This window comes from Shewanella sp. MEBiC00475, from assembly GCF_005234075.1.
In the GTDB taxonomy this organism is placed as follows: Bacteria; Pseudomonadota; Gammaproteobacteria; order Enterobacterales; family Shewanellaceae; genus Shewanella; species Shewanella polaris.
The window spans coordinates 4,498,372-4,613,714 of record NZ_CP039928.1 but is presented as its reverse complement, the minus strand read 5'-3'; the positions used below and the strand labels follow the sequence as shown (position 1 = coordinate 4,613,714).

The 115,343-nt window shown below is 39.4% G+C and carries 96 protein-coding genes, 2 tRNA genes and 2 pseudogenes (2 of these 100 only partly in view); 50 read left to right on the top strand and 50 right to left on the bottom strand.

Annotation, left to right across the window (positions count from 1 at the left end):
- On the top strand, positions 1-2,475 hold the 3' portion of the coding sequence (locus FCN25_RS20415) for a PAS domain S-box protein (RefSeq protein ID WP_137227188.1). Its footprint begins 813 nt before the window's first position; only the last 2,475 of its 3,288 coding nucleotides appear in the window; its start codon lies beyond the left edge, outside the window; the stop codon is at positions 2,473-2,475.
- 497 nt (positions 2,476-2,972) lie between these two features.
- Here FCN25_RS20415 and FCN25_RS20410 read toward each other — a convergent pair whose 3' ends face one another.
- The 4 genes from FCN25_RS20410 to FCN25_RS20395 all read right to left on the bottom strand — a co-directional run bounded on the left by FCN25_RS20410 (position 2,973) and on the right by FCN25_RS20395 (position 12,234).
- Positions 2,973-5,213, bottom strand: a complete 2,241-nt coding sequence (locus FCN25_RS20410) for a peptidase U32 family protein (protein WP_137227186.1) — start codon at positions 5,211-5,213, stop codon at positions 2,973-2,975.
- Between the two features lie 691 nt (positions 5,214-5,904).
- Positions 5,905-6,783: an NAD(P)-dependent oxidoreductase gene (locus FCN25_RS20405; RefSeq protein ID WP_137227184.1), complete on the bottom strand. Its 879-nt coding sequence runs from the start codon at positions 6,781-6,783 to the stop codon at positions 5,905-5,907.
- A gap of 360 nt (positions 6,784-7,143) precedes the next feature.
- Complete coding sequence (locus FCN25_RS20400; RefSeq protein ID WP_137227182.1) at positions 7,144-10,134, bottom strand: TonB-dependent receptor; 2,991 nt, start codon at positions 10,132-10,134, stop codon at positions 7,144-7,146.
- A gap of 504 nt (positions 10,135-10,638) precedes the next feature.
- Positions 10,639-12,234, bottom strand: a complete 1,596-nt coding sequence (locus tag FCN25_RS20395; protein ID WP_137227181.1) for an ABC-F family ATPase — start codon at positions 12,232-12,234, stop codon at positions 10,639-10,641.
- 999 nt (positions 12,235-13,233) lie between these two features.
- Between FCN25_RS20395 and FCN25_RS20390 the strand changes: the two genes are divergently transcribed.
- Complete coding sequence (locus FCN25_RS20390) at positions 13,234-14,007, top strand: fumarylacetoacetate hydrolase family protein (protein WP_137227180.1); 774 nt, start codon at positions 13,234-13,236, stop codon at positions 14,005-14,007.
- Between the two features lie 325 nt (positions 14,008-14,332).
- Entirely contained in the window at positions 14,333-15,235 is a 903-nt protein-coding gene (locus FCN25_RS20385) for a homocysteine S-methyltransferase family protein (protein ID WP_137227178.1), read from the top strand.
- A 320-nt stretch (positions 15,236-15,555) separates the two neighbouring features.
- On the opposite strand, the gene eat is transcribed toward FCN25_RS20385, so the two are convergent.
- From eat to FCN25_RS20370, 3 genes are read right to left on the bottom strand one after another with little or no spacing between them, the layout of a single operon-like run.
- Positions 15,556-16,959 carry an ethanolamine permease gene (gene eat, locus FCN25_RS20380; RefSeq protein WP_137227176.1) on the bottom strand — a complete coding sequence of 468 codons (1,404 nt, stop codon included), beginning with the start codon at positions 16,957-16,959 and terminating at the stop codon, positions 15,556-15,558.
- A 49-nt stretch (positions 16,960-17,008) separates the two neighbouring features.
- The gene (eutC, locus tag FCN25_RS20375; RefSeq protein WP_137227174.1) at positions 17,009-17,881 is read right to left on the bottom strand and encodes an ethanolamine ammonia-lyase subunit EutC; all 873 of its coding nucleotides are present in this window, start codon (positions 17,879-17,881) and stop codon (positions 17,009-17,011) included.
- Entirely contained in the window at positions 17,881-19,284 is a 1,404-nt protein-coding gene (locus tag FCN25_RS20370; protein ID WP_137227173.1) for an ethanolamine ammonia-lyase subunit EutB, read from the bottom strand. The genes eutC and FCN25_RS20370 overlap by 1 nt, the downstream gene beginning before the upstream one ends.
- A 216-nt stretch (positions 19,285-19,500) precedes the next feature.
- Between FCN25_RS20370 and FCN25_RS20365 the strand changes: the two genes are divergently transcribed.
- Together FCN25_RS20365 and FCN25_RS20360 are read left to right on the top strand one after the other, a co-directional pair.
- Entirely contained in the window at positions 19,501-20,448 is a 948-nt protein-coding gene (locus FCN25_RS20365; protein ID WP_137227171.1) for a helix-turn-helix domain-containing protein, read from the top strand.
- Positions 20,449-20,740: 292 nt separating this feature from the next.
- Positions 20,741-21,631 carry a dienelactone hydrolase family protein gene (locus FCN25_RS20360; RefSeq protein WP_137227170.1) on the top strand — a complete coding sequence of 297 codons (891 nt, stop codon included), beginning with the start codon at positions 20,741-20,743 and terminating at the stop codon, positions 21,629-21,631.
- Positions 21,632-21,734: 103 nt separating this feature from the next.
- Here FCN25_RS20360 and FCN25_RS20355 read toward each other — a convergent pair whose 3' ends face one another.
- Positions 21,735-22,646 (bottom strand): LysR family transcriptional regulator, encoded by a 912-nt coding sequence (locus FCN25_RS20355; protein ID WP_137227168.1) that lies wholly within the window; start codon positions 22,644-22,646, stop codon positions 21,735-21,737.
- A 321-nt stretch (positions 22,647-22,967) separates the two neighbouring features.
- Between FCN25_RS20355 and FCN25_RS20350 the strand changes: the two genes are divergently transcribed.
- The 16 genes from FCN25_RS20350 (at position 22,968) to FCN25_RS20275 (ending at position 41,455) form a co-directional block, all read left to right on the top strand.
- Entirely contained in the window at positions 22,968-23,702 is a 735-nt protein-coding gene (locus FCN25_RS20350) for a histidine phosphatase family protein (protein ID WP_137227166.1), read from the top strand.
- 53 nt (positions 23,703-23,755) lie between these two features.
- Positions 23,756-24,526, top strand: a complete 771-nt coding sequence (locus FCN25_RS20345; protein WP_137227165.1) for an SDR family oxidoreductase — start codon at positions 23,756-23,758, stop codon at positions 24,524-24,526.
- Between the two features lie 68 nt (positions 24,527-24,594).
- Complete coding sequence (locus tag FCN25_RS20340) at positions 24,595-25,719, top strand: NADH:flavin oxidoreductase (protein ID WP_137227164.1); 1,125 nt, start codon at positions 24,595-24,597, stop codon at positions 25,717-25,719.
- Between the two features lie 79 nt (positions 25,720-25,798).
- The gene (locus FCN25_RS20335) at positions 25,799-27,016 is read left to right on the top strand and encodes an acyl-CoA dehydrogenase family protein (protein WP_137227163.1); all 1,218 of its coding nucleotides are present in this window, start codon (positions 25,799-25,801) and stop codon (positions 27,014-27,016) included.
- 115 nt (positions 27,017-27,131) lie between these two features.
- On the top strand, positions 27,132-28,169 hold the full coding sequence (locus tag FCN25_RS20330; protein WP_137227162.1) for a phosphotransferase family protein: 1,038 nt from the start codon (positions 27,132-27,134) through the stop codon (positions 28,167-28,169).
- 79 nt (positions 28,170-28,248) lie between these two features.
- Positions 28,249-29,010 (top strand): SDR family NAD(P)-dependent oxidoreductase, encoded by a 762-nt coding sequence (locus tag FCN25_RS20325; protein WP_137227161.1) that lies wholly within the window; start codon positions 28,249-28,251, stop codon positions 29,008-29,010.
- 60 nt (positions 29,011-29,070) lie between these two features.
- Complete coding sequence (locus FCN25_RS20320) at positions 29,071-30,876, top strand: acyl-CoA dehydrogenase (RefSeq protein ID WP_137227160.1); 1,806 nt, start codon at positions 29,071-29,073, stop codon at positions 30,874-30,876.
- A 322-nt stretch (positions 30,877-31,198) separates the two neighbouring features.
- Positions 31,199-31,660 carry a MaoC family dehydratase gene (locus FCN25_RS20315; RefSeq protein WP_137227159.1) on the top strand — a complete coding sequence of 154 codons (462 nt, stop codon included), beginning with the start codon at positions 31,199-31,201 and terminating at the stop codon, positions 31,658-31,660.
- Between the two features lie 94 nt (positions 31,661-31,754).
- Entirely contained in the window at positions 31,755-32,675 is a 921-nt protein-coding gene (locus FCN25_RS20310; RefSeq protein WP_137227158.1) for an SDR family NAD(P)-dependent oxidoreductase, read from the top strand.
- A 131-nt stretch (positions 32,676-32,806) separates the two neighbouring features.
- On the top strand, positions 32,807-33,988 hold the full coding sequence (locus FCN25_RS20305; protein WP_137227157.1) for an acetyl-CoA C-acyltransferase: 1,182 nt from the start codon (positions 32,807-32,809) through the stop codon (positions 33,986-33,988).
- Between the two features lie 103 nt (positions 33,989-34,091).
- The gene (locus FCN25_RS20300; RefSeq protein WP_137227156.1) at positions 34,092-35,756 is read left to right on the top strand and encodes an AMP-binding protein; all 1,665 of its coding nucleotides are present in this window, start codon (positions 34,092-34,094) and stop codon (positions 35,754-35,756) included.
- Between the two features lie 44 nt (positions 35,757-35,800).
- Positions 35,801-36,865, top strand: coding sequence for a patatin-like phospholipase family protein (locus FCN25_RS20295; RefSeq protein WP_137227155.1), 1,065 nt, complete (start codon positions 35,801-35,803; stop codon positions 36,863-36,865).
- A gap of 85 nt (positions 36,866-36,950) precedes the next feature.
- Positions 36,951-37,949: an NADP-dependent oxidoreductase gene (locus tag FCN25_RS20290; protein WP_137227154.1), complete on the top strand. Its 999-nt coding sequence runs from the start codon at positions 36,951-36,953 to the stop codon at positions 37,947-37,949.
- 442 nt (positions 37,950-38,391) lie between these two features.
- The gene (locus tag FCN25_RS20285; protein WP_137227153.1) at positions 38,392-39,225 is read left to right on the top strand and encodes a MoxR family ATPase; all 834 of its coding nucleotides are present in this window, start codon (positions 38,392-38,394) and stop codon (positions 39,223-39,225) included.
- Positions 39,226-39,231: 6 nt separating this feature from the next.
- The gene (locus tag FCN25_RS20280) at positions 39,232-40,404 is read left to right on the top strand and encodes a VWA domain-containing protein (protein WP_137227152.1); all 1,173 of its coding nucleotides are present in this window, start codon (positions 39,232-39,234) and stop codon (positions 40,402-40,404) included.
- A 142-nt stretch (positions 40,405-40,546) separates the two neighbouring features.
- Positions 40,547-41,455: a haloalkane dehalogenase gene (locus tag FCN25_RS20275; protein WP_137227151.1), complete on the top strand. Its 909-nt coding sequence runs from the start codon at positions 40,547-40,549 to the stop codon at positions 41,453-41,455.
- Positions 41,456-41,537: 82 nt separating this feature from the next.
- On the opposite strand, the gene FCN25_RS20270 is transcribed toward FCN25_RS20275, so the two are convergent.
- Complete coding sequence (locus FCN25_RS20270; RefSeq protein WP_137227150.1) at positions 41,538-43,157, bottom strand: NAD(P)/FAD-dependent oxidoreductase; 1,620 nt, start codon at positions 43,155-43,157, stop codon at positions 41,538-41,540.
- Positions 43,158-43,561: 404 nt separating this feature from the next.
- Here FCN25_RS20270 and FCN25_RS20265 point away from each other — a divergent pair, with 404 nt between their 5' ends.
- Positions 43,562-44,320, top strand: a complete 759-nt coding sequence (locus tag FCN25_RS20265) for an SGNH/GDSL hydrolase family protein (protein WP_254693694.1) — start codon at positions 43,562-43,564, stop codon at positions 44,318-44,320.
- A gap of 5 nt (positions 44,321-44,325) precedes the next feature.
- Here the strand turns inward: FCN25_RS20265 and FCN25_RS20260 are convergent, their stop codons facing one another.
- The 4 genes from FCN25_RS20260 to FCN25_RS20245 form a co-directional block, all read right to left on the bottom strand.
- Positions 44,326-45,429, bottom strand: coding sequence for a sorbosone dehydrogenase family protein (locus tag FCN25_RS20260; protein ID WP_137227148.1), 1,104 nt, complete (start codon positions 45,427-45,429; stop codon positions 44,326-44,328).
- A gap of 58 nt (positions 45,430-45,487) precedes the next feature.
- Positions 45,488-46,273 (bottom strand): alpha/beta fold hydrolase, encoded by a 786-nt coding sequence (locus tag FCN25_RS20255; protein ID WP_137227147.1) that lies wholly within the window; start codon positions 46,271-46,273, stop codon positions 45,488-45,490.
- A 102-nt stretch (positions 46,274-46,375) separates the two neighbouring features.
- The gene (locus tag FCN25_RS20250) at positions 46,376-47,230 is read right to left on the bottom strand and encodes a crotonase/enoyl-CoA hydratase family protein (RefSeq protein ID WP_137227146.1); all 855 of its coding nucleotides are present in this window, start codon (positions 47,228-47,230) and stop codon (positions 46,376-46,378) included.
- A 10-nt stretch (positions 47,231-47,240) separates the two neighbouring features.
- Positions 47,241-47,933 carry a crotonase/enoyl-CoA hydratase family protein gene (locus tag FCN25_RS20245; RefSeq protein WP_137227145.1) on the bottom strand — a complete coding sequence of 231 codons (693 nt, stop codon included), beginning with the start codon at positions 47,931-47,933 and terminating at the stop codon, positions 47,241-47,243.
- A gap of 713 nt (positions 47,934-48,646) precedes the next feature.
- Between FCN25_RS20245 and FCN25_RS20240 the strand changes: the two genes are divergently transcribed.
- Positions 48,647-50,443, top strand: a complete 1,797-nt coding sequence (locus tag FCN25_RS20240) for an acyl-CoA dehydrogenase C-terminal domain-containing protein (protein WP_137227144.1) — start codon at positions 48,647-48,649, stop codon at positions 50,441-50,443.
- Between the two features lie 309 nt (positions 50,444-50,752).
- On the opposite strand, the gene FCN25_RS20235 is transcribed toward FCN25_RS20240, so the two are convergent.
- On the bottom strand, positions 50,753-50,965 hold the full coding sequence (locus FCN25_RS20235) for a molybdopterin-binding protein (protein WP_137227143.1): 213 nt from the start codon (positions 50,963-50,965) through the stop codon (positions 50,753-50,755).
- A gap of 330 nt (positions 50,966-51,295) precedes the next feature.
- On the opposite strand from FCN25_RS20235, the gene FCN25_RS20230 reads away from it, so the two are divergent.
- On the top strand, positions 51,296-53,035 hold the full coding sequence (locus tag FCN25_RS20230) for a DUF885 domain-containing protein (protein WP_137227142.1): 1,740 nt from the start codon (positions 51,296-51,298) through the stop codon (positions 53,033-53,035).
- 125 nt (positions 53,036-53,160) lie between these two features.
- On the opposite strand, the gene FCN25_RS20225 is transcribed toward FCN25_RS20230, so the two are convergent.
- Positions 53,161-53,907: a phosphatase gene (locus FCN25_RS20225; RefSeq protein WP_137227141.1), complete on the bottom strand. Its 747-nt coding sequence runs from the start codon at positions 53,905-53,907 to the stop codon at positions 53,161-53,163.
- A 517-nt stretch (positions 53,908-54,424) separates the two neighbouring features.
- On the opposite strand from FCN25_RS20225, the gene FCN25_RS20220 reads away from it, so the two are divergent.
- The 3 genes from FCN25_RS20220 to FCN25_RS20210 all read left to right on the top strand — a co-directional run bounded on the left by FCN25_RS20220 (position 54,425) and on the right by FCN25_RS20210 (position 57,292).
- Positions 54,425-54,712, top strand: coding sequence for a coiled coil domain-containing protein (locus FCN25_RS20220; RefSeq protein ID WP_137227140.1), 288 nt, complete (start codon positions 54,425-54,427; stop codon positions 54,710-54,712).
- A gap of 237 nt (positions 54,713-54,949) precedes the next feature.
- The gene (locus FCN25_RS20215; RefSeq protein ID WP_137227024.1) at positions 54,950-56,158 is read left to right on the top strand and encodes an IS256 family transposase; all 1,209 of its coding nucleotides are present in this window, start codon (positions 54,950-54,952) and stop codon (positions 56,156-56,158) included.
- A 666-nt stretch (positions 56,159-56,824) separates the two neighbouring features.
- Positions 56,825-57,292 carry a hypothetical protein gene (locus FCN25_RS20210; protein ID WP_137227139.1) on the top strand — a complete coding sequence of 156 codons (468 nt, stop codon included), beginning with the start codon at positions 56,825-56,827 and terminating at the stop codon, positions 57,290-57,292.
- Positions 57,293-57,424: 132 nt separating this feature from the next.
- Here the strand turns inward: FCN25_RS20210 and FCN25_RS20205 are convergent, their stop codons facing one another.
- On the bottom strand, positions 57,425-57,637 hold the full coding sequence (locus FCN25_RS20205) for a hypothetical protein (protein WP_137227138.1): 213 nt from the start codon (positions 57,635-57,637) through the stop codon (positions 57,425-57,427).
- Between the two features lie 358 nt (positions 57,638-57,995).
- Here FCN25_RS20205 and nhaA point away from each other — a divergent pair, with 358 nt between their 5' ends.
- Entirely contained in the window at positions 57,996-59,357 is a 1,362-nt protein-coding gene (gene nhaA / locus FCN25_RS20200) for a Na+/H+ antiporter NhaA (RefSeq protein ID WP_137227137.1), read from the top strand.
- Between the two features lie 391 nt (positions 59,358-59,748).
- Here the strand turns inward: nhaA and FCN25_RS20195 are convergent.
- The 3 genes from FCN25_RS20195 to FCN25_RS20185 form a co-directional block, all read right to left on the bottom strand.
- A tRNA-Val gene (locus FCN25_RS20195) sits at positions 59,749-59,825 on the bottom strand.
- A 48-nt stretch (positions 59,826-59,873) separates the two neighbouring features.
- Positions 59,874-59,950: transfer RNA gene (locus tag FCN25_RS20190), tRNA-Val, on the bottom strand.
- 328 nt (positions 59,951-60,278) lie between these two features.
- Positions 60,279-61,640, bottom strand: a complete 1,362-nt coding sequence (locus FCN25_RS20185; RefSeq protein WP_137227136.1) for an MATE family efflux transporter — start codon at positions 61,638-61,640, stop codon at positions 60,279-60,281.
- Between the two features lie 28 nt (positions 61,641-61,668).
- On the opposite strand from FCN25_RS20185, the gene FCN25_RS20180 reads away from it, so the two are divergent.
- Positions 61,669-62,283: a riboflavin synthase subunit alpha gene (locus tag FCN25_RS20180; protein WP_137227135.1), complete on the top strand. Its 615-nt coding sequence runs from the start codon at positions 61,669-61,671 to the stop codon at positions 62,281-62,283.
- Positions 62,284-62,345: 62 nt separating this feature from the next.
- On the opposite strand, the gene FCN25_RS20175 is transcribed toward FCN25_RS20180, so the two are convergent.
- Positions 62,346-62,546, bottom strand: coding sequence for a CPXCG motif-containing cysteine-rich protein (locus tag FCN25_RS20175; RefSeq protein ID WP_137227134.1), 201 nt, complete (start codon positions 62,544-62,546; stop codon positions 62,346-62,348).
- Positions 62,547-63,026: 480 nt separating this feature from the next.
- Here FCN25_RS20175 and thrS point away from each other — a divergent pair, with 480 nt between their 5' ends.
- From thrS to FCN25_RS20150, 5 genes are all read left to right on the top strand, one after another.
- A complete protein-coding gene (gene thrS / locus FCN25_RS20170) occupies positions 63,027-64,955 on the top strand; it encodes a threonine--tRNA ligase (RefSeq protein WP_137227133.1) in 1,929 nt (642 codons plus the stop codon).
- Positions 64,956-64,958: 3 nt separating this feature from the next.
- Entirely contained in the window at positions 64,959-65,501 is a 543-nt protein-coding gene (gene infC / locus FCN25_RS20165; RefSeq protein WP_137227132.1) for a translation initiation factor IF-3, read from the top strand.
- Positions 65,502-65,582: 81 nt separating this feature from the next.
- Positions 65,583-65,777: a 50S ribosomal protein L35 gene (gene rpmI / locus FCN25_RS20160; protein ID WP_011496149.1), complete on the top strand. Its 195-nt coding sequence runs from the start codon at positions 65,583-65,585 to the stop codon at positions 65,775-65,777.
- Between the two features lie 16 nt (positions 65,778-65,793).
- Positions 65,794-66,153 (top strand): 50S ribosomal protein L20, encoded by a 360-nt coding sequence (gene rplT, locus FCN25_RS20155; RefSeq protein WP_011637486.1) that lies wholly within the window; start codon positions 65,794-65,796, stop codon positions 66,151-66,153.
- A 518-nt stretch (positions 66,154-66,671) separates the two neighbouring features.
- Entirely contained in the window at positions 66,672-67,865 is a 1,194-nt protein-coding gene (locus FCN25_RS20150) for an amino acid aminotransferase (RefSeq protein WP_137227131.1), read from the top strand.
- 234 nt (positions 67,866-68,099) lie between these two features.
- On the opposite strand, the gene yvcK is transcribed toward FCN25_RS20150, so the two are convergent.
- Positions 68,100-69,041 (bottom strand): uridine diphosphate-N-acetylglucosamine-binding protein YvcK, encoded by a 942-nt coding sequence (gene yvcK / locus FCN25_RS20145; protein ID WP_137227130.1) that lies wholly within the window; start codon positions 69,039-69,041, stop codon positions 68,100-68,102.
- Between the two features lie 269 nt (positions 69,042-69,310).
- Between yvcK and FCN25_RS20140 the strand changes: the two genes are divergently transcribed.
- Both FCN25_RS20140 and FCN25_RS20135 read left to right on the top strand, forming a co-directional pair.
- Positions 69,311-70,129 (top strand): glucosaminidase domain-containing protein, encoded by an 819-nt coding sequence (locus tag FCN25_RS20140; protein WP_137227129.1) that lies wholly within the window; start codon positions 69,311-69,313, stop codon positions 70,127-70,129.
- Complete coding sequence (locus FCN25_RS20135; protein ID WP_137227128.1) at positions 70,122-70,775, top strand: DUF2987 domain-containing protein; 654 nt, start codon at positions 70,122-70,124, stop codon at positions 70,773-70,775. Before FCN25_RS20140 ends, FCN25_RS20135 begins: the two co-directional genes overlap by 8 nt.
- An 83-nt stretch (positions 70,776-70,858) precedes the next feature.
- On the opposite strand, the gene ttcA is transcribed toward FCN25_RS20135, so the two are convergent.
- The 11 genes and pseudogenes from ttcA to ccoN all read right to left on the bottom strand — a co-directional run bounded on the left by ttcA (position 70,859) and on the right by ccoN (position 81,329).
- Positions 70,859-71,803 carry a tRNA 2-thiocytidine(32) synthetase TtcA gene (gene ttcA, locus FCN25_RS20130; protein ID WP_137227127.1) on the bottom strand — a complete coding sequence of 315 codons (945 nt, stop codon included), beginning with the start codon at positions 71,801-71,803 and terminating at the stop codon, positions 70,859-70,861.
- A gap of 89 nt (positions 71,804-71,892) precedes the next feature.
- On the bottom strand, positions 71,893-72,819 hold the full coding sequence (gene uspE, locus FCN25_RS20125) for a universal stress protein UspE (RefSeq protein ID WP_137227126.1): 927 nt from the start codon (positions 72,817-72,819) through the stop codon (positions 71,893-71,895).
- Between the two features lie 100 nt (positions 72,820-72,919).
- Positions 72,920-73,672, bottom strand: coding sequence for an electron transport transcriptional regulator EtrA (gene etrA, locus FCN25_RS20120; RefSeq protein ID WP_137227125.1), 753 nt, complete (start codon positions 73,670-73,672; stop codon positions 72,920-72,922).
- Between the two features lie 323 nt (positions 73,673-73,995).
- Entirely contained in the window at positions 73,996-74,685 is a 690-nt protein-coding gene (locus FCN25_RS20115) for a sulfite exporter TauE/SafE family protein (protein ID WP_137227124.1), read from the bottom strand.
- Positions 74,686-74,903: 218 nt separating this feature from the next.
- Positions 74,904-75,041, bottom strand: a pseudogene (ccoS, locus tag FCN25_RS21210) (cbb3-type cytochrome oxidase assembly protein CcoS); the annotation flags it as partial.
- Positions 75,038-77,449 carry a heavy metal translocating P-type ATPase gene (locus tag FCN25_RS20105; protein WP_137227122.1) on the bottom strand — a complete coding sequence of 804 codons (2,412 nt, stop codon included), beginning with the start codon at positions 77,447-77,449 and terminating at the stop codon, positions 75,038-75,040. The gene FCN25_RS20105 and the pseudogene ccoS, both read right to left, overlap by 4 nt.
- A 57-nt stretch (positions 77,450-77,506) precedes the next feature.
- Positions 77,507-77,986 (bottom strand): FixH family protein, encoded by a 480-nt coding sequence (locus FCN25_RS20100; protein ID WP_137227121.1) that lies wholly within the window; start codon positions 77,984-77,986, stop codon positions 77,507-77,509.
- 116 nt (positions 77,987-78,102) lie between these two features.
- Positions 78,103-79,071 (bottom strand): cytochrome-c oxidase, cbb3-type subunit III, encoded by a 969-nt coding sequence (ccoP, locus tag FCN25_RS20095; RefSeq protein WP_137227120.1) that lies wholly within the window; start codon positions 79,069-79,071, stop codon positions 78,103-78,105.
- Positions 79,072-79,076: 5 nt separating this feature from the next.
- Positions 79,077-79,253: a cbb3-type cytochrome c oxidase subunit 3 gene (locus FCN25_RS20090; RefSeq protein WP_137227500.1), complete on the bottom strand. Its 177-nt coding sequence runs from the start codon at positions 79,251-79,253 to the stop codon at positions 79,077-79,079.
- Between the two features lie 9 nt (positions 79,254-79,262).
- Positions 79,263-79,889 (bottom strand): cytochrome-c oxidase, cbb3-type subunit II, encoded by a 627-nt coding sequence (ccoO, locus tag FCN25_RS20085; protein ID WP_137227119.1) that lies wholly within the window; start codon positions 79,887-79,889, stop codon positions 79,263-79,265.
- 12 nt (positions 79,890-79,901) lie between these two features.
- On the bottom strand, positions 79,902-81,329 hold the full coding sequence (gene ccoN / locus FCN25_RS20080) for a cytochrome-c oxidase, cbb3-type subunit I (RefSeq protein WP_137227118.1): 1,428 nt from the start codon (positions 81,327-81,329) through the stop codon (positions 79,902-79,904).
- A 320-nt stretch (positions 81,330-81,649) separates the two neighbouring features.
- Between ccoN and FCN25_RS20075 the strand changes: the two genes are divergently transcribed.
- From FCN25_RS20075 to FCN25_RS20055, 5 genes are all read left to right on the top strand, one after another.
- Entirely contained in the window at positions 81,650-82,045 is a 396-nt protein-coding gene (locus tag FCN25_RS20075; protein ID WP_240778469.1) for a hypothetical protein, read from the top strand.
- Positions 82,046-82,615: 570 nt separating this feature from the next.
- Positions 82,616-82,900, top strand: coding sequence for a hypothetical protein (locus FCN25_RS20070; RefSeq protein ID WP_137227116.1), 285 nt, complete (start codon positions 82,616-82,618; stop codon positions 82,898-82,900).
- Between the two features lie 89 nt (positions 82,901-82,989).
- On the top strand, positions 82,990-84,297 hold the full coding sequence (locus FCN25_RS20065; protein ID WP_175405911.1) for a site-specific integrase: 1,308 nt from the start codon (positions 82,990-82,992) through the stop codon (positions 84,295-84,297).
- A 589-nt stretch (positions 84,298-84,886) separates the two neighbouring features.
- Positions 84,887-87,211, top strand: coding sequence for a DUF1566 domain-containing protein (locus FCN25_RS21025; RefSeq protein ID WP_217495323.1), 2,325 nt, complete (start codon positions 84,887-84,889; stop codon positions 87,209-87,211).
- A 385-nt stretch (positions 87,212-87,596) separates the two neighbouring features.
- Positions 87,597-88,355, top strand: coding sequence for a spermidine synthase (locus tag FCN25_RS20055; protein ID WP_137227115.1), 759 nt, complete (start codon positions 87,597-87,599; stop codon positions 88,353-88,355).
- 172 nt (positions 88,356-88,527) lie between these two features.
- On the opposite strand, the gene FCN25_RS20050 is transcribed toward FCN25_RS20055, so the two are convergent.
- The 8 genes from FCN25_RS20050 to FCN25_RS20015 form a co-directional block, all read right to left on the bottom strand.
- On the bottom strand, positions 88,528-89,526 hold the full coding sequence (locus FCN25_RS20050; RefSeq protein WP_137227114.1) for a permease: 999 nt from the start codon (positions 89,524-89,526) through the stop codon (positions 88,528-88,530).
- 96 nt (positions 89,527-89,622) lie between these two features.
- The gene (locus FCN25_RS20045) at positions 89,623-90,324 is read right to left on the bottom strand and encodes an aromatic aminobenezylarsenical efflux permease ArsG family transporter (RefSeq protein ID WP_137227113.1); all 702 of its coding nucleotides are present in this window, start codon (positions 90,322-90,324) and stop codon (positions 89,623-89,625) included.
- Positions 90,317-90,805: a nitrophenyl compound nitroreductase subunit ArsF family protein gene (locus tag FCN25_RS20040; protein ID WP_137227112.1), complete on the bottom strand. Its 489-nt coding sequence runs from the start codon at positions 90,803-90,805 to the stop codon at positions 90,317-90,319. Before FCN25_RS20040 ends, FCN25_RS20045 begins: the two co-directional genes overlap by 8 nt.
- A gap of 21 nt (positions 90,806-90,826) precedes the next feature.
- Positions 90,827-91,066: a thioredoxin family protein gene (locus FCN25_RS20035; protein WP_137227111.1), complete on the bottom strand. Its 240-nt coding sequence runs from the start codon at positions 91,064-91,066 to the stop codon at positions 90,827-90,829.
- Positions 91,067-91,133: 67 nt separating this feature from the next.
- Entirely contained in the window at positions 91,134-91,442 is a 309-nt protein-coding gene (locus FCN25_RS20030; protein WP_137227110.1) for a helix-turn-helix transcriptional regulator, read from the bottom strand.
- A 218-nt stretch (positions 91,443-91,660) separates the two neighbouring features.
- A complete protein-coding gene (locus tag FCN25_RS20025; RefSeq protein ID WP_137227109.1) occupies positions 91,661-92,317 on the bottom strand; it encodes a glutathione S-transferase in 657 nt (218 codons plus the stop codon).
- 298 nt (positions 92,318-92,615) lie between these two features.
- Positions 92,616-93,953 (bottom strand): sigma-54 dependent transcriptional regulator, encoded by a 1,338-nt coding sequence (locus FCN25_RS20020; protein WP_137227108.1) that lies wholly within the window; start codon positions 93,951-93,953, stop codon positions 92,616-92,618.
- Positions 93,950-95,914, bottom strand: a complete 1,965-nt coding sequence (locus FCN25_RS20015; RefSeq protein ID WP_137227107.1) for a transporter substrate-binding domain-containing protein — start codon at positions 95,912-95,914, stop codon at positions 93,950-93,952. Before FCN25_RS20015 ends, FCN25_RS20020 begins: the two co-directional genes overlap by 4 nt.
- 265 nt (positions 95,915-96,179) lie before the next feature.
- Here FCN25_RS20015 and FCN25_RS20010 point away from each other — a divergent pair, with 265 nt between their 5' ends.
- Positions 96,180-97,415 (top strand): alpha-hydroxy-acid oxidizing protein, encoded by a 1,236-nt coding sequence (locus FCN25_RS20010; protein WP_137227106.1) that lies wholly within the window; start codon positions 96,180-96,182, stop codon positions 97,413-97,415.
- Positions 97,415-97,738, top strand: coding sequence for a cytochrome c3 family protein (locus FCN25_RS20005; protein ID WP_137227105.1), 324 nt, complete (start codon positions 97,415-97,417; stop codon positions 97,736-97,738). The genes FCN25_RS20010 and FCN25_RS20005 overlap by 1 nt, the downstream gene beginning before the upstream one ends.
- Before the next feature lie 65 nt (positions 97,739-97,803).
- On the opposite strand, the gene FCN25_RS20000 is transcribed toward FCN25_RS20005, so the two are convergent.
- From FCN25_RS20000 to FCN25_RS19980, 5 genes are all read right to left on the bottom strand, one after another.
- Positions 97,804-98,937, bottom strand: a complete 1,134-nt coding sequence (locus tag FCN25_RS20000) for a serine/threonine-protein kinase (protein ID WP_137227104.1) — start codon at positions 98,935-98,937, stop codon at positions 97,804-97,806.
- Positions 98,930-99,520 (bottom strand): ECF-type sigma factor, encoded by a 591-nt coding sequence (locus FCN25_RS19995; RefSeq protein WP_175405910.1) that lies wholly within the window; start codon positions 99,518-99,520, stop codon positions 98,930-98,932. Before FCN25_RS19995 ends, FCN25_RS20000 begins: the two co-directional genes overlap by 8 nt.
- An 83-nt stretch (positions 99,521-99,603) precedes the next feature.
- Positions 99,604-100,296 (bottom strand): metallophosphoesterase, encoded by a 693-nt coding sequence (locus tag FCN25_RS19990; protein ID WP_137227102.1) that lies wholly within the window; start codon positions 100,294-100,296, stop codon positions 99,604-99,606.
- A gap of 58 nt (positions 100,297-100,354) precedes the next feature.
- Positions 100,355-100,948 (bottom strand): hypothetical protein, encoded by a 594-nt coding sequence (locus FCN25_RS19985; protein WP_137227101.1) that lies wholly within the window; start codon positions 100,946-100,948, stop codon positions 100,355-100,357.
- A 56-nt stretch (positions 100,949-101,004) separates the two neighbouring features.
- Entirely contained in the window at positions 101,005-101,331 is a 327-nt protein-coding gene (locus tag FCN25_RS19980; protein WP_137227100.1) for a hypothetical protein, read from the bottom strand.
- Between the two features lie 378 nt (positions 101,332-101,709).
- Between FCN25_RS19980 and FCN25_RS19975 the strand changes: the two genes are divergently transcribed.
- A complete protein-coding gene (locus FCN25_RS19975; RefSeq protein ID WP_137227099.1) occupies positions 101,710-102,516 on the top strand; it encodes an alpha/beta fold hydrolase in 807 nt (268 codons plus the stop codon).
- 5 nt (positions 102,517-102,521) lie between these two features.
- Positions 102,522-103,442, top strand: a complete 921-nt coding sequence (locus FCN25_RS19970) for a diguanylate cyclase (RefSeq protein ID WP_137227098.1) — start codon at positions 102,522-102,524, stop codon at positions 103,440-103,442.
- A 314-nt stretch (positions 103,443-103,756) separates the two neighbouring features.
- On the opposite strand, the gene FCN25_RS19965 is transcribed toward FCN25_RS19970, so the two are convergent.
- Positions 103,757-104,857, bottom strand: coding sequence for an alkene reductase (locus FCN25_RS19965; RefSeq protein WP_137227097.1), 1,101 nt, complete (start codon positions 104,855-104,857; stop codon positions 103,757-103,759).
- A 608-nt stretch (positions 104,858-105,465) separates the two neighbouring features.
- Here FCN25_RS19965 and FCN25_RS19960 point away from each other — a divergent pair.
- Positions 105,466-106,158 (top strand): annotated as a pseudogene (locus tag FCN25_RS19960) (glycyl radical enzyme domain-containing protein); the annotation flags it as partial.
- 91 nt (positions 106,159-106,249) lie between these two features.
- Here FCN25_RS19960 and nrfD read toward each other — a convergent pair.
- The 4 genes from nrfD to FCN25_RS19940 form a co-directional block, all read right to left on the bottom strand.
- Positions 106,250-107,191 carry an NrfD/PsrC family molybdoenzyme membrane anchor subunit gene (gene nrfD, locus FCN25_RS19955; RefSeq protein ID WP_137227095.1) on the bottom strand — a complete coding sequence of 314 codons (942 nt, stop codon included), beginning with the start codon at positions 107,189-107,191 and terminating at the stop codon, positions 106,250-106,252.
- Entirely contained in the window at positions 107,188-107,760 is a 573-nt protein-coding gene (locus FCN25_RS19950) for a 4Fe-4S dicluster domain-containing protein (protein ID WP_137227094.1), read from the bottom strand. Before FCN25_RS19950 ends, nrfD begins: the two co-directional genes overlap by 4 nt.
- Before the next feature lie 28 nt (positions 107,761-107,788).
- The gene (gene phsA / locus FCN25_RS19945; RefSeq protein ID WP_137227093.1) at positions 107,789-110,071 is read right to left on the bottom strand and encodes a thiosulfate reductase PhsA; all 2,283 of its coding nucleotides are present in this window, start codon (positions 110,069-110,071) and stop codon (positions 107,789-107,791) included.
- A gap of 314 nt (positions 110,072-110,385) precedes the next feature.
- Complete coding sequence (locus FCN25_RS19940; RefSeq protein ID WP_137227092.1) at positions 110,386-112,221, bottom strand: PhnD/SsuA/transferrin family substrate-binding protein; 1,836 nt, start codon at positions 112,219-112,221, stop codon at positions 110,386-110,388.
- 187 nt (positions 112,222-112,408) lie between these two features.
- Here FCN25_RS19940 and FCN25_RS19935 point away from each other — a divergent pair, with 187 nt between their 5' ends.
- The 4 genes from FCN25_RS19935 to FCN25_RS19920 form a co-directional block, all read left to right on the top strand.
- Positions 112,409-113,005: a response regulator transcription factor gene (locus FCN25_RS19935; RefSeq protein WP_137227091.1), complete on the top strand. Its 597-nt coding sequence runs from the start codon at positions 112,409-112,411 to the stop codon at positions 113,003-113,005.
- Positions 113,006-113,637: 632 nt separating this feature from the next.
- On the top strand, positions 113,638-114,279 hold the full coding sequence (locus FCN25_RS19930) for a peroxiredoxin (RefSeq protein WP_137227090.1): 642 nt from the start codon (positions 113,638-113,640) through the stop codon (positions 114,277-114,279).
- 66 nt (positions 114,280-114,345) lie between these two features.
- Complete coding sequence (locus FCN25_RS19925) at positions 114,346-115,215, top strand: MBL fold metallo-hydrolase (protein ID WP_137227089.1); 870 nt, start codon at positions 114,346-114,348, stop codon at positions 115,213-115,215.
- Between the two features lie 17 nt (positions 115,216-115,232).
- Positions 115,233-115,343, top strand: partial view of a sulfite exporter TauE/SafE family protein gene (locus FCN25_RS19920; RefSeq protein ID WP_175405909.1) — the 5' portion only. 642 nt of this gene lie beyond the right edge of the window; 111 of the gene's 753 nt are visible here — the first part of the coding sequence; the start codon lies at positions 115,233-115,235; its stop codon lies beyond the right edge, outside the window.

Sequence of the window (115,343 nt, the reverse complement as noted above, 5' to 3'; positions counted from 1 at the left end):
GTTCAGAATACTCCTCTTGGTTACATTTCATGGGATCAAAACTTAAATTGTATTGAGTTGAACAAATCGGCTGAGGAAATATTCGGATATTCAGCCGATGAAGCCAAGAGGTATTCTTTATTCGATTTATTGGTGCCAGAAGAAAACAGAAAAGATATCAAGAAAATCTGTGACTTATTGTTAAAAAATAATAAGGATTTAATCAATATAAATGAAAACATCACTAAAGATGGCAGAACCATTATCTGTGAATGGCACAATACACCAATCGTAAATGACAGTGGTGATATTATCGGCGTGATATCGTTGATACAAGATATTACCGAAAGCAGGCAAACCCAAATAGCTTTGGAAGAGACAGAGAAAAGATTTCGTGAACAAAGTCAGCGCTATGCAGAAGTGATTTGGGCTGCCAATATCGGCACCTGGGAATGGAATGTACAGACGGGTAAAATTGTATTCAATGATCGTTGGGCCGAGATGTTGGGTTACACCCTTAAAGAGCTTGAACCCATTAGCATTGAAACATGGGAAGCTCTTCTACATCCCGACGATGTAAATATTATCAATGAATTAATAGAGCGTTGTTCTCAGAATGAGACTAATACGCTTAAATGTGAATTTAGAATGCAACACAAAAACGGTAGTTGGGTCTGGATACACAATCGTGGGCGAGTGGTAGCGTGGACGAACGATGGTATGCACCTGCGAATGTCTGGCATTCATCAAGACATCACCAAGAGCAAGCAATCTGAAGATTCACTAAAACTTGCCGCTAGTGTTTTTACTTACGCAAGAGAAGGTATCATCATCACAGATACCGCAGGTGCCATTATAAATGTTAATGGTGCTTTTAGTGATATTACCGGCTACCAGTGCGATGAAGTGATAGGACATAACTCACGGTTGTTGAAATCAGGAAGTCATTTACCAGAGTTTTATGATGAGATGTGGGCCACTTTGTTGGAAAAAGGCCATTGGACGGGTGAGGTTTGGAATAAACGTAAGAACGGTGAAATTTTCCCGGAGATACTCACCATAAGTTCAGTACTCGATGATGCTGGTGTGGTGCAAAATTATGTTTCCCTATTTAACGATATCACTGAGATTAAAAATCATCAGAAACAATTAGAACGAATAGCTCATTATGATATGTTAACTAATTTACCTAATCGTACATTATTAGCAGACCGTTTAACCCAATCCATGAAACACAGTCAACGTCAGAACTCTTTATTAGTGGTTGCATTTGTTGATTTGGATAAATTCAAAAACATTAATGATACCTATGGTCATATTGTAGGTGACGAATTGTTAATCATGATTTCATCTCGTATGAAGGATGCGCTACGTGATGTTGATACCCTAGCTCGTATAGGCGGGGATGAGTTTGTTGCTGTGATGGAAAATATAGAAACGCTGGTTGATTGTGAACCTATCATAGAGCGGCTATTGCTAGCTGCATCGGAGCCTGTCGTTGTGGGGGGAGTCACGCTCGAAATCTCAGCCAGTATTGGTATCTCTATTTACCCACAAGATGGCGTAGATGCTGACCAACTAATGCGACATGCCGATCAAGCCATGTATGTTGCAAAGCAACAGGGAAAGAATCGCTATCATTTGTTTGATTCGGCACATAATGTGGCAATGATTAATCAACATGGGAAGTTAGATCTCATTCGTAACGCGTTGGACAAAAATGAATTTTTGCTTTATTACCAACCTAAGGTCAATATGAAAACGGGCGCCTTGATTGGTGTCGAAGCGTTAATCCGGTGGCAATCTCCTGATCGAGGCTTAATCGGCCCTAACGATTTTTTACCAGTGATTGAGAATCATGCGTTGAGCATAGACCTAGGTGAGTGGGTAATTCGTACTGCTCTGAGTCAAATTCAGACATGGAAAACGATGGGAGTGGATATCCCAGTTAGTGTTAACATTGGCGCGCTTCAATTACAGAGTGAGGATTTTGCAATACGCCTAGCAGAATTGCTGGCTTCTTTTTCTGAGGTTACTCCTAGCTCTTTAGAATTAGAAGTGCTTGAAACAAGTGCAATAGGAGATTTAGTGCAGGTGACAGACACTATGCTCAACTGTATTGAGCAGGGAGTTCATTTTGCATTAGATGATTTTGGTACCGGTTACTCTTCATTGAGTCACCTTAGACGTTTTCCTGCGGGTTTGATTAAGATAGACCAGACCTTTGTGCGAGATATGTTGATTGACTCTGATGATTTAGCGATTGTAGAGGGGGTTGTAGTATTGGCCAAGTCATTTAGCCGAGAAGTGATTGCTGAAGGGGTCGAAACCATAGCGCAAGGTGTCGCGCTATTACAATTGGGCTGCGAATTAGCGCAGGGATATGTCATTGCTAGGCCAATGATGGCTCATGATATTCTAGATTGGGCGGCAAACTGGCAACCTGATGATGCGTGGCGAGATGATTATCAATCTGAATTGGCATCAGCAAATTAGTATTATTATATGCGTCAATAACTAACAGAATCAATAGCTTAACACCGTTCAAAATCGTTTTTATCAATAACTTATGTTTTTTAGCTGCACCCCGACTATTGATGCTTATTCAGTTGCAGCTCGGTGTATATCGATAGATTTTGATTGTGGCGCTGACAATCATAATTTTTGATGACGAATAATAGATTTAACTGGCAGTAGAAGAATATTATTAAAACATCACTCATTTTGGCTTTTATGAGTTTGGGCATAGACTATTATTCGGGGCATATTCATTTAGATAAACAAGGTGGGGGGAGTACTATAAAGCCTGATTAATTTAGCTTTTAGGCATTGTCCTATGCACCTATAAAGAGAATATCTACATAATTAGTATCCAATTTATTGGTATGAGTATGGATTTAATTAATATAAAAGGGTCACAATAATGTGACCCTTTTATATTGGAAAACATTTATGTCGTTAAAGCTTAAACACTTTAATGGCTTACTGAAAAATTACAAACCCTGCTGATACTGGGCATTAGTTGAGATTGTTACCAGTTGGTTTAACTCTACTTTAGATTCGTTAACGCCTTTAAGTACGTTTTCGAAGTGGGTAACTAGCTGAGTTTTATCTATTTCAGCTTTTGATCCAGACCCAATGTTGGTGAGGTCGATAAAGAACTCATCAAATAAGTGCGATAAATCTTCAACGGCTTCGATGTTTAAGAACTGCTCGTGGTTATAAATACTTGGGTAACCACCTTTTTGCTTGTCTACCGCAAATGAAATGCCTTTCACATTCGTAATAGTCGTGGCTTTCTCACATTTAAGCATGCAACCATCTTCAATACTGGGTTTACTACAACCGACTGTTTGCTGGAAAAAGCATTGTCGGCTAGTCATCATCAAAATGGGATGATAGATGCTATAAAGCAGTTTGAAGTTTTCTGGTCTGGCGATATTTTTAATTTGATTACGGTTAATCTCGTTCGAAATAAATGCGCCAGCACAATTTAATTGTTCTTGTAATGTAAGCAAAGCATACGAGTTAGTGGTGTTCAAAAACGGTCCAGCAATCCATTCAATGCCCATTTCATAGGCTTTAAACGCAACGCCAGTATTATTGGTCACGATACGTTTAGGCTTAACCACTTCTAAAACTCTTACCGCTTCGATGTAATCTTTACCAATGAGCACGGCCGGAAACCACGGAATAAGCTTTGGATTACGCAAGAAAATATCAATGTATTTGTCATCATTTTTCTTAAAACTTTCTGGCAACTTGAAGTAAATATCAGCGTCGGTAACATCGCATAAGTTGACATCTTTTTCGTCACTAATAAGCAAAGACAATGTTGGTGTGTCGGTAACTTTAGGATGCTTAGGTAATTTAGGTAAGGTGACTGCGCCTATGTATTCTCTTTGTGTTAGTTGTAACAACAGTTTATTTTTAAGCTGAGTTAATTGACTAAACGGTAAGCTTAAATCTGTGCCTAAGTTGTCAAAGTTGAATGCTTGTAACAAGTAGCCAGTGCTTTTTAAGCTTTTAAAGCGTTTCTCAATAGCCGCTTCGTCAACACGAGACTCGGTTGCTTGCGTTAATGTGATTGTTGATTCAATCACAAAATGTTGATCTGGTGTGGTTACCGTTATTGTCAAAGGTTGATTTACTTGGCCTGCAAATGCGAGGGTTAATTCTGGCTTTGCAATACTAAGATGATTAATCTTTTCTGCGACCAACTGAACAATGGCATCTTTTTCTGATGACAATGTTTGTTGTGCTTCTTGTATTTGCACCACAGATATTGCGTTACTTTTATCGTTAGCATGTTTAAAGCTGTTATCGCGTGGGTTATCGATAAACATGTCTTTGGTGAGATTACCCTTTAAAAAAGAGTTGGTAAAATCACGATTAAACACTTTGTGCAAGCTCGAGTCATCGGCCAGTAATCTACCTGTGTCGATAAATTGGTCAATCTGTTTGCGCCAAGTGTCTACCACTGTGTGAACGTATTGAGCGCCTTTAATACGCCCTTCAATTTTAAGTGAATCAACACCTGCATCAATAAGTTCAGGTAAGTCAAAGTAGGCTGAGTTGTCTTTTAAATTAAGGGGAAACTTGTTACCAGCTGCGGTGATTTCATATTCATCACGACATGCTTGGCTGCAGCGGCCACGGTTACCTGAATTGCCAACACTAACAGAACTTGAATAACATTGGCCAGAGAAGGCAATGCATAATGCGCCATGAACAAACACTTCGGTAAGCACATCATGATCGTGGGCTAGGGTGGTCAGGCTTTTAATTTCGCCAAGGTTTAGTTCGCGCGACAAGTTGACTCGAGTTGCACCAATTTTAGCTAAAAAGGCAATTTGACCTTCGTTATGGGTCGTCAGCTGAGTAGAAGCATGTATCGCTAAACTTGGGAAATGCTTGCTCACTAAGTTAAATAAACCTAGGTCTTGTACGATTATGCCGTCAATGCCGGTATTCACCAGTTGATTGAGTAACTTGACCAATGTAGGCACTTCGTTTTCTAGAATAACGATATTCATGGTAAGAAACACTTCACACTGGTATTGATGAGCGAGCGCAATAACACCAATTAAGTCATCGAAGGACAGATTAGCAGCTCGATTGCGGGCGTTGAAGGTATCTAAGCCACAATAAACAGCATTTGCACCGGCAATTATCGCAGCTTTGATCGCATCGACATCTCCACCAGGTGCCAATAATTCGATTTTTCTATTCATGATATTTTCGCTATTTTTATTCGTTAAATATAAATTTTAGGACGCGAGTTTACGTGTATCTGTTGCTGATTACTATTTTATATCAGCTTAAGTTAATAAACGGTTTGTAAACAATCCCTTGTATTACTCACTGGCTCGCATTGACTTGCAATAAGACGGTTATTTTATCTCATTTAATACCCAATCGGCTATCCCTAGCTGAGGTTAAGTAAAATACAAATGCGTTTCATTTACTCATCATGGTTAATAAGCACTATATCAGATAACTATTAAAACCGTTCTGGCATAAGTGGGCTATGGAAATAGTGAAATTTCAAAGGTACTGAATATGATGATTTTGATTGGAAGGTGTAGCCATCAGAGCAGAGTCTGTATTTTAAAATGGTACTAGTGAACTGTGTTGCTAAAAATGAGTTGTGAGAACGCAATTTATGCGTGAGGGTTTATCGCTTGTTTCTGACATTTTAGTGGATGTAGATATTGTCAGTAGCGGGAAAAATCTAAACATTAAGGTTAATAGTGTTAGTTGTAAAAGTAGCAATGCTGAACGAAAACCTATTAACGATGTGTGGGTATTAATAGGTTTGCGTCAGCTATAGTCTATGCAAAAGGAACAGATAACTACCCCTTTTACATCAACTATAATCTCAACTTTTCATTTGTAATCACTACAGATGAAAGGTTGAATTGATTATTTCTCTAGTTTAACAAAATAATCAAAGATTTCAGGAACATTACCGTTACCTAAGCCTGCGTCAAATGCAGCTTGAAGGTTAGCGGAAGAGCCTTCTGCAATCTTAGATTCTGTACCTAAGTCATCAACCATCTTAAGGAAATAGCCAAGATCTTTGTTGGCATTGGCAATAGAGAAGCCTAAGTCGCTAACACCGTCAACGGCGTAGTTTTTACAGAACTTCATGAAAGGCGAGTTTGATGGACCAGCTGACATGATGTCGAAAAGTTGCTGACGGTCAACACCTGCAAGATCTGCTACAGCAAAAGCTTGAGACATAGCACAAACCGTGGTCATACCCATGAAGTTATTGATAAGTTTAGTTGTGTGACCAGCACCAAGAGCACCTAAATGGAATACATTCTCGCCTTGCTCATCCAATACTGGTTTAACTTTGTTGAAAGTCTCAATATCGCCAGCAGCCATAATGTTAAGTAAACCGTCTTTTGCATGAGCAGGTGTACGGCCAAGCGGGGCATCTATCATGCCTGCGCCTTTCTTAGCGAGGTCTGCACCAATCTTACGAGTAGAAGCTGGGATTGATGTACCGAAATCAATGAGTACCGAACCCTCTTTGATGCCGGCTAAGATACCGTCTTCAGCATAAACAAGCTTTTCTACAACAGCGGAAGTCGTGAGACAAAGCATAACTATGTCACTGTTTGCTGCAAGTTCTTTTGCTGAGCTAACGGCTTTAGCGCCGCGAGCAACACAAGTGGCAACAGCGTCTTTGTTAAGATCCATTACATTTAGCTGGTAACCTCTTTTTTGTAAGTTATCAACCATATTGCCGCCCATAAGACCAAGGCCGATGAAACCGATGACTGGTTTTGTCATATCTAACTCCTAAATATATTGGTTGTGCTTATCTGAGTAATAAACATCTCTTACTTAATAAATCGGTGAGAGATGCTTTTAATAAATAATCGATTATAAAAATGCAATTAATCCGCTTAATAACCTGTCTTACAAAATGGTAGTTAATGCATACCAAATTGTCAACCAATTTGATTATTTTTGCCTTACCAAATTGTAATTAGCTTTGCGGGTAGATGTATTTACTGAAAAACCAATTTTTGTTTATATTCAATTAAAGGGTATTGCCCTTATTGAAAAAGATTAACAATTGTTGAAATTGGCTGCTTGTTAGAAAAAAAGCCTATCAAGTTGATAGGCTTTCCTAAACGAGTTAATGCATTAGAACTTAGATCGAACACCAAGAGTGTATCGACGATCTGCTTCACTGTAAGCCCAGATAGAATCAAGCTCGGTAGTGTAGACTATAGGCTCACCGGTTAAGTTAACCGCATTGGCTACCACAGTGAAATTTTCGTTAATATCCCAACTTACGGAGAAATCAAATTGGCCTCTGGCTTCACGGTAACTATTACCCACAGTAGGGTCGTAATTATCAGCTAAAGGGTCGTTCTGGTTGAACACGTTGTAACCTAACGCGCCCACTGTTTGAACACGTTTAGTGCCTTGCTCATATAAATAACGGTCACGCCAGTTATAAGCTAAACGTACCTGAACATCTTCACTTTCCCAATACAATTGAGTGTTAGCGGTATGCTTCGAAATATTCAATAATGTATTGCCATCAGGTTGTTCACTATCAGCAAAAGTATAGTTTGCGTTAACACCTAAACCTGACCACATGCCTGGTAAAAAGCTAAACTGTTGCTGGTAACCTAATTCTAAACCTCTGACTTCACCGCTACCGCCATTAACATCAGTATCAATTAGAATACCGGTGCGACCTGCAGCTTTTTCAGCATCAACATAATCTAAACCTTGATCTTGGGTAGCATTAATAATGTCACCCTGGCTTTGACCTGCGGTGCTAAGTAAACAAATATTGTCCCATTGAGTCGTGTTTTGACCATTAATGGTGCCTGAATCTGCTAAACAGCTACTGTCAGTTTGTGTGAATGACTTTACGTCTTTGTAGAAAATAGCCGCAGAAACTATGCCACCATCCCCGAAGTAGTGTTCAACAGAAAGATCATATTGAGTAACACGGTATGGATCTAATTGGTAAGAACCTTGTGTACCCGTAACCAAAGAGTTATCGATAGAGAGTGCAGGACTTAACTCATCAAAATCAGCTCGGCGCATCACTTTAGCTGCCGCAAAACGCATTAAGGTTTCTTCTGATAAAGTATAAGTAACATTCAAGCTAGGTAAAAAGTCTGAATAATCATTGCTACCAGTATTCAGTATTTTATTACCATTAACATCTACGGAATCGACAATGCTAGATTCTAATTCTGTTTCAATATAACGCCCACCAACAACAGCAGTAATGTCATCAAAATCTAGATGAAATTGCGCATATATGGCACTGGTTTTTTCGTTAATGGTTTTATATGCACTGGTATCTTCAACCATGTTATCGGCTAAACTACCGTTCATTGCATAAGAAGTATCTTTTAGCATCTCTTGAACTAATAAATAAGTTGCATCAGCATCTTGTAATTTATCAGCGTCGTAAACATTATAGGTAAGCATATCATTTTGACCTGCAATACCTGTTTGGTCGAATGAATTACTCATGTTTACTGTGGTAAAGCTGTCACTGATAATCGCGTTATCAATCCAAGTAGGACTGTATAAACCGTCAGCGTTTGTAGCTTTTTTATAAGAATCTTTGAGAGTATTGCCATTAGGTTTAAGATCAAAACGATTTGCACTGTAATCTCTATCGGTAAAACGTACCCCTGCTTTTACTGCAGAAATAAAGTCGACACCTACATCGTGGATTTTAAAATCAAATCGCAAGGCTTGCTCTTCATTATCTGTATCTAATGTTTTGTGGAAAAACTCACGAAATACTAAGTTATTAGGGTTAGTCAACATGCCGGTGTCAGCATAAACATAAGAAGGTATACCGCTGCCCGATGTAAAGCTACCAGTGCTGGTATGTGTAACGAGATCCAATGTTGGGTCAGTACGTTCAATTGGTCGTAAGTTAAATTCAGATGCAGTTTGACGCTCTTCTGATTTAGAGATTGAATATTCAGCTGATATTTCTATGTTATCAGTAATATTCCATTCACCACCAATAGCATGGGAAGACGTCTCAGACGTAGTAAAGTCACTCCAGGTTTTTGGAATAGCCAATACACCACTTAAATCATAATTATGTAATTCACCATTGCTGTCGTAATAAGAGTCACCACGTGCAACTGTTGAACCACCAACATCAAGAATTGAGTAAGCAGATTGCCCACCATCTAATTTAGTGGCATTCATGTCTATATAAATATTGGCATCAGCATTTGTTGGCGCCCACTGCAATGATAATCCATATGCAGTACGTTCACGTTCTTCTGTTTTTTGTTCTAAAGTTGTTTGAGTCTTACGCAAGTATTTACCGTTAGGACCACCAGATACATCTACAACGCCATCGCCGTCGATATCAATATCATCTTGTAAATCAACTTTGTTAAAGAATTCATCACGACGCAATTCACGGTCTAAGTACGATAAATTGACTGATGCACCAAAAGTACCCGCATCGCCTAAATCCCAATTGTTACCCATTGCTGCGCTAAAATTAGGTGCAACATTTTCCGTTTTATCGGCATATTCACCGTCAAGTGTAATGGCAACTAGGGGCTCTGAAAGTTCAAGAGGGCGTACAGTTTGCATATTGACTGTACCACCTAAGGCACCTTCAATCATTTCTGGTGTTGGAGATTTAATCACTTCAACTGTTTTTAAAAAGCTAGAAGGGAAGTCATCTAAACTTACACCGCCACGCCCTGGACCTGCAGTAGAGCGGCCATTGAGCAAAATAAGATTTTCTGATACACCACGAATAGTAACTGATTCACCTACGCCAAAATCGGATTCAATTGAAACACCCGTGATACGCTGTAATGCTTCTGCGATGTTGTTATCAGGTAGCTTACCAATATCTTCTGCAACAATAACATCGACGATACGTTCGTCAGTACGCTTGAGTAAATTAGCTGCTTTTAAGCTGCCAAATATACCCCTAACTGCAATCACTTCAATTTCACTTGCTTCTACATCTGCTTGTGTAGCTTTAGTCTGTGCTTCTGTGTCCGCGGCAAAAGTTGGCATACTTAACAAGGCTGTTAATGTTGCTCCAAAAATTGCTATATTGTTGGCTTTGCTTTTAGGACCATTAAACATAGCGCTTATTTTATTCAGCTTCATAATTCTCCCCAAAGAATTCGTTGTTTTGGTATGACCTTTTGGTATTACCAATTGTTGTTGTTTTAATCAACAGTAACATTTATATAACACGTTACCAGTAATTGCAATTAATCATTACCAAAAATAACAAATTGTCATACCAAATCTGCGTATTTAAGTTTTTGTTATTATGAACAGTGTTTATAGCTAGTACTTAAGGGGTATAAAAATAAACGAATTAGCTTTTATAGATGTGTTATGACCAATTTATAGATTAACGGTTTTTTTAACCGTGTCATGATGAAAATCTAGAGTATTGGTTATTTTTTATGAATGATTTTCTTTTACCAAGATGACAAAAGAAGAGCAGCAGGTTGCGTTAGTGAACAAGTAATACAGCAATGTTTATGAAAGGTAGTTTGATTAACTATTATTGATGACGCGTTAACGAATACAAAAAAGCCTTTATTTGAATAACAAATAAAGGCTTTTTGTTTTACTGGTACTAATTACCAGAGAATGGATTTATGCAGTCAACTTTGGCTGGCTTGCTAGATACTCATCGAAAGTACCGTGGAAGTTAATTAATTTTTTATCTTTAACATCAATAATCCGTGTCGCCAACGATGATACAAATTCACGGTCGTGGCTAACAAATATCAAAGTACCTTCATATAATTTTAGCGCTTGGTTTAATGCTTCAATCGCTTCCATATCCATGTGGTTAGTTGGCTCATCCATTACCAGCACGTTAATATCCATCATCATTAACTTACCAAATAATAAACGGTTCTTCTCACCACCTGAACAGTTACGCACTTTTTTATTGGCATCGTCATCAGAAAACAACAAACGACCTAACATACCACGTACCATTAAATCGTTATGCTTAGGCGTACGCCATAATGACATCCAATCAAATAACGTCATGTCATTATCAAAGTCTGCAGAACTGTCTTGCGGGCAGTAACCAATTGCAGCATTTTCTGACCATTTAATCCGGCCGTGATTGTGTTGTAGTTGATTCACTAAGCAACGTAATAGAGTGGTTTTACCGACGCCGTTTTCACCAATAATGGCCAATTTTGAACCTGCATCTAGGATGAGATCGCCGTGTTCAAATAACACTTCATCAAATCCGTGTGACAGTTCTTCAAGTACTAACGCTTGACGATGCAATTTTTTACTTTCTGTAAAGCGGATTGATGGGGTAATACGGCTAGATGATTTCACATCATCTAACTTAATCTTATCCATTTTTTTAGCGCGTGAGCTAGCTTGTTTCGCTTTAGATGCGTTGGCACCAAAGCGGTTAACGAAGTCTTGTAGTTCATCAATTTCAGCGCTTTTCTTAGCATTACCCGCTAAAAGTTGTTCACGTATTAAGCCTGACTGTTCTAAGAAATATTCGTAGTTACCAGGATATACACGTAACTCACCATAATCGATATCCGCCATGTGGGTACAGACTGAGTTTAAAAAGTGCCTGTCGTGCGAAATGATGATCATGGTGCATTTACGTTTGTTTAGCTCGGTGGCTAACCAACTAATGGTATGAATATCCAAGTTGTTGGTAGGTTCGTCGAGTAACAAGATATCTGGGTTAGCAAATAAAGCTTGTGCCAATAACACTCGCAATTTCCAACCTGGAGCAACTTGTTGCATTAAGCCAAAATGGAATGACTCCTCAATACCGGCTTCTAATAAAATTTCACCAGCACGACTTTCTGCGCTGTAGCCATCCATTTCGGCGAACTGGCTTTCTAAATCGCCTACTCGCATGCCGTCTTCATCGGTCATTTCTGCTTTTGCATAAATGCTGTCGCGTTCTTGTTTGACTTTCCACAGTCCTACATCACCCATGATCACAGCGTCGACAACGCTATATTGTTCAAACGCGAACTGATCTTGACTAAGTGTACCGACTTTAAAGCCTGGCGTAATCGACACGTTTCCTGATGTTGGCGCAAGAGCACCACTCAAAATTTTCATAAACGTGGACTTACCACAACCATTTGCGCCGATTAAACCGTAACGGTTACCGTGACCAAATTGAGCCGAGATATTTTCAAATAATGGCTCTGGGCCAAACTGCATGGTGATATTAGCGGTAGAAATCAAAGCAATGTTCCAACTGTGTACTAACTGAATATTTATCAACAAAGGGCAAACAAACAGCCGTGTGTAATAAGACAGACGTGAGTATATTAAGTAAATAGGCCGCGGATTATACAGGTTAGCGCTAAGTTGTCGATTTATAATCTACTTATTGCTTATATAGCATGCAATGAACTTAATCCAGAGCCCCACAAATGTTGATGTGAGTGAATTGACTCATATTGTGTTGATCGCATCGATTAAGATAAAAACGGCTGCCAAATAACTCTAAGTATCAACGATGTTATCAATTTGGCTGTTTAGGCGTAAGACATAACCACTAGGTTAACCTAGCCCATGCACCAATGGGAGTTGACTATGATATTGAGATGTTAACTATGAAGTTGATAATTCTACCGTAGCCATTAAGCATAATGTTAAGGGGGCCAGCCGCGGCAATGCGTTAGTCAGTTGTTGTCGATTGATGATTTACGCACCTTGATTGATCCCTGAGTCGTCGCACTGAATGACATCATTATAGTTGAAGCATGTCCTAAACATGCAGACATAGCAGATCTGCCCATTATCAAGGACAATACACCGATTAGCGCTGTGTCTGAATCAATGGCGTGTGATTAAGGTCGCACAACGGTTTATGGTTAATTTTAGCAAACCAAAACACAATTATGGCCACAAAAAATGGGTTAACATGTTTATCGACTTCACGCTGGCGCTCTGTCGGACAGTAGTGCTGAGTATTTATTAACCGCTTTGCATTGCATCATGACGGCGAAGACTTTTCATTTATGGATTTATTGTGATAGTTGATATCAGTCAATAGGATAAAAGAGAGCGCAAAAAACGCGCTTAATGAATGACTAGCGATACACTAACCAAGGCAAAGCAGGGGTGTTAATCTTGATTTTTTTACGTTATCTGCCAATGTTTTCCGATAACAAGGCTTGATTTATGATGCAAGGTTAACTGGTCAATCTAGCTCACTATAGCAATAAGGAACGCGTGATGGTTCAACCCATTAATATAAACAACATTGCAAAACATTTATTTTTACAACGCCAGACAGTTGATCCCATATCTGACTTGGCTACCGTAAATCAGATAGATACCATCGACTTGGCGCTTGGGATTCAATTAGCCATGATTGATCTCAATCAGCAGCATGTCACTGGCTGGAAGTGTTTAACCCCTCGCGATAACGGCGATTTGATTGTGGCACCTATTTTAGCCAAGGCCATTATTAATCAACCACAATGCCCGATTTTTTCATCGGCGCATCGCGCATTGATTGAGCCAGAAATAGCCTTTGTTGTTGGGCAATCCTTTGCCGCGGATCGCCACTATAGTGATGCCGAAATAGATCAGCACATAGGTGCCACGCATATGGCGTTAGAATTAATCCAACAGCGATTTAGTAGAGATTATAACGCTTCATTTTTAGAAAAACTGGCAGATGGACTCAGTAATCAAGGTGTGTATTTAGGCCCTGAAATTGACAAATTCAAGGCATTTAAGGCCAGCCATATTCACCTTACGGTCACTCAAGATGACGCCTCGCGAACCTATGATGGCGCGCATCCCTGCACATTACCGGCATCGCCCTTATATTGGATAGTCAATTTTTTAACCGCGCGAGGGATTGAAATTAGCGCTGGTCAAGTCATTATTACCGGTTCTTATTGCGGCGTGCTCAAGGTTGATATGAATAAACCTGTGCAGATTAAATATCAGGGTTTAGGCTCCATGGCGTTATCGTTTACTGAACTCAGCGCGAACTAAATATCACTTTTACTAACATCGATGAGATAGTGCTTTATGTGAAGCCCATCTCTTCTTGCTTGTGTCAGTAACTGACTATTGATGACGGCGCACAGGCTAAGTGTCTCCATTATCACGCCAAAGATTGTTGCTAAGAGCGATTGCAGAATGCTATATTTAACGTTGCGGCTGGGCCGTCTAGACGTCTAAATTGAAAGTGTCTATTTAGGGTAATAACAATCATCAATTAATCGAACTATGAAACCTGAACAACAACCCGTTTGAGATACTTTTATTCTCCTAGGTTCAGGATAGCTAGTGTTTCAAATATGCAGAGGCAAAAGAAATGGATAAGCAGGAATTGTGGATACTTGATGGTGGCATGGGACGAGAATTAGCAAGAAGAGGCGCGCCATTTTGCCAGCCGGATTGGTCATCACTGGCTTTAATTGAAGCACCACAAACAGTAACCGCTGTGCATCAGGCTTATGTGGACAGTGGCGCTCGGGTTATTATAACCAATAGCTATGCCTTAGTGCCGTTTCATATTGGTGCAGAGCGCTTTGCGGCTGAAGGTGAAACACTGGCCGCGCTTGCGGGAAAGCTAGCGCGCGATGTTGCCGACGAGCAGGAACATTCGGTGTTGGTTGCGGGATCATTGCCGCCATTGTTTGGCTCATATCGTGCCGATCTGTTCAATGCTGAGAAGGTCAGTGAGCTTGCGACTCCGCTGATCCGGGCAATGGCGCCCAATGTGGATCTGTGGTTAGCCGAAACCATGAGCCTGATCGCTGAACCGCTCGCCATCAAAGCGCTACTGCCACAAGATGACAAACCATTTTGGGTTGCCTTTACCCTTGAAGATGAAACCACTGCAGGCGAACCCAAACTGCGCTCTGGTGAATTAGTTGCCGATGCCATCGAAGCCATGCTGACAGTGAATGTCGATGCCATTTTGTTTAATTGTTGTCAGCCTGAAGTGATTGAGGCTGCGCTAAAGGTAGCCTCTGACCGTCTGGATGAGCTTGGGCGAAATGATATCCGATTGGGTGCTTATGCGAATGCTTTTCCGCCTCAAACAAAAGAGGCGACTGCCAATGAGGGTCTGGACGAGATCCGCAGCGATCTTGGGCCTCTTGATTATCTAACATTGGCAGAGCGCTGGCGTGCCGCGGGTGCATCACTCATAGGCGGCTGTTGCGGCATTGGTCCAGAGCATATTGAAGCCCTCACTCAGCGCCTTCGTTAGGGGGATTGATGAAAGAGAATAAAATCGGTATTTGATCTTTAACTGCATTGGTATTTGGCAGCATTACCCAAAACAACTATGGCTGGATTAATGGAACATATGAGAGGAACTTGGCATAAGGACTTTATAAGCATAGGTATTGTGGTGCCGGTGCTGGCATCCTATGTGAGCTGGACATTAATTTTGGCAGAGATGCCATTCAGTGAAAATTTAACTCTGGATCGTTAGTGTTAATTGAATTAATTAGTTGGGATAGATAAAAATTAAGTCTTTTAAAATATGCGATCTGTTATTACAACCAGATCGCATTTAAAGATTTATTAGTTTTCCATGACCAGCTCAGATTCAGCCGCAGCTAACATAGCAAACTCTTCATCAGCACTTTTTGCTACTAATCTAGATGAACTGTAGCCAAAGTAATAAGCAGCGCCAATGACAAATAAGCCCATTGTGAATAAGAATGCCCGAGGGTCAAACGCATACACTCCCGTTAATGCTATTAAAGACAGGATTAATGCAATACCTGATGTTACAACACCACCTGGTGTTTTGTATGGACGAACTAATTGAGGTTGTTTTATGCGTAATAATATATGGCTTAGTGCCATTAATGCATAAGAAACTGTCGCGCCCACGACGGCCATAGCAAGCAATAAATCTCCTTCTCCACTTAACGATGCAATAAAACCGAATATTGCTGGAACGATTAACGCACGAGCAGGGACTTTACGTGAAGTAGTAATTGACAGTGAACGCGGAATATAACCTGCACGAGATAATGCAAATACTAAACGGCTATAACCATAAATAATGGAGAAAAATGAAGCCACTAATCCTGCTAAGCCTAAAATGTTTACCATAGTGGCTAAGGTATGATTACCAGTAACATTTAAAGCATCAACTAATGGTACCGCACTTGCCCCCATCGCAGCAGCACCGCCTGCACCTGGGACTAAAACTACAACCAAAAGCGCAGTAAACAATAAAAATATCATTGCACCAATAATGCCTTTGGGCACATCTTTGGCCGGATCTTTTGCTTCTTCTGCCGCTAACGGAACACCTTCAACGGCTAGAAACAACCACATTGCGAAGGGCAGTGCAGCCCAAACTCCGTACCATCCTAATGGTAGAAATTCACTCGCACCTGCGGCATCAGTAACCGCCACATCATAAAGTCGGGTAGCATCAAAGTTCCCAACAAGCACCACCGCGGTGGCAATAATAGCTAGAACAGCTAACCCGCTGATCACCATCATGACTTTTAATGCCTCTCCAACGCCCGCGAGATGAATACCCACAAAGACTAAATAAAATAGTGCATACACCCAAGGGCCATTAAATCCCAGCAGCTCCTGTACCGCAGAGCCAATAAAAATAACAATAGCAGCAGGTGCCAGTGCATATTCGATTAACACAGCTAATCCGGTTAAATACCCTCCCGCTGGCCCCATGGCTTGGCGAGCAAAACTATAACCACCGCCAGCTGCAGGTATTGCTGCTGACATTTCGGCTAACGACAAGACTAAGGCTAAATACATGATTGCCATCAATACTGCTGCAATGGCAAATCCTCCCCAGCCCGCTTCGGCTATACCGAAATTCCAACCCGCAAAATCACCAGAAATAACGTACGACACGCCTAAACCCGCCAATAAAATCCATCCAGCGGTACCGCTTTTAAGTTGCCTTTTGGCAAGATACTCTTTGTTGTTCTCAGACATAATTGTTTCTCCGGTGGTATTTAAATTTTTATGTTGAATTTATTTGGTGTTATTCAGCAATTAAAAAGTTTTGAGTTTGTTGTTGGTGTTCAATCACATCGTCTTGAGTGCGATCTTTTAAGTTGACTCCTGTGAGTTTGAGATTTTTAGCTTCTGTTAGTAAGTAAATAGCCCGTTTGGCAGCTTCGGCATAGGGTAGTCCCGCTGGACGAATGTTTGAAATACAGTTTCGGCAGGCATCATTAAGTCCTGTTTTAGGCGCCCAAGTAAGATATAACCCCAGGCTGTCTGGTGAACTGAGTCCTGGTCGTTCGCCTATCAGAACCATTACCAATTGAGCGTTAAGTAGCTGGCCAATATCATCACCTATGGCAACACGACCTTGTTCCACTATGGTGATTGGTGCGATATGCCATGCAGAGTGCTGCTTATTTAATTGACTTAATAACTCGTTGATAAATGGCTGAGCATTGTTTTGCACTGCTAATGATGACAATCCATCAACCACCACTATGGCAAGATCATATTGACTGTCAGTAGCTTTCCCTTGATTGTCCATGTAATTTAATAAGATTTTTCGGCCACTTTCAGCCAGTTTTCTGCCAAGATCTGGCCTTTGTAAATAGGTGATGCGATCATTTGCCTGACTGTTAACTTTGATTGGTGATGTAACATTATTCAGTAATGGAATATTACTTAGCTGATCTGCCAGTGAATCAATATCTAGTGGAAAACTCACGGCGTCCCGGGCTTGTGCGTGTGATAGTTGGAATGCTAATAATTCAGACGTGGGTAGGCTGATTCCAGCTCTTCCAAGGCCAATACGCGCATCGGTAAAACGGCGAAGGTCGCTCCATGGATTCGTGACCACATTGCCATTGTGTTTATGTGATTTGAGTGAATCGACACAAGGAGAGCTCATTAGCGCTCTCCTTGTAGTGCATAGAGTGGTTTGGCAAATTCTTTGGGTAATGTGTTGGACAACACAAAATCTGACGTGTTTTTCATAATGTTCATTTGGGTTAGCCAATGTTCAAATTCGGGGGCAGGACGAGAGCCCAACACACGACGAACATATAAAGCATCATGAAAAGAGGTTGTTTGATAATTCAGCATTATGTCGTCTGACCCGGGTATGCCCATTACAAACGAACAACCAGCAACCCCTAATAAAGTAAGAAGATTATCCATATCGTTTTGATCGGCTTCGGCATGGTTGGTGTAACAAACATCACAGCCCATTGGTACACCGAGTAATTTTGCGCAGAAATGATCTTCTAATCCGGCCCGAGTAATTTCTTTACCATCAAATAAATATTCAGGACCAATAAAGCCAACGACAGTATTCACCAGTAGCGGATTAAATTTTCGGGCAACAGCATAGGCTCTTGCTTCACAGGTTTGTTGATCTAAACCGTGATGTGCATTGGCTGACAACGAGCTACCTTGGCCAGTTTCAAAATACATTACGTTATTGCCAACAGTGCCACGTTTTAGACTTAATGCGGCGTCTTGGGCTTCTGCTAAGGTTTGTAGATTAAATCCAAAGCTGCTGTTTGTCGCTTCGGTGCCGCCAATTGATTGAAACACCAAATCAACCGGTGCACCGGCTTCGATACATTCAATGGTGTTTGTGACGTGGGTTAAAACGCAACTTTGTGTTGGTATGTCATATTTTTGGATTACATCATCCATTAATTTCATTAATTTAATGGCTTGTGCAACGTTATCTGTCGCGGGGTTAATACCGATAACCGCATCACCATTTCCATACAACAAACCATCAAGCATTGATGCGGCAATCCCATTCACATCATCGGTTGGGTGGTTTGGTTGCAAACGGGTCGATAAGTGACCAGGTAAACCTATGGTATTTCTGAATGCGCTGGTGACATGACATTTTTTAGCCACAAGAATAAGATCTTGATTGCGCATTATTTTGCTAACGGCTGCTGCCATTTCAGGTGTAATGCCCATTTTTACCGTAGCTAATACCTGAGGTGTTACATAGTCGCTAAGTAACCAGTTACGAAAGTCGCCAACCGTTAAATGGCTAATATATGCAAATGCATTAGTGTCATGTTCGTCTAAAATTAATCGAGTAACTTCGTCAGTTTCATATGGAATAAGTGCATCATTAAGAAAGGTTTTTAAAGGTACATCTGCGAGTCTCATTTGAGCGACAGCCCGTTCCTTCGCTGATTGTGCAATTACTCCCGCTAAACGATCACCTGATCGCTGTGGCGTAGCTTTAGCCATTAAATCTGCAAGATCCCGAAATTGATATGTTTGGCTACCTAACATGTAGCGGTACGATTGACTCATTAATGACCTCGACGTTAACGATTTAATTTTGGTACAGGTTTTGCTGCTGAATCGTTAATCATTTAATTTTAATAAGTTCAAACCAGCTTAAATCGTACCAAGTGGCTATCAAGTTTTGGCAAAGTCATTTTTTATTATTTATTTCAGCTAGATAAAATGTTGTATTTTCAGTGTTGGTGATTGGGTTAGCAGCGTAATATCAAGAGGACGTGACAGATGGAGCACCATATTAATCAGTGCGCACCACAAAAGAGCGTGGTGACAACTACCGATATTGATGAACAAGCGCATAATTTAACCCAATGGCAGCAAGTATATGATCAGGTCAGTAATGGCAGTTTTTATGGCTGTATAGAAGGACTTGATTATCCTGAGGCGCATCTATTTAAAGAATTTACTCAGCGGGCATTAAGACAGCAATGCAATATCGCGCCTGAATCTATCTGGTTTGGTATTCCGCGTTTTTCAGACCAAAGTAAAATTAATGGATTACAAGTTGATACTCATCAGTTTATGTGTCGAACCAGTGATTGTGATTTTGAACTAATAACCCCTGAACAGTTTACTATTTATGGTTTTGTTATTAATAAGCAGACCTTATTCACCATGGCTGATATACAAGGTTTATCACTTCAGAACTTAACTTCGCAAGGTGCTGAACGGATCAGTTCAAATCCAATGCGACTTAATCAAACCCGTTTTCTGATTGAATCGCTGATTAACCATAGTGAATCACGGCTACATACCCCGTTACAGCAAGACATGTTAAGTACATTAGCGTTGAATTTATTAACACAAGAATCATCAAAACAAACGGTAGCACCTAGCTATCAACATCGATTAGCCGTGGTAGAGAAAATAAAAGCATTTTTGCACGAGAATCCGCAACAAGCGGTGACAATAACGCAACTTTGTGAGCTTACTTTTGTTAGCCGAAGAACCTTGCAGTATAGTTTTGAGAGTATTTTAGGCATTAATCCATTGCGTTTTTTACGTCTTACACGCTTAAATAATGTGAGGAGGGAGCTTAAACAACCCCAGCAAGATATACCCATTTCAGTGATAGCAGCCAATTGGGGTTTTTGGCATGCAGGCCAATTTACCAAAGATTACACTCAATTATTTGGTGAAAATCCATCAACCACACTAAAGCGTTATAAGTAATCCGAAATTGGGTAACAAATAGCGTTTAAACAATGCTTTGCTTTGTTAACCGCGTTGAATGAATTTGAAATAGGCCAGCTATTGAAACGTCAATTTGCTTTGTTAGTAAAAATAACAAGTTGAATAGCGTTAAATTAAGTTTTGATTTTTATTAATATGCTGTCTTTTTTTATCGCTAGTTTAGATTAAATAGGCGTATTAATTGGGTTAAGGTGATATCTGATTAAACTTCAGCTAATATAAACTTCAGCTAATATCTATATCATCTGATCATTCAAAGTAGAGGCTAATCATGAAAAACAAAACTTCCGATGCTATTCCACAACAAGCGTTTGATTGGTATGACTCTTATGCTCATGGTGGTATGGATCGTCGAACATTTATCGGCAAACTTGGATCGTTGGTTGCGCTCGGTTATTCAATGTCGGTACTGACATCGGCCTTACTGCCTAATTATGCATTAGCCGAACAAGTATCATTTAATGATTCAGATATTAAAGCTACTTATACTAATTTTGATTCACCGCTAGGCTACGGAAAAGCTCAAGGGTATTTGGTTGAGCCCACTAATAAATCCGGTCTATTGCCTGTTGTGTTGGTTGTTCATGAAAACCGTGGTCTTAATCCATACATTAAAGATGTTGCTAGACGTTTAGCTAAGGCAGGTTTTATCGCTTTTGCACCAGATGCCTTATATTCATTAGGTGGTTATCCTGGCAATGATGATGAAGGCCGTGAGATGCAAAAGTCGTTAGACAGAAGTAAAATTGAACAAGATTTTGTCGCAGCTGCTAAGTTTTTAAAAATGCATAAACAAAGTAACGGTAAGCTAGGTACGGTAGGATTTTGTTTCGGCGGGTATATTGTTAATTATCTTGCGGCAGTTGATTCAAATTTGATTCAAGCAGGAGTTCCTTTTTATGGCACCCCAGCGGCTAAAGAATTAAGACACAATATTAAGGCACCATTATTGATTCAATTAGCTGAGTTAGATGAAAGAGTTAACACTACTTGGCCCGAATATGAACAAGATTTAAAAGCCTTTAATGTGCCATATACAATGTACATGTATCCAAAGGCAAATCATGGTTTCCATAATGACTCTACAGGCCGTTATGATGAAGCGAACGCAGAGTTGGCATGGCAACGTACGCTTGATTTTTTTAATAAAACACTCAGCTAAATAACACTAATGTATTTGCCGGTTCCTATTTAGCAATTTATACCGTTTATAAATCGTTATTTTGGTCAATCTTGCAATTAGGTATAGACGCCTTAGTCTGTTGTTACGTCATTATTCTAGTGTTGGTAGCGGCAATAATCATTTTGTTTCTAAGCCATTTGTTGGCAGGTTCTTTGTCGACATTAACGTGCCAGTATAAATGCACGCCAATTTCGGGCAATTCTACCGGCATAGGATAGATAGCGATATCGAGCATTTGACTGTACATAACGGCGGCAGTTTTTGGTAAAGTCAGTAACATATCGTTATTTAAGATGACGCGGCAAGCTGATAAAGCATGCTGACAACGTAAAGAAATCTTTCGGTGTAATCCAATACGGGAAAGCTCAAAATCTTCTAAGCTAGGGCCTGTCGAACGCGACGAAACTAAAACGTGTTCTAAACGCAGGTAGGTATCTAAAGCAAGTTCAGTTGTGATAGCGGGATGGTTTTTTCTTGCAACGACAACCAGTTGGTCTAGTTCTAATTGGGTGTGCATAATGTTATTACTGACTGGGATTAAGGTATCTATTGCCAAATCAATATCACCGCTAGCAAGTTTATTTTCAAGTTCGCTTCGTCTAACTCTTTTGTTGCTGCGTAAATTTATTGCTGGAGACTCTAACGACAAACTTTGTTGCAGTATCGGTAAATAGTAGGGCTCTAAAGATCCATGTAAAGACAATGAAAAGCTCTTACGCGAGGTTAATGGTTCAAACTGTCGAGATTGAACTAAACACACTTGTAATTGATGTAATGCTTCTCGGACATCATCAATCACATTCTTTGCTACTGGAGTAGGTCTCATTTCATTGCCTTGTCTGATAAACAAAGCATCGTCAAAATGAGTGCGCAATTTGCCTAATGAATGACTCACAGCAGGTTGTGATAAATTAAGTACAGACGCCGCTTTTGTTATGTTTCCTTCGCAATAAATCGCATCGAATACCACAAATAAATTCAAATCAATTTTCATACTGACTCCAGTGATCTCACTGTGTACGTTGAGAACACCTCAACTTATACCCTACTATTTAAATTATAAATAGTAGGGTATAAGAACTATTCATTTGTTCAATTTAGATGTTGCGATTAGCATAGTCAAGTACATTCGGTACAGTACAAAATTCAGTTAAATAAACGCATCTGTTGCGATGAGTAATATCGACAATTGATATGGTTAAGCAATCCAATGTTGCTGTTTACCTATCAAAAACTGAAATTAACCCTAATGTAAATCGCACGTTAATTTGATTCCGTATTGAATCATGATTTTTTATCCAGTTAGAGGCCCAATATGGCAGCCATTTATTTGATTCGACACGGACAGGCATCTTTTGGAAGTACTGATTACGATCAACTGTCAGATAAAGGTAACCAGCAAGCAAAAATATTAGGCCAGTACTGGCGAGCCAGAGCTTTGCCTAGCAAGTTTTATTGCGGTGATTTATTACGGCATGGGCAAACGTTAACTGCCTTCGTAAAAGGATACCAAGGTGAGCCAATTCCAATGGTTATCCATTCTGGTTTTAATGAATTCGATCATGTCGATATTTTAAAAAAGTATAACGACCAGTGGAATAACTTCGCTGAAATGAGTGAAGAAATTAGTCAACGTAAAGAACCAAACAAAACCCTACAAAAAGAGTTTTCAAAAGCACTCGATCGTTGGGTAACGGCTGATAAAGATCATGAATACAATGAAAGTTGGCCACAATTTAAGACTCGTTGCATTCGAGCTCTTCGCAATATTATTGAACAAGAATTAGCAAAAAAACGTGTGATTACCACTGGGGGAAATAACATCAATAAATCAAAAGACATTTTAGTGTTTACCTCCGGCGGGACGATTTCGGCAATTGTGCAACACATTTTACAATTGAACGATCGACAAACATTAGCTTTGAATCAACAGGCCAGAAATACCAGTGTCACTAAACTGTTATTTTCAGAAAATATGTTGAGTGTTGATTATTTTAATAACTACAGTCACTTAGAGCAGGCAGGCGATGACTGGGTAACCTTTAGGTAACGTCGTTGTACGTTAACGTTTTGCACCATAAATCAGCTATAAAAGGAAATAAAATGAACAATGGTAATTTATTTGATTTAACAGGGAAGGTTGCATTAGTCACTGGAGCTAGCCGTGGTATTGGCAAAAGTGTTGCCAAAGTATTAGCTCAGTATGGCGCACATGTCATTGTATCAAGTCGTAAAATTGAAGCTTGTCAAACAGTGGTTGATGAAATAATTAACGCTGGCGGCAGTGCACAAGCCATTGCCTGTCATATTGGCGAATTGGACCAAATTGATGCCATTTTTGCCGCAATAACCGAACAACATGGAAAGCTTGATATTTTAGTTAATAATGCTGCCGCTAATCCCTATTTCGGCCATATTATTGATACCGATTTAACGGCTTTTCAAAAAACAGTCGATGTGAATATTCGTGGGTATTTCTTCATGTCTACCAAGGGTGCACAACTAATGAAAGACAGTGGCGGCGGCTCTATTGTCAACGTTGCTTCTGTTAATGGCGTTATTCCGGGTGATTTCCAAGGTATTTATTCCATCACTAAAGCGGCTGTTATTTCTATGACGAAAGCATTTGCTAAAGAATGTGCCCAATTCAATATTCGTGTTAATGCTTTGCTACCAGGTGGAACCGATACCAAATTTGCCTCTGCGCTAGTCGATAATCCAGCCATTCTTAAACAAATGATGTACCACGTTCCAATGAAACGCGTTGCTCAGCCAGACGAAATGGCCGGAACGGTATTGTATTTAGCGTCTAATGCATCCAGCTATACCACGGGTACAGCGATTAATGTCGATGGTGGTTATTTGATTGGTTAACCTATTAAAAGGTATGACTCATTAAATCACTCTCTAAAAGAAGAAGCATTTAAAGCTAGGAATTCGTTATGAATAGCGACAAAAATACCAGTATCGATAAGTTATTTGAACCTTTTATCACCAAATCGTTATCTTTGAAAAATAGAACCGTCATGGCGCCGATGACGCGCGCGTTTTCACCTAATTATGTCCCGAATAAAGACGTTGCTGATTATTACCGAAGACGAGCCGAAGGTGATGTTGGCCTCATTATCACCGAAGGGACATTTATTTCTCATAAAGCGGCCAATGGCTATGAAAATGTACCAGCCATTTATGGTGAAGCAGCATTAGCTGGTTGGAAGCATGTCGTTGATGAAGTTCATGCCGCAGGTGGTAAAATTGCCCCCCAGCTTTGGCATGTAGGTTCAGTGAGAAAGCCAGGTATTGGCCCAAATAAAGAAACACCGGCTTATAGTCCATCAGGTTTGTACAAACCTGGCGCTAAAAATGGCGTTGCAATGACTCAAGATGATATCAATGAAGTAGTTGCCTCTTTTGCTCAAGCTGCATTAGATGCCAAGAATATTGGTTTTGATGCTATTGAAGTGCACGGCGCACACGGTTATTTAGTTGATCAGTTTTTTTGGGAAGGCACTAACCAACGTGACGACCAATACGGTGGTTCACTAGAAAATCGTACTCGTTTTGGCGTTGAAATTGTTAACGCTATTCGCGCTGCCGTTGGGGATGACTTTACGATTATCTTCCGCTTTTCGCAGTGGAAACAGCAAGACTACAATGCAAAACTTTGCCAAACACCTGAAGAACTAGAGACTTTCTTAAACTTATTAAGCCAAGCTGGTGTTGATATTTTCCACGCCAGTACACGGCGTTTTTGGGTGGCTGAATTTGAAGGTTCAGACCTTGGTCTTGCTGGTTGGACTAAAAAATTGACAAACAAACCGGTAATAACAGTCGGTAACGTGGGTTTAGATGCTGACTTTATTGGCGAAGGTAATGCTGATTTATCTGGCACGTCTAATCCAACCGGCATTGATGAGCTATTAGTGCGATTAAACAATAACGAATTTGATTTGGTCGCTATTGGTCGTGCGTTATTGGTTGATCCACAGTGGGTTAATAAAATTAAGCACCAAGCTATCGCGGATATTAAACCGTTTAACAAAAAATCATTAATGTCACTTAGTTAAGGTTTGCTGATCTGCTTGGGTCTTAATCATAAATGTTAAGGCTCACACTACACCGTAATGACCGATAGAAGGGTAGAACATGAATTTTGAATACAGTGAAAAAGTTCAAGCATTAATCAAACGTGTCACCGATTTTATGGATTTACATGTGTTTCCGGTTGAAGAAGAAATGCATCGACAAGTTGAGCTTGATCCTTGGTCAACGCCTCCATTAATAGAAGAATTGAAAGCCAAAGCGAAGGCAGAAGGTTTGTGGAATTTATTCCTTCCTGTTGCGTACGGGAAATACAGTGCTGGATTGACCAATTTAGAATATGCGCCATTGGCTGAAATTATGGGCAAAGTGATGTGGGCGTCAGAAGTGTTTAACTGTGCGGCACCGGATACTGGCAACATGGAAGTATTGGCTAAATACGGTAATGAAGCACAGAAAAAACAATGGTTAGAGCCATTGCTTGAAGGCAAAATTCGCTCAGCATTTGCAATGACAGAGCCTGAAGTGGCCTCAAGCGATGCGACTAATATTGAACTAAGCATTGAGCGAGATGGTGATGAGTATGTCATAAACGGCCGCAAATTTTACATTAGTGGCGCGTGCCGTAAGCAATGCGAAATTATGATCGTGATGGGAAAAACAGACCCAAGCAACAGCAACCGCTATATTCAGCAATCACAAGTACTTGTGCCAATGAACACTCCAGGTGTCACCATGGTTAGACCTATGAAAGTGTTCGGTTATAACGATGCTCCCGAAGGTCACGCTGAAGTGACATTTACTGATGTCCGAGTACCCGTTGAAAATATTATTTCCGGTGAAGGTAAGGGCTTTGAAATTGCTCAGGGTCGTCTTGGTCCAGGGCGTATTCATCACTGCATGCGCTCTGTCGGTATTGCTCAACGCGCACTAGATTTAATGTGCAAACGAGTGAATGAGCGAATCGTATTTGGTCGACCAATGATTAAACAACAATCTGTTCGTGAAGACATTGCCAAGTCGGCATGTCAGATTGAACAAGCACGTTTAATGACCTTAAAAGCCGCACAGAAGATGGATACTGATGGTAACAAGGCGGCTAAAGACTTAATCGCAATGATTAAAATTGTTGCGCCCAATATGTCGCTTGATGTGATAGACCGTGCCATTCAGTGCCATGGTGCTGTAGGGGTGAGTCAAGATACCTTTTTAGCGCATGCATGGGCGGGTCAACGGACATTGCGCTTAGCCGATGGTCCAGATCAAGTACACATGATGCAACTCGGACGTGATTTAGTGAAAAAAATAGTTACGCAGAACTAGGCTAGGTGAACATTTGAGACCTTTTTAGCAGGTTGAACAATGTTCAACCTGCAACTTAAAAAAGCGATCATTCACTCAGCAACTTAACTCATCAAAACGAAAAGAGTATTGCCAAATGCCAAAAGTATTCTCTATTGATAACGTACAGCTTAATGATTATTTAGAACAACACGTTCAAGGCTTTAAAGGGCCAATTACTTTAGACAAATTTACCGGTGGTCAATCAAATCCTACATATAAAGTCACCGCAACGTCGGGTGTGTACGTGTTACGTCGCCAACCACCTGGTAAATTATTAAAATCTGCTCATGCTGTCGACCGTGAATATCGGGTATTAAATGCGCTAAAAGATACTGATGTACCCGTTGCTAATGTCTATCACTTGTGTGAAGACACCAGCGTAATGGGTTCAATGTTCTATTTAATGGAATATTGCGATGGCACCGTTTACTGGAGTGCGTCTTTAGCTGAGATTGACACCAATGAACAACGTTCAGCCATGTATGACGCCATGAATAAAGTGCTGGTTTCTCTGCATAGTGTCGATGTTGATGCTGTTGGTTTGTCTGATTACGGAAAAGCGGGCAATTACTTTGAACGTCAACTCGGTCGCTGGACATCACAATACCGCGCTTCAGAACTGCAAAATATACCCGCAATGAATACGTTAATAACATGGCTTGAAGTTAACTTACCTAAAGATGATGGTCGTGTTTGCTTAGTCCATGGTGATTTCCGGTTAGACAACATGATGTTTGCCAAAAATTCACCTGTCATTATCGCATTATTGGACTGGGAGCTATCTACACTAGGCCATCCATTTGCCGATTTAGCTTACCAATGTATGCAATTACGTATGCCTGCAGGCATGGGAAGTATTGACGGTTTAAAAGATATCGATCGCGCCAGTTTAGGCATTCCAACTGAAGAAGATTACGTGGCGAAATATTGCCAACGTATGGGAATAGAACGAATTGAAAACTGGGTGTTTTACTTAGCGTTTAGCTTTTTCCGCTTGGCTGCAATTGCTCAAGGTGTTGCTAAACGTGCTGCAGAAGGTAATGCATCTAATGAACATGCTAATAAAGTTGGCTCGTTCGTTGAACCGCTCGCAAAAATGGCCTTAAAAGTTATTGAAACAGAGAATAAATAGCTAACTACGTTAGCAAAACTAATAAACCAAAATTATAACAAAAATATCAACAAGACCATCAATTACAGGAGTTACTCGCATGGATCCATTATTAGACTTTACTGGCAAAGTAGCCGTTATTACTGGCGCAGCCCAAGGTTTTGGTAAATTACTCGCAGAAGAATTGGCCAAACGCGGTGCTAAGTTAGTCATCAGTGACATTAACGAAGCTGGCGTACATCAAGTGGCTGATGCTATTGCGGCTACTGGTGCAGAGGTGGTCGCAATGAAATGCGATGTGTCTAAGAATGAATCCTGTAAAGCCATGATTGATACAGCTGTTGAGCATTTTGGTCGTGTGGATATTGGCGTTAACAATGCCGGCATCGCCCACGAGTTTATGCCACTACATCACATTGACGAATCTATCATGGACAGTCAGTTTGCGATTAATGTTAAAGGTGTGCAATTTGGTATGCGTCATCAAATACAGCAAATGCTTAAGCAAGGCGAGGGTGCCATCCTTAATGTCAGCTCAATGGCAGGTTTAGGTGGGGCTGCGCGAGGTAGTGCTTATTCAATGGCAAAACATGCTGTTATTGGTTTAACCAAAACCGGTGCAGTGGAATACGGCCGTGAAAATATTCGTATTAATGCAATTTGTCCATTCTTTACCTTAACGCCTATGGTGACAAACTTTGCTGACGAAGAACAGCAAAAGAAAATGGCCCGTGGCGCGCCAATGAATCGTTTAGGTGAACCAAAAGAAATCGTCGCGGTCATGTTAATGATGTTATCGCCAAGCAATACCTATATGACAGGACAATGTATTGCCGTTGATGGTGGTGTGTCAGCGTTTTAGGCTGCATTTAATTAATCTATTACCATTGGTTTGAGCTTTAGACGATAAGAAGAGAATATTATGCCTGCAACGTTAATGAATGAACGCGATCTCGAATTTATGCTTTACGAACTGTTTGACAGTGATGCGTTAACTAGCCGAACACGTTATCAAGATCACGATCGTCAAACCTTTAATGAAGTGGTCAATACCGCAAAAACGATCGCAGAAAAATACTTTCTTCCTATCCGTCAGAAAATGGATACTCATCAACCTACATTTGATGGTAAAAAAGTGCATATCATCCCAGAACTTAAAACCGCTATTGATGCAGTTAACGAGTCTGGTATTGGTTCTGCAACTGCTGATTATGAGCTGGGTGGTATGCAATTACCGCCCATTATTGCCAGTGCCGCGGCATCATTTTTAACTGTCGCTGGCGGTGTGGGCATGGGTTACAACATGTTAACAACAGCTAACGCCAACTTGTTACAAGCACATGGAAGTCCAGAATTAATTAACACTTGGGTTAAGCCCATGCGTGAAGGTCGATTTATGGGCACCATGGCCATGACAGAACCTGGTAGTGGCTCGGCTTTGGGTGACTTAATTACCAAGGCAGTAAAGTCGGACGACGGTACTTATCGCATCACTGGCAATAAAATCTATATTTCAGGCGGTGACCATGATTTAAGCGACAACATCGTTCACTTGGTGTTAGCGCGACTTCAAGGTGCCCCTAAAGGTGTGAAAGGTATTTCGTTATTTGTGGTGCCTAAGTTTTTGCTTAATGAAGATGGTTCCGTTGGAGAAGACAATGAAGTCGCACTCGCTGGGCTTTTTCATAAAATGGGTGGCCGCGCACAAACCTCAACGGCACTGAGTTTTGGTGAAAAAAATGGCTCGATAGGCTATTTAGTCGGTGAAGAACATTGCGGTTTAAAGTACATGTTCCACATGATGAACGAAGCCCGCATTATGGTCGGCACTAGTGGCGCAGTATTGGCAGTAGCCGGTTATCAATATTCAGTCGATTACGCTAAAAATCGTCCCCAGGGTCGCTTGCCATCGTGTAAAGATCCGCAGTCACCTATGGTGAATATCATTGAGCATGCTGACGTAAAGCGCATGTTGTTAGCGCAAAAATCTTATGCAGAAGGCGCTATGGCATTAGTCCTGTATGGCACTCAATTAAGTGATGACGAGCGCACCGCAGACACCAGCGAGCAACGTGAATATGCTCATACCTTGTTAGACTTTTTAACGCCGATTATTAAAACCTGGCCGTCTGAATATGGTCCTAAAGCTAACTCATATGCGATTCAAGTGATGGGCGGACATGGCTACATAAATGAACATCCAGTTGAGATGTTTTATCGTGATAACCGCTTAAACCCAATTCATGAAGGCACCACGGGGATCCAGTCATTAGATTTAATGACCCGAAAAGTCCCAATGAATAAGATGCAGGGTTATAAAGCCACCTTACACGAAATTGTTAAAACCATTGAACAAGCCAAAAAATACGATAGTTTGAATGAATATACCCAGAAACTAAGCGAAGCTGTAGAGACGTTAAAGGTGACGACAGAAGTTGTGCTAAACGGCATGGCAACTAACAACATCGACTTAGCGCTGGCCAATTCTGTTAAGTATTTAGAGTTGTTTGGTCACGTTATTATTGCGTGGTTATGGCTAAAACAAGGTATTGTCGCCACCAAAGCCTTATCAGCAAAAGTACATCAAGCTGATGAGTATTTTTATAAAGGTAAATTACAGACATTGCAGTATTTTTATCGCTTTGAGTTGCCACAAATTGCAGTTTGGTCATCTATTTTAATTAGTTCAGACAGTACCAGTTATGACATGCAAGCAGACTGGTTTTAAAAAGGCCCTATGTGCGTTTAGGTTGTGTTGAGCGGTGTTTAGCCACTAAGTGACTGTCTCACATGTGTTTAAAGATAAACATATCCAACTAAATCTATTTTATTATTTTGTTATTAGCGCATTATTCATTTATTGGATAATGCGTTTTTGTTGTCAGCACTCTCAAGTTTCTATCTGTTTTAAACCTCTAAACTATTCGTACCGCGAATGTCTTGATATTAAAACTATTCATTTGTTTAATGTTATCAGCCCAATTAGCATGAGATATCGCTTATATTTCATTCATGGACAGTACTTTTAAAGTACAAGAGGAAAGGGAACAATGCCGACAGTAATAAATCGTAACGACATCGCAAACTATATTGGCTTCCAAGCAGAGCCAACAAGTTGGTATCAAATCACTCAAGAACAGATTAATCAGTTTGCAGATTGCACGCTGGATCATCAATTTATTCACGTCGATGAAGAAAAAGCCAAAGCTACTCCATTTGGTTCGACCATTGCTCATGGTTTCCTATCTCTTTCAATGTTGTCACATTTTGCAGAAGAATTTAGCGTGTTGATTGACGGCTTTTATATGGGCTTGAATGCTGGTTTCGATAAAGTGAGATTTTTACAACCTGTTACCGTCAATAGCCGCATTAGAGCACACGCTAAAACTCTTTCGATTGAAGAAAAGAAGCCCGGTCAGTTTCGTTTATGCACTGAAGTGACCATAGAGATTGAAGGCGGAGATACCCCTGCATTAGTTGCAGAGTGGATTTCAGCGCAAATGGTTAAGTAATCTGAACTCGAGATAACAAACGTTTACACCAAACAATCGACACATGAACGTAAAACAACAATAACAAAGTACATATAAGCGCTAAGGACACATTATGACGATCAGTTTTGCAGGACAAGTAGCAATAGTAACGGGTGCCGGTAATGGTTTAGGCCGTTCACATGCATTGGAACTCGCCAAACGTGGCGCCAAAGTCGTGGTAAATGATTTAGGTGGTGCACGCGATGGTAGCGGTGCATCTTCAGCAGCCTCACAAGATGTGGTTCGTTTAATTGAAGAAATGGGTGGTGAAGCCATTAGCCATGGTGCAAACGTAGCCAACTTTGATGAAGTGCAAGACATGGTGCAACAAACCATGGACAAGTGGGGCCGTGTAGATATTTTAATTAATAATGCCGGCATATTGCGAGATAAGTCGTTTTCTAAAATGACATTAGATGACTTTAAGTTAGTGATGGATGTGCACGTGATGGGCTCTGTTCACTGCACTAAAGCGGTTTGGGAAATCATGAGGCAGCAAAACTATGGCCGTATTGTGATGACTACTTCGTCAAGTGGCATGTACGGTAATTTTGGTCAGTCTAACTATGGCGCCGCCAAAATGGCGGTGCTTGGGTTAATGAACACCTTAGTGCTTGAAGGTGCGAAAAATAATATCTACATCAATGCGCTGGCTCCCACTGCGGGCACACGTATGACCGAAGATTTAATGCCTGAAGAAATCGTTAAAGCCTTTGCGCCAGAAGCGGTTACTGCAGGCATGTTGACCTTGTGTGATGAACACGCGCCAAATCGCTTTATTTTATGTGCTGGGGCAGGCGGTTATTCAAGTGCGAGCATTTTTGAAACCGAAGGCTGTTTTATTCCTAAAGCATCACAAACTCCAGAAGCCGTTCGAGATAACTGGGCGCAACTCACCGCGCAAGATAATCAAAAAGCGTTGAAGTCTGGCGCCCAACAAGGCGAGAAGTTTGTGATGAAAGCGATGGCTTTTATGAAGTCGCAACAGCAATAAATCATTTTCATGCAGATTGCGTTTGATATTTAATTTGATATTAAGTGAACAACATTACCATTAATACCAAGCTCAATCTTGCAAACATAATAACTACATGTCTTTGAAGACAGATAAACAAAGGAATTATCATGAGAGAAGCCGTTATTGTATCTGTAGCAAGAACCCCGATCGGTAAAGCATACCGCGGTGCATTTAACGATTTATCTGCACCAACGTTAGCTGCCGTTGCCGTCAAAGCAGCAGTTGAACGTGCAGATATTGACCCTAATTACATTGAAGATTGTATTTTTGGCGCAGCGTTAACTCAAGGTAACCAAGGAATGAACTTTGGCCGTCAAGTGGCGATGGCAGCAAATCTGCCTGTGTCAGTGCCAGGTATGACAGTAGATCGTCAATGTTCATCAGGGTTAATGTCTATTGCTATTGCTGCCAATCATATTGTTTGTGATGGCGCTAAAATATTGGTTGCAGGCGGTTGCGATTCAATCAGCATGGTACAAAACGATAAAATGAACATGCACCGTGCGGTTGACCCTAGTGTAAAAGCGTATCGTCCCGCTATTTATATGCCGATGCTAGATACTGCAGAAGTGGTTGCTAATCGATATGATATCTCGCGTGAAGCACAAGATGCCTATGCGTTAACCTCACAACAACGCACTGCTACGGCACAAGCTGCAGGTAAATTTAATGATGAAATTGTACCTGTCACTTGTACCAAACTGGTCATGGATAAAACCAGCGGTGATATCAGTAAAGAACAAGTCACCTTAACAAAAGATGAAGGTAATCGACCTTCAACCAATATTGAAGGTTTAGCCGGTTTAAAAGCCGTTAAAGATAACGGTTCAATTACCGGTGGTAATGCCTCTCAACTGTCTGACGGAGCTGCAGCTGTAGTGGTAATGGAACGCGAACTTGCTGAGCAACACGGACTTAAGCCATTAGGCGCTTACCGAGGCATGGTGGTTGCGGGCTGTGAGCCCGATGAAATGGGCATAGGTCCTATCTTTGCTATTCCAAAATTACTTGAACGCCATGGTTTGACTATTGACGACATTGGTTTGTGGGAAATCAATGAAGCGTTTGCGGTTCAGGTTATTTACTGTGCCGAAAAACTGGGTATTCCATATGATCGTTTGAACGTTGACGGTGGTGCAATCTCTATTGGTCATCCTTATGGCATGAGCGGTACTCGTATGGTGATGCACGCGTTAATTGAAGGAAAACGACGTGGCGTTAAATATGTGGTGATCAGTATGTGTATTGGTGGTGGTCAAGGCGCGGCAGGTTTATTTGAAGTGTTGTAAAACTGTGTGTAGGTTAGGGTGTGCGAGTTAAGAATAAAAATAATAATCACAGCAGCCGGTAATGTAGGCTGCTGATAATTTTGTAATAATTGGGGATAGTATTATGGAAAGGATTTGGCTAGAAAAGAGTTATCCGCCTGGAGTTGAGTTTGAAATCGATCCAGATAAATACAACTCATTGGCAGATTTGTTTTTAAAATATACCAAGCTATATGCCGATAATACGGCGTTTATCAACATGGATGTCAGTATTACTTATCAACAGCTTGCCCAGCAAGCGACAGACTTTGCAGCCTATTTACAGCAAGACTTAGGTTTAGTTAAAGGCGATAAGTTTGCCATTATGATCCCCAATACACTGCAATATCCTATCGCATTATTTGGAGCACTTATCGCAGGGTTAACGGTAGTGAATGTTAATCCACTATATACCCCGCGCGAATTAGAACATCAATTAAAAGACTCCGGTACCAAAGGTATTTTAATTCTAGAAAACTTTGCCCATGTATTGCAGGCTGTGATTGATAAAACAGATGTTAAGCATGTTATTACTACAGGCGTCGGCGACCGATTAGGTATTATTAAAGGTGCATTAATCAACGGTGCGATTAAGCACGTCAAAAAGCTGGTACCCACATTCGATTTGCCTAATGCGGTTAAATTTAATGACGCCATGAGCAAAGGCAGCAAACAAACCTTTATGCCTGTTGATGTTATCGGTTCTGACTTAGCCTTTTTGCAATACACTGGCGGTACTACGGGGCCATCAAAAGGCGCCATGCTGACTCATCGTAATATGGTTGCCAACCTAGAACAGTCCAATGCAGTAACCAAGAACGTTTATGAAATCGGCAAAGAGCTGATTATCACTGCATTGCCGCTTTATCATATTTACGCATTAACCTCTAATTGCTTAGCCTTCTTACCGTTTGGTGGCACCAACTTATTAATCACCAATCCGAGAGACATGCCTGCTTTTGTAAAAGAGCTTGCTAAATATCGTTTCACTGTGATTACTGGAGTGAACACCTTATTTAACGGCTTATTGAATACGCCAGGGTTTGATCAACTTGATTTTAGTTCATTAAAAATGGGTTTTGGCGGCGGAATGTCGGTGCAAAGGCCAGTTGCAGAACATTGGGAGCGAGTGACTAAAAGCCGTTTACTTGAAGGCTACGGGTTAACAGAATGTGCGCCCTTAGTGACAATGAGTCCTTATAACCAAAAAAGCTACAACGGCTCGATTGGTTTACCGGCATCATCAACCGATATTCGTTTAGTCGGTGCAGATGGTGAAGACGTGGCATTAGGTGAGCCTGGTGAAATGTGGGTTAAAGGCCCACAAGTGATGAAAGGCTATTACAATCGCCAAAAAGCCACTGACGAAGTGTTAATCGACGGCTGGTTAGCCACGGGTGACATTGCCACCATGGACGAGAATGGTTTCTTTAAAATTGTTGACCGCAAAAAAGACATGATTAACGTGTCTGGTTTTAATGTTTTCCCTAACGAAATTGAAGAAGTGATTGTGTCGCACGAAGGGGTGTTGGAAGCCGCAGCTGTTGGTGTGTCTTGTGATATTACAGGCGAGCGAGTCAAAGTCTATATTGTTCGCAAAGATCCTACATTAACTGAACAGGATATATTTGATCATTGTAATCAAATGCTCACTAATTATAAACGCCCTAAAGTCATTGAATTTATGAATGAATTACCTAAGAGCAATGTGGGTAAAGTATTACGTAAAGATCTTCGTAGTAAAGTCTAAGGTATGTCGACGCTAGTCGTCGACGGTTTAATAATAAGAGTTATATGTTAGAAATATACGCCGGTAAAACGGCCTTAAAAACGATACAGCAACAAGGGTTTACTCCAGAGATATTCAGTTCATTCCTCGGCGCAAGTGGTGGACCTAAATGGTTCACCTTACTGGGGTTAGACAAATACCTTTTTGGGGAGTTTTTTAAAGGCAGACAACAACCTTTAAACTTGATTGGATCAAGTGCCGGCGCTTTTCGCGCCGCGTGCTTTGCCCAAAAAGACCCTGTAGCTGCGATAGAACGCTTAGCCAAAAATTACAGTGAAACCGTTTATTCGGATGACACTAAACCACAACCAGACGAAATAACAGCCAAAGCAGTTGAATTACTTGATGAGTTATTTGGTGACACTGGCGCAGATGAAATTATTAATAACTCTGTCTTCAAAGCCCATTTTATTGTCGCTAAGTGCAATGGATTGGTTGCATCAGAAAATAAGCTGCTGCAAGGGGCTGGATTATTCAACAGCTTTGTCAGAAATACCATCAGTAGGTCTCTGCTTAATAGTCAGTACGAGCGCTACATTTTTCAACATAGCCAAAGCGATTTAAGCATTTATGATCCTGACAATATTGCCACGACGTCTATGGTGTTGAGTCAGCGCAATATTAAAGCGGCGCTATTAGCATCGGGGTCAATTCCTATCGTGATGCAAGGCATAAAAGACATTGCCGATTGCCCAAAAGGCATGTACCGCGATGGCGGGATTATCGATTACCATTTTGATTTTAATATTCAAAATGAAGGCTTAACTCTGTATCCACATTTCAGTTCTACATTAAAGCCAGGCTGGTTTGATAAAAACCTGTCTCGTAAAGCGCGTATACAGCACTACGATAAAACAGTGCTCTTGTGTCCATCAGCTGAGTTTGTTGCATCACTGCCATTTAATAAAATTCCAGACCGCAGTGATTTTGTCGAAATGAAACCGGCGCAGCGCTTACAGTACTGGCAACAGGTATTTGTTGAAAGTGAAAAGTTAGCAGAACATTTTAAAGATTTTTATCAACAACAGAATATCGACAGCATTAAAAGCATTGAGCAGTTACTCGCTTAATGGCGACAAGATTTCATTTTTTGGTATCAATTAAGCACTAGTCATTAATATTTTGACGATAACTCATTTAAAAAAGGATTTGAACATGACCACATATAAAGCCATTAACTTAATCGCACGCCCAGACGCCGGCCCTGTAGGTCCGCAATTATTTGAAGTGGTCCAAAAAGAAATGCCAACAGTGGCACAAGGGCAGTTTTTGGTAAAACAGAATCATATGTCACTGGATCCTGCCATGTTTGGGTGGATGAGCCCAGACACAGAAAGCTATATTCCTCCGGTTGAGTTAGGTGAGGTGATGCGCAGCTCTGGAATTGGTGAGATTGTTGAAAGCAATCACCCTGATTTTAAAGTGGGCGACCGCGTAATGGGCATGATGGGTTGGCAAGAGTACTTTTTAAGTAACGGTGTCGGGTTAAATAAAGTTACCGCGCCATTACCAGATGAAGCCATTTTGTCAGTGTTTGCGTTACCAGGCTTAACTGCAACACAAGGACTTTTCAACGTAGGCAAACCACAAAAAGGGGAAACCATAGTGGTTTCTGGCGCGGCAGGTTCAGTGGGCTCTATTGTGGGACAACTCGCTAAAGCAGATGGACTGAGAGTGATAGGCGTAGTCGGCAGCGACGAAAAAACAGATTGGATTGTAAATGAGCTTGGTTTTGACGGCGCGGTAAATTACAAAACCGATGATATAGCTGCAAAGCTTGCCGAGTTAACCCCAGATGGCGTTGATGTGTATTTTGAAAATACAGGCGGTCCAATTCAACATCATGTGTTTGCCAGAATGAACGCCCATGGACGTATTGTAGTGTGCGGTATGATTGCGGATTACCCGAAAGCGGTACCTGATTTAGGCCCTAATTGGATCCAAGTGATTAAAAAGCGCTTAATTATCCAAGGTTTCACTATGCCAGATCATTTCGGCGATGTGCCTGCGTTGCTCGAAAAGTTAACCCCTTATGTGATGAAAGGGCAAATTAAGCATCGCGCCCACGTATTAAATGGACTTGAGTCTGCAATGACTGGCTTAAATTTGTTTTTTACTGGTAAAAATAAAGGCAAATTAATCGTCAAATTATAACGCCGCTAATTGAAAAGTGCTGGTCTAAAAAATGAATCACTAACAGCGGAGGGAATATATCACGCTGTTAGATTAGATCTAATCTGTGTATATAACGGTCGTTTAGTTTGTTTAAATGATAAATGAGATGAAAGTTTCGTTAGTATGAATCTTTTTTAGTTTACTTTTAGTAAGTAAGGCATGAATATTCATCCGTTAACTGATCGTTATCGAGCCATTGGTTAACGAGTTATGTGAATTCATAGCTACATAGCTAACTACTAAAGTATTAAACAGTAAGCAATATAAATAAAAATAATATTAAAAAAGACTTAAATTGGAGCTTTTGTTGATTAAATGTGATGTGTCATTTTGCGTTAATGGATACATTGCAACGCCAACAAATATTTGGCTGCCGATGTTTATCAATAGCGATAAAGCAACATAAATGAAAAGGTTGACCATGTTTAAAAGTACAGATAACTACATCGCCTCAAACGAGCTTACTTTAGCGGTAAATGCCGCCATAGCCTTAGAAAAACCATTATTAATTAAAGGCGAACCCGGTACCGGTAAAACTCAGTTAGCAGAAGAGTTAGCCCGCTCTTTGAATTGTAAACTGTATCAATGGCACATTAAGTCGACTACCAAGGCTCAACAAGGCCTTTACGAATATGATGCAGTATCACGCCTACGCGATAGCCAGTTAGGTGATGCTCGTGTGCATGACATTGGTAATTACATCGTTAAAGGTAAATTGTGGCAGGCGTTTGAAGAAGATCAGAGATCGATTTTATTGATTGATGAAATCGATAAAGCCGACATCGAGTTTCCTAACGACTTATTGCAAGAGCTCGATAAAATGGAGTTTTATGTGTATGAAACTCAGCAGGTTATCAAAGCTAAGCAACGTCCTATTATCATCATTACCTCTAACAACGAAAAAGAGCTGCCAGATGCGTTTTTAAGACGCTGTTTTTTCCATTACATTAAGTTTCCTACTAAAGATGAAATGGCAAAAATTATCGACGTGCATCATCCTAATGTTAAGCAGGACTTGTTACAGCAAGCATTAGAGGTATTTTTTGATTTACGTGATGTCAATGGGATTAAGAAAAAGCCTTCAACGTCAGAATTAATCGACTGGCTTAAACTGTTAATATCGGATGATATTTCTCAAGACACTTTGCTGAATAAACAATCAGACATCATTCCTTTGTTTGGTGCATTGCTTAAGAATGAACAAGACGTTTCATTAATTGAAAAGCTGGCTTTCATGAGCCGCAGAAACAGGTAGTGCATCGTGTTTATTGATTTTTTTCTAACCCTAAAAAAGCACAAAGTGCCTTGTAGCTTACGTGAGCTACTCGACTTGATTGCGTTATTAAAAGCTGGGGTTGTGTTTGCTGATGTCGAAGAGTTTTATAACCTTGCCAAAATTGTCATGGTTAAAGATGAAATCCACTATGACAAATACGACAACGCTTTTGCTGAGTATTTTAAAGGCATCGAAAGTATTGATATTTTCGATAAAATTCTGCCTGAAGATTGGCTACGAAAGGAGTTTGAGAAGCACCTTTCTCAAGAAGAAAAAGACAAGCTTAAATCTTTAGGCGGGCTTGAAGAATTAATGAAGGCGTTAAAAGAACGTCTAGAAGAACAGAAAAAACGCCATGCTGGCGGTAACAAGTGGGTTGGCACTGGTGGCACTTCGCCCTTTGGAGCTTATGGCTATAACCCTGAAGGGATTAGAGTCGGCCAAGATAAAAACCGTAACAACAGTGCCGTGAAAGTGTGGGATAAGCGCGAGTTTAAAAACTTCGACCAAGACCGTGAACTCGGAACTAGAAACATTAAATTAGCGCTTAAAAAACTTAGAAAATTTGCCCGCACAGGGGCCAGTGAAAAACTTGATATCAATAAAACGATCCGTTCCACTGCACAAAATGGCGGCATGCTAGATGTGCACATGGAACCCGAACGTCACAACGCCGTTAAAGTGTTGATGTTTTTCGATATCGGTGGCTCTATGGATGATTATATTCATACATGTGAAGAGCTTTTTTCTGCCGCACACAGCGAGTTTAAGCATTTAAAATTTTTTTACTTCCATAACTGCGTGTATGACAAACTCTGGCAAGACAATAACCGCCGCTTTGATAACATGATTGATTTAGAAGAAGTCATCAGAACATTTGGCGCAGATTACAAAGTCATTTTTGTCGGTGATGCGACCATGGGGCCTTACGAGATTATCGCCAAAGGCGGTAGTGTTGAGCATTGGAATGAAAAGCCCGGCATTGAATACATGAATCAATTATTAGGTCATTTCAATAAAGTTGCCTGGCTTAATCCACAACCAGAAAGTCGATGGCCAATACATCATTCTATTTCCATTGTTCAGCAGTTAGTTAACAATAAAATGTATCCGTTAACCGTTGACGGCATAGGCCGCGCGATTAAAGATTTAAGTTAATAACAGCTCGTTTCATTAAGAACTGATCCCGTGACGTAAATACTCACAGGATTCAGTGCAGGCAAGCCATGCGGTTTATATAACTTGAAGTTAGATTGCACAGATAATATTGATAGAAAACATAATAAGGAAGGGAAGTAATATGGAATTTTTACGCACCGACGACAGTTGTTTCGCCAATTTACCTGATTTCAATTTTGCTGCGAATTACTTAACTGTTGATGACACTGAAAGTGGTGAACTGAGAGTTCATTATCTTGATGAAGGCCCTAAGGATGCCGCACCAATATTGGTATTGCATGGTGAGCCAACGTGGAGCATTTTGTATCGCAAAATGATCCCAATTCTTGTTAAAGCTGGTCATCGTGTTATCGCTCCTGATCTTATTGGTTTTGGCCGTTCAGATAAACCGACAAAACGTAACGATTATACCTATCAACGTCATGTTGATTGGATAAAGTCATTAATGCTGCAACTTAATCTCACCGACATTACCTTGGTTTGCCAAGATTGGGGCGGATTAATTGGGTTACGTTTAGCTGCTGAAGAAAGTCAGCGATTTGCACGAATAGTTTGTGCTAATACCATGTTGCCTACAGGTGACCATGAACCCGGTGAAGCGTTTCAAAAGTGGCGTCAGTTTTCACAAGAGGTTGAAATATTCCCAACCGGTAACTTAATTAATAGTGCTTGTGTATCGACATTAACTGCGGAAGTTATTGCCGCTTACGATGCGCCGTTTCCGGATGAGAGTTACAAAGAAGGGGCGCGTCAATTTCCGTTATTAGTGCCAATAACGCCGGACGATCCTGCTGCAGATAAAAACCGCGCTGCATGGAAAGTATTGAGCCAGTGGCAAAAACCATTTTTAACGGCTTTTAGCGATTCAGACCCGATTACTGCCGGTGGTGATGCGTTGATGCAAAAGCTCATTCCTGGTACAAAAGGGCAAAAGCACACCACTATCGTTGCTGCCGGACATTTTTTGCAAGAGGATAAAGGTGAATTGTTAGCTGATGTTGTAGTACAATTTATTGCAGATAACCGCTAAATTTTATACAAAAAAGAGCAACCAATATGGTTGCTCTTTTTGTTTAACTGATAAGTTGAACAGGTTTCAAAACGACAAAAAACTAGTTGTTGGTCATTTCTTTAATCATGTCTAAAGCAACGGCTTCGGCAATACTGATGCCGTCGATACCAGCCGATAAAATTCCACCAGCATAACCAGCGCCTTCACCTGCAGGGTATAAACCTTTGGTGTTAATACTTTGGTAATCCGGACCACGTTTAATTTGTACTGGTGATGATGTACGGGTTTCAACGCCGGTTAACATGGCATCTTTACTATCAAAACCACGAATTTTCTTACCAAAAGCAGGTATGGCCTCACGGATTGCATCAATGGCAAACTCCGGTAACGCATCGCTTAAATCGGTCATTTTCACATTAGGCTTGTAAGATGGCTCAACGTTTTCAAACGGTTTGCCATTACCAGCGGCTAAAAAGTCGCCGACCATTTGTGCTGGTGCATCGTAATTGCTGCCACCCATAACATAGGCATTGCGCTCCAATTTACGTTGCAGCGCGATACCTTGCAGTGGATCGTTGTCAAAATCACTTGGATCAATCCCAACCACAATGGCACTGTTGGCATTTCGCTCACTTCGTGAGTATTGGCTCATACCATTGGTCACTACTGCATGTTCTTCTGATGTAGCTGCCACCACCACACCACCAGGGCACATACAAAAGCTGTAAACACTTCGACCACTTTTACAATGATGGACTAACTTATAATCTGCAGCACCTAACATTGGGTGACCAGCGTTAATGCCAAAACGATCTTTATCGATCATCTCTTGTTTGTGTTCAATACGAAAGCCAATCGAAAACGATTGTGCCTGCATATACACACCTTTATCATGCAACATTTGGAAAGTATCACGGGCACTGTGACCAATTGCAGCAATAACATGTTTAGAATGCAGCACTTCGCCATTTCTAAGCGTCACACCAGTGACTCGGCGATCGTTAATATTGATTTCGTCAACACGAGTTTCAAAGCGAATTTCACCGCCTAAACGGATGATTTCGCGGCGCATTTTTTCTACCATAGTGACCAATTTAAAGGTACCTATGTGAGGCTTACTGACATAAATAATTTCTGCTGGTGCGCCAGCGGCCACAAATTCTTGTTTGACTTTCAAGCCTTTAAATCCTGGATCTTTTACTTGGCTGTATAATTTTCCATCAGAAAATGTGCCAGCGCCACCTTCGCCAAATTGTACATTTGATTCAGTGTCTAACTCACTGGTACGCCAAAAACGGAAGGTATCTTTAGCCCGTTCATGTACCGATTTACCACGCTCTAAAATAATCGGATTAAAGCCCATTTGTGCCAAAATAAGTCCAACAAATAAGCCACATGGTCCCATGCCAATGACCAATGGACGTTCAGTTAACCCTTCTGGTGCCGTAGCAACATACTTATAATCAGTATCTGGGGAAACGCGGATATTTTGATCGTCAGCAAGCGATGTCAATAATGCTGCTTCATCAACATTGGTTAATGTCACATCTAATGTATAAATTAACCAAATTAAATTCTTTTTACGGGCATCGTAGCCACGCTTAAACACATGTATATCAACCAGCTGATCCGCTGAGATAGAGAGCCTTTGCAAAACGAGTTCTTGCAGCGCATCTTCATTATGGTCGAGAGGCAATTTTACTTGGTTTAAACGGATCATGATTTACCTAAAAAGAGACTTAAAAAACAGCGCGTAGTTTACGTGATTTAACCTTAAAATGAAATTACCTATTGATGTCATATGCCATACAGTCAGGTTCTATTAACGATAAAGATAAAATCACGTTCGTGGTTGAGTATGTTGGTCTTCGTGGTATTTCGTCTACAGTATTGATTTAGTGCTAAATGGCAACTTAGCTGATGGCGAATTCTCTTTGATCCGTAACTTTTACAGTGATAAATGCTATCGCATTATCAGGGGAAACAAGTTATGTTATTTCATTTGTAAAATTAACAGCTTAGTTGCTAAGGTGTTTTTTAGTAATCTGTTTAGATAATGTGTTTTGATATTTGTCGTGGACTGAGTTGAAGGGATTAACAATGTTACATCAGGGAATAACAATCATGCTGGCCCCAGTATTACTATTACAAGGGCTTAAGGTTCGCCGTACCACGCCAAAACTGCCTGAACCTGAAGGGGAAAGAATAGGGCAAACTGGACCTAATCCTACCTTGAGTTTGTTGATTTTAGGCGATTCAGCCGCAGTAGGCGTTGGAGTGTCAAACCAACAACACGCGCTGTTAGGGCAGGTTGTTGAGCAATTAAGCCCGCAACTTGAGCTCAGTTATGCTTTATTTGCCAAAACTGGTTCTACGACATCGACCACGTTACACGCCTTACATGAACACATTAATACCGAACACCCGATCCTCGGGCAAAAGCATTACGATGTTATTGTGACATCACTCGGTGTGAATGATATTACCTCATCAGTGAGCTGCGAAAAGTGGTTACAGCAGCAAAAAGAGTTATTTGAACTCATAGCAAAACAATATCAACCAAAATTGATTTTAGTCACGGCTTTACCACCTCTGGGTTTATTTCCTGCATTACCCCATCCACTTCGTTGGAGTTTAGGCCAGCGCGCAAATCAATTTAATCGTCAATTACAACAACTGCTCATTAAGTTGAATCAACAAGTCGATTTACCCACAGATTTCAGATTAATTAAATTACCACTGGAAAACCCACAACCCGACATCACTATGCTGGAGTTTATGCGCCAAGTGATGGCTACCGATGGGTTTCATCCAGGTGCACCAATCTATTCAGCGTGGGCTAATTTGGTTGTTGAGCAGATCCAGGATAAAGAATCTGCATAGAACACTTACTGTTTTTTGTAACTGATCCGATAAATCGCATTGGCAAAGTCATCAGAAATAAGGATAGAACCATCTGCCAGTGTCACAACATCGACAGGGCGGCCCCAACTGTCTTCTCCTTCAAGCCACCCTGTAGCAAACGGCTTATAGTCAATCACTTTATTCCCCTCAAGTGCCACTTGCATAATACTATAACCCACTTTGTTAGTGCGATTCCACGAGCCGTGTTGGGCAATTAGGATTGATTGTTTGAAAGCAGCAGGGAATTGATTACCTTGGTAAAACTCCATGCCTAATGCAGCAACATGTGCACCCAAAGTTAATACGGGAGGTGTGTTAAGTTTGGCGATTTTTGGGTTAGTAAAATCTGGGTCGGCAATATCTGTGTTATGAATATAAGGAAAACCAAAGTGTTGACCTGTTTTGCTAACACGATTAAGTTCATCATCGGGTAAATCATCGCCCATCAAGTCGCGGCCATTATCAGTAAACCATAACTCACCTGTTTTCGGATGGAAATCAAACCCGACACTGTTGCGTACACCTTGGGCCACAATAGTGGTTTGCTTAGTCTCAAGGTTTAATTGCAAAATACTGGCAAAGGGCAGTTGGCTTTCACACACATTACAAGGCGCTCCAACAGGAATATATAAGTTTCCATCTGGGCCAAATGAGATAAATTTCCAACCGTGATGTGACTTATTGGGAAGCTTGTCATAAACCAATTCGGGTTTAGGAACAGTGGGTAATGATGTCTCAATAGCTGGGTAACGCCAGATTTTATCTACTTCAGCGACATATAGGCTACCGTTATGGTAAGCAAGTCCGGATGGCATAAACAAATCTGTCGCAATAACAATTTTTTTATCGGCTTTAAAGTCATTATCACTGTCTATAAGCGCATAAACATTGCCGGCTTTGCGACTGCCTACAAAAACAGTTCCGTTTTCACCAAGGGCCATCTGGCGCGCATTTTCTACATTCTCGGCATATACATCAATGGTAAATCCTGCAGGTAATTGAATTTTATCCAGTGGCAATGCATGTGTTGAATATGAGACACCTAAAGTCAGGCTTAAGGTAGCTAACAAACTGATTGGTTTAATCATATTGGTGCCTCTTATGTAGATTAATTTTAGATATTATTGACGAGTACTAAGGTAATTATTACCAGTCCTTAATGATCTGTTTAACCATATTGGCGGTGTTTTCTGGTTGCTCTAGTGGAAACATATGTCCACCTTTTGGAAGCGTCATTAACTCAATGTCGTTTAGTTTGGCAAACCGAATAAAGTGCTTAATGGGGAATATCTTAGTATTTTCACCGTATATCAGTTTAGCAGGTACCGTTAACTTGTTTTTATATTTGGTCAAATTCGTCGGTAAATGCCTAAATATGTCAGCTTCTACAACAGGCGAGAAGCTCAGTTCTAAACGCTTATTTCGCTGAACTACGCTCGATGATGCATAGTCTTGTAAGCAGCGAGAATCGAAGTTTTTAAACAAGGTTTTCTGTGAAAAATAATCAACCAAGTTAGTGTTTTCTGGCCAGTGATCCTGACGTGTTTTGGCTTTACCCGCTGGCGAAAGCTTATCAATGTAAGGTGTACGTTTAATAAAGCTCAACAGATGTGAAAATGCCCCGGTGACAACTGGCGGATCTAACATCACTAAGCCCCGAAAAAGCTCGGGATGTTGGCAGGTTGCAATAAACGAAATAACGCCACCAAATGAATGACCTACGCAAATCACTTTTTCATCCTGTTTCTTAATAAATTCAACAAGTTCTGTGACTAAGTGTTGCCAGTTGCTGTGTATTGGGTAAAGAACGTTATGGCCAAACTGATTATGGGCAACAGTACGAAAGTCATTATCAAATTCTTGTAGAAACGTTTTATAGCTACCGGCGGGAAAGCCATTGGCATGCACGAGGTTGATCAATGGTTTAGTCATAGTATCTCTAAAGGCTAAGCACTACTTTCTGTTAAATTAATTCACTCAACAAGCTCGTTGAGTGAATTATTTATCAACAAATAGCGCTGTAATGCCCAATGCTTAGAATATTTTTAAAGGATCGATTTGGGTTAACTCTTCAAATTCTGGTGCACGGTTTTGCGCTTTAGCTTTGAAGATTTCCATCATGTCGTTTTGAGGTTGAAACATGCCACTTTGCCATACCGACATGTATTTCAAGCTATCTTCGACACTATGATCTCGGGCATAGTTGATCATCTCTTTACAACCGGTAACGGCTAAAGGCGAGCGGGCAGCAATCTCTGCAGCAATATCTAATACAGCGGTGAGCATTGATGCTTGGTCTTCATACACGTGATTAACTAATCCGGCATCTTTGGCTTCTGTTGCAGGCATTCTTCGACCTGTGTAGGCCAATTCTTTGGCTAATCCAATTGAAATCAATTTAGGTAAACGCTGTAAGGTACCCACGTCAGCAGTCATGCCGAGTTTGGTTTCTTCAATACTGAAAAAAGCATCTCTGGTGCAATAGCGACAATCAGCCGCGGTGACCATATCAACCGCGCCACCAATACAGCCACCTTGAATAGCCATGAGTACAGGCATACGTGCAGTTTCAAGCACATTGAAGCAATCTTGTAACTTGAGGACTAAACGGCGTAATTGGTCGTGTTTCCGGCCTAATTCAATATTGTCGTCACCATTATTTGCACTGAATACAGCTAAGTCCATACCGGCACTAAAATGCTTACCCGTAGAGGAGATGACAATGGCGCGAGCAGCGGATTGATTATTGATTTCCTGTATAACGCTTGGAAACTCATGCCAAAAGTCAACGTTCATTGAATTTAACGCATCGGGTCTATTAAGAATGATGTGAGCGACTTTATCGTTAATGTCGACTGTGAGCGTTTGGTAGGTCTTTTGCGATATCATATTTATATCCTTATAAATTCAATGTAATAAGCTTATCTTGTTCTATTGCTGCATCCAAAGAGGCCAGAATGGCCTGACGTTCTTTTAATTTTGTTCCTAAATGCGCCGGCATATTTAAGGTTTGCATGTGTTTAGCAACAGCATGGGCAGTATCCATAAGTTGATCGGGCTCAACCACTTGATCAAGAAATCCAGCCAATACAGCTTGTTCTGGCGCAAATAACTCTGCATTGATGACAGCGCGGGACAGATAATTTTGTGGAATACGATTTCGCGCAATTTCAATGCCAGCCTGATGCATTGTCATGCCTATTGCGACTTCGTTAAGACCGATCTTAAATGGCCCCGTGCTGCCAATACGATAATCACAGCTGAGTAGCAAAAATGCACCTTTGGCGATGGCATGGCCTGAACAGGCACCTATAATTGGGGTCGGGAATGCGAGCATTCTGCGGGCTAACGTTGAGCCTGCTGTGACTAATGCAATTGCGGCTTCAGCGCTTTGTTTCATTGTTTTAAGATCGTAGCCACCAGATAAAATGCCTGGCTGGCCCGTTATTATCACCACCGCATTTTGTTGTTCTGCGTGGTCTAATGCACTGTTAATTTGGCCGATGACTTCCGGCGATATTGCGTTAACTTTGCCATTATTCAAGGTAATAACGTGCACATTGTTTTCGATTGTTACGGTGATAAGTTCCATTGTTTGCCTTTTATTATTCTAATAAACAGTGCTAATTTAGCGTTGTTCTGTACCATTATCTACTCGAGTTTTAATAACTAATTCATACAGGGTGGCTTCTTCAGATGAAGCATAACGACCACCATAAACTTGAATGGACTGTGTATGCCAGCAGTTTCAATCGTATCTCTATCTGAACCGGACTAATCCTTATTGAACTGCCTTGTTAATATATTGATTTACTGTGTAAATGTATGACGCATAGCGTTCTTGTTTGTAATCTAAAAATAAGTTTTTACCACTTATAGTGAACTATTAACCGCCAAATCATGCTAGGTGGTGTTTTAAAATCAAACAAATCAATTGTTTTAATAAGTAACTATTCATATAAGGAATAATAGGAGTAAAAATATTGTTTTGTATCATTAAGGTTCGCTATAAGAAGCAATATTACGTAATTCTTATTATTTTAGCTGTGGCTAATGTTATATATAAGCATCGACATAGGCCCAATTATGCTTTATAAAAGATCATTCAAACAAGTGTATGATTCAAACGGATGTGTGAATTTGGCTGCTGTATAAGTAAAATGAATGTGTATCTATAATTAATATGCATTTGGATAATACTAGCCGTTCCCTTAGCATGAGAGTTAACCGTAATTATGCGTTTGAACAAATATAACAAAAAGACTCTTAACCCTTTATTCTAGATATTATTTTTGGAGAGCAACAATGCCGGAATACAAAACCCCTATTCGTGATATTAAATTTGTTATGCAAGAGCTACTTGATTGCGAAACTCACTATCAACATTTAGGTTACCAAGACGCAAGCCTTGATATGGTTGATGCAATTATTGGTGAGGCCGCAAAATTAACAGAAGAGGTCGTTGCTCCCTTAAACCAAATCGGCGATCAACAAGGCTGTACTTGGAAAGACGGTGTAGTCACTACTCCAGACGGATTTAAAGAAGCATATGCCCAATATGTTGAAGGCGGATGGCCAACGCTATCTCAGTCTGAAGAATTTGGTGGTCAAGGTTTACCACATTCTCTCAACATCAGCATCGCAGAGATGTTTTCTAGTGCAAACCATAGTTTTGCAATGTACCCAGGATTAAGTCATGGCGCATTGGCTACAATAGAAGCCCATGGTACAGACGCTCAAAAACAACAGTTTATGCCAAACCTTGTAGAAGGTAAGTGGACCGGAACAATGTGCTTAACAGAGCCGCATTGTGGTACAGATTTAGGCATGCTGCGCACGAAGGCAGAGCTTAATGATGATGGCAGTTATTCGTTAACCGGCACTAAAATCTTTATCTCAGCAGGTGAGCATGATCTGTCAGATAACATTGTTCATATCGTTATTGCCCGCGTACCCGGTGCACCAGAAGGTAATAAAGGCATTTCATTATTTATCGTGCCTAAGTTTAACGTTAATGATGATGGCACAATTTCAGACAGAAATGGCGTAAGTTGTGGTTCAATTGAACATAAAATGGGTATTAATGGTAATGCCACTTGTGTGATCAATTTTGATGGTGCTAAAGGACATTTGATTGGCGAACTTAATCGAGGCCTAAAATGCATGTTCACCTTCATGAATGCAGCCCGAATAGGTGTTGCCAGTGAAGGTGTTGCCGCTGCAGAAGCATCATTTCAAGGTGCATTAGCTTACGCGAAAGACCGTTTACAAATGCGTTCAATCAGCGGGGTTAAAAACCCTAACGGCCCTGCAGATCCGATTATTGTCCATCCAGATGTGCGTAGAATGTTGTTAACCCAAAAGTCTATTGCTGAAGGTGGACGTGCGTTAATTTCATATTTAGCTCAGCTGGTTGATATTGGCCATGCTGAAAAAGATGCAGCAGTTAAAGCTGATGCGGAAACAAAATTAGCGTTATTAACGCCGATAGCAAAAGCCTTTCTTACTGAATTAGGTTTTGAATGTACTAGTCATGGTGTACAAATTTTCGGTGGACATGGCTTTATCAAAGAGTGGGGCATGGAACAGTTAATGCGCGATACTAAAATTAGTTGCCTATATGAAGGCACTACCGGTATTCAAGCATTAGATTTATTGGCTCGCAAAATTATTGGTACTCAAGGCGAAGTGTTAAAGCCTTTCTCTAAAGACGTTACTGTATTCTGCCAACAAAATATAGAAAACCCTGCAATGGCAGAGTTTATTAAACCCATTATGGCTTATGCAAAAGAGTGGCATGAACTGACCGTACTTATCGGTGGTAAAGCGATGAAGAACCCTGATGAAATTGGTGGTGCATCTGTTGACTACCTCATGTATGCAGGTTACGTAACGTTAGCATTTTTCTGGGCCAAAATGGCTAAGGTGGCTCAAGATAAACTTGCAGCCGGCACAACAGAAACGGCGTTCTATGAAGCTAAAATCAAAACAGCACAATTTTATATGCAACGTATGTTACCAAGAGCTAAAGGCCACGCAGCTTGTATTCAAAATGGTGTAGATTCTATGATGGCACTTAGCAGCGATGATTTTGCTTTTTAATTAGAGTGTTACAACTCAGATAGAATGGCTGGTATGCTGGTTTTGTTTGATAGTCCGCAAAGCAACTAGTTGTTATGTCGATGGTTAATTTCAGAATAAAAAACCGTAACCTTATGTGTTGCGGTTTTTTTATTTGTCCAACCAAAGCAATTAAAAAGCTCCTTCTTGTTACTAACGTTTCCGTTTCAGTAACAAGAAGGAGCTTTCTTTGAATCAACAGATCTGAGAAAACAAAAAATATTTAAAGAATTTCATTAACAGATGAAATTATAAATAATATAACGTTGCTTACCCAGTTAACAACTCTGTCTAGCCATCAATTCCAAGCATCACATTTGATGCTTTTACGATTGCATATGCAGTTGAACCCACTTTTAAATTAAGAGATTTAACGGCTTCGTTAGTAATAATAGAAGCGATCTGTTCACCACCTGATAATTCAATCATAATTTCTGAATTAACGGCGCCAGCTTGGATCGTTTTAACAGTCCCTTTCAATTGGTTTCTAGCACTTATTTTCATGTCTTTCTCCATTTTTTGGCCTATTACTCACAGACCTAACATTAATAAAATATAAAATCCATTGTAGCGGTATTAGTTTAAAAAACAGCTTATCTAAAACAGAAAACCAAGCTTGATCACATAAATTAGTGATGTAGCTTTAAATTTCTTCTCTCGTATTGGAAATTTAACAGTAGTAATCCCTAAAATCTACTAATCGAGCTAATCGAGCTTCAGGGGGAGAAGATCAATTACTCAGTTGATTATTTTAGACAGTGTCACATCGGACTTGAATTCGGGTATAGTAATTACTTCATCATTATTTTGTAATAAGAGAAAGGGATTAAGTCGATGTCAGCTAAAATATTCACTTCCGTGATTCCACTACTTGCTTTACTTCCGTTAACATCATCAGCAAGTTCTTGGGTTGATGTCAGTAATCAATACACCAACAAACAAATACAAATTGCCAGTCAGTTTCAACCAGAAATGGCCAGTTCTATTGGGATAACAGAAGTTGATACTCAGTGCAGTAACATTACCGCAGCACAAAATAAGAAATTTATCGCTACGCTGAAATCCAGTAAAAAAAGGTTACAACAGGCTCTTAAAACAGAAACATTAATGCCTGTACGTCAAGACCTTAATATTATTATCGATGATATTGATCAAGCCATCGCGACTGATTATTTAGATAATAAATACATGTTACCTTGGGTTGATGTACCTTTAATTATATTTAGTGGTGTATCGGCATTATTAGATGAACAAATGCCAAATGCTCGAAAGCAGGCAGCTATGGCACGCCTTGCTTGTTATGTAGGTAAAGCAGGGCAACCAGCACTCACCGAACAAGCCAAAAATTTATTTGAAACAGCCCTAACCAATAAAAACTTAATGGGCCCTACAAAAGAAGAAGTTAGCCAAGCGTTAGCAAGAACCGATACTTTAATAAATGGTTTACAACAATTATTTGATGACAATAAATTCAGCAAAGCTGATGACAACATGCTGCTGCTAAAAAAACAAATTGAAGATTACCGTCAATGGGCTGAAAAAACCGTTATCCCGAACACTCGAGATGACTTTAGATTACCTCCAGAAATTTACGCCTTAAAACTCAAAACAGTGGGTATAGACATAGCACCCGAGTTATTAATTGAGCGTGCTAAAGCAAGTTACATGATAACCAAAGCCAATATGAAGGCACTTGCTCCATTAGTGGCGAAAAAATTCGATTTACCATCAGATGATTATCGTGATGTCATCAAAGAACTTAAAAAAGTGTCTTTGGCAAACGAAAAAATTGAGCCGTATTATCATGAAATAAATAAAAAGCTCGAGCACATGATTAGTGAAAATCATGTGGTTGATTTACCTAAACGCGATATGCTGATGCGACTTGCCACTGAAGCTGAAGCAGCTGGTAGTCCAGCACCTCATATGGTACCACCACCATTTATTGGTAATACGGGTGAACAGGGACAATTTATTCTTACAACGGGTAACCCTGCATTAAGTGGAGACGCGGCTTATGATGACTTTAATTTTAACGCGGTTGCTTATACCTTAAGTGCCCATGAAGGCCGACCTGGTCATGAATTACAATTCTCGGTAATGTTAGAACAAGGTGTATCTCTTGCTCGTGTTTATTATGCATTTAATAGTGTGAATGTTGAGGGTTGGGCACTTTATGCCGAAGCAGAAATGTTGCCGTATTTACCTATTGAAGCACAGCTTATTGCACTTCAACATCGCTTATTACGTAATGCGCGCGCGATGTTAGATCCAATGTTGAATTTAGGACTAACGTCCAAAGACAACGCCTACACTTTATTGCGTAATGAAGTTGTGCTTTCGAAAGCCGCAACGAAACAAGAAGTTGATCGATACACCATGAGAATGCCTGGTCAAGCTGGTAGTTACTTCTATGGTTTAACAAAGTTGCTAGAGATTAGGGCTGAAGTCGAAATAGCCCTAGGAGACAAGTTTGATCGTTTAGCATTTAATAATTTCGTGTTAAAACAAGGTTTGATCCCACCAAAATTGATGGCAGAAGCCGTCAACAAACACTTTTTGGCTAAAGACTAGGGGCTGTTATTGATACATAAACTAAATCCCATTTAAATTTATATTTGAATGGGATTTTTATTTTGTGTAATGGTCATGTTCACTATAGGTAAAGCAGTAATTTACAGAGCATCACATTAGGTTATTTATTCCATCAAAATGGAATATTCATCTGACAAGCTATGACCTCTAGTGGACAGAAAGCTTAATAAGGCTTCAGGGCTTCGGTTAAGTAAACGTTCAATGGGGAAATCTACCGCTTCAATAACCTCTATCGATTTTTCAAACTCACCTAAACTAAAAGCAACATGAGAATCTGACCCCATAACAAGTAAGCCGCCGGCGTCTTTAACGGCATTGGCAATGTCTGTACAGTTACACAAGCTACCTTTTCTTGAGGTCAAAAAAGATGAGTTGTTGATTTCAAGCGCGACATTATGTTTTGCCGCCGCTTTAGCTACGCTATTTATGTCTATGGGATAAGCTGGATTACCCGGATGAGTAATGATATCGACATGACCGCTTTCAATGCAGTTGATTAATGCACGAGTGTGAAGCTCTTTTGTAGATGGCGGGAACACCGGCTCATGAAAACCTGCCAATACGATATCGAGCTGTTGCAAATAATCACCAAAAAAATCAATGTCACCCTCTTCATTCTTTATATTTGCTTCAATACCTCGGAGCATGCCAATACCATCTACTATTCTAGGTAGCACTCGCATATTCACAAAATGCCAAAAGTGGGGAGCATCTGCCATATCTGGGCCATGATCGGTAATGGCAAATAGCTTGATACCTTTTTCTTTTGCAATAGAAAAGTAATCATGCACCGTACTATATGCATGGGTTGAAGCGATGGTATGAGCGTGAGTATCAACAAGGAATTTCATGACAAGTCTCGTTGTTTGAATCAAAAAATAGACAGTAATACTACTCCTTTAACTGCGCTTTCTCTATGATCTATCAAGGATTGCTTGCTAAAGAGTGCCAAAGAGTAGGCGTCCATGCTACAGCGTCAGATAAGCAACCACTTAGCTGGCAATTGCATATATCGATAATGCCTATAAATCACACCATAAATATATTATTGCCTGTGAAGCAAACAGCCGTTTCACCGTATTTATTCCGGTTGATGTAACGCATTCGCTTGATGAATTGGTTGCATGCTTACAAATGAAGTAACAGTATTCGTTAGCAGAAAACTTGCAAGCAGTTCCATTAAAATCCCTTCATAACGATATTACATGAACAAGGAATAATGAGGCATAAGTGAGCAATATGCCGTCTTGCGTGGTAACGTAAATTTATGCTGGTAAATAACGTAATGCGCTTAGGGCCAGTGATTCAAATAATGTAGAAACAGTATAAAATTTATAACGTAACTATTTTTTTAAAAGGACAATCATTATGAGCAAGAAACAAGCATACGAAAAAAAATTACAGGCGCAACTTGACGAATGGAGCGCGGATATAGACAAACTTAAAGCAAAAGCAGACGCTGCAACCGCTGATAAACAGCTTGAATACTACAAAAAAATAGAGGAACTTCAGTCTATGCAGGACAATGCCAATAAAAGGCTTACCGAGCTTAAACAGGCTGGTGACGATGCTTGGGAAGACATTAAAGTCGGTATTGATAGCGCATGGGATTCGCTTGCTACGGCATTTAAGTCTGCGACGTCAAGATTCAAATAAATGTGTTAGATAAACATATTAGAGTTAAAAGTTCTCCTGCATTATGGCGACCAATCATTATTGTGTTTATACACAAAATGATACAAGGAAGTATTAAAATTGGTCGGCATAGCACCGATAAATAGATTTAAATGAAGCTTAAAAATTGCAACAGGTTAGATAATTGCGGAGCCTGTAAATAATTTTGTGTAACTGCTTTTCAATCAGTACCCTATTAGGGTCAATGGAAGGTAGCACATGAATAAACAAGAATTAGAAGCTTTCGCTAAACAAGCAGCCAAAGGCATAAAGTCTGAAGCAGACCTAAATGATTTCAGGGCAATGTTAACTAAAGTTACCGTTGAAGCAGCTTTAAATGCTGAACTTGAACATCATTTAGGTTATCAAAAAAATGAGAAAGCCCTCACTAACAATAGCCGTAATGGTTACTCCAGCAAAAAAGTCAAAACGGAAGAAGGTAGCTTTGAGTTAGGCACGCCTCGCGACCGTAATGGCAGTTTTGAACCTGAAATTGTTAAGAAGCATCAAAGCCGCTTCACATCAATGGATGACAAGATTTTACATCTGTATGCCAAAGGTATGACGACACGCGATATTGTCGATACTTTTGATGAGATGTATGGTGCTGAAATCTCTCCTACGCTCATTTCTAGAGTGACGAACTCAGTTATAGACCAGGTTATAGAGTGGCAGTCGCGTCCACTTGAGCCTGTTTACCCCATCGTTTTTCTAGACTGTATCGTGGTTAAAATAAGGGAAAACAATAAGGTCATCAACAAAGCGATTTTCTTAGCCCTTGGCGTCAACCTTGAAGGTCACAAAGAGCTGCTTGGGATGTGGATAGCGGAGAATGAAGGCGCCAAGTTTTGGCTCAATGTGTTGACTGAACTTCAAAACAGAGGACTCAATGATATCCTCATCGCCTGCATCGATGGCTTAAAAGGCTTTCCTGATGCCATTAATACCGTATATCCGAAAACACAAATTCAGCTCTGTATAGTGCATATGGTACGAAACTCGATGAAATTTGTGCCGTATAAGGATTACAAAGTCGTTGCTGCTGACTTAAAGAAGATTTACCACTCAGTGACGGAAGAAGAAGCCTTGCTGAACTTAGCGCGTTTTGGCGAGCAATGGGATGACAAATATCCGAGTATCTCAGCCTCTTGGCAGCGAAATTGGGCTAATCTCAATACACTATTTAACTACCCTGAAGATATCCGAAAAGCAATCTACACCACCAACGCAATTGAATCATTGAACAGTGTTATCAGAAAAGCCATCAAGAACCGTAAACTGTTTCCTAATGATGACTCAGCGAAGAAGGTTGTTTACTTGGCTATTATGCAAGCATCGAAGAAATGGACAATGCCGATTAGAAACTGGAAACCGGCACTGAATCGCTTTATTATTGAATTTGAAGAACGAATTTCAGATTATATATAAATTAGGTAGTTACACAGAATCTGTTACAGGGTCTAATTGCGGTTTCGCGATTGGATTACCTAAACACGTCACCTTATACATTGACTCTATAGCACTATGAGCATTTCTACTACGCTTAAAGAAACCAGTGTAAGTATCTTTTCGGTGCGATTGAACTGGGCACCTTGCAATGGTCATTAATACTCACGAGTGTGTTACCCTTCAATTGTTCATTGCGTCGGTAAGCACAGCTGAGTGACGTCTGCAGGTTTCGTTTAGTCGTCAGCTTTTACATTGATCATGTTCAGCTATGTTGATATTAAAATAAAACCAATACGGCTTGATGACAATCGACTTGTTAACTAGATAACGAATATTAACTTCATGTTCGCTACTGCATCATTTTGGCGGTAGTGATATCCCATTACTTCATTGAGTTCCATTCATGTCTTCTGGTCATTCACAACAAACTTAGCTATCGCATCAGCTTTATATGATGTTTTTGTCATCAGTTGCCAATTTATAGCGACCTTATCTCAATCAACCTTCGGGGGGATAAGACTGTGACAATTAAGAGTTGTTAAATTTAATGAGCACTACATTGGATGAAGACTATAACCTCATAGTGTGTACATATTAATAGCTAAATGAACCACGTTGGTTGATGAATTCTTATAGGTCAAAAATATGAAAAAACTGTTTAATAAAATTTTTGCTGGAGTTCATCTGTTCGCAGCTGTAATTCTTATCATCTTATCTTTGATAATTATGCTGTGGTCTATTTATGAAGTCATTTCTGGCATACAGTATACCTCTGGATTTATCCCATTAATGCTTCAATCTGTGGCGGCTATAATCATAGCTGCAGCCATTATTGATGTTGCACAGTATATGATGGAAGAAGAAGTTTTTAAGGACAAAGAGCTGCGAGATCCCAAAGAGGCAAGACGAACAATTACCAAAATTATAGTCATTATTACCATAGCAGTCAGCATTGAAGGACTGGTTTTTATATTTAAAGCCGGAACGAAAGATCTTAGTCTTTTACTCTATCCAGCGTTACTTATTATAGTATCAGCTATCTTAATTGTCGCACTCGGTATATATCAAAAATTAAGCGCTACTATAGAAAAAAGAGAAGAGGAAAGTGAATAGTAAATTTGTGAACAAATGATATTTACGTATGGTTTAGATAAGTCTTTCTTCGCCGCTATATGCGCGATTATCTTAAGGGAAAATGGCTATCTAAATAGAGAGGACATCAACACACTTTATTTCTCTGTTTAGCTATTTTTCAGGAATATCTTCAAGTAATTTTATGATAGTAAGATTATTGTTTAGATGAGCTAGGTCAAGGAGGTAGCTTTTCTCAAGCTCTAGCATCGGTTCATTTGCCAATAACTCCTTTACTAATTGCTCTTCACCATTTGCTATAGCGGTTTTTAAGGCTGCAAAAGTGGCGATACTGCGTGTATGTTGATCAGTATTGTTAGATCCCATTAGTTTCGCTCCGTAAATTGTTCGATATATATGTTATAGCGGTTGACTCACACTAACAATATAACCGTGTATGTTGCAATCAAAGTGATAGTAAATATATCCAATCAGACCCGATGAAAAAGTCAGTCGTTTAAACAGTTCTTGGCACTTTATCTATAGTGAACATCGTTTAGCTCTGATCGTTTGGATAATGTGATGTTACGTTAGCATTAAACTTCAGCGCTATTAACAGGATATAAAGCTGTTTTGTTAGGAAAGGTGGTATCGTACAGATGAGATATTTAATGTACTGACTTTAAAGGCATTTGGACAAATTTATCGGTTAAAAATGCAGACAGTAATGTTGCGGAGATAAGTTATGGGTTACGAAATAAAGGAAGAAAATCGTGATCATGCTCCGTTAGAGCGTGGTTTTCTTAAGTTTTCATTACCTGTGGAGTCATTCATCAATAGCCAGATCGTAGCTGGAATCGTATTACTTGTTTCGGCAATAGCTGCAATTCTTATGGTTAACTTGGGATGGCAAAACAGTTATGAAGCACTAAGTACACTTAAATTAACTCTTTCTCTTGGCGATTGGACAATAAGTCATTCATTACATTATTGGGTCAATGACGGGTTGATGGTGTTGTTCTTTTTCATTTTAGGGTTAGAAATTAAATATGAATGCTTGGTCGGAGCGCTTAGTGATATAAAAGATGCTGCATTAGTTATTGTTATGGCCCTGGGGGGCATGGTGCTCCCGGCACTGATATATTCAAGCATTATTTGGATTAGTGAGTCGTCGAATGCGTATCAAGGTTGGGGTATTCCTATGGCAACTGATACGGCATTTGCGATAGGTATTTTAACACTTTTAGGGGCTAAAGCACCTCGTGCTGCTTACATTATTCTTACTGGTTTAGCCATTGTAGATGACATGGGAGCCGTTGCTGTTATCGGATTATTTTATACGGAACAAATCGAAGTTCTGCCACTATTTTGGGCTGCTCTCACGCTATTAGTGTTATTTTTTATCAACATTCTGGGCATAAGAAAACCTATTTTTTATTTAATGGGTGGTTTTTTTCTTTGGTGGTTTATTCTTCAATCAGGCGTACATGCAACTACGGCAGGTCTTTTAGCTGCAATGATGGTACCGACGCGTCCTTATACCAACAAAGTTTGGTTTCGTCGTAAAATGCAAAATGTCATTCAAGACTTTCAGGACGTAGACAGTTTAGGTACTCCTATCCTTGAGAATGAACAACAACACGCACTCGCCGTAAAGGCTGAAGATATTGCCAAGCAAACTACAGCGCCGATATTACGTTGGGGTTATACGCTAGATAAACCCGTCAGCCTTATTATTTTACCTTTGTTTGCTTTTTTGAATGCAGGCGTAATGTTACCCACTATAATTCCTGATTTTAAAGATACTGTGGTCACACTAGCAATCATATTCGCATTGGTTTTAGGAAAGGGGATTGGTATTAGCCTTTTTGCTTGGTTAGGGTTAAAACTGGGTGCGGTAAGGTTACCTAAAGGTGTGGTATTTCCTCATATCATTGGTATCGGCTTTTTAGCGGGTGTAGGCTTTACTATGTCATTGTTTATATCAGTATTAGCGTTTGAAGGGCAACCCGCTTTAATCGAGCAAGCTAAACTGGGGATTCTTTTCGGTTCATTAATTGCGGGTATAATAGGGGCTGCTATATTATTTTTAGTTTCTCAAGATTAAGTTAAATTCGAGGTGTCACTGGTACCAATAGTCGTAATGCAAAACTCATCCCAATTCATTACTGGCGAGTATGTTTGGCGAAAACAGTATAAGTCTCCAATTGTCTTTGTTTCAAGGACTTCTAGATCGCTAGGCTCAAATTTGGCATCAGCATTACAACGTGTTTTTTCCATGTAAGTTGAGACTAAAATCAACAAATTATCTACACGTCATCACTGTATGTATCATTAATTACATGAAACCATTCAAATTTAGAAATGATTATAGTGTCTTTATTGATATTGAAAAATATGACTTTTTCGTAAATTTTAATTAATTTAGGATATATGAATAATTTAAAGTGATTCAAAGAGTTTATTGTTAGCAGGAAAGTGAATTACGTAATTTAGAATGGTACAACCGAGTGGATTCGAACCACCGACCCCTACCATGTCAAGGTAGTGCTCTAACCAACTGAGCTACGGTTGTATTGTGTACTTTTAATACAATCTCAATATTTAGACTCTTTGAAAAGAGTGGTACACCCGAGTGGACTCGAACCACCGACCCCTACCATGTCAAGGTAGTGCTCTAACCAGCTGAGCTACGGGTGTATTGTTTACTTTTATTACAATTCCAATGTTTAGACTCTTTGAAAAGAGTGGTACACCCGAGTGGACTTCTTTTTACTACAAGAATACCGATCTCTACTGCTTGCTTTCAAATGAGTAGGTTATGTTACTCTTTTGCCAGCTGAGCTACAGGTGTATCGTCTAAATCAAAACTAAAATCATTTTGCTTCAAAGCGGACGCCATCTTAAGGGGGATAGGCTATTGCATGCAAGCAAAAAAAACAATTTTATCGCTAAATGGTGATTTGCTGTGCAACTTGGTTCAAGGTTAAGCAATATTAATAGGTTAACCTTGAATAAACACACTTAATTAACCAATTTGTTGAAACACAACTCCTTTAGTTTGAATGTGTTTCAACCTAATAAAAAACAAAATTGCTGCGGTTGTTAACCCTGCGATTAACCCAATCCAAAAACCTTGTGCGCCCATTGCGTCAACAACCCAATTCGTATATCCCAAAATATAGCCAGTAGTCATCCCGATGCACCAATATGAAAACAAGGTGATGTAAAAGGCACTACGGGTATCCTTGTAGCCACGTAATGCGCCTGCTGCAACAACTTGAATAGAATCCGATATTTGATAAAACGCAGCGAGCATCATCAAAGTTCCTGCTAATGCTACAACCTCAGGGTTATCGTTATACAGTAAGGCAATTTGGTGTCTAAAGGTTATTGTTAAAAATGCGGTAAAAATAGCCAGTACGAATGATAAACCCAAACCCACTTTGGCGACTAAGGCCGAAATCTCAGGCTGTCCACGTCCAAGGTAATAACCAATTCGAATAGACACTGCGATACCGATTGATAGCGGCATCATAAATACGATAGAAGAGAAGTTGAGGGCGATTTGATGACTGGCGACTACATTAGCCCCTAGCGGCGCTAAAAATAACGCGATAATGGCAAATAGACTGACCTCAAAAAATAACGCCATTGCTATTGGCATTCCCAGTTTGGTCATAGACCACATACTGGCTAGATGAGGACGATAAAATTGTTTAAATAATTTAAGCTCTTTAAAGGTTTTATCAACCAACATATAAATGACCATAGCGACTAACATAGCCCAAAACACTAATGCAGTAGCAACGCCACAACCAGCGCCTCCCATTGCAGGAATGCCAAAACCACCATATATAAACACGTAATTGGCAGGAATGTTTATGGCTAAACCAATAAAACCAATCATCATGGTTGGCATTGTATAAGAGATGCCCTCACTGCAACCGCGCAATACTTGATAAAGCACAAAAGCAGGGGCTCCCCATAAAATGGCATTAATATATCCGACCGTCAGAGAATGTAATTGGGGTTCTAAATGCATTAAGTCGAGTAAATATGTAGAAGATGCGAGAAAGATCATCACTCCAATACTGCCTATTATGGCAATATAACCAGCCTGATACATGAGTGACGGAATAACTTGTTGATTATTGGCCCCATGATGCTGAGAAAATACAGGGGTAAATGACATTAATAAGCCTTGAACAAATAAAATAGCAGGTAACCAAAGGCTAGTTCCCAAAGCTACTGCGGCCATATCTATCGCGCTGACTCGACCAGCCATAACAGTGTCGATAAAGCCCATCATGGTCTGAGTCACTTGCGCAACGAGTACTGGGAGCGCTAATTTTATTAAGCGTGATATTTGAAACCCTGTATTATTCATTAAAAACCTATTACGGAACGAGAAAAATATGTTTACTGGTATAGTTCAAGCTACTTGCGAAATCGTGTCAATTCATCATGATACCGGTCTTAACACTTTTGAAATTGCGATGACTCCTGAATTAACACAAGGATTAGTAACAGGTGCTAGCGTAGCCAATAATGGTGTTTGTCTTACTGTAACCAAGATACTAAATGATAAGGTTTTTTTTGATATAATGGAAGAAACTTTAGCGGTGACAAACCTAGGTAATTCTCAGATTGGCGACAAGGTTAATATTGAGCGTTCATTAACATTTGGCACCGAAATTGGTGGCCATATTTTATCAGGTCATGTGCATACTCAAGCTACAGTAAAAGCGGTTAGTCACACTGATGAGCATTATAATATTGAACTGCAAGTCGCCCCTCAATGGATGAACTACATCTTTTATAAAGGATTTGTGGGTATTAACGGCTGTAGCTTAACGGTAGGCAAGGTAAGTGACAATGGTTTCTTACTGCACTTAATTCCTGAAACCTTAAAACTAACCAATTTAAGTCATTATAAAGTTGGCAGCAAAATCAATATTGAAATAGACAGCCAAACACAAGTAATTGTAGATACAGTGGAACGCATTTTAGCCAAAAAGCAGCTTGGATAACCAACTAAGTGTTTGGTTGATTATTAACCACTGGCTATGTAATGAGAGCCAGTGGTTAAGGATTAATAAATTTGTTCATCGTCTGAATCAATATGAAGTTCGATTGTTCGTCGATTATCATCTAGATGCATTCGGATGTGTATTGGATTACAGCATATACGACAGTCATCGTAATATTCTTGGTCACCAGAACTGGCATCTATAGTGACATCTTGGTAATGCCCGCAATGAGGGCAACTAATGGCGCGCGATAGCAGTCTCATATTTAATACTCCTCAAGCACTCGTTATAAACAAGTATAGTGAGAATTATATGTTTTGGATCAATAAATCGAAAGCAGGCGACTTTACTAACTTAAAAACTAGACTTTAAAGTGTTACTTGATTAAACGCCTTTAAATACAACAGGTAAAGCCATCAAATATATTCATCTATAATTTGTATTTCGACTTAATGGTTACCCTGCTGGGCATATTTACATTTTATATCCACGGCCTTTCTGATTTGATTTATGGTTATATCCTTTTAAAACAGCTATTTAAAATTAAATTGAAAAACTACTTATTATTTCCCCTCGTATGGTTGCGCCATAATCCGGTTATCGCATAAAATAAAAGCTTACGTTTTTGGGTAACTAAGACTCCTGTACTGTCTTGATTTCATTAACGTGTCTCTCGTTCAAATTGAACATATTTAATTACCATGTGACCCTACGTGTGGGTCACCACTGGAAAAGGAAGCTTCATGCCTATTATTACCTTGCCTGATGGCAGCAAACGTGAGTTTGCCAATCCTGTATCGACTCTTGATGTTGCATTAGACATCGGCCCTGGTTTAGCCAAGGCGTGTATCGCTGGCCGTGTTAACGGTGAGCTTAAAGATGCAACCGACTTAATCACAGCAGATTCAGAGTTAGCTATCATTACGGCTAAAGACGAAGAGGGTGTTGAAATCCTTCGCCATTCTTGTGCACATTTATTAGGTCACGCGATCAAACAAATGTGGCCAGAAACCAAAATGGCAATTGGTCCAGTTATTGATAACGGATTTTACTACGACATAGATTTAGATCATAAGCTGACCCATGAAGATATTGAAGCCTTAGAAAAGCGAATGATGGCTTTAGCGAAAACTAATTATAACGTCGTTAAAAAAGTGGTCTCTTGGCAAGAAGCTCATGATGTATTCAGTGAACGTGGCGAAGTGTATAAGGTTACTATTCTTGATGAAAACATCAGTAAAGATGCAACACCTGCACTTTATCACCACGAAGAATATATCGACATGTGTCGTGGACCGCACGTACCAAACATGCGTTTTTGCCAAAATTTTAAATTAATGAGTGTTGCTGGTGCCTATTGGCGCGGTAATTCAGATAATAAAATGCTGCAACGTATATACGGTACAGCATGGGCAGACAAAAAAGCACTTAAAACCCATTTAGTCCGCTTAGAAGAAGCAGCTAAACGTGACCATCGTAAAATTGGTAAACAATTAGATTTGTACCATATGCAAGAAGAAGCGCCAGGAATGGTGTTTTGGCATAACGATGGTTGGAGCATATTTTTAGAACTTGAAAAATTTATCCGTCAAAAACTAGGTCAATACACTTATCAAGAAGTGAAAGGCCCACTGATGATGGATCGCGTGTTATGGGAACGTTCTGGCCATTGGGATAAATACGCAGAAGCCATGTTTACCACTAACAGTGAAAACCGTGAATATGCAATTAAGCCTATGAACTGCCCAGGCCATGTACAGATTTTCAACCAAGGGTTAAAATCTTATCGTGACTTACCATTGCGTATGGCTGAGTTTGGTTGTTGTCATCGTAACGAGCCATCAGGTTCATTACATGGCTTAATGCGCGTACGTGGATTTACTCAAGACGACGCTCACGTATTCTGTACTGATGATCAAGTCCAACAAGAAGTCAGTGCATGTATCCAAATGGTATACGACACATACGCTACATTTGGTTTTGAAAATATCGTGGTAAAATTATCAACACGCCCTGAAAAGCGTATTGGTGATGACGACATGTGGGACCGAGCTGAAGACGATTTAAAGCAAGCATTAACAGATAATAATATTGAATTTGAAATATTACCTGGTGAAGGTGCTTTTTATGGCCCAAAAATCGAATTTACTTTGCATGATTGTTTAGATCGTGCATGGCAATGTGGTACAGTACAACTTGATTATGCATTACCGACTCGTTTAGGTGCTACTTATGTAGCTGAAGACAACAGTCGCCAGACTCCGGTGATGATACATCGTGCGATTTTAGGTTCATTAGAACGTTTCATCGGTATATTGATAGAAGAATACGCAGGTAAATTCCCAACATGGCTTGCTCCAATGCAAGTTGTTGTAATGAATATTACCGATAAACAAGCTGATTACGTTGAAGAAATTGTAAAATTCTTCAAAGATCAGGGTATTCGAGCATCTTTTGACTTGAGGAATGAGAAAATAGGCTTTAAAATACGCGAACACACTTTAAAACGTGTGCCTTATTTGTTGGTCGTTGGTGATCAAGAAATGGAAAATAAGGAAGTAGCGGTGCGTACACGTGACGGTATCGATTTAGGCAAGTTAAAACTAGAAGATTTCGCCGCGATGATACGTCAACAAATTTCGCTCCGTAGTCTCAAATTGTTGGAGGAATAGGTCATAAAGATCAAAAGAACAGCAGGGCGACAGCCAGCCCCTAATAGAATCAATGATGAAATCACTGGTGTACCTGAAGTCCGTTTGTCAGGTTTAGATGGTGAACCAATTGGTATATTAAGTATAAAAGAAGCTCAGAATGTTGCAGATGAAGCCGGAGTTGATCTTGTAGAGATCAGTCCCAATGCTGAGCCTCCTGTCTGTCGCATAATGGACTACGGTAAGTTCCTTTTCGATAAAGCGAAAGCTCAAAAGGAACAAAAGAAGAAGCAGAAACAGGTCCAGGTTAAGGAAATTAAATTCCGTCCTGGTACTGATGAAAACGACTATCAGGTAAAACTACGCAACCTGATTCGTTTTCTAGAAGATGGGGACAAAGCGAAAATTACGCTGCGTTTCCGTGGTCGCGAAATGGCACACCAAAACCTAGGTATGGATCTTTTGAACCGTATTAAGGCTGATTTGGAAGTATATGCGGTTGTCGAATCTTTCCCGAAAATGGAAGGTCGACAAGCAATTATGGTGCTAGCACCTAAAAAGAAATAGTAGGGCAACCTAAAGTAGCAAAAGTCTTTGAGGCTTTTGCTCGCCTTACGTTTATTAACGTCCCAATGCGGAGTTTTAGAAATGCCTAAAATGAAAACAGACAAGGGTGTAGCGAAGCGTTTTAAGAAAACCGCTAATGGTTTCAAGCGCAAGCAAGCACACTTACGTCACATTTTGACCAAGAAAAGCACTAAGCGTAAGCGTCACTTACGTGCTAAATGTTTAGTTGCTAAATCTGACGTTCCAGCAATCGCGCGTCAACTACCATACGCTTAATTTAGGAGTTTAGAAAATGCCAAGAGTTAAGCGTGGTGTAACCGCACGTGCTCGTCACAAGAAAGTTTTAAAGTTAGCGAAAGGTTATTATGGCGCTCGTAGCCGTACTTACCGTGTTGCTGTTCAGGCAGTAACTAAAGCTGGTCAATATGCTTACCGTGACCGTCGTCAGAAAAAACGTCAATTCCGTCAGTTATGGATTGCACGTATTAATGCAGCGTCTCGTCAAAATGGTCTGTCTTACAGCCGTTTCATTAACGGCTTGAAGAAGGCGTCTATTGAAATCGATCGTAAGATTTTGGCTGACATCGCTGTTTTCGACAAAGTTGTTTTTGCAACTTTAGTTGAGAAAGCAAAAGAAGCGTTAACTAAGTAATTAGTTTGTCGCGTTAAAAAGAGGAACCTTAGGGTTCCTTTTTTTATGCCTAATTAATACCAATCTGCATTAGAATTTGCTCTTTTAGCGAAAATTATCAGTGAGGGCCTTTTGAAGACATAGTCGTTCTCGACAACTGCTCCTGCGTTGTTCTACCTCCTGCATCCATGCAGTTGTACGTTAAGAAAGGCTAACAAAGAAGACCACTCTGATAAATTCGCCCTTCGGGGCTGTGTCACAACCCCCATTATTGCTTCAAATGACTTTGATGTAAGACTACACCTACAGTCATTTTCATTGTACTGGGCCTAGTGATGAAGCCTAAAATAGATCATATTCTAATAAGGATTGGTATAAGGCTTTAATTTTTGAAACACGTATTAAAACGCTAGAAAGTTGAGCAATGTTTAATTTATCATAAAATTATCTCAACTATTAAATATCTCACTACTCACCGTAGCCATACAATGGTATAACTAAGCAAAGTTTGTCTATTCACTTCATTTAGGATAGTTGTAATGATCTTTTCTCAAGTAACACTTGCTCCAGCAGATCCCATCTTAGGTTTAACAGATGCATTTAAAGCAGATACTCGCCCTCACAAAGTTAACTTAGGTGTAGGCATTTATAAAGATGAAGCAGGGCAGACGCCTATTTTATCTTCTGTAAAAAAAGCTGAAGCTATTTTGCTTGAAACAGAAAAATCTAAGAATTATCTCGGCATTGAAGGCGTACAGGCATACAACCAAGCGGTACAAAATTTATTATTTGGCCCTCAAAGCAAAATCATTACAGACAAACGTGCAGTAACTGCGCAAGCTCCAGGCGGAACAGGTGCATTACGTGTGGCTGCAGAGTTTTTAGTTCGTAATACTGGCTCAACAACAATTTGGGTTAGTAACCCGACTTGGGCGAATCACAAAAATATTTTTGAAACGGCTGGATTAACAGTAAAAGAATATCGTTACTATAAAGCCGAAACCCATGATATGGATTTTGATGCAATGTTGGCTGACTTATCAGATGCTAACGAAGGTGATGTTGTATTGCTTCATGGCTGTTGCCATAACCCAACGGGTATCGACTTATCAATTGAGCAATGGCAACAAGTGGGAAATATTTGTTTAACTAAATCGTTATTACCATTATTTGACTTTGCTTACCAAGGTTTTGGTGCGGGTATTGAAGAAGATGCACAAGGTCTTCGTGCCGTTGCCGCACAGGTTCCAGAAATGCTTATTGCCAATTCATTTTCCAAAAATTTCGGTTTGTATAATGAGCGTATTGGCGCGGTAACGATTGTTGGTGAAAATCAAGCTGATGCTGTTAAAAGCTTTAGCCAAATAAAGAAAACTATTCGAGCTAATTACTCTAATCCTCCAGCTCATGGTGGATTAATTGTCAGTACTATTTTAGCTGATGATGCATTACGTCAAGAATGGGAAGGTGAGCTGACTCAAATGCGTGAACGTATTGCTGAAATGCGCGCACTATTCGTTAAAAGCCTCAAAGCCGAAGGCGTTGAACAAGATTTTAGTTTTATTTCCCGTCAAAATGGCATGTTCAGTTTTTCAGGTTTGAATAAAAGCCAAGTGGCTCGTTTAAAAGATGAGTTCGCTATTTATATTGTTGGCTCTGGTCGTATTAGTGTTGCCGGTTTAACCAAAAATAATATGCCAGCGGTGTGTAAAGCGATAGCTCAGGTGCTCTAGTTTACCCATTGCACCGTAGATAAAAAAGGCTGCATAATGCAGCCTTTTTTATTAACATTGTTCTATATAAATTAATATAACAACACGTCAGCAAATCTACTGTAATTGATTGATAGCAAACGCCTTAAACTCTTCCCGCCGTTCACAAATATCACTACCAATATGCATCTGAGTTGCTTAACTCGACTTATCGTAAAATTATTTACATTATTCACTTAACTATCTTATAACGTTTTACATTTGTGCTGCCAAATCAATCGGCTGATAATGCAGCTGGCATACTTGGTCAATAGCTTCTGACAATGCCTTTTTATCATGCAACCCGGGATGGTGCTGACTAACTAAAGGAAATTGGTTAAATCGAACACCATTTATTTGATCATGAGCCAATTTAACATTACTGCCATGTTGTATGACATCTGCAATAACGTTTTGACCTATAATCTGATTGAACCAAGCAATTTTATCTTCAATACTGAAAGTGCTAGCAGGTGAGTATTCAGTTGTTAAATTATCAATCAATATGACATGTGCGTTAGCATCACGAATGCTTTTGGCTATTTGCGGGAGTAATAATGGCGGCAGAATACTGGTTAAAAAACTTCCGGGGCCTATTATAATTAAATCTGCTTTAGCTAACGCAATACACGCTTCTGATGTTGCTTCAACTTCAGGCTCTAATAACAATGCAATTGGCGCTTCTAACATGCCATCGACATTAAGCTCTCCAAAGACTTTACTACCACAATGCGAAAGTGCAACAAGATGGGTAGAGGCTTCAGACATTGGAATAATGTTAGTTTCAATTTTCAGTAGACCACGAATTAAATTTACCGCTTCGAGTGGCCTTACACAAAGTTGATCAAGTGCATGAAGCACTACGTTACCCAAATTGTGACCAGACAGTTCATTGTCACCGGTAAAGCGATGATCAAATAGCATTGAACCTAATGAAGGTCTATGTGCCAAATGGGAAAGGCAATTACGTAAGTCTCCCCAAGCAATTGTTTGTTGATCTTGTCTTAGTCGCCCAGTCGACCCACCATTATCTGTAGTTGCTACGACCCCAGTTAATTTAGGACCCAGAAATGATAATGCAGCAAGAATGCGGCCTAAACCATGTCCGCCACCTATGGCTACTACATGATGATAATTCTTAAGTTTGTGATTCAACATAATCTGTTCTCAAATCCTTGAGTTGTTGAATAAAAAAATATGCAGAAAATGAAAAACTGCCAAATGATAATGTCGGTTTAATTTTAACTGTATATTGTCATGAAAGTGTAATTAATTTTAGTTTTTGTAGATGATGACTTAACATACTCATATCAATAGATGGCAATCACTCAATCGCTCAAAAGTCGTTGGCTGTATCCTATCGATTTTAAGGTTATAATTACCAAAATAGATAAGTCGAAATAGCATTTTTAATAAGGCAGGTACTATTGAAGATAGGTAATATAGGTCAAGTGACATTTGCGATAGGCTTAGCCATTTTTGCTTTGTTGGCGATGAGACTATTTATTATTCCTGACACCACTACTGTATCTTTACAGTCAAGCACCGATCAATTCAATCATATTGATTTAGGTGATATGCCTATGTTTGCTGAAATAGATCACATCCCCACTAAAAAACAAACCTTCTTTGACTATTTTCGGCCGGCGATAGAAGCGCAAAATCACATTATTAACCAAGATCGTCAATTTCTAATAAGTGTTATAGAACAAATTGATAATGGATTAGAGCTAAGTAAATCTGATAATGAGAGGTTAAACTCAATTTTCGAAAAGTATCAATATGACGTTAAATTAGTGACTCGGAACACCTTAACGCCATTATTAAAACGTATCGATATAATTCCGGTCAATATGGTGTTAATACAAGCTGCCAACGAAAGCGGTTGGGGGAGTTCTCGTTTTGCTGTTGAAGGGTTTAACTTTTTTGGCCAATGGTGCTTTAGTGAAGGTTGTGGTTTAGTACCATTAAACAGAGATAACGGTAAAACACACGAGGTAGCAGTATTTGATTCACCAAAAGATTCAATTGTTGCGTATATGAACAACTTGAATACCCATCCAGCATATCGTTTATTCCGTTCTATTCGTGCCGATTTACGCGGGCAAAATGTCAAACTCACTGCTGACAAATTGGTTTATGGATTAATTAATTATTCTGAACGAAAAGACGAATACATAGATGAGCTACTCGAAATGCTTAAACACAATAAGTCATATTTACAAGGAAACAACGCTAATGCGTAATCGCACGCTACTTAACGGATTTATGTTTATATCAACAATGTTAATGATAAATAACAGTTTTGCAGAAACCGTTTCATTAGAATACAAAGGTTTTTATGACCGATTAAAGCAAGTTAACAAACAAAACTTTCCTTTAGTTGAGCTAGCATTCAGTGTGCCGATGACACCAGATTGCATGATAAAGTCAGGAAGCATTACAACCGAAAAAGAACAGTATCCGTTAACGTATACCAAGCAACAGCGAATATTTATTCCTTATGATGCACAACTAAAATCTGACCGTGCGCTCGTCAATATTCATGTAATTGGCGATGCTTCAAAATGTGCTATTGCCATGCAAGTTCGTGCTAAAGAAGCAAAGCAAAGCTACACTCAAACAGAACTGTTAGCATTGACCGCGGATATGAATCGATTACTAGATGGGTTACAAGGTTTTCCAATGAAGTACTTCCGTAACCCTATAAATGGACTGACATTTGAGTTTGATAAGATGCAGAATGATAACGAAAAGGTCAAGCTTGTTATTGATAATGTAGAATCAATGGTGAGTGAAACATATCCGCTAACACTTGAAAAAATCAACCAATTACAACAGATATCATTTTCTCAGAAACCCGATATTGTCAGCCCGCTAGTGACGAAGTAACAATCAAGTGGCAGTCAAATAATAATGAAATAAAGGCGTTGAATTCAACGCCTTTATTTTTTCTATTATCATCAGAACTATCATTAAGGCTTAAACGTTTCAACTACATCAATCCGATTGCTGATGTCTAAATTTATATGACCATTGTTATTAATATCAACAAAATCAAACGCTGGTAAATTAGCATCAGCAACATCACCATTGTTGGCTGCATCAGGATTGCGTTCTAATGACACAAAATCAAATTGTTCTCTATCTACACCTTGCGATGGCGCGGTATTTTGCATTGCAGTGAAAATGGTTTCAATTCGACCTGGGTGTTGTTTATCCCACATTTGCAACATGTCTTTAATGGCACCACGTTTTAAGTTTTCTTGTGAACCACACAAATTACAAGGAATGATAGGAAACGATTTCAGCGTCGAATATTCTTCAATATCTTTCTCGCGGCTGTAGGCTAACGGACGAATAACGATATTGGCACCATCATCAGACAATAATTTAGGCGGCATAGATTTTTGCTTGCCTGCATAAAACATGTTTAAGAATAGTGTTTCAATAAGATCATCACGATGATGACCTAATGCAATTTTTGTCGCACCAATGTGTTGAGCAAATCCATAAAGGGTGCCGCGGCGTAAACGCGAACACAATGAACAAGTCGTTTTGCCTTCAGGAATTTTTTCTTTAACGATTGAATAGGTATCTTTTTCTAAAATATGGTAAGCAACGCCTAGTTTGTCTAAGTAGGCGGGTAGAATATGTTCGGGAAATCCTGGTTGTTTTTGATCTAGATTAACCGCCACAATTTCGAAATTGATTGGGGCACGTTGCTGAAGATTTAATAAAATATCCAACATGGTATAACTGTCTTTACCGCCAGATAGGCAACACATAACACGGTCACCTTCTTCGATCATATTATAATCTGCAATAGCCGAACCGACTTCACGTCGAAGGCGTCTCTGCAGTTTATGCATACGAGTGTTATTTGTGTTAGTGATAATATCGACTTCAACTTCAGACATAAAAATGCGCCCAGTAACTAAGTGTTTCAGGGCGCGTATTATTCCAGTATTCTGGGGCAGGGTAAAGTAGTTAACCTATTCTCTTGCAACTAATCTTCTAATGGTGATTTATATCCGTCTGGTTTAATTGCTAACAAATCACAATTGATACTGTCGATAACATGTTCTGCAGTATTACCAATTAACGCTGCTGAAAAACCAGTACGGCCTACAGTGCCTAGCACAACTAATTCGGCATCTAGCTTAGTTGCCATTTCAGGAATAACATCTTCAGGTAAACCTTCTTCAACATGGCAGTTTTCTAAAGGAATATCATAAGCTTGAGCTAAATATTGAACTCTTTGCTCATGCTGCATACGCACAGTATTGTTATATACATTGGCATCAAAATCGGGTAATTCAATCGCTAAATTAACCGGCGTGCCAGGAAAACCATTTACTAAATGTACATTTCCAGAGAATTTTTTCGCTAAATCAAGGGCATAACTGATAATTTTACCATTAAGGTCCTGATGGTCTTTATCATCAGTTACCACATTAACCGCACAAATAATGTTACCCGTTACTGGCCAATCATGTTCTTTTACTAGCAACACAGGAATAGGTGATTTACGCATTAAATGCCAATCGGTCGGGGTAAAAATAACGGCTTTTAGCTTGTCGTGTTCATGGGTGCTTTTAACGATTAAATCATATTGACCTTTCATCGCATAATTAATCACACTTTCAAAAGGGCGATTATGCCAGACCACTTCAGTGTTGATATTATTAAGCTTATTTGAGCCACTTATTACATTTTCTAACCAAGCAACACGTTGATCGATAACACCTTGACGCATAGCTTCGCGTTCTTGGCTAGACAAAATTGAGGTCATTTCATAAGAAAAGTCAAAGATTGATAAAAAAGCCGTTATCTTGGCCTGACTTTTAGAGGCTAATTCAACAGCTCGCGCCAATGCAGGTTGGGTATCCGTCGTAGGATTGATTACCACAAGTATCTTTTTATAATCCTTCATAAAACCTCCGAAACTGATAAATTTTGTTATTTGTATTGTCTATTTACAGTATCAATATTTCCTAATAAATAAACGTTGAGATAGATCATGCATATTCAATTTAAGTAGCTATACGAGCGTTTCCAGCAAGGCTACTCAAAGCCGCATGATCGGTAATAGAAATATATTTACCTTTTACATCTATTAACCCAGACTTTTGAAATCTACCTAATAAACGGCTAATCGTTTCAACCGTTAACCCTAAATAATTACCAATATCACCGCGTGTCATTGTAAGACGGAATTCATGAGAGGAGAAACCACGGTTACCAAAGCGATTAGCTAAATTATTAATGAATGCAGCTAAGCGCTCTTCAGCATTTTTCTTTGATAGGAGGAGGATCATTTCTTGATCGCTCATGATTTCGTTACTCATTAAGCGCATAATTTGTTGGCGAAGCTTAGGCATAGTTCCAGATAGGTCGTCTAGCGTATCGTAAGGTATTTCACATACCATTGAGGTTTCTAATGCTTGGGCAAAACTTTGATGATATTTAGAATGTATACCATCAAAACCAATGACATCACCAGCAAGGTGGAAACCAGTGATTTGCTCATCACCCTGTTCTGTAATGGTATAGCTTTTAATCGTACCAGAGCGAATCGCATACAATGACTTGAGAGCATCACCTGATTTGAAGATAAGATCCCCTTTTTGGATGGGCTTTTTGCGTTCAATAATGTTGTCGAGCTTATCGAGCTCATCATTATTTAACGTAAAAGGGATACATAGCGCCTCCATACTGCAGTCATGACAATGAATGGCACTGCCGCTGGCCGGTGGACGTCGAGTTTTAATCAAATCTGAAGACATACCCATTCTCAATTAATGAAGATTGTTCTATGTTATACCATTCTTCATTAATAAGGTACTGCTCAGCAGTAGAGTTATATGGACTAAATGAAATGAATGGGGCGTGTAATATTGACACTTATGTGTTGATATATAAACACAAATCTAGCTAAGCTTGTTCACACTGTTGAGATAAAACCTAGTTGATATGCCTTAACGTATCAATACAATATGAGCATAGAACAAGAGAAAATTTTTCATAAAAATAGTGTTTAACTATATAATTGTCGTCTATAGATTATCAATATCTTAGTTACAGTATATGATTTGTTAACATATATAAACTAGTTTAGTTGATTAAAAGCGATATAAAGTGTTTGCAAACCAAACAATATTAATAACCCACCGCTAAACAATCTCACTGCACGTTTTTGAACCCACTGAGCTAAGGTTTTAGCCGCTAATCCGGCAGCAAATAGAGCAGGTAATGTGCCTAAACCAAATGCGAACATAATTAAACCACCCTGTAATGCGCTACCTGATGCAACTGACCAGGTTAGTGTACTGTACACCAGCCCACAGGGTAACCACCCCCAAACCATACCAGCCATAACCGCTTGCAACGGATGTGTAATAGGAATGAATTTACGGGTTAACGGTTGTAAATAGCGCCACAGTATTTTGCCAACTTTTTCAATGTGTACAATTCCAAACCATATCTGAGCAATATAAAGCCCAGTAAAAATCATCATAATACCCGCAAAAATGCGTAAAAAGATTAAATAGCTATCAGCATCGAATAGATGACCAAGGGCAGACACACTGCCTCCTACAATGGCACCTGCCATTGTGTAACTAAAAATACGTCCTAAATTATAACTAAAAAGAAATTTAAGTTGCGTACCTAAACGAGATTGCCCTTGAGAAGGAATATTGGCAGAAAAAGCCCCGATTAAACCGCCACACATTCCAAAACAATGCGCTGCACCCATCAACCCGACAATAAAAGCACCACCAACGTTATATTCGATCACTGGACTTACTCTGCTTTAATATGAGTGGTAGTCGAACCAACGGGTTTAACATTACGGTCGATAGGAGAAGATGTAACATCATTCTCACTCGTAAAAATGTCACTCGTAGAACTATCACTTAGGGAATGTTTAATAGCGGAAGAATTTATGGATGAGTCATCATCAACTTTGGTGTTTGTATTCGCACTGGCACTAGCATTATTGTTTGCAATTGTGTCATCTTCATCGAACAGTATCGACACACTTTGTCTATCCAAGTCATCAAATTGTTCAGATTTTACGGCCCAAAAGAAAATCGAAACTGCAATAATGACAAACAACATCGCAATAGGTATTAATACGTAAATGATACTCATAATTTAATCCTAAGAAGCCGTAAACTGTTACTCACCACAATAAGTGAACTAACAGACATGCCAATAGCTGCAATGTACGGGGCAACATGTCCTGTCACCGCTAATGGCAAAATAACCATGTTATAAGCAAAGGCCCATAACAAATTTTGATGAATAATCTGTTGTGCTTTCTTAGCCACAAAAATAGCATCGTTAAAACGAGATAAATGATCGCCTAATAAAATTAAGTCGGCACTGTTTTTGGCAATAGCACTGCCACTGCCCATAGCAACAGACAAATTGGCTCCTGCTAATACTGGTGCATCATTAATACCATCACCAAACATAGCAACATTAGCATGCTGTTGTAATTGATTTATTAATGCTAACTTACCTTGAGGTGACAAACCTGAATGTACATCCGAAATACCTATCTTTTTCGCTAAAAACTCTACATGTCCTGAATTATCTCCACTCGCAATACTCAGCTTTATGTTAGCGGCTTTTAACGCATTAACCGTTGCTAAACTGTCAGCACGCAACTGGTCTAGCAATTCAATTTTGGCAACCAATTCATTATTAATAGATAAATAAATCCACTGACTTTCTATAGCCTGTGGAGACACAATGTTGAGTGAAGGCACAATGTTGAGTGAAGGCACAACAAACTGTGAAGTTCCAATGCAAACTTGTTGTTGATTAATGCTGGCGCGAATACCTAAACCAATATGGTGGTCAATGTGTTCAACTCTGTGTTGATGATCATAAAAAGGTGAAAAAGCTAACGCAATGGGATGTAATGAACCTTGCTCTATTGCGGCGGCGAGCGAGAGAACTTGTTGAGATGAATATCCGCCAAAGGTTTTCACTTCACCAATCGATAAATGACCACAGGTTAAGGTTCCCGTTTTATCAAATACCACATGATCGATTTTGGGTAGCTTTTCAAAAACACCGGCCTTTCGAGGAATAACACCCAACTTAGTAAAAATAGCTGAAGCACAAGTTACCGCTGTTGGTGTTGCAAGGGCGAGGGCACAAGGACAAGTCGCAACCAGTACTGATAAGGTAATCCAAAAGGCATCATCAGGAGAAATGAATAACCACACCACATATGTTATTGCCGCTATCGATAAAACCGTGCCAGAAAAATAGCGCGCTAAGCGATCGGCCAATAATGCAATGGCGGGTTTATTGTTTGATGCTAACTCTTGCAAACGAATAATTTCAGCAACCAGTTGATCTTGCCCAAGTGCTACAACACGGACCTCAAGTGGTTGTTCAACATTAATGGTGCCAGCATAAACGCTATCAGACACACGTTTGCCAATTGGCATCTGTTCACCCGTCAGCATTGCTTCATTAACACTCGATTGTCCGCTAACGACTTCAGCATCTGCGGCAATTACTTCACCCGGTTTAACTAAAATAATATCGCCAATCTTTAATTGTTTAGCGGCAATTTCAGTAATTTCACCATTGCGACGCAGATGCGCAGTGAGTGGCACCAGCTTATGTAAATTGCTTGAACTTACAGAGGCTTTTTGCCTAGCCGTTTGTTCAAAATAACGTCCCAATAATAAAAAGAAAGTAAACATGGATACTGATTCAAAATACACTTCACCATTGCCCTGAATAGTGGCAATACAACTGGCCACATAAGCACCAAATATAGCAATAGAAACAGATACATCCATATTAAGTTTGCCACTTAATAAACTACGAATTGCACTGAAATAAAATGGCTGTGCAGAATACAGCACGACAGGTGCCGCAAAGATTAAACTCACCCAACGAAAATAGTCCCGAAACTCAACCTCTAGATCGGAAAAATATCCAGTGTATAAGGCAAGGGCAAACATCATTACCTGCATGGTTGCAAAACCAGCAAGGCCTAAACGTAATAAAAACTTGCGACTGTCTGCTTTTGATTGTTTTTCTTGTTCATCAACTTGATAAGGTGCGGCCTGATATCCAACCTTACTGATAATCTGCAGGATTTCACTGAGTTGAATAACCTGACTATCCCAGCTGACTAACGCCCGTTGTGTTGTAGAGTTAACCAAAACATTGCTGATACCAGCAACGGGCTTGAGCTTATGTTCGATTAACCAAGCACACGCTGCACAGGTAATGCCGTCGATAGACAAAGACGTTGAGTCGATATTATCTTGTTTGTGAACAAAATCCTGCTGAACTTCAGGTAAATCATAGGCACTGTATTGTGACAATTGCTCTGGTATTAAACCTGTTTGACGATGACCCGGTTCACTACGGAATTGATAATAACTGCTTAAACCAGCATCCATAATGGCCTGCGAAACCGCTTGGCAACCAGGGCAACACATAGGTTGTGGTTGCCCATTAATCACAGTGGTGAACTTATCACCCGTGAGTACCGGCTCATTGCAATGGAAACAAGATGTCATCTATTTATACCAGCTTAATTAAATATGTCATCACACAGAAACAACATGGATATGGTGTTAATTTAGCCAATATTCAACGTCATCTTTAATATCTATGCGTTGTTGGATACGCCATTTAGCGTCAAATCCTTCAAGACGCACTTCCCAAGGCCCGGTAATCGCATCATCTAAAGGGATGTGATAAACATAATTGGCGTCTGCCGTGGCATTAAGACTGAAATCTTTAGCTTCAATGGTAGGGTGATAAAAACGGACATTAAGCGCCGCACGATATTCAGGGCCACCGTGTTGAGTGATGGTTAACTCTTGATCTGCAACCGTAACCAAAAATTTCATGCCAATTTGTTTAGCATATTTTATCTTACGCAAATCCATGTTAATGGCTTTGCCTTGTTTATAATAATCTTCAGCAACTAATGAATCAGAATTATCCAAAGCAATCTTTAACGTGGCTAAACTGGCAATAACGGCACACATAGGTAAAACAATTAAAAACCAAGGCCAAAACTGTTTATACCAAGGGGGTTCTGTCGACATGATACATCCTAAAATCATTGAAATAATTCGGGGGGTATTTTACCCCGTAATGGCTTAATAATCACTTAAAAAAAAGGCCTCGATAAATTCGAGGCCTTGATGTTACTTATATATAACTATTTGTTTGATAAGCTATAAACATAAGCAGCAACCACATGGACTTTCTCTTCACCAAGAATGTCTTTCCATGCAGGCATAACGCCAGCGCGGCCGTTAGTGATAGATTGTTGAATCACACCACGACTACCGCCATATAACCAAATATTATCAGTTAGGTTAGGTGCACCCATGAACTTGTTACCTTTTGCATCCATACCATGGCATGCAAAACAACCTTTCATAAATGATCCTTGACCTTGGGCAGCTAACGCTTCGTCATGTTCACGTCCAGACAATTTAACCACGTATTCAGCAAGACCTTTAATCTCGCTGTCTTCGATAGGTAAACCACCTTTAGGCGGCATCATACCGTTACGACCATTCATGATTGTGGTTTTAATTGTGGCAAGTTCACCACCATATAACCAATCACTGTCGGTAAGGTTAGGGAAGCCCTTAGAACCACGAGCATCAGAACCATGGCATTGTGAGCAGTTTTGTAAAAACAAACGTCCGCCCACTTTTAATGCTTCAGGATCTTTAACCAGTTCTTCTAATGGTGTCGCTAAATAGGCCGCAAAAATAGGACCGTATTTCTCTTCAGCACGAGCCACTTCGCGGTCATACTGAGATAAACGGTTTTCTGCTTTTGCTGCTTCAAGCGCTGCAGCTGAGTCAGCTTTAATGCCTTTATCAGTACCAATGCTTTGGTTAGAGCTTGTCCAACCAAATAGACCTTTGTAGTTACCAAGGCCAGGATACAGAGCTAAATAGATCACACCGAAAAAGATGGTCAAATAGAACATGTATGCCCACCACTTAGGGAGTGGGTTGTTCAGTTCTTCAATGCCATCAAAACTGTGGCCCATTGATTTACCTTCTTCTACTCCGGTGTAATTATTATTCACCAGTTTTAGAAGGATAAAACAACCAACAATAACCACAATCGTCAGTACAGAAATCCAAATACTCCAAAAGTTACTCATAATCATTACTTCTGATCTCCCGAGTCTTTTGACATTTTTGTAAGTTCATCTTCTGTAAACACTAAGTTTGCCGCTTCGTCAAAATTTGACTTGCTGTGCTTGCTGTATGCCCAGAAAAATATACCTACAAAGGTCACCATAACAACTATGGTTAAAATACCTTGAAAAGTACCGTAATCCATCATTGCCTCCTATTTGAGTGCGTGACCCAAAGATTGCAAATAAGCAATCAGTGCCTGCATTTCTGTTTTGCCTTCAACCGCTTTTTGAGCGCCGGCGACTTCTTCATCAGTGTAAAGATCATTACCTTTATAACCACCTTTATGGAGGTTACGTAGAATAGTCATCTTGTCACCGGTTAGAACGCCGTCTAGTTTATTCTCGGCTAACCAAGGAAAACCAGGCATGTTTGACTGTGGTACAACGTCACGAGGGTTCATTAAATGAACTTCATGCCATCGATCGCTATAACGTCCACCAACACGTGCTAAGTCAGGTCCGGTACGCTTAGAACCCCATTGGAATGGATGATCCCAAACAGATTCACCAGCAACAGAATAATGACCATAACGTTCCGTTTCAGCACGCAAAGGGCGGATCATTTGGCTGTGACAGTTGTAACAACCTTCACGAACATAAATGTCACGACCTTCAATCTGTAACGCTGTATAAGGAATAAGACCTTCAACAGGTTCAGTAGTGTCTTTTTGAAATATCAGTGGGGTAATCTGCACTAAACCACCAAAACTAATGGCGATAACAGTGAAGATAGCAAGCAGACCGACATTTTTTTCAATTAATTCATGATTAAATTTCATCGAATCTGCTCCTTAAGCTTCTGCAATAGCAGGTAATGAATCTTTAGGTGCTTTAACGGTTTTGATAACGTTATAAGCCATAAGGAACATACCAGTTAAGAAGAAACAACCACCAATAAAGCGTACAAAGTAGAATGGATATGAAGCTTCTAAACTCTCAACGAAACTATAAGTTAGTGTTCCATCAGCGTTAACCGCACGCCACATAAGACCTTGCATAACACCAGAAATCCACATACTAACGATATACAACACAGTACCGATAGTCGCTAACCAGAAATGAACGTTAACCAGCTTACTGCTGTACATACGGCCATGACCGAATAATATTGGAATTAAGTGATACAAAGAACCAATAGACACCATTGCAACCCAGCCTAGCGCGCCAGAGTGAACGTGACCAATAGTCCAGTCAGTATAATGAGATAATGCATTGACCGTTTTAATTGCCATCATTGGGCCTTCGAAGGTAGACATACCGTAGAAAGACAATGAAACAACTAAGAAACGCAAAATAGGGTCTGTACGTAGCTTATGCCATGCACCAGACAGGGTCATAATACCGTTAATCATACCGCCCCAAGATGGCGCGAATAAAATTAATGACATTACCATGCCTAATGACTGAGTCCAGTCAGGAAGGGCAGTGTAATGTAAGTGATGAGGACCGGCCCATATGTACAACGCAATCAATGCCCAAAAATGAACAATAGATAAACGGTAAGAATACACTGGACGACCAGCTTGTTTAGGCACGAAGTAATACATCATCCCTAAGAAGCCAGCTGTAAGTAAGAAGCCTACCGCATTATGACCGTACCACCACTGAACCATCGCATCGACTGCACCAGAGTACAGTGAGTAAGACTTAAATAAGCTTACTGGTACTGCCATTGAGTTAACAATATGAAGTACTGCAACAGTAATGATAAAGGCACCAAAGAACCAATTCGCCACATAAATGTGGGAGGTTGTTCGTTTAGCGATTGTGCCAAAAAATACAATTGCATAGCTAACCCAAATAATCGCAATCGCGATATCAATAGGCCATTCTAATTCTGCATATTCTTTACTTTGGGTGATACCCAAAGGTAAAGTGATTGCAGCTGCAATAATAACGGCTTGCCAACCCCAAAAGGTAAATGCGGCCAATTTAGGCGCAAATAGACGGACTTGACAAGTGCGTTGCACAACGTAGTAGGATGTAGCGAAAAGAGCTGATGTTCCGAACGCGAAAATCACCGCATTGGTATGTAAAGGTCGTAAACGACTAAACGTTAACCAAGGTGTGTCGAAGTTCAGTTGCGGCCAGATTAACTGAGCCGCAATAAATACACCCACTGCCATACCAAAGATTCCCCACAAAACTGTGGTTAATGCGAATTGGCGGACAATAGTGTAGTTGTAATCAGCGCCTGTAGACTGGGAATGGTTCATCATAATGCTTCCACGGCTTATTACTTATACTTTTAATATTTAGTAAAGCGGACTTTACCTGTTAGATTAACATATGGCGATAAATCGAGCTGTTTACACCGTTTTTAAGGCCAATAGTCAAGATGTTACCTCGTGTAAATGTTCTCTACCACAAGGCGATGTAATGATACTTGAGCTAAGTCAAAAAAGATACTTCACAACGCGTCTCAAATTTGATTTAGATCAATATCGGGAGGATCATGTTATCAATACAAATAGAAAGGTTAAAATTTGTGCATAAAATAAACAAAATCGTCATTTTTATAATTTCCCTAACGTTTTTAATGGCCTGCAATGGTGATAAAACAGCAGAACAACAAACATTCCCCGTAGACCAAACTTTATGTCAATTTTCAACAGGTGAATGTTACAAAAAAGTAGCCGATATCACTGTCGGTTTAATGATCGATCCCGTCAATACACCAAGTGAAAAACCATTAAATCTTACGTTAACATCTACACAAGCGATCACTAATGTTTCAGTTAGAGTAGAAGGTCGCGATATGTTCATGGGGGTTATACCGGTGTCATTATCCTCTATAACAGACAATGAAATACACGGAAACCTGATTTTTGGTTCATGCAGTAGCAATTATATGGTGTGGCGAGTGTTTGTCTCATTTGACTACCAACAACAACCTAGAACATTAATGTACGACTTTTTAGCCGATAACAATTAAAGATAAAATGGTCATGTAAATGAACACAACAAATTTATTTATGCCTAGCACATAGCGAAATCTCGTCATTTAGCCGTTTAGATAAACGATTAAAATGATTAAATAGGCATAAATATCGATGTTCTGAGTCATTACAAAAATATACACAACCATTACAGGGAGAGCCTAACCAAGTAAAGTAACAATATTTCTGAAGGCTAGGGCAGAGTTTAGATAGATAACGGTACATATTATAGAATTGTACTTTTATAAGCTTAATTCTGCATAGAATAATATTCAAAATCACCATTTACACAATCAAACCATATACCTCTGCAAATACCATCCTCGCAAACATGTCGCTTTAGAGCCTATATTTACGGTTTATTGATACTTTTATCATGATCTAAAACAAAGAAGTGGTGATAACCATTATATTCTAATTGATAATCATTCTCATTAATGTATTATTAACACATAACATATTACCCATTAGGGTAAGTAGGGCATAAGACGATTAAAAGAATTCGACTGATGAACCAACATCGTGTTTACAGATTTCTATTACCGTTGCGATAAAAAGGAGCACATATGAACAGAGTAAATGTGTCAATTGATGCAAATAAAGTGGCGCAATTAATCAAAGCCGGTCATTTATGTGCGGCCGATTTACAATGCTTAGACAAAGCGAGTAAACAAACCATTTGGCAATTATGTTTAATGAGCTGTCAAAAACGCTCAACTTGTCACAATAAGCAATGCCAACAATCATGCATGCCATCAAACGCCATCCAGCAATGCATGCAACAATTAATCACTGATGACGAGATTGCAGAGCCTAGATATGCATATATTCAAAACTCATATGCAAAATGAGCACGATTGATGCCGATAAATAACATTATCGGCATCAGCTAAAAAATAGTACAATAAGGCAATATAATCAATAGCCTATATTTAATCACATGACTAATAAAATGATTGATGAGTTGCCGCCAGTATTGCCACTTTTTGATGCAGCTGAATTTGTGCTGCAAGGTAATGCTCAAATCAATCAATACATTACTAACATATCAATTAAAAAAGTCGCCGATGCAGGGCTTATCATAGAGCATTGCGCCGATTGGTTGTTTGAACAAAAACAGTCTGAAAATAACTATAAAGCCTACCGTAGTGAACTAACCACATATCTACATTGGTGCTTTGATGTTGTGGCATTATCGCCAATCGCGGTGACGCGTAAAGACATCGCCAAGTACATCGATTACTGTCAAACACCGCCAATTGAACTAATCGGTTACTTCAATGTGGCTCAGTTCAAACTCGATAAAGCTACCGGTGATAGAACTCCCAATCCACAATGGCGACCGTTTATAGGTAAAAAACACCTAGGGAAATGTCTACCATATCAACTGAGTGATAATGCGCTGAAGACAAAGGTTGCAATATTATCATCATTCTATGGCTATCTAATAAGTGAGGAATACACCGAACGAAACCCAGCTCAGTTATGGCTTAAACACAGTCGTTTTGCTATTAAACGTAAATTCACCATCGACGAAGACAACAACAACCATGCATTCACTGAACTACAATGGTCATACGTTATCAGTACTGTTGAACAATTAGCGCAAAATCAACCAGAACAACATCAACGCAGTTTGTTTTTAATCACACTATTATATAGCTGCTATTTACGTATATCAGAAATCAGTGCTCGCGCAGGTTATGCACCGATCATGAGTCAGTTCAGACAAGACCCACATTCTGGGATTTGGTATTTCCATGTACCGTTTTCTAAAAGCGGTAAAGCGCGTAATATTGCCATATCAAAAGCTTTGCTTGCAGGCTTAGTCGATTATCGTCGTTATCTACGTCTTAGTGATTTACCTAACATCAATGATCAGCACCCAATATTTGTCCGCCATAAAGCCGCTGCACATGGTCGTGAATCAGGAGTCATCAATGCCAATCTTGGAATTCGGCACATACGAGACGAAATCGACAAGCTCATTAACTTAGCCGCAGACAATGCCGCCAAAGATGGTTTTGAACATGACAGCCAACTTATGCGCAAACTCAGTGCTCATAATATTCGCCATACTGGGATAACGCACGACATCAATATTAACCGTCGACCGTTATCACATGTCCAGGCCGATGCCGGCCATGAAAGTATCGACACCACATCACAATATTTGCACACCACGCAAACTGAACGACATCAAAGTGCATTCAATAAACCACTAAATCATCTTGCTGAGATTAAATAGTTGGCTACCATTGGCCGTAAAAATTGAAAGTATGCAATGATAGTCTCAAATTCAGTACATAGGATTTATCACTTAACATAACTTCCAATGTACGCATGAGTATGCGCACAATGTATATTATGTTAAATAGGGTATTTGTGTAGTGTTACTCAATAGCTTCTTGATCAGTGCCACTTACATTTAGATTTACCGGCACGTTGAGATTTGTCATAGCCTACTGACATAATAATTACTTTCGCACGTTTGAGGATAAACGAACCCTAATTCATTAATGTACATAAACAAATTAGTACACCTTTCCAGAGTAAAAACATCTTTCCCCATTTTTATAAGCGTAATGCATCTAGTGACGTAACTCTTTAACGACACTGAACGGTATCATCCTTTAAGAAAGCCAGCATCGAGATACATCCACGTGGATAAAATCGATAACAAAAATAAGTTATGTAACGTTATTAAAGTTAAGTAAATTATATTTTTATTGGTTTTTTTGTCAGTATATTAAATACCTATGAAGCAATGATGACTACTCATATTTACCTGAATAGAGCGTCATTTCTACCATCCAATAGACATAAAAAGGTTTTTTATGAAAAAGATGATACTTGGGCTTTTTATGTTCATTTCATTAATAGCTGTTTATGCTCATGCCGCAGATCAACTGACGGCCACGATTATTGGCTCTGGTTCTCCTATTTATAATGAAAATCGTGCGAGTGCTAGCACCTTAATCTCAGCCGGAAACACCCATATATTGGTTGATATGGGTAATGGTACTCAAGCTAATTTGTCTAAACTCGGCTTCGATATTCGTGATTTATCAAGCCTATTTATTACTCATCATCATCTTGATCATAATGAAGAGTTTGTTCCCATATTAATTCGCCTGTTATTGGGGAAAAATGACTTCACCATTGTTGGCCCTCCCAATACCAAGAAGCTGACAGAAACAAACTTGGATTTGTATGAAGCTGATATTGCATATCGATTAGGAAAAACTCAAAGAACCCTAGCCGATCGCATCAAGGCTTTTGATGTAACAGATATTCAAGGCGGAGAATCGTTTAAAGTCGGCGATATACAAGTCACTACACTTCAGGTTCCACATACCATTCATACTGTTGCATATCGCTTTGATTACAATGGTCAATCGATTGTCATTACTGGGGATCTTACTTATTCAGAAACACTCCCTACTCTAGCGAGAAATGCTGATTATATGATCATCGACTCTGGCGGAATGGTAATGATTGGTGGACGTAATAAAAACACCAATAAAGGCGCTAAAATCGATAACAAAAATGGTAGTAATAAGAAAACCCGCGCTCATCTTAATTTAAACGACTCAAGTACACTCGCCCAAAAAGCCAATGTTAAAAACCTTGTCTATACCCATTTTACTGCGGGAATAGTGGATGAGGAAGCGAGCTTAAAAGAAATCCGTAAAAATTACAGTGGTAATGTTATTTTCGGTAAAGATTTGATGGTCGTTAATACTGAGGCGAAGCCAAGCCTAACCACAACATCACAAAAGGTAGCAAGCTATTCAATAGTAGACACCGGACAGAGAATATCCTACAACAATAATGCAGTGATATTATTACCTGACAATGCCAATACATTTTTTGGTCAGGATGCTAATTATAGTACTAATCCCCCTTCTTATTCCGACAATAACGATGGCACTATCACCGATAATGTTACCGGTTTAATCTGGCAAAAGCAGATGGGTGAGAAACTTAGCTATGAACAAGCATTACTCAAAATCAACAGCTTTAAGTTAGCAGGTAATGGTGACTGGCGTATTCCTAGCATTAAAGAGCTCTATTCTCTCATTCAATTCTCAGGCAGCGTTAAAGGACAAAAAGCGCTCACCCCGTTTATCGATACTAGTTTCTTCAATCAACCCCTTGGTAATACCAAAGCTGGTGAGCGGGAGATTGATGCTCAAACATGGTCTAATACCGAGTATGTCGGCAAAACAATGAAAAATGATGATACCGTTTTTGGGGTGAATTTTGTTGATGGCCGTATTAAAGGTTACCCAAAGTTTAACCCTCGCACTAAAGATCCTAATAAAATGTACTTTAGGTTTGTTAGGGGCAATGAAGCTTATGGTAAAAACAACTTCGTTGATAATAATGATGGCACCATTACAGATTTAGCGACGGGTTTAACCTGGCAACAAGCAGACAGCAACAAAGGTTTGAATTGGCAAGATGCGCTACAGTACTCAGAAAATTTAACGTTGGCAGGCCAAAGCGATTGGCGTTTACCAGATGCAAAAGAGTTACAAAGCATTGTGGATTACACCCGCTCTCCTGAAACCACTCATTCAGCAGCTATCGACCCAATTTTCTACACATCTTCGATAATCAATGAAGCTGGCGAAAAAGATTATCCTTATTATTGGAGTTCAACCACTCATCTTGATGGGCCTGTACCAGAATCGGGAGCCGTTTATGTGGCCTTTGGTAAAGCTTTAGGCGAAATGAATGGTAACATAATGGATGTTCATGGTGCGGGCTCTCAGCGCAGTGACCCTAAAACGGGTAAACCGATATCGCGTGGGCCACAAGGCGATTATATTAGAGTCGAGAATTATGTGCGCAGTGTAAGAGGTGGCAATGTTGTTTTAGCGGCTCCAATAAATACACAACCTCAGACAGAAAAGGTTAGCGAATATACGACGAGAACAGACAACCAAACTCGATTAACGATTGAAACTCAGAACAATAAAAACAGTACTCAAAGTAATAAATTCATTAATCGATTTGATAAAAATGACGATGGAAAAGTATCGGCTTCTGAGTTTAAAGCCGGCACAAAGCGTTTTAATCATTTTGATAAAAATAAAGATGGTTACATCACGGCAAATGAAGCACCAACAGGGCCCCCTAAAAACACTAAATAGTAGATATATGAATCACTATATCTACTTTGCTTAAGAAAAAGACTGTAGTTACGTGGGCCAATATGTAATTAGGGATCTACAAGTGCAATTTTGATTTTATTTATATAAGCATCAATATACTGTTGATCATAATGAAGTAAACAATATGGAACAAGACAACATAACCACGCGACCTATTAGCCACAATAGATGATGCAGCAGTACCAAAAAGTGAATGTGATTATTGGGATAGCTGCTTAACATACGATGGGTTAATAACCACTTAGGCTGATCTTCCTCCCGAGCTTTGTAAACACTTTTGTTAATGAATGACTTCCTTGCACCAATTTCCCGTTATAATGCCCTACCCGTTATAGACATCATTTTAAGAGATATTGAAAATACTATGGATATCAAAGGAATTTGTATTTCATCAATAGTAGATGATCTCGGCCCCATTTATGTTTACCAAACAAAGAACAGCCGCATTCTAAGCTTTGATGGCAAAATCTATCAAAGTTGTATGAAAACCAATGACATTAATGGATTACATTTGGGTTATACCCAGGCGATGATGGCGGCCTTTCTGTTTATATCCAAAGTAGAAACTGCCACCGTTATGGGTTTAGGTGCCGGCTCCATGGTAAAAAATCTGCTCAGTAGTTTTGCTGATTTGAAAGTACACGCGGTTGAATACCGTGAAGCGGTGGTAAATACCGCAAAAGAATATTTTTACTTACCCGATACTGACCGCTTGTTTATTCATATCGACGATGCCGCTAACTACATTAACAAGACCAAAACTCAAAGCGACATTATTTTTTCAGATCTTTACAGCGCACAAGGCATGGAACCAAAACAAGTACAAACGTCCTATTTGCGGGATTGTAAAAATGCACTAACCGAACAAGGTGTCTTAGTGCTGAATATCTGGCATACGTCTGATGTGTTGCGCGCCGAATTAGATGAATTATTAGCACAAGAATTTGAACATCGCTTATTGAGTTTTGAAGTAGCCAGTGGCAACCGGATTGTACTCGCGTTCAAAAATGACATTCCCTTAATAGAAGAACAGCAACTATTAACGAATGCCAATTTGTTATCGACGGAATTAAACATTCCGATGGAACGTTATGCTCAATTAATTATTGATATACAATCTTAATAACACCAATGAAAATAGAAAAGCCAAATGCCGTTGGCTTTTGGCTAATCTGAAATCAATATCCATTATACATACTAGCTGACTTTTTCGTGGTCCTTGTGATACTGAGTGTTGGTTAACAATTTCACGCTTAACTTCAATGATGAGTATGGACGGTCAGTGTTTTTAATTATTACAAAATGGGACTTATTGCGTTAAATATCCAACCTATCAAAGTAAATGAAACCAGTAAAATAGCAAAAACCATCATTAATAACCGCCATTGCATAACTTGCTTAAGCAAAATAAATTCAGGAAAACTCGCAGCTACCGTAGCCATACAAAATGCCAATGTAGTGCCAATAGGCAAGCCATTCATGATAAGGCTTTCCATAATAGGGATAACACCAGTTGCATTGGAGTATAAAGGAATACCCACTAATACTGCCGCTGGTACAGACCACCACTGACCATCACCTAAATGAGATTCTATCCAACCGTCAGGTACAAAACCGTGCAGTGCCGCCCCTAAGCCAACACCAATAATGACCCACTTCCACACTCGATTAAAAATCTCTATGGTTTCGCTTTTGGCAAAATTATGGCGATCTATTAATGTCATTTTTGCTGGCGTTAACGCTTCGTCTTGAGTTAGTTTCCCTTGCTGTTTTCCCTTTTCTAATGCTTTCGCTGCAAACGATTGTAACCAGCGTTCTGCATGGATAGAATCCAAAAAGGTTCCGGCAAGCATTCCTACAGACATACCAACAAAAATGTAGATAACAGTGAATTTCCATCCCAATAAACTCAGCAGTAATAATACCGCGACTTCGTTTATTAAAGGTGATGTTATGAGGAAAGCCATCGTAATGCCTACGGGGATCCCTGCTGAGGTAAAACCTAAAAAAACCGGAATACTCGAACATGAACAAAAGGGGGTTACAGCACCAAATACTGAGCCCATAAAGTACCCCAAAAATTGGTTTTTCCCAGCTAAGTAGACTCTAACACGTTCAACATTGAGTGACGCCCTAACTAAGGCAATGACATAAATCATAAATAAGAGTAATGCAAAAATCTTAGTGGTATCTTCAATAAAGAAATGCGTTGCATCTGCAAGCTTAGTATTGGGATCTAGATTCAATATCCCAAAGGTTAACCAGGTCGCTAAATCAGAAAAAATTTGCAACATATCTAAACTTCCTTAAATAACGGAAACGAATAATATAAAAATGCTAAAAATAGTTGAATAGGTGGCAGCAATGTTAAGCAAATAGACATTTGGTTGTTAATAGCCTAAGAATGGAGCAAAAATATTGATCCAAACGTAATACCCACCCACAATAATAAATACCACACCAGTGACTTTTCTGGCCCAATGTTCAAACGTTAATATATGGTCATAGGCCTTTGCGACTCGATGAGCACTTACACCTAATAAAATAGCAAAAACAAGTACGGGTAATCCGGTTGCTAAACCGTAAATTGCGGGTAACGCAATACTGGATTGTGACTCCAATGCAAGTGGCAATAGTGACCCAAAGAAAAGTGCAGCAGAAGTTGGGCAAAATGACAAAGCAAACAAAATACCCAGTAATAAAGCGCCCATATAACCTTGAGGATTAATTTTAGCTTTTAATTTTTCAAGTAAAACACCATTACCAGGTAAACGTAATGCCAATAATTCCAATAAAAACATACCAACCAGTATTAATATAGGTCCAAGCAGCAAGTTCATGTATTTCTGTAATAAAATTGATAGCGATACCGCGGAAAGTAAACTGCCAACTAAAATAGCTCCAAGCACTAAGTAACTGAGCATGCGCCCAATAGTATAAGCAAGCCCAGTACCTAGAATTCTATATGGTGATTGTATTCCTTTACTTATATAAGAAATTGCCGCCACATTGGTGGCTAAAGGACACGGGCTAATAGAGGTTAAAATCCCGAACCAGAAAGCAGACATTAACATTACTGACCATTCATCCATGAGTTTTCACCAACATAGCTTGAATGGCTTGTGCTAAATACGCCTGATAAGCAGTTTCATCGTTTGCAAGCTCCCAAGTTCTATCCAACCGGTCCCACTCAGTTTCAACGCCATTGTTGGAATGCGTAACCACTACTGTTCTAAAAATTAATTCATAATCATCGATATAATGTTGATTTTGGTTTAGATCTACATTAACTAAATTAAGTTGAAGTTCACCATTAGCAACTTGTTGTTGAAAATGTTCTGTCAAAGTATCTTTGGTGAATTTTTCCATTCTAAGGCAAGTCGTGCACCTTTGATTACCATGAAAATAATATACATTGATGCCATTGTTAAGCTTGGGAATCGTTTTATCGACATCACTTAGTTTAGTTAAGGCATTACCTGACGATACACCAAATTGTTGGTATCCCACTATAGCAAAGCCAAGGCATACAACACCGAGCAGAAAATATCTGACTATTATTTTAGCATTCATAGAAACTCCAACACCTTGTTATTAAACATGAGTAACAAGAAGTTCCTTTATCTCATCTACACTGGCTAAACGACCCATAAGCTTCACTTGATCGTCGATAACCAATGCGGGCGTAGACATCACCCCATGATTCATAATGTCTTCAATGTTAGTGATTTTATGCACTTGATAGTCAATATTTAATGCTTTAGCGGCTTCTATTGCTGCCTCGGTTAGCTTTTGACATTTGGCACAGCCAGTACCTAAAATTTTAATATCCATAATAGATCTCCTAATTCAATTAACTACATTTGGTTATTTTGCCTTTTGACCAAATGTAAGCTAAAAATTAATCTATTAATGTGATCTGCGCCTGAATTTGTTTATCTAATAATGTATCGATACAACCAATTGAACTGAGAAGACAAGGCATGGTTAGGTGATAAAAAATTTGCTTACCTCGCTTATCAATATCTACAATCCCAGCATTACGGAGTACAGATAAATGCTTAGAAATTGTGGAAAAATCGACATCAAAAGCGTCAACAAACTCGCAAACACATTTTTCTTCAACCGCAAGTTGTTCGACTATCCATAAACGTGTTGGGTGACCAAGGGCTTTGAAAATATTGGCTTTAATTTTGATTCTTTGGTTCATGATCTTCAACTTTTATTCAGAAATCTTATTAATAAAAATGCGTAACATTCTAATGCGGTATTCAACAATAACGTTGATAAAAACCAACATGATGAGGTCTATTTTTTGTTACTGATTATTAACCATAATCTAATAATAACACCGCAGTTAATGAATGAATGCTATTTATGTCATTAACATGTGTGTTGGACATGTTGATTGTTTTCTATCGATTGATGTTAGCTATCTTTTCCGAAAACAATTTGTTGTTTTGAGTCTAACCACATTGGATTTTGCGACATAACTTTACTGAACATTCGACTTTGTAAATAGCGATTAAGCCACTGACGTAAATTGGGATAGGGAGATTGTAAGTACCATTGCCGCTCTACCCTAGCAAATTGACGAATGTAAGGCATTAACGCCAAATCGGTTAAGCTAGGTTTGTCGGACATCAAATATGGGTGCAGACATAGTCGAGATTCTAAATCAGTCAGATAACGCTCACACTGCTGCCTATCTTGTATTAGTGATGGTTCATGATAACGTTTTGAGCTGCGATATTTCTCTAAATGTCCCTTAAATTCATTATCGAATATTGTAATAACCGCCAACATATCTGCCAAAGAATTTGGCATCGATTTATTTAAATAGTCATCTGGGTCTGTTTGTGAAAAAGCCCATTGCATTATTGATAGGCTTTCATCGATCACTAACCCATCTGCAGTGATTAACACCGGTACTGTCCCTTTAGCTGATGCGCTAAGCATTTCAGGAGGTTTATTACTCAATACGATGTCACGCAGTTGTACTTGTTGACCAGATGTATAAATGGCTAACCTGGCGCGCATTGCGTAGGGGCAGTTCCTTAAAGAATACAGCACAGGTAATGGCATTGTTGGTTCCATTTAGGTTGGTTCACTCGATTATTTAATACTAATATAGGCATAATTGACACAACATATAGGTGATGCAACATTACTTCATCATCTACGAAACTGCATATTGTTATTGACAATGGCAATATCAAAACACGTTAATAAACAAGACTTAAAATTATATAGTAAATAGAAATTAATGAAAAACTGCTTCTTGTATATTCTATAACGAGATATTTTTGATAATTAATTATCTATAAGAATAAAACTACCAATGGGTTTTTCACCTATATTAATATTTAATCCTGATTAAATATTATTCTATTTTACTTAAACGACGACTTAATGCACTTTGAGTGATGCCTAATAGCTTAGCTGCAGCACTTTGGTTATTTTGAGCTCGCACTAATGATTCGTGAATTAATTGCTGAACCGTCTCATTGATAGTGGGTAATGTATTTGGGAACATAATTCGTTCCACTTCAAGATGGTGCTTATGTTCAATAACATGAAAAAATGGGGCTAGTGATAATTCAGAACCGCTACTAATATTGGCAGCTGTATATACTAAAGACCTTAACTCGGAAACATTACCTGGAAAAGAATAACCCTCTAGTTTTTGAGCTAAATTATGTGGCAAAGCAAGATAGTCAAAACCCAATTCTAGACAAGCCATTTCATTGAAATGTTGAAGCAATAAGCCTATGTCATTTTTGCGTTCACGTAGTGGTGGCAATCTTATACATTGAGGTCGTAACGCATAAATTAAGTTTAGAGAGAAAGCTTGTTGTTCGAGTCTTTCTAATGAACTATGGCTGCTGAACACTAACCTGCAATTAAGTGAGTTTTCTCTTAGAGAGCCTAGCGGTAAATAACTTTTAAGTTTACATAATCGAGCTAAAATTCTTTGTATTTCAGGTGTTGCTAACTCTAATTGAGTTAGTAATATCATTCCATGGCTCGCTGTTTGTAAGAGTCCTTGAGTATTTACATCACCAAATAACTTTGCTTCTAACATTACTGGTGTTAAATCAGCAAGCGAGATCTCAATTAGCAATTCTTCTTGGCAAATTAATTGTTGTAAAGCTTGTGCGAATAGCCTTTTACCTGTGCCTATTTCACCCTCGATAAAAATTGGTTCATTACTGTCATGTAAAGTAGCCGCATAACAAAAACAATCATGCATTTTAATATCTGTTGTTAATATATTGCTAAAAACACTAAGGCTATGCCGATTAAAAAAACCTTCTTTTATTCTATGATAATTTCGTTCTAATCCGATAACTTCCATTGCTCGTCGAATACATAGTAGTAATTGCTCTGTAGAACTTGTCTTGGTAATAAAGTCATATGCGCCCTGCTTCATGCACTCAACGGCAACTTCAGTTTCATTAAGTCCTGTTACAATAATCACTCGCACATAAGGCGCTTGCTCTCGAATATCTCGTAACAACTCACGTCCATCAAGTATTGGCATATTAAGATCAAGCAATACCAAGGCTATATCCAATTGATAAATAAGCTCTAATGCTTGACGACTATTTTCACAAGTATAAGAATTTGCCTCAGGTATACGACGAGAAAGTAATAGTTCAATGGTTCGTAACCATCTTGTTTCATCGTCAATAATGAGAATGTTTCTGCTTAATTTCATGAAACACTCCTGAATAATATTTTCATTTCAGTTCCTGTTCCTTGTTGCGAATGTATCAGCCATTGTGCTTGATGTATTGAAAGGATTTTATTGCTGGTAGATAAACCCAACCCTGTTCCTCCGAGATCTCTACGAGTTGTAAAAAACGGTTCACGAATACGTTCCAATGTTTGTGTATCCATACCACAACCGTTATCAGTTACTTTTATAAAAATATTACTGTTTTCTATACCCGTTTCAATTACCAATAAAGGCTCTGGTTTATCCATTGCAAAACAAGCATTTTGAATCAAATTAACTAATACTAATTGTAACTGCAGCTCATCACCTTCAATTGTGGGCAGTTGCTTGTTTAGCATCAGCTGTAAGTGAATCCGTTTAACATTGTTATGAGTTAATCGTAATGCTGTTTCCACTACATTATTCAAATAAACCGCTTTAGGGGCGATTTCAAGTATTGGCTTTGAGAAATGTTTCAAATCTCGCACAATTCGACTAATACGCCCCGCTGAGTCATCAATTGATTCGCAGCCATAATCTATATCCGCTAATAGCTGGTTAGTTTTTTGAGTTGAAGTAATATTGTTTGAAATATTTAGTTTAAGTTCGTCCAGCAAGTCCCTAACCAAAGTGACAGACTGGGTAATTAACCCTACAGGATTGTTTATTTCATGTGCAATGCCTGCAGATAACTCACCTAAAGAAGCTAGACGGGCAGAAAGATCACTTGCCTGCTTCAATTCAAATGTTTCGGTATTGTCTTCTAAAAACAATGCAAGCATGTCATTGGAAATTAAATGTAGTTCTAATTTCCAATGTTTGTTGTTTAAAGTAAATTCTAAATTTTGAGAATATTCATCAGTGAAAGTTCGGTATATTAACTGATTCAAATTAATCTTAGGTTTTGACTGCGCTAACACTTCATGTTCAAGAATCCAAGGATATTTGCCATTTTGCCAAATCAATTGTTGATTTTTAGCTATCAAACAAACACCGTGAGGCAAACCATCTAATACCGAATGAAACTGTACTGATATACGTTTAATTTCTAACTCTGCATTACGACGATTTAGCAGTTCTTGTTTTAAAGATTTGGTTTTTTTTCTTAATATGAAACTTATATAAAGAGTAATTAACATGCCCAAACTTGAAATTATGGCAGTGACTAACGCGACTTGAGAAAAGTCTTTTTTAACCTGTCCAAGCTCAATTTTTTCCTTGCCGAATGCTACCCATTGATTCAGTAAATCATCAAAATAACCATTGTTAAAACTATTCTTGACGACTTCGTTGATCGCAGCAACAAAATCAGGGTCTTTATCAGACATTATCAAATAAAACTGGCTATACAGCAGTGGTCTACCCGCAGTCTTTGCTATTGGGAAAAGGCTGAGCATTCGTCTTGAACAGTAAAACTCAGATACAACATAATCCACCTCACCACTACTGAGTAACTCAAAACCCCGTTCGTTGGTAATAACTGGAATTATAATAAAGTCTTGTGGTTTATTATTTAGGTACATTGCAACAGATGAAGCGCTTTTGATTGCAACACGTTTTCCTTTTAGTGCAGCCCAGGTGTCGGCATTTTCTTCACCACGTCGATTATAAGCACTAATATAAGTCGGCAAAAGCGGTAACGCCTTATTGATATCCAATATTTCACCAGAAGGTACAGCGATGACCGCTAATTGCCGAGTATCATTAGTTACCGTATTAAGTGTTTGGTCTAATGATCTACGATTGATGTGTAAATCATAATGTAACTGCTGAGCGATATAGCGTGCTAATTCAATATTAAAACCATTTTCTTCACCCGTTTCACTTTGCCATTCAAACGGTGGTGTATTGCTATGTACATTCAAAGTAAGTTGCTGCTCTGCATATACGTTTGGTTGTAAAAAGAATACTAAAATTGATATGTAGCAGAGTGATCTCCAATTAATCATAATTACATTCATCACGAAACTCCAAACTATGTCACCTAACAATAAGCGCTGATGATTTTGATTGGCACTGATTTTGTTCTGTTCTGCAAATCAACTCACATAATGAATAATAGTTAAGTCACTATTGATATTCCCAAATGCATAAACTTGTGTGTGCATATCAACTTTTTACTGAACAATGGATCTATTACTCACTTCGGCACTTGATTACTCCTATATCGAATAAGGCTGATATAAATTTATGGTGTGAGCAAGAAACAACCATAGGAATTAAAAAATGAATAATAATGACCTTAATCAAAATCGTCGTGACTTTCTAACTAAAAGTGCTGTGTTAGCTGCTGCAGCAGGCACCCTAACGATGTCTACATCTTCAGCTCAAGCTACAACGGCAGCAGTAGATAAACCTATAGCGGTAGCCGGTTATGTTAAAAAACCTCAAAACCTGACTGACGTTCTGATGAATGCTCGTAAAATTATGGATACATGTGCAGCTTGCGATATATCTGGTGCAGGTCGTTGTAATGGTAAAGGTCCTTGCGGTGAAACAGTGCCTGGTATGGGAGGCAAGCGTCTTAGCTTTGTGCGTAACATTGAAGCTTTTGAAGAAGTAAGCCTCAATATGCGAACCGTACATAATATTACTCAACCTAAAACAGAGATTAATCTATTGGGCGTTAAACTCTCTATGCCAATTCTTACGGGCATAACAGGAGGCCTGACTTACAACATGGGAGCTGCCAATAAACTCGCCTTTGATGGTGAAATGATGACTGAAGAAAAATATGCCCGCGGTATTATTCAGGGGGCAGCTAACTCTGGCACCATTGGTTGGGCCGCTGATGGCATAGGGGACCCATTAGAAACTTACAAAAGAAGAATGAATGTAGTTCAAGAGTTTAAAGGACGAGCAGTTGCACAAATAAAACCGCGTACTCAAAAGGAAATTTTTGAAAGAATTGATATAGTTCAACAAGCAGGTGCTCCTTTCTTTGCTATAGATGTTGACTCTGCCGGTAGAGCCGCACGTGCTTTACCAGGTAAAACAGTTGAACCAAAGGATCTTAAAAAGCTTAAAGAGATTGTTAATTATGCCAAAATCCCTTTCATTGCTAAAGGTATCATGACAGTTGATGAAGCTCTTATGTGTGCAGAAGCAGGTTGTGGAGCAATCATTGTTTCTAATCATGGCGGTCGAGTACTAAGTTCTACACCAGCAACAATGCATGTACTTCCATCGATAGTCAAAGCTGTACGTGACCGTGGTTATAAAATGCCAATTTTGATGGATGGTGGCGTGCGCGACGGCGGCGATGTCCTTAAAGCTCTTGCCTATGGTGCTCAAGCAGTGTTGGTTGGACGCCCTATGATACGTGCAAGTCTCGGTGGTGGGGTTGAAGGGGTCGAGATGTTGTTCAAACGTTATCATACCGAACTAGTGTCTAGCATGGTGTTAACTGGCGTTGCAGATGTCAATAATGTAGACCCATCGATACTCATTCAGGAGGTTTAATGAAACTCACCACAGCATATCGGGATATATTAGCCGCTGTGGTTGTCGCGGTTCTGGTGTTGCCAAACGCTTGGGCAACACCATCAGAACAAGATCGGCAATACGGTGGTGGAGGAAAAGGCGGAGTTGTCTTTTCTTATCAAACCCATGCAAGAGGAGGTTCTTACATTTGTACTGATTGTCATAGCACTAAAGAACATGAAGCAATATTTGAACCTAAACGTTACAGTTTTACTCTAAAGGATCATAATAGTGGGCAATTCTGCTGGAAATGCCACAACGGAGAAATAGCTGAACGTGATTGTAAATCGTGCCATTACTAATCATTAATTTTCTCTCATGGGCATTGTTTTGATGATGCCCATAAGAGATTTTATTTACCCCAATTTTAATGAAAAACAATCCACAAACTGGTTGCAACTGAGTATACAAACAACACACATGCGAGTGAGGTAAAAGGCTTACGCTTTAACAGCTTGTGTAATTGATAAGAACCGCTTTGCGAATATTCTGCTACAGGCATGCCTTGTTGGTAAATATTGATGCTTTGTCTAAATGATTCGGCATTGGTATACCGCTGCTCTGGTTGATTTAAAATGGCTTTATTTATTATCGCGTTCAGCTCGGTGCTTTTTAACATTGATACTTTGCCGTTAGCCACTACACTGCCCGTAAGTAAAAAGTGCAACATCATACCGAGTGAAAATACATCCGATTGTGCGGTACATGCTTGCCCTGCCACTTGTTCTGGTGCGCTCCAATGACGGGTAAATGCTTGAATAACATCTTGAGTATGGTTGTCATCTTCGCTTATTTTTTGTTTATATTTTGAAGCCAGTCCAAGATCGATCAACACTAGGTGGCCTTGGTCATTGATAATGATATTTTGTGGTTTTAAGTCACCATGAAAAAAATCTTCTCCATGAAGATAACTCACCGCTCTCAGTAATTGTTCAAATAGATTAAACCTCTGAATTTGATTGAATTTATTATTATTCAACCAAACATCTAAGCCGTGACCATCAATGTAATCCATGACAATACAAGCATGGCCTAATACTTCAGACACGCCATATATGCTGCACACATTCGGGTGGTCTAAAGTTATTAAAATGGAAGCTTCATTATAAAAAACGGCTTTTTGCTGCTGAGTGTTTAACCGATTAGTTCGAAGTATTTTTATGGCTGCTTTATGTATTTTTATATAGCCAGTGTCATGATTTTCTAAGCGTTGTTCACCTAAAAACACCAGCCCCATGCCGCCTGCATTAGAGATTAATTGAGTAATCGTGAAGCCCATTACTTGTTGACCAATTAATTCATCTTGAGAAAAAGGGCTGTGGTTTGCATATTGCTGGGATAATAACTGACTGCTTGATAACGGAGTGTCATCAACAGAAAGCATTTTTTCAAGTGCTAGCACTTGTTCACAATAGACTTGTCTTAATGGTAATAAGCGCTGTTGTTGTTCTGTTTTAGATAAACTGGCCAACTCACTATATAGGGCAACAATATCAATCATCAGTTAACTTTGCTCTAAGCCAAACCGTCGCAAACTTTAAATCGTTATCGACAGTTCTTGATGATAACGCCAACATATCTGCTATTTGTTGATGTGACACCATGGCAAAATTTTTCAATTCAAATACTTCAGCTTGTCTTGGATGGGATTGTTGTAGTAACTCTAATGCTGAGGAAAGTGCCAGACTTTCGGTCCAATTAGGTAACACTATTTCTGAGTCTAATAATTGCGAATGTAAAAATTCGTATTTAGCCTGTTGATGCTCCACAAGTGATTTATGCGGCTTACCAAACAGCAAATGCCAAACTGACACGCGCACATAATCAAAAAAATGTTGGCGGCTTTCAAATGGTTGCTCGTCATTACGCCAACGATGCAATTTAACCACTGATTCGTTCGCTAACTCAGTAATAGAAGCATCATGTAAAATGGTCTCATTAGGTTGATGTTTAGAGAGATATTTTTCAACAATAGCTCGAATATCTTGGTAAGCATAAGTAAGAAACTCTTCGCTTTGGTGTTTATCTCTATTTTGCCAACCCACTAATAATTCAGTGGCGTTGTTTAACTCTCTAATTGACACAATTATCCCTATCTTCAACATTTGTTAACAAACCAATTATCATCTACTTCATCCCCAATTACTAGTAATTACAGTATTTTAAGTTAGCTCTGTTGTAACGGTTGTAACATGTTGAGGTTAATGATGGTCAATTCTTGCTTCAAAGTGAAAGTATCAATCCAGTAGCGATTATGATGCCGAATGATTCCTTCAACCGGACTGTGTCCATGCACCACAATATCAACCTCATCAATAGCAACACAGCTATTTAATTGATGCAGTGGCCTGCTCCATAATACCTGCCAAATATCTTCATCCGACAATGCACCACTTTGTAGAGTTTTCCAGTTGTGTGTAGCAGATGCATGACTTATTCCAATAGATTTACCATTAACATCAATTGTTCGGGTTAATGGCATCATAATATCAATCATGGTTTTCCAACGAATTAATAAGTCGAAGCGTTGCATATGCTGTGATAACCAGTCACCGCCTTTTTGTCGTAAACAATCCCAGTAACTCGAACACTGAAAACCTAATAAAAACAGTTGTTCATGATTACCCATTACCGCAAAAAACCACTTCTTAGTGAGTAGATTTAAACAATCAATACTCTGATCTCCTTTGCTGATCAAATCTCCGGTGCAAAACAAGCGGTCAGTGTCAAAGTTAAAGTCCTGTGCCAGTAATTGTTCATAAAGCCGATTTATTTGGCCATGAATATCGCCGACAATATAGTCTTTTCCCACTACGTTAGCCGAATTATAAATATGCTGCTTACGAGGTTTAAATTGCATAAACGCTAAGCCTTAAAAAAGTAGCCAGTCAGTAACGGGCTACTTGAGCAATGAAGAGCTACTTTTGAACCAATTGGGCCCATAACGCATGATTTGTTTTGTAGCCGGGTTTAATCGTTGCAATGACCACCAGTACAAGACTGACTAAAAACAAGTAAAAGCCAATATCGGCATACTTCAATCCTTCTGCGGCGACTCTAATAATGTCTTTTGTTCTTGCACCACCAAACATTTGTGCTGCTTGAAATATATCTGCAATTTGTTGATATACGGTATAAGTAATCGACAATAGAAGTAACAGTAATAGACCACGAGAAATTGACTGCTTAACACCAAATAAGTGACTCAACAAAGCAATAATAGTCACCAAATATAACCAGGTCGGGGTGATATCACTTAACGGCATGCTGCTTCCCATCATATTCATTAGCGGGAAAAATGTACTTAACAACATAAATGCTAAACAAAATACTGCAAAAAAGTTCATTAATTTAATGCCAGCAGGATCGACGGCTAATGCCCGTTCTTTAGTATTGGAAAGCGAAGATTTAGCCTGCTCAAATGCTTGAGATTGTTGTAAATCATGAGTTAACTGCCCTGCAGTCCTTTTGGCTTCGTTGGCTAAGTCGAAGGCTTTATCTTTTAATGACATCGTTATTCCTTTCTTTGTTCATTTTTGCTAATTAGCAGTTGGATGATGTATAAAACTTACAGCTGCAGCGTGTTAGCGGCCAACAAGTCTCTGTCTAAACTGATGTCATCTTTTTCCGCCAACTCCATAACGTAATCCAGTTCGCATTCATTCATGGTTTCATTTTGTGAATCTGTCATTTGCTTGGTATTACGTTTAACGCCCGCTACTTTGAAGCACGTATTTAACATTTTCATTTTTGCTTCAAAATTAAGTGAGTTGTTCCAATTATTGATCCAAGTCAGTTGTTCTTCTTCCGACGAGCTACCACAACCCACTAACACCAATGCACTTAAACCAAAAATCACACCTGTTTTTACATTGTTTTTAATAGTCGATTTCATTTTATTCCCTTTTTTATTTATAAATATTCATTCAATATTCGATAGGGATTAGCTTATAGAAATGAGAAAAAATGATGAGTGACGTAAAAAGAAATTATTTACGCAAAATTAATTAATAAAATCTATCTTTAATGGGTAACGCGATGCATCGAATTAGCATTGTAATATTGTCATTAACAATTCTCATTTTGTTGTTAAATCATACAATCTTGAGGTTTGAGTCCCTAATTAATTAGTTAACAATTTGGCATTGCAACGCTAACCCTATCGCAACATCCTGTGTTAAATTGTGCATAAATTTATAGCCGACAACATCATAAGTTGTGATAGACAGCTTTTTAAGTGCAGGTGTCTATTCGATAGAAAGGAATAAATAACATGACAAATTCAGCTGATGTTCTCATCAGAAATAATGTAAAAGTAATGGGAGAAGGTAGTAAAACTTTATTACTCGCACATGGGTTTGGATGCGATCAAAACATGTGGCGCTTTTTAACACCCGAGTTAGCCAAACATTTTACCATCGTATTGTTTGATTATGTAGGTTCAGGTGCTTCAGATATATCTCAATACAATAAATCACGTTATGGTCAACTTGAAGGTTATGCTGAAGATGTTATTGATATATGTGATGCTCTGCAGCTAACTGATGCAATTTTAGTCGGACATTCTGTTAGCAGTATTATTGGCGCCATTGCAGCTATTCAAAAGCCAGAGTTATTTTCTAAGTTAATAATGGTATGTCCTTCTCCCTGCTTTTTAAATTTTCCGCCTGAATATTTGGGTGGTTTCGAAAAAGAAGATTTACAAGAATTATTGAATTTAATGGATAAAAACTATATAGGCTGGGCTAATTATTTAGCGCCATTAGTGATGGGCACAACCCATTCTGATGACCTTATTGGTGAGTTATCTGGAAGCTTTTGTTCTACAGACCCTGTCATTGCAAAAAACTTTGCTGAAGCTACTTTTTTATCTGATTATCGTCACCTTTTGAAACAGATTAATCAACCATCATTAATTTTACAAAGTGAAAATGACGCATTGGCTGCAACGGCGGTTGGTGAGTTCATGGCTAGTGAAATAAAGCATAGCGAACTTAACATTATTGCTGCCGATGGACACTGTCTGCATATGACACATCCTGAAGCGATTACGAGATCAATAATCGAATATGTGAAATAACCTCGATGACGAATAATTTACGCGATCGTAATAAAGTATCGGATTTTATATACTCTCCGGATAATTTTCCTTGTGGCGCTTTAGTCACTAATTCAGAGAGAATAATTACATATGTAAATGCTTATTTTACCAACGAGCTATTGTGGCAGCCTGGCGAGTTAATTGGTAAAAGTACCGATGTGATTTTTACTCAATCGTCTCGTATTTTTTTTCAAAGCTATGTCATTCCAACGCTTTTTCATGAAAAAAAGTGTGATGAAATGCAATTAATTGTATTGAATGCTAAAGGAAAGCGTTTTCCAATAACGGTTAATGCGCGTTTCGCTGAAGATGGCTGTATTTATTGGAGTTTTTTTAATTCATCTAAACGAGATTTACTCTATGAAGAATTAATCAAAACCAGAGAAACACTTGAACTACAAGCTGAAAAACTGAAATTACTTGCTTCAACTGACGAATTGACTCAACTGTTGAACAGAAGAGAAATGAAGTATCGGAGTGCTTTAGTGCTTGAACAAACAGTAAGGTCTCATCAATCTGTTGGGTTGTTAATGCTTGATATAGACCATTTTAAAAAAATAAATGACACTTTTGGCCATTTAGAAGGCGACAGAGTTCTAAAGGAACTCGGTACACTTTTAAATGAGGTTTGTAGACAAACAGATCTAGTATCCCGCTTTGGTGGCGAGGAGTTTTTAATCATGCTTCCAGACACTAACAAACATGATACGTTAATATTCTGTAAACGGTTACACCAGTTAATCTCCGAAATTGAAGTGGGTGGCAGCATATTGACCGTTAGCATTGGGGTGAGTATCGGTACTGAGAAAATATCATTTACAGATTTATTTACTCAAGCGGACACCGCTGTATATAAAGCTAAAGCACATGGAAGAAATAGAACTGAAATGTATGTTAATGATTAACGTTATCTTTTTTGGTCTGATTTAGAGCCAGAGTTAGATCCAGATTTATCGGTTTTATAGTGGTTAATATCCTCTTTTTCAATACAAAGCGTAATGACAACTGTGACGATGATAATTGTGCCAATGATAATAACAAACAATAGGTTTAGTTATATTCCTCAGCCTATTGTTCTAGTCAAAACCATAGTGCCTTTAAGTGACTGGCAATGTCATCCAAAAAACAGTTTTTTCAGATTGAATATACATAATTAGCGGTCCTAATTTCAAATCAAAACCGCACAAATGATTACCTTAGCGTAAATGTAAGATGGCAACTAATTGGGGCTGTATTCTGGGTAATCAGTTAAACCTTTTTCACCGCCGCCAAATAATGTCTCTGGGTTGTGCGGTGCCAGAGGATAACCATGCTTTATGCGGTTTGGTAAATCAGGATTAGACACAAATGGTCGACCAAAACCAATCATATCCGCTAGGCCATCATTTATTGCCTGCGCACCTTTTTCACCGTTGTAACGTCCAGCATAAATAAGTACACCTTTGTATGCCGCTCGAACAGAATCTTTAAATTCTGCAGGTGTCTCTGGAGCATCATCCCAATCGACTTCTGCAAAATGGATGTAAACAACATTTAGGCTGTTAAGCAATACCGCTGCTGCGGTGTAGGTTTCAATTGGTGTTGCATCAACGGTACCATTTAATGATGTGAATGGCGCAAGGCGCACACCTACACGATCGGCACCAATGGCATCTGTCATTGCGGCCACTACTTCACCAAGAAAACGCAGGCGGTTTTCGATACTGCCACCATATTCATCGGTTCTTGTATTGGCTTCAGAATCAATAAATTGGTTAATTAAATATCCGTTTGCCGCATGCAATTCTATGCCATCAAAACCCGCTTCAATTGCATTTAATGCTGCTTGACGGTACTCACCAATAACCAAGTTAATATCTGCTTTGGTCATTTCTCGTGGCACGACAACATCAACAAAACCAGGGGCATCAGTACCGTTATCAACAAACACTTTTACATTTTTTGCTTTTAAAGCACATGACGAAATAGGCTGTTCACCATTGATATTATCAGGATGGCTTACACGACCAACATGCCATAATTGCGCAAACATAACGCCGCCTTTTGCATGCACCGCTTTAGTGACTTTTTGCCATCCAGCTATTTGTTCGGGAGAATAAATGCCCGGTGTCCAGGCATAGCCTTGGCCCATAGCTGAAATCTGGGTGCCTTCGGAAACAATAAGGCCTGCCGATGCACGTTGCGCATAATATTTAGCCATTATGTCATTGGCAACATTACCTGGCTGAGTAGATCGTGAACGCGTCATTGGCGGCATAACAATACGATTCTTTAATGAGAGTTTACCCAGTTGTATTGGTTGAAATAATGGATCTTTCATAATGTATTCCTGTTTACTGGCTAATGTAAATAAATTCAATTTGGTATTCATTGGATCGACAATAAAAGCGATATAGCTTGTACAACCTTCACGGCCCAAGCATCTCAGCCGACTTTTCCACAACGTGCGTTAATGTTATTACAAGCGCGATACATGTCTTCGACGCAAAGGGAATATGGCTGCATCAGTGAAAACGATCAAATGTGGCTATTGATGACGCCTTATTTCCTGTAACAATATACAATTCACAAGCTAAAACATTAAATTATCAAATATTATCATTTAAATAATTTTTTGTTATAGCTAGGCAAATGTAAACATCCTTTGTGAAGCAAACATTTGATTAAGTCTGGCTCAACTCGTTTATATAATTGCTATTAAACAATAAAATAATCTACCTAATAAACGACTTATATAATTAATTATAAGGGTTTAACAAAAAGTGTTTTTCAACCAATCGAGGCGCCAATATTGTCGATTGTGATCTACATCATCGGGTTTCCATTCTATCAATGGCGGCTTCTGCTATTTTCACTGTTTAAAACCAATCTCACTGGGTAGATTGGTTGATATCAATAGACATTAGTCATTTAAAAGTGAGCTTCAACATGGCATTACCCGATAACATTATGCAAATAGTGACGCACCCTCTCCTTTCTCCTAAGCAAAAATCCAATTACTTGGCGCTAGAGGTTGAAAATAGTCTGCCGTATGTCGCGATGTCTGAAGTGGTGAGTAATGCGATGCAAGAAGGGGTTATTTGCGACATGTTTGAAGGTCACGCGCCGTTTAAACCGCGTTATGTATTGCCTGATTATGCTAAATACCTCAAGCAAGGCTCGGAACATTTAGAAATGTCGCCAGCCGAAGATTTTGATGATGCATTAAACTCGCTAATGGTGCTTTATCATCACGTACCATCGGTAACCAATATCCCCATTTTTTTAGGTCAATTAGATGTGCTATTAATGCCATTTGTGTCTGGGGTTAGTACCGATGATATTTATCGTAAATTAAAACGTTTTTGGATCTTACTCGACAGAACCCTACCCGATGCGTTTATGCATGTGAATATTGGCCCTATCGATAACATTATTAGCCGGCCCCTATTGCGAGTGGATGCTGAGTTAACGCAAATTGCACCTATATTAACGTTTCTGTACTACCCAAAGATAACGCCTGATGATTTATTACTGGTAGCGACCACCAATATTCGTCTGTGCAATAAGCCTCATCTTGCCAATTACCCGTTACATGCCGACACTTTCGATGAGCGTGGCTTTGGAATTGTCAGTTGTTTTCTGAGATGAATAGTCTTATCTTTTTGCAGAAAAAAATGCCCTCTCAGATTTGTCTGAGAGGGCATTAACTAAATCATGTAGTTAACGTAATCTAACTAATATAGGTTTGGCCGGCATACACAATGAAATGTCGTAGTGCTAAAACACCCGTTAAACTACAACATGCCACGGTCAACATCATCGCCTTGGTATGGCGGGTGCTTGACGGTAAAAACATTGATAAAATAGGAATACAAAATCCTATTCCCACGACGCCGTACCAAAATACACTGCCCCATACCTCTTGGCTTAATGATGCTAACGATTCAGCTGCCGCTCCGCCGGTAAAATACAGTGACGTAAACAACATGAACAGGAACATCATTTCTGTAATAATCACCGGTAAATCAAGCCCATGAAGTTTCATCATCTCGCCATCATGAGTACTGCTACCAAAACAGGTTATTGCCACAATGAGGTTGCCAGCAGCACCGGCAGATAAACCAGACGCTAAAAACAGTGCGGGTAGTATGGCAGTATTTAGCATCGGATAGGCATTCATTGCCGAGATTAAAAAGCCAGTATAAGCGCCTACACCAATAGCCAATACAAACAGTAATACTTCGATAAGTTTACGAAATGGCAACAGCATTTTCGCTATTGGGGTTAAAAATCCCAATTTCCATTTTGCAAGATCATCCCTGAATACAATTAAGGCATAGATAAACCCAAGCGGTGAATAAGCTAATAATGCAGCGACACCCATTGCCATCACCGAATCAAAATTATAATTAATTAGGATTAGCCAAAAGTGAAACGGTTTTGTTAAGTCAAACACTAAACACGCTAAGCCTAAACAAATTGCCACAGGGCCAATAATGGCTGAAGCTTTTAAGATTGGGCTTTCGATGCTTTTATCTTTGCTGTACCAACGCATACCAATACCAATGAGTACGCTACCTGCCGATAAACCGGCCATAAATAAGTAAATTGCGATGATCCAGTTCCAAATTAGTGGATCATATTGCGCCATGTCGCCCCATGTATTATTCATGATTCAATCCCTCCTCGTTTAGTCGGAATACGGTAAACTCGTGGTTTGGTGCCTAGGTGAGTTTTGTCTTGATAAGTTATTTTAGTATTTAGCAATAGTGCCACTTCACTTTCACTGTCGTTAGCATCGCCAAAATACAATGCATCTGTTGGACATGCTGTAACACAAGCGGGTTGCTCACCTCTGGCTAGGCGAGTGTCTTTACAGAAATTACACTTGTCTGCGGCCTTAGTGATTGGGTTGATAAAGCGAACTTTGTACGGACAAGCTGCCACACAATACATGCAACCTATGCACTTATCGTTATGAATAGACACTAATCCATTTTCATCAATGTAAGCGGCTCCAGTTGGGCAAACACTCACGCACGGAGCATCTTCACATTGTTGGCAAGACACACGATGATATTTAAAATGTAAATTAGGTGCCTCCCCATAAGGTCCTTCAACTCTTACTTGTAAACGCGTTACACCCTCAGGGACATTATTTTCACTCCGACAAGCTATGTTACAAGCTTGGCAGCCGATGCATTTATTTTCATCATGCACCATGACATATCGTTTGTTCATAGTAGACTCCAAATCAATTAATTACCGGCTAAACTCTTTCCAACTTAACGCCAGTTGTGTGTAAACACATGCCACACACAGGTGAGATGACATTAGGCAGTAAATTGCCGCAGTGAATACCCTTACCGCTTGCTTTTACCATTTCTTTATTTTTTGAACCAAAGCCCATATAAGCAAATACGGTGTCTTGACGAATGCCGGGAGTGACTAAGGCTGTGCCTTCTTCACTACCAACACTGCTGATTAATTTAATTGCGTCACCGCTGTGAATATTTAGCCGTCCTGCAGTTAAAGGGTGGATCCAAACCGCATTGTTAGACATAAGATTACTGAGCATTGGCACATTATGAGTTGCACCATTGGTATGTACCGCAACCTTGCCTTGTATAAAATACAATTCGTCTGCATTTTTGAGTTGCACACTACGATGTTTAATTACACCACGACCGGGTGCCATTTCTTCAACTTTGGCTGAGGTTAATTCAATTTTTCCACTGGGTGTTTTAAAGTGCATTGCGGTTGCATAAGTACCATCTTCATCGATAGTTCTAGCATTCGGATATGCATTAGCGAATTCTGCAACCATTTCTGGCTCACGTAACATCAGCGGTTTACCGTAACTGACGTAGCCTAATGTTTTGATTTTTTCCAATAGGCTGTGATCGCGATTGACTTGCATTAATTGCAACGTTTGAATGTTTTCCCAAGGATAAAACTCACCGAGTCCTAGTTGTTGGCCTAGTTCTCTAAAGATTTGCCAACTTGGACGAGTATCACCGATGATTTCAACTACGGGTTGGCGAACGTAATAAGCCGGATTTTTTCCCGATTTATCTGCGATATCTTCATCACGTTCTAAGTAGGTTGATTCTGGCAAAATATAGTCTGCAAATGCGGCTGTCTCACTGATATACAGTTCACATGACACCACTAAATCTAATGCTTTAAGTGATTGTTCTACTTTGGCCCTGTCTGTCAGTGTTTGCATTGGGTTGGTACGGCTCATTATCCAACCTTTAAGTTGATAAGGCTTAGCATTCAAAGTCGCATCTAATATCGTTTGATAAACCCCACCAGAAGACCACATCATGGCGTATTGTTTTTCAACTTGGTCAATACGAATTGCCGTTATTTTTGGCATTCCTTTTACACCGGGCTTTGCCAATGCTGGAGCAACATTTTCACCCGCAAGCTTGTTGTAACCGGGAGCCTTTTTCCCCATGTATATACCGCCTTTACGTTCAATATTGCCAATTAAAATATTGGCTGCATATATCGCGCGGCGCATATCGAACTCTTCAGTAGTAAAGGTTGCTCTATGACCAAAATCAACCACAGCATGCGGCGCATGGCTGGCATATTCGTGAGCAATCCGGCGGATAGCACTGGCTGAAACATCTGAAATGGTTTCGGCCCATTCAGGGGTATAGTCTTTTACTTCTGCAGCAAACTCGTCAAAACCTATAACATGCTTTTCAATAAAATCACGGTCGTACAAATTATCAACAATTAATACATTACATAGTGCTAACGCCACTGATACATCAGTACCTGGACGTATTGCATGCCATTCATCAGCTTTGTCTGCCACAATGGAAAATCGAGGTTCAAATACAACTAATTTGGCACCTTTATCCATTTGCGCTTGCATCATGCCTCTGGTTTCAGACATGTTAATGCCTTCATAAATGTTATGACCAAAGTTTATAATGTATTTAGAATTACTTAAATCGCGCTTCATTTTTGTGCCGAACATGGCTTTGGCGGCAACAACGTAAGCGCCAGGACATGTTGACGCGTGATTGAAAGTATTAGGTGTGCCGAATGCGGCAGCGAGATGAAATACATGATCAGAGTTCGAACCTGATTTAGATGAAAACGCAATGGATTCTGCGCCATATTGTTTTTTTATCTGATTCATTTTCGCGGCAATTTCTTTATAAGCATCGGCCCAAGATATTTCTGCCCATTTACCTTCGCCACGTTCACCAACCCGTTTTAAAGGTTTAACAATACGCTTTGGATCATAAAGTAAGCTATGACCTGCTCCACCTCGAGCACATACCTTACCGCCAAATGACTTTGCTTCTTTATTTCCCGTAATAAAGACATTTTTGCCATCCACAATCCGCGCTTTTATTGGACAGCGTGTGGAACACATTTCGCAAATACTGGCCACTTCAGAAGAAACACCTTTTAATGGCTCTCTTTCTATTGCAGCAATTGAACCGGGTAAAATACTTGCCAGAGCACAAGTCGCACTACTTGCACCTGCCCCCTTCAAAAAATGACGCCTATTTAACTGAATCATGATTGCCCCCTTCACCTTCATAATCTACAAAGCACGAAGTTATTACGGTTAACTGATGATTAATGGAATTTAGTAAACTAAAAAATGACTAAGCCCCATCGCTATGTACATTGTTAACCCACATGTAAATTAAGGGTATTGTGGTAAACCACATCCAAGATAATCATATGATTGACATCACGGTTTGAGCTCGCAAATATTGAGTTAACACAGAAAAATAGCAATTTCAGGATTAATTATTGAGGATTTTTGATACGTTAGAGGTTGAACAATTTAACAAGGAGAAAGAACACATCTGTTAGTAAATTATTGAATTAGCGGTTAATTGGTAATTCAATTAATACTCTACAACCGGTTTGCCAAGGTGAATCGGGATCATCTTCACATTTTGATAAGCTTATTTTGCCACCGAACGACATAATAACGTCATTACAAATGGCTAAGCCCAATCCTAAGCCATTTTCTTTCGTGGAAAAAAAGGTGGTTTTAAAATCATCTGCAGAGCAGGTTAAACCAATACCATTATCATAAATTTTCAGTTGCAGGGTATTATCTACAGAATGCGACTCAATTAGAATACGGTTGGTTATTTCACTTGAGATATCTCTTTCAGACATGGCATCAACTGCATTTTTTAATACATTTATTAGCACTTGGCAAAAGCCGACTTTGTCGCCGGTTAATTTGATGTCGGTATTGGTCAGTTGAGTGCTGAGTTTAATATTATGGCTTTTAAATTCATGTTCTAATAATTCTATAGTTACTTTTAGTTGTTCATGTACATAAAACTCGGTATTTTCTTCATTTTTGCGTTGTAATAGGCCTCTGATCCTATGCACGATTTCACCTGCACGGATAGATTGTTGGTGTATCTTATTGAGCAACTGATATTGAACCGAATTTTCTCCTACATTATTAGCTTGTTCGACCATGCCACCTTCACTGTATTGCGTAATAGCCGCAATAGGTTGGTTAAGTTCATGAGCTAATCCAGCACCAATTTCACCTAAAATAGCCGCACTTTGTAAACGTTCCAACTGTAATGCTTTGTTTTTCAATTGACGTTCTGTATTGACTAAATGCTCGCTCTTTTGTCTAAATCGGTATTCCAACCATAAATGATAAATAGTGGCGATAAAAAATAATCCTAATAAGCCAAAACCCCACTTTTGATTGAGCTTAATCCATTGCCAAACTTGTAAATGCACCGGAATTTTATTGGACTCTATATCAAGTTGTGTAAACAACTTAATCACTTCAAATTGACTAATGGGTGCAGCCCAACCACTATTCTGCCCTGCAATAGAGGCTGGATGGTTTGCACTAATTGACAATAAAGCACGCGTAATATCGGTCCTCACGTTTAATGGCACGGCATCTGATGAGGCAAACGACCAATTGGGATACAAAGAAGTGCTAACAGCACAATCATAACCTTCGGGCGTAACATCATTAATGACTCTAAAATTGCTCGGGTTAATGTAACCCTCTTCGACCATCTGTTCAAAAGTACAAAATGGTGTAATTGCAATTTCTGCTGTGCCATCACGTACGTGGTAAATTAATGGTTCAAGAGGAAAACCAACAAATGTCACGTTTGAGAAAAAATTGTTTGTTGAATATCCCTTGGAATTTATTAATCCCAATGCAGCTTGATAGCCACCTAGTGCACTAGGGTCGCTGGCGACTACTGAGTGACCCGAGAGATCGTCAAGTGTCATTAACGAGCTATCATTACGTACGATAATGGTCGCACCGATTGCAAATGTGTTGCCATGATGTTTGTCACTTTTCATGGTGGCCAACCACGAAATTGGAAAATCACTACTCATATTAAAGTAATGCCCAGGATTAGTGACCACAAACTGTACCTGACCACTGAGTAGCTGCTCGTTCATGTGGTTGAAATCCAATGGAACAACTTCAAAACTGGCATTGGGGACATGTTGAGTTAGATAGTTCATTAAGGGTTGCCAGCGAGCAATACTTTTTATCACACCATAATTGGCGAGTACCGCAACCCGATAGTGAACTTGAGAAGGAGCTTCACGTTGTGTTTGCTGCTGAACAAGGGGTTCAATACTGTCAGGTAGCAGAAGACCTTGTGCACAAAAAGTCCACAGAAAACTAGAGCTTAACAATAGCCACATTCCACAACGCATTAACGATCATCCAGAAAATAAATGTTAATAACACCCAATTAGTTCAGTCTAATGTAGCTTGCGCCGCAAAAAAGTTGCATGCGCCACAAAAACGAATCAAGAATTTGCTCAATGCATTACTTTGATTACACTGTATTTTAATTCATTAACTTCTGAGCAATGACTTTATAATCAAATGCAGAATTCTAAACATATTTACATGGTTGATGATGACTTGGCGATCCTTGATTCAATGCAATTTATGCTGTTGCAATATGGGTTTAATTTACATATCTATGATTCAGCTAATGCTTTTCTAGCCAATATCGATATAACCCAAGCTGGCTGCCTTATTGTTGATAGTAAAATGCCTGAAATAACGGGCCAAGAATTACAACAAAAACTGGTAGATGCTCAAAGCCCATTAGCCATTATATTTCTCACTGGTCATGGCGATCTGCCTATGGCGGTTCATGCTTTTCGACAAGGTGCATGTGACTTCTTTCAAAAACCAGTAAAAGGTACTGAGCTTGTCTGTGCCATTGAAAAAGCATTGACCACCAGCAATCTCACATTTGAAACAATGCAATTAAGAAAACGCTACAGCACACTAACAGATAGGGAAAATCAGGTACTTCATTTATTAATAGAGGGGAAGACCAATAAGCAGATGGCAGAAACCTTGTTTGTTTCATTGCGAACCATAGAAGTTCATCGTTCAAAAATCATTAAAAAACTCGATGTTCACAATGCTGCTGAATTAGCCAAATTTAGTCCCATCCTAGTTGATTAGTATGTGATTAAGTCACGCTATACCACGCCAATTTTCTTAACCATTCATGCCTTTTTGTTTGACTCTATTCAATGAATTAAACGTTCCCTCATTTGACAAACTCAGCTTAATCTAATTCAACGCCTATAGATTTAATACATTGATAATCCATTAGATATCAACTTTCCTCGTCGATATAGCTGTGCTTAAGTGTATTTCACATTTTTTATTTTAATCAGATCATCGTTAAATACTATTCTGATAGAATCCTAATAGATTCTTGTTTTGACTCTTAAATTGATAAGTCTTTTCAGTTGCTATTTGTCATTGAGGTCAAACGATTTAAAAACTCATCATAAATAGCCAAATATTGAGTTTTACTCACTTATGGTGACAATATTAACTGTCATTATTGTCAACGAGCCAATTGTGTCATTGAAAAAGTGATATTGATCATTCGTTTAAAATATACCTTACTTAATAATTTATTATTTTATAAATATTAAAACTTATTAAAACAACACCTTATATTTTAATTGCCTTTTTTATTATTACCTTACCGATGTTGGCCCAGCTATTGCTATTACTAAGTATGTTTGCAATCTATTTTACAGATTGAAACTAATTTAACTTAACCTTATTGGAGTAATTACATGACTGATTCAATCGTTTCTTTTCCACAATTAAACCGCCCTGCACCTGCATTTAATACCAAGACTACACATGGTATGCGTTCACTTACTGACTATAAAGGTAAGTGGTTAGTATTGTTCTCACACCCTGCTGATTTTACACCCGTTTGTACTACAGAATTTATGGGGTTTGCGCAACGTGCTGAAGAGTTCGCTCAACTTAATACCGAATTATTAGGTCTATCTATCGACAGTATTCATTCACACATTGCTTGGGTACGAAACATTGAAGAAAACTTCGGTGTTGAAATTACTTTCCCTATTATTTCTGACCTATCAATGGCCGTTGCTAAAGCTTATGGAATGATCCAACCCGGCGCCAGTGATACCGCCGCTGTTCGTGCAACCTTCATTATCGATCCTGAAGGTATATTACGTGCAATGGTGTATTACCCAATGAGCAATGGTCGCTCTGTTGATGAATTCGTTCGTTTAGTTAAAGCATTGCAAACCAGTGATGCAAATGGTGTTGCAACTCCAGAAAACTGGCAGCCTGGCGATCAAGTCATTGTACCGCCACCAGCAACAACTGCTGATGCAAAAGCCCGTTTAGACGAAGGATATGAATACACAGATTGGTATTTCAGTAAAAAATCACTTTAATTTTTTACCTGCACAGGGATACCAATCCCTGTGTCTTCTTTATATAGGATTGATAGGAGATTCGTGATGAATTCGACTTTTAGTGTCCATGAGTTTTTAGATGAAGACAGTGAAACATTTACCTATGTTGTTGCCGATAATGCGACTTCATATGCAGTGATTATTGATCCTGTTTTAGACTTCGATTATAAATCTGGCCGTACTGATACCCGCAGTGCACAGCGTGTTTTACATTGGATTGAACGTCAAAACTTGACGGTTCAATGGATATTAGAAACTCACGCCCATGCTGATCATTTATCTGCCGCAAGTTTTCTGCGTGATAAAATTGGCTGTAAAATTGGTATTGGTCAACACATCATTAAAGTACAAGATACCTTTAAAACAATTTTTAACTTAGAGACTGATTTTCTTCCTAATGGCAGCCAATTTGATCGTCTATTTAATAATAATGATCTCTTACAACTAGGTAATACCTCGATCCGCATTATGCACACACCGGGTCATACTCCAGCCGATTTAGCTTATATTGTGAATGAACAAGCCGCTTTTGTTGGCGATACTATGTTTATGCCCGATGTGGGTACCGCTAGATGTGATTTCCCAGGAGGTGATGCCAACACCTTATTCGATTCAATTCAAACCATATTCAGCTTGCCTGATACAACCGATATTTACGTATGTCATGACTACCCTACTGAAGGTCGAGACCACCAATTTAAAACCCAAGTAAGCCTGCAAAAACAATATAATATTCATGTTAATAATAAGGTATCAAAAGCAGACTTTGTTGCACTTCGTGAAAAACGAGATGCCACCTTACCTATGCCAAGGCTAATAATTCCGGCAATACAGGTAAACATTAGAGCAGGACAAATGCCAGCGGCAGAAGACAATGGCACTGTGTATTTAAAAATCCCCATTAATCTACTTTAAGCCTAAGAGTAATCAAGATGATACAAGCAATCATAGGTGCATTATTAATAGGTTTAGTGCTGAGCATGTTGGGTTCTGGTGGCTCAATTCTTACGGTTCCAGTGTTGCTATATCTCATTGGTATGCAG

Coding starts and splice junctions, on each gene's coding strand:
- FCN25_RS20325 (WP_137227161.1), top strand. CDS start 28,249: ATGGATCCATTATTAGACTTTACTGGCAAAGTAGCCGTTATTACTGGC.
- FCN25_RS19925 (WP_137227089.1), top strand. CDS start 114,346: ATGAATTCGACTTTTAGTGTCCATGAGTTTTTAGATGAAGACAGTGAA.
- FCN25_RS20100 (WP_137227121.1), bottom strand. CDS start 77,986: ATGTCGACAGAACCCCCTTGGTATAAACAGTTTTGGCCTTGGTTTTTA.
- FCN25_RS20285 (WP_137227153.1), top strand. CDS start 38,392: ATGTTTAAAAGTACAGATAACTACATCGCCTCAAACGAGCTTACTTTA.
- FCN25_RS19930 (WP_137227090.1), top strand. CDS start 113,638: ATGACTGATTCAATCGTTTCTTTTCCACAATTAAACCGCCCTGCACCT.
- eat (WP_137227176.1), bottom strand. CDS start 16,959: ATGTCTGAGAACAACAAAGAGTATCTTGCCAAAAGGCAACTTAAAAGC.
- FCN25_RS20185 (WP_137227136.1), bottom strand. CDS start 61,640: ATGAATAATACAGGGTTTCAAATATCACGCTTAATAAAATTAGCGCTC.
- FCN25_RS20255 (WP_137227147.1), bottom strand. CDS start 46,273: ATGACTAAACCATTGATCAACCTCGTGCATGCCAATGGCTTTCCCGCC.
- FCN25_RS20410 (WP_137227186.1), bottom strand. CDS start 5,213: ATGAATAGAAAAATCGAATTATTGGCACCTGGTGGAGATGTCGATGCG.
- rpmI (WP_011496149.1), top strand. CDS start 65,583: ATGCCTAAAATGAAAACAGACAAGGGTGTAGCGAAGCGTTTTAAGAAA.
- FCN25_RS20275 (WP_137227151.1), top strand. CDS start 40,547: ATGGAATTTTTACGCACCGACGACAGTTGTTTCGCCAATTTACCTGAT.
- FCN25_RS20025 (WP_137227109.1), bottom strand. CDS start 92,317: ATGCCATTACCTGTGCTGTATTCTTTAAGGAACTGCCCCTACGCAATG.
- FCN25_RS20020 (WP_137227108.1), bottom strand. CDS start 93,953: ATGAAATTAAGCAGAAACATTCTCATTATTGACGATGAAACAAGATGG.
- FCN25_RS20150 (WP_137227131.1), top strand. CDS start 66,672: ATGATCTTTTCTCAAGTAACACTTGCTCCAGCAGATCCCATCTTAGGT.
- FCN25_RS20390 (WP_137227180.1), top strand. CDS start 13,234: ATGGTTCAACCCATTAATATAAACAACATTGCAAAACATTTATTTTTA.
- FCN25_RS19990 (WP_137227102.1), bottom strand. CDS start 100,296: ATGCAATTTAAACCTCGTAAGCAGCATATTTATAATTCGGCTAACGTA.
- FCN25_RS19950 (WP_137227094.1), bottom strand. CDS start 107,760: ATGAACAAACGATATGTCATGGTGCATGATGAAAATAAATGCATCGGC.
- FCN25_RS20295 (WP_137227155.1), top strand. CDS start 35,801: ATGTTAGAAATATACGCCGGTAAAACGGCCTTAAAAACGATACAGCAA.
- nhaA (WP_137227137.1), top strand. CDS start 57,996: ATGGGTTACGAAATAAAGGAAGAAAATCGTGATCATGCTCCGTTAGAG.
- FCN25_RS20030 (WP_137227110.1), bottom strand. CDS start 91,442: ATGAACCAAAGAATCAAAATTAAAGCCAATATTTTCAAAGCCCTTGGT.
- FCN25_RS20220 (WP_137227140.1), top strand. CDS start 54,425: ATGAGCAAGAAACAAGCATACGAAAAAAAATTACAGGCGCAACTTGAC.
- FCN25_RS20040 (WP_137227112.1), bottom strand. CDS start 90,805: ATGAATGCTAAAATAATAGTCAGATATTTTCTGCTCGGTGTTGTATGC.
- FCN25_RS19985 (WP_137227101.1), bottom strand. CDS start 100,948: ATGTCATTAAAAGATAAAGCCTTCGACTTAGCCAACGAAGCCAAAAGG.
- FCN25_RS20135 (WP_137227128.1), top strand. CDS start 70,122: ATGCGTAATCGCACGCTACTTAACGGATTTATGTTTATATCAACAATG.
- FCN25_RS21025 (WP_217495323.1), top strand. CDS start 84,887: ATGAAAAAGATGATACTTGGGCTTTTTATGTTCATTTCATTAATAGCT.
- FCN25_RS20090 (WP_137227500.1), bottom strand. CDS start 79,253: ATGGATTACGGTACTTTTCAAGGTATTTTAACCATAGTTGTTATGGTG.
- FCN25_RS20175 (WP_137227134.1), bottom strand. CDS start 62,546: ATGAGACTGCTATCGCGCGCCATTAGTTGCCCTCATTGCGGGCATTAC.
- ccoP (WP_137227120.1), bottom strand. CDS start 79,071: ATGAGTAACTTTTGGAGTATTTGGATTTCTGTACTGACGATTGTGGTT.
- FCN25_RS20205 (WP_137227138.1), bottom strand. CDS start 57,637: ATGGGATCTAACAATACTGATCAACATACACGCAGTATCGCCACTTTT.
- FCN25_RS20250 (WP_137227146.1), bottom strand. CDS start 47,230: ATGATATCGCAAAAGACCTACCAAACGCTCACAGTCGACATTAACGAT.
- FCN25_RS20045 (WP_137227113.1), bottom strand. CDS start 90,324: ATGGATGAATGGTCAGTAATGTTAATGTCTGCTTTCTGGTTCGGGATT.
- FCN25_RS20340 (WP_137227164.1), top strand. CDS start 24,595: ATGAATAGCGACAAAAATACCAGTATCGATAAGTTATTTGAACCTTTT.
- FCN25_RS20405 (WP_137227184.1), bottom strand. CDS start 6,783: ATGACAAAACCAGTCATCGGTTTCATCGGCCTTGGTCTTATGGGCGGC.
- FCN25_RS20215 (WP_137227024.1), top strand. CDS start 54,950: ATGAATAAACAAGAATTAGAAGCTTTCGCTAAACAAGCAGCCAAAGGC.
- FCN25_RS20290 (WP_137227154.1), top strand. CDS start 36,951: ATGACCACATATAAAGCCATTAACTTAATCGCACGCCCAGACGCCGGC.
- FCN25_RS20370 (WP_137227173.1), bottom strand. CDS start 19,284: ATGAGTCAATCGTACCGCTACATGTTAGGTAGCCAAACATATCAATTT.
- FCN25_RS20400 (WP_137227182.1), bottom strand. CDS start 10,134: ATGAAGCTGAATAAAATAAGCGCTATGTTTAATGGTCCTAAAAGCAAA.
- FCN25_RS20345 (WP_137227165.1), top strand. CDS start 23,756: ATGAACAATGGTAATTTATTTGATTTAACAGGGAAGGTTGCATTAGTC.
- yvcK (WP_137227130.1), bottom strand. CDS start 69,041: ATGTTGAATCACAAACTTAAGAATTATCATCATGTAGTAGCCATAGGT.
- FCN25_RS20270 (WP_137227150.1), bottom strand. CDS start 43,157: ATGATCCGTTTAAACCAAGTAAAATTGCCTCTCGACCATAATGAAGAT.
- ccoN (WP_137227118.1), bottom strand. CDS start 81,329: ATGATGAACCATTCCCAGTCTACAGGCGCTGATTACAACTACACTATT.
- FCN25_RS20320 (WP_137227160.1), top strand. CDS start 29,071: ATGCCTGCAACGTTAATGAATGAACGCGATCTCGAATTTATGCTTTAC.
- FCN25_RS20265 (WP_254693694.1), top strand. CDS start 43,562: ATGCTGGCCCCAGTATTACTATTACAAGGGCTTAAGGTTCGCCGTACC.
- FCN25_RS20075 (WP_240778469.1), top strand. CDS start 81,650: ATGGCCTGCAATGGTGATAAAACAGCAGAACAACAAACATTCCCCGTA.
- ccoO (WP_137227119.1), bottom strand. CDS start 79,889: ATGAAATTTAATCATGAATTAATTGAAAAAAATGTCGGTCTGCTTGCT.
- nrfD (WP_137227095.1), bottom strand. CDS start 107,191: ATGAATAATACATGGGGCGACATGGCGCAATATGATCCACTAATTTGG.
- FCN25_RS20005 (WP_137227105.1), top strand. CDS start 97,415: ATGAAACTCACCACAGCATATCGGGATATATTAGCCGCTGTGGTTGTC.
- FCN25_RS20240 (WP_137227144.1), top strand. CDS start 48,647: ATGCCGGAATACAAAACCCCTATTCGTGATATTAAATTTGTTATGCAA.
- FCN25_RS20010 (WP_137227106.1), top strand. CDS start 96,180: ATGAATAATAATGACCTTAATCAAAATCGTCGTGACTTTCTAACTAAA.
- FCN25_RS19975 (WP_137227099.1), top strand. CDS start 101,710: ATGACAAATTCAGCTGATGTTCTCATCAGAAATAATGTAAAAGTAATG.
- FCN25_RS19970 (WP_137227098.1), top strand. CDS start 102,522: ATGACGAATAATTTACGCGATCGTAATAAAGTATCGGATTTTATATAC.
- FCN25_RS20235 (WP_137227143.1), bottom strand. CDS start 50,965: ATGAAAATAAGTGCTAGAAACCAATTGAAAGGGACTGTTAAAACGATC.
- FCN25_RS20310 (WP_137227158.1), top strand. CDS start 31,755: ATGACGATCAGTTTTGCAGGACAAGTAGCAATAGTAACGGGTGCCGGT.
- FCN25_RS19940 (WP_137227092.1), bottom strand. CDS start 112,221: ATGTGGCTATTGTTAAGCTCTAGTTTTCTGTGGACTTTTTGTGCACAA.
- FCN25_RS20210 (WP_137227139.1), top strand. CDS start 56,825: ATGAAAAAACTGTTTAATAAAATTTTTGCTGGAGTTCATCTGTTCGCA.
- FCN25_RS19935 (WP_137227091.1), top strand. CDS start 112,409: ATGCAGAATTCTAAACATATTTACATGGTTGATGATGACTTGGCGATC.
- FCN25_RS20355 (WP_137227168.1), bottom strand. CDS start 22,646: ATGAAAATTGATTTGAATTTATTTGTGGTATTCGATGCGATTTATTGC.
- FCN25_RS20350 (WP_137227166.1), top strand. CDS start 22,968: ATGGCAGCCATTTATTTGATTCGACACGGACAGGCATCTTTTGGAAGT.
- etrA (WP_137227125.1), bottom strand. CDS start 73,672: ATGTCTTCAGATTTGATTAAAACTCGACGTCCACCGGCCAGCGGCAGT.
- FCN25_RS20330 (WP_137227162.1), top strand. CDS start 27,132: ATGCCAAAAGTATTCTCTATTGATAACGTACAGCTTAATGATTATTTA.
- FCN25_RS20360 (WP_137227170.1), top strand. CDS start 20,741: ATGAAAAACAAAACTTCCGATGCTATTCCACAACAAGCGTTTGATTGG.
- FCN25_RS20315 (WP_137227159.1), top strand. CDS start 31,199: ATGCCGACAGTAATAAATCGTAACGACATCGCAAACTATATTGGCTTC.
- thrS (WP_137227133.1), top strand. CDS start 63,027: ATGCCTATTATTACCTTGCCTGATGGCAGCAAACGTGAGTTTGCCAAT.
- FCN25_RS20335 (WP_137227163.1), top strand. CDS start 25,799: ATGAATTTTGAATACAGTGAAAAAGTTCAAGCATTAATCAAACGTGTC.
- phsA (WP_137227093.1), bottom strand. CDS start 110,071: ATGATTCAGTTAAATAGGCGTCATTTTTTGAAGGGGGCAGGTGCAAGT.
- FCN25_RS20035 (WP_137227111.1), bottom strand. CDS start 91,066: ATGGATATTAAAATTTTAGGTACTGGCTGTGCCAAATGTCAAAAGCTA.
- FCN25_RS20305 (WP_137227157.1), top strand. CDS start 32,807: ATGAGAGAAGCCGTTATTGTATCTGTAGCAAGAACCCCGATCGGTAAA.
- ttcA (WP_137227127.1), bottom strand. CDS start 71,803: ATGTCTGAAGTTGAAGTCGATATTATCACTAACACAAATAACACTCGT.
- uspE (WP_137227126.1), bottom strand. CDS start 72,819: ATGAAGGATTATAAAAAGATACTTGTGGTAATCAATCCTACGACGGAT.
- eutC (WP_137227174.1), bottom strand. CDS start 17,881: ATGAGCTCTCCTTGTGTCGATTCACTCAAATCACATAAACACAATGGC.
- FCN25_RS20385 (WP_137227178.1), top strand. CDS start 14,333: ATGGATAAGCAGGAATTGTGGATACTTGATGGTGGCATGGGACGAGAA.
- FCN25_RS19965 (WP_137227097.1), bottom strand. CDS start 104,857: ATGAAAGATCCATTATTTCAACCAATACAACTGGGTAAACTCTCATTA.
- rplT (WP_011637486.1), top strand. CDS start 65,794: ATGCCAAGAGTTAAGCGTGGTGTAACCGCACGTGCTCGTCACAAGAAA.
- FCN25_RS20050 (WP_137227114.1), bottom strand. CDS start 89,526: ATGTTGCAAATTTTTTCTGATTTAGCGACCTGGTTAACCTTTGGGATA.
- FCN25_RS20000 (WP_137227104.1), bottom strand. CDS start 98,937: ATGATTGATATTGTTGCCCTATATAGTGAGTTGGCCAGTTTATCTAAA.
- FCN25_RS20245 (WP_137227145.1), bottom strand. CDS start 47,933: ATGGAACTTATCACCGTAACAATCGAAAACAATGTGCACGTTATTACC.
- FCN25_RS20065 (WP_175405911.1), top strand. CDS start 82,990: ATGACTAATAAAATGATTGATGAGTTGCCGCCAGTATTGCCACTTTTT.
- FCN25_RS20070 (WP_137227116.1), top strand. CDS start 82,616: ATGAACAGAGTAAATGTGTCAATTGATGCAAATAAAGTGGCGCAATTA.
- FCN25_RS20260 (WP_137227148.1), bottom strand. CDS start 45,429: ATGATTAAACCAATCAGTTTGTTAGCTACCTTAAGCCTGACTTTAGGT.
- FCN25_RS20015 (WP_137227107.1), bottom strand. CDS start 95,914: ATGAATGTAATTATGATTAATTGGAGATCACTCTGCTACATATCAATT.
- FCN25_RS19980 (WP_137227100.1), bottom strand. CDS start 101,331: ATGAAATCGACTATTAAAAACAATGTAAAAACAGGTGTGATTTTTGGT.
- FCN25_RS20365 (WP_137227171.1), top strand. CDS start 19,501: ATGGAGCACCATATTAATCAGTGCGCACCACAAAAGAGCGTGGTGACA.
- FCN25_RS20225 (WP_137227141.1), bottom strand. CDS start 53,907: ATGAAATTCCTTGTTGATACTCACGCTCATACCATCGCTTCAACCCAT.
- FCN25_RS20300 (WP_137227156.1), top strand. CDS start 34,092: ATGGAAAGGATTTGGCTAGAAAAGAGTTATCCGCCTGGAGTTGAGTTT.
- FCN25_RS20055 (WP_137227115.1), top strand. CDS start 87,597: ATGGATATCAAAGGAATTTGTATTTCATCAATAGTAGATGATCTCGGC.
- FCN25_RS20105 (WP_137227122.1), bottom strand. CDS start 77,449: ATGACATCTTGTTTCCATTGCAATGAGCCGGTACTCACGGGTGATAAG.
- FCN25_RS20180 (WP_137227135.1), top strand. CDS start 61,669: ATGTTTACTGGTATAGTTCAAGCTACTTGCGAAATCGTGTCAATTCAT.
- FCN25_RS20230 (WP_137227142.1), top strand. CDS start 51,296: ATGTCAGCTAAAATATTCACTTCCGTGATTCCACTACTTGCTTTACTT.